Raw genomic sequence first — 115343 nt, forward strand, 5'->3', positions numbered from 1 at the left:
CGTGCGCCGGGTTACGGGGGGCGGGCGCCTGCGGCGTCGGCGTGGACCAGGTCGGGGGTGTGTAGGGCCGGGGTGTGTACGGCTCGCGCGGGAGGGTCGCGGCCGCGGGAGCCACCGGCGCGACCGTCGGGGTGACCGGCGCGGGCGCCTGCGGCGTCGGCGCGGACCACGTCCGGGGCGTGTACGGCTCCGGCGCGGCGTGGGCCGCCGGCCGCGGGGTGTACTGCGTGTGCGTCGGCGCCGCGGGCAGGGCCGGCGTCGCGGCGATGCGCAGCTCCTGGTGGATGCGGCCCGAGAGGCTCGCGGCGATCGCGAAGCGGAGGGGCGCGAGGTTCTCCACCGCCATCGAACCGGTCACGGCGGGCGGGGGGACGAAGGCGAAGACCTCGTCGTCGGCGAGGGTCATGCCGCGGCCCTCGGCCTGGTGCAGGGTCTCCTCCAGCAGGTACTCGGCCCGGCCGTCCGCCGACTCGAGCTCCGCGAACATCTCGTCCATGCTGCGCCACTGCAGCTCGAGCGTGCCCTCGACCGTGTCCAGGAACCACCAGCCTTTCGGCGATTCCAGGAAGATGTCCCCGAAGCACGACGCGAACCTGGGCACCTGATCGGTGACGCCGAGCCAACCCCACGAGGCGAGAGCGAAGTCGTAGGCGACAGGGGCGAACTCTCGGATCAGGTGCACACCTCGATGTTGCCATGATCACACTCTGAAAAAAAGGACTGCGACGGACATATCCCTTCTGTCCGCAACCGTTTTACGAGCGTGTTACACGCGGTTCGCCCGCATGGGCTGCACGACGACGCGCGGGGCCTCGCGGACCCACCAGTGGCCTGTCTCGGCGCGCTCGGCGGGGGTCGTGTACCGGTAGCGCCAGGCGACGGCGCGGACCCAGCGAGGGCGGGCGCCGTCGAAGGGGTCCGTGCGGAGCAGGCGGAGCGTCGGCGGGTCCGCCTCGAGGAGCCGGCGCAGCAGCACGACGAACCAGTCCGCGGAGTGACCGAGGGGCAGGAACCACATCTGCCAGTCGAGCCGGAGATGGTACGGCGCCCACTGCGGCGGACGGCGCGCCGGGTCGCCGGGCTTGCCGCGGAACTCGTATTCCTTCCACGCGGCAGGATCGGAGGGCGGGTCGCTCGCCGCGGGTTCGTCGGCCTCTCTCCACGCGGCAGGATCGGAGGGCGGCCCGCCACCGGGCGCGTCGGCGTCCGTCCCCTCGACGACGATCTCGATCCGCTGCTTCGTCATCGACCCGAACGCCCCGTAGGTGTTGACCAGCCGGAACGGCTCGAACGACGCGTTCATGCGCTGGTGCGGGGAGGCCAGGTTGAGCGCGGGCCGCACGGACAGGACGGCCAGCAGCAGGATCGCGGCACTGACCACGACCACGTAGGCCACGGGCGCGTCGGCCGCGGCGGCGGCGTGCTGCCCGGACGGCCCGGCGACGGCTGCCACGGGAAGCCCGGTCCAGCCCAGCAGCCACTCCCACGTGCCGTCCGAGATCACGCCGAGCCCCAGGAGGATCGTGGCCCAGTTGAGCCACGCGAAGTTTCCGGTGACCACGAGCCAGCCCTGCGTCAGCACGACGGCGATGCCCGCCACCGAGGCGAACGGCTGGGGCAGGAACAGGAGCCACGGCAGGCCGAGCTGCGTCACGTGGTTCCCCGCCACCTCGAACCGGTGCCACCAGCGCGGCAGGTGATGGGCGTGCCAGGAGAACGGGCCGGGCATGGGCTGGGTCTCGTGGTGGTAGTCGAGCGCGGTCAGGTCGCGCCAGGCGGGGTCGCCGCGCCACTTGATGAGCCCGGCGCCGAGCTCGATGCGGAACAGCAGCCAGCGCACGGCCAGGATCGTGAGGAACGGCGTGGCGACGCCGTCGTCCGTGCCGAACGATCCCGGCGAGCCCAGGAAGGCGACCAGGAACCCCGCCTCGCACAGCAGCGTCTCCCAGCCGTACCCGTAGAACCGTCCTCCGGCGTGCACCACGGACAGGTACCCGAACCACAGCGCGCCGAAGCAGAGCATCGGCACCCACCAGTCCCCGGCCTGCGGCAGCCCGACGACGGCCGCCGCGCCGAGCGCGATCCCGCACCACGCGACGACCACGAGGAGCCGGTCGGAGTAGCGCACGCGGAACAGGCTCGGGCCGTCGCGCCAGGTCGTGGCCGCCAGACGGCGAGGCGCGGGGGTGAGGCCGTGCGCGCCGCACAGCGGGCGGAACTGGCGCAGCACCCCCCAGAACGCGACGACGTAGAGCGCGCCGAACCCGCGCTGGAGCACCTGCCGCGCCACGTCGTAGTCGCTGGTCGTCCACCAACTCAGCCAGTCGGGCATCGGCGCTCCTCCGGGTCGGCAGGTCGGTGCGCAGGGCGGGTCAGGACGCGGCGGCGAGCAGATCCTCGTCGGCGAAGCTCCGCCCTACCGCGGCCAGCCGGGCGATGAGCTCGCGCGCGGGGGGCGTGGGCGCTCCGATGGTGAGGGCCATGATCCGCCGGATGGCGCCCGGCAGGGGAGCGGTCACCACGCCCGGGTCGCGGTGCGCCCGCAGCGTGAGGGCCGGGACGGTGCTCACCCCGGCCCCGGACGCGACGAGCGCCTGGATGGCGACGTAGTCGTCCGTCTCGAACGCGATCCGGGGCGCGAACCCGGCCTGGGCGCAGCGGGCCAGCAGGTCGGCGCGACATCGTTCGCACCCCGCGATCCAGTCGGCGTCGGCCAGGGTCGCGAGGGAGGGCGGGTCGGACACGCCGCCGGTGGCGTCCGCGGGCGCGTCGGCGACCGAGCGCACGAGGTGCACGGGTTCGTCGAAGACGTCGGTCACCTCGAAGCGGGACAGGTCCTCGATGCTGCGGGTGTGCGCGACGTCGGTGTGCTCGAAGACGAGCGCGACGTCGACCTTCCCGGCGCGCAGCGCGTCGACGGCCTCGGGCGGCTCGGCCTCGAGCAGGCCGACGGCCAGGCCGGGGAGGTCGTCGCGGAGGTTCGCGACGGCGGCGGGGACGATCGTGGCGAGCGCGGAGGGGAAGGCGGCGAGACGGGCCCGCCCGGCGCGCATCTCGGCGAGGGCCTCGAGCTCACGGGCGGCGCCGTCGACACGGGCCAGGATCTCCTCGGCGCGGTCCGCCAGGAGACGGCCGGCCTCGGTGAGGCGGACGCCGCGGCCGGCGCGCTGCAGCAGCGGGATCCCGGCCTCGGACTCCAGACGGGACAGGTGGTGGCTGACCGACGGCTGCGCGTAGCCGAGCACGCGGGCCGCCGATGTCACGGAGCCGGTGCGGGCGACGGCCGCGAGGACACGCAGCCGGGTCAGGTCGAGGTCTGCGGGCATGGGACCAGCCTACGCCCCTTGCATCGGTGATGACTATATGTTCCGACGAAACCTCGTATTGGACCTATGGGTTGGTGCCGGGGGAGAGTGTGGGGCATGACCGCCGCACCCACCGCCGTGACAGCCACCGCCGCCCAGGCCGCGCCCGGGATGCGCGACGTGCTCTCCGCCCGCGCGCGGATCGAGCACCTCGTCGTGCGCACCCCGGCCACCTCCTACCCCGAGCTCGACGCCGCCACCGGCGCGCACGTCGTCGTCAAGCACGAGAACCTGCAGCACACGGGTTCGTTCAAGGTACGCGGCGCCCTCAACCTCCTGCTGTCGATGACGCCGGGGGAGCGCGAGCGCGGCGTGGTCGCCTACTCCACCGGGAACCATGCCCAGGCGCAGGCGTACGCCGCACGGCACACCGGCGCGCCGGCCACGATCGTCATGCCGGCCGGCCCGACGCCGCCGAACCCGCTCAAGGTACGCGCTGTGCGGGCGCTCGGCGCGCGCCTCGAGCTCGCCGGCCGGTCGCTCACCGAGGCCGCCGGCCACGCCGCGCACCTCGCCGCCCGAGACGGAGCCCGGCTCGTGTCGGCCGCCAACGAGCCGGCCCTCGTCGCCGGCGTCGCCACCGGCTACCTCGAGCTGTTGCAGCAGACACCGGACCTCGACGCGCTCGTCGTCCCCGTCGGCGGCGGCTCGGGCGCGGCCGCCGCGTGCCTCGTCGCCGCGGCGATCGCGCCGCACCTCGAGGTGATCGGCGTGCAGTCCGACGCCGCGCCCGCCGCACACGACTCCTGGCGGTGCGGCGAGCTCGTCGAGCGGCCCGCCGCGACCCGCGCCGAAGGGCTCGCGACCGGGGCGGGCTTCAGCCTCACCCAGTCGGTCCTGCGCGAGCACCTCGCCGACTTCCTGCTCGTGTCGGACGACGAGATCTCCGCCGCCCAGTACTCCTACCTCACCGCGGCCCGCACCGTCGCCGAGGGGGCGGGCGCGGCCGCGCTGGCCGCCGTCGTCCGGTACCCCGAACGCTTCGCGGGACGGCGCGTCGGGGTCGTCTGCAGCGGCGGCAACGCGTCCGGCGCCGAACTCCGCCGGGCCCTCGGGGAACCCGCGGCGACACCGCTCGCCTGAGACGAACGGCTCACCCGGGGAGTAGCGTCGCCCCATGGCCAGCTACCTCGAGGTCCACCCGAGAGACCCGCAGCCGCGCAACATCGCCCGGACCGTCGCCACGCTCCGCGACGCCGGCCTCGTGGCCTACCCGACCGACTCCGGCTACGCCCTCGGGGCGGGTATCGGCAACCACGACGCCGTCGGGCGGATCCGGGAGATCCGCCGCCTCGACGCCCACCACCACTTCACGCTGGTGTGCGCCGACTTCGCCCAGATGGGCCGGCTCGTCAAGCTCGACAACAGCGCGTTCCGCGCGATCAAGGCCGCCACGCCCGGCCCCTACACCTTCATCCTGCCCGCCACCGCCGAGGTGCCGCGCCGCCTCGCCCACCCGAGGAAGAAGACGGTCGGCGTGCGCATCCCCGACCATCGCGTCGTCGCCGCCCTGCTGCGCGAGCTCGGCGAGCCGCTGCTGTCCTCGACCCTCATCCTGCCCGGCGAGACCGAGCCGATGGTGGACGGGTACGCGGTGAAGGAGACCCTCGACAGGGTCGTGGACGTGGTCCTGGACGACGGCGAGACCGGGGCCGCCGAACCCACGACGGTGGTCGACTGGTCGGGCGGCTACCCCGAGATCGTCCGCGAGGGCGCCGGGGATCCCGGACGGTTCGCGTGACCCGGCCGCCCGTCGCATAACCTGGCGCCATGAGCGACGCGACCGCACAGCCGCACGGCCTCCAGCAGGCACGGGACAAGATGACGGAGGCGGGCGTGGCGCCCGCGGCCATCGAGACGTTCACGAGGTTCTACGGGATCCTGACCTCCGGCGAGACCGGCCTCATCCGCGAGGACGACGTCGAACCCCTCACCGGCATCCCGCGCCACGCCGACCTCGACATCGACCCCGGCGCGGCCGCCGAGGCCCTCGGCCGGACGGCCGTCTGCAAGCTCAACGGCGGCCTCGGCACCTCCATGGGCATGGACCGCGCCAAGAGCCTCCTGCCGGTCCGGGTCGCGGCGGACGGCACGGTCCTGAGCTTCCTCGACATCATCGCCGGGCAGATCCGGGCCGCGCGCCGGGCGACCGGCGCGCGCCTCCCGCTCATCCTCATGGACTCGTTCCGGACCAGCGACGACACACTCGCGGCACTCGGCAGGTACCCCGACCTCGCCGTCGACGGCCTGCCGCTGGACTTCCTCCAGAACCGCGAGCCCAAGCTGCTCGCCGACACCCTCGAGCCCGTCCGCTGGGACGCGGACCCGACGCTCGAATGGTGCCCGCCCGGTCACGGCGACCTCTACGCCGCCCTGCACGCCAACGGCATCGTCACCCGGCTGCTCGACGCCGGTTTCCGGTATCTGTCCGTCTCCAACTCCGACAACCTGGGGGCCGCACCCGACGCCGACATCGCGGGCTGGTTCGCCGCCTCCGGCGCACCCTACGCCGCGGAGATGTGCGCCAAGACGCCCGCCGACGTCAAGGGCGGGCAGCTCGTGCGCCGCCGGTCCGACGGCCGCATCGTCCAGCGCGAGACCGCCCAGACCCACCCCGACGACATGGCCTTCGCGCTGGACGCCGGGCGCCACCCGTACTTCCACACCAACAACCTCTGGTTCGACCTCGAGGCGCTCGGCGCGGAGCTGGACCGCACCGGCGGCGTGCTGGAGCTCCCCCTCATCCGCAACGAGAAGACGGTCGACCCGTCGGACGCCTCCTCGCCCGCGGTGGTACAGATCGAGTCCGCGATGGGCGCGGCCGTCCGCGTCTTCGAGGGCGCGACGGCGATCGAGGTTCCCCGCAGCCGCTTCCTCCCGGTCAAGACGACGAACGACCTGCTGCTGCTCCGCTCCGACGTGTACACCCTGGGCGAGGACTTCCGGCTGAACGCGACGTTCGACGCCGCGGCCGGCGAGTCCGCGCCCCTCGTCGACCTGGACAAGCGCTACTACAAGCTCATCGACGACTTCACGGCCCGGTTCGAGGCCGGCGCGCCGTCGCTGGCGGACGCGGAGTCGCTCACGGTCGCCGGCGACTGGACGTTCGGCTCCGACGTGACCGCGGTCGGGAAGGCGGCGCTGGCCGAACCGTCCGGCGGGGCGGCGGGCCGGGTGCCCGACGGCGCCACCGTGGGGCCCGACGGCATCGAGTGACCGGGCCGGACGCCCCGCGGACAGCGGTCCCGCACATTGCGGGACCGCTGTCGGTCTCCTGGTATACGTTGGCCGCGAGCCCGAAACGTGCCGGAGACGAGTGAGAAGAGCGGTCATGGACATCGGAACAATCATCGTGCTGGCGATCGTCATCGTCGTCGTCATCGTGCTGGCGTTGTGGGTGGCCGGGATCTACAACGGCCTCGTCCGGGCCCGCAACGCCTACAAGAACGCCTGGGCCCAGGTCGACGTCCAGGTCAAGCGACGCCACGACCTCATCCCCAACATCGTCCAGCTCGCCAAGGGCTCGCTCGTCCACGAGCGCTCCACGCTCGAGGCCGTCATCCAGGCGCGGTCCCAGGCGGTGAACGCCCAGTCCGCCGCCTCCGCCGCCCCCGGCGATCCCGCCGCCATGCAGGCGCTCGCCGAGGGCGAGAACATGCTGACCCAGGCCATGGGCCGGTTCATCGCCCTCACCGAGAGCTACCCCGATCTCAAGGCCAACCAGGCGCTGCTGCAGGCGATGGAGGACCTCCGCTCCACCGAGAACAAGGTGGCGTTCGCCCGCCAGGCCTACAACGACGGCGTGATGTTCTACAACAACAAGCGCGAGGTGTTCCCCGCAAGCCTCCTCGCCGGCCCGTTCGGCTTCGCGGAGGCGGCCCTCTTCGAGATCGAGGACCCGGCACAGCGCGAGGCCCCGCAGGTGGACCTCGACCTGCCCGACTACCCCGCCTGAGCACCGCATGAACTTCTTCGAGCGGCAACGGCAGGTCCGCCGCATCTCCGTCCGGCTCGTCGTCCTGTTCGCGCTCGCCGTCGCCGGCACGGTCGCCGTCGTCGACCTCGCCGTCTGGTTCGTCATCGGTGTCGGATCCCCGGCCGAGACCGTCGTGACGGCCCTGGTCGTGGCGAGTGTCCTCACGGTCGCGCTCATCGGGCTGTCGTCGCTGTTCAAGTCGATCTCGCTGCGTCGTGGCGGGGGAGCGCGCGTCGCGGAGTCGCTCGGCGGCACGGCGGTGCCGCCGGACACCCGGGACCCTGACCTGCGGCGCCTGCGCAACGTGGTGGAAGAGATCGCGATCGCGTCCGGGACGCCGGTGCCCGCCCTGTACGTGCTCGAGAAGGAGCGCGGCATCAACGCGTTCGCCGCCGGGTGGTCGCCGGCGGACGCGGCCGTCGCAGTCACGCGCGGGTCCCTGGACCGGCTCAACCGCGACGAGTTGCAGGGCGTGATCGCGCACGAGTTCAGCCACGTCGTCAACGGCGACATGCGCCTCAACATCAAGCTGATGGGGCTGCTGTTCGGGCTGCTGGTGCTGTTCGTCGTCGGGCGCGTACTGACGCTGGTGCGCGGTGGCAACCGCAACCCGACGCCGCTGATCGGCCTGGCGCTGATCATCGCCGGTGCGATCGGGATGGGCGTCGGACGCATCATCCAGGCGGCGGTCTCGCGGCAGCGGGAGTACCTGGCCGACGCGACCGCGGTCCAGTACACCCGGCAGACGGCGGGGCTCGTCGGGGCGCTGAAGAAGATCGCCGGCCTGAAGGAGAGCTCGGCGGTCCGCAATCCCCGGGCCGACGAGGTCGGCCACATGCTGTTCGGCTCCGCGAAGGGGCTCAAGGGGCAGATGCTGGCCACGCACCCGCCGCTGATCGATCGCATCCGCGTGCTGGAGCCGAACACGCGGCCGGAGGAACTGGAGCAGTTGCGACGGCAGTGGGCGACCAGGCCGCCGTCGGGCGCGGCGGAGGACCGGGCGATGGGGCTCGCCGACGGGTCCACGCGGGTGTCGGGGCAGTCGGGGTCGGGGACACCGGGGCGGGGGCACGTCCCGGGTGGGGCGCAGGCGCCGGGAAGCCGGGCGCCGGGTGAGCCACGGACGCCCGCCGGAGCGGGTCTCGGGGCGGCCGCCGACCCTGCCGCCGTGGTCGCCGCGATCGGCGGCGTCGAGCCCGACGCGCTCGACCGTGCCGGCCGGCTGCTCGATCGGATCCCCGAGCATCTGCGGGTGTCCGCGCACGAGACCGAGGGCTCGGTGTCGCTGGTGCTCGCGCTGGTCCTGTCCGCGCACCCGGACGTGCGGGCGGCACAGCTCGCAGCCGTGGGGCGCCACTTCGGCGAGGCCGCGGCCGACGAGGTGCGGCGGGCCGGGCAGGCGCTGACCGGACTGCCTCCCGAGCTGCGCCTGCCCCTCGCGGAGCTGGCGTTCCCGGCGCTGCAGCGACGCACGCCCGAGCAGCAGGACGCCATCATGGCCACGCTGCACGACATGATCGCGGCGGACGGGCGGCTGGACGTCGTCGAGTACTGCCTGTCGCGCCTGCTGCACGAACAACTCCACGAGGCGCGCCACCACCGCCCGTCCTGGGCGGGGCAGCGGTACTCCGTCGCGGCGGCCAGGACAGCGACCGCCACACTGCTCGCCGTGCTCGCGGACGCGGGGCACGACGACAGCGGGCACGACGACGCCAGGCCGGCTGCGCGAGCGTTCGCCGCCGGGCTCGGGCGGCTACCCGGCGACTGGCGGGGGGTCGCGTACGCCCCACCTGCCGCCGGCGTCGTCGCTCTGGAGCACACCTGGGGTGCGCTCGACGGCATGCCCGCGCACGCCAAGCAGCAGTTGATCGAGGCGGTCGTGACGGTGATCGGCCACGACGGCCGGATGACGGTCTCCGAGCTCGAACTGCTGCGCACGATCTGCGCCATGCTCCACTGCCCGCTGCCGCCGGTCGCGCAGGCACCGGGACGGGTCGCCTGAGCAGTCTCGTCCGATCGGCAGATCGACGGCTTGCCCGAGCGACCTGCGTGCCGGCCGGAACAGACGCCGTTCGGTTGGCTGTCGCGGCCAGGGGTCAGATGGTAGTGGTGATGGTGACGGGTCGTGATCGGGGGCCGGCGTCGCGTTTCTTGGGCGCGGCTAGAACGGTGGGCGTTGGTCGCCTCTGTCGTCTTGAGCGGCGATGTCCTGTCCTTCCGGTGATCGGTCTTGCGGTGGTTGCGCGATCGTGAGGCCGTGCGCGCGTGCGTAGCGGATGACGGGGTCGACGATCGCGGGTTCGACGGGGATGGTGGCACCCCTGGGTGCGGTCCAGCGGGTGATCCCGGTGTCGGGATCACGGGTGACCTGCCAGGTCGCATGCGTCTTCAGGTTGTGGTGTTTTCTGCACAACGGGTGCAGGTTCGTAGCTCGTGTCTGGCCGGGTTCGCCGGGTCGGCAGCGATGGTCCTTGTCGAAGGGCTCGATGTGGTCGAGGTCGGTGGCAGGTCTGCCGCCGGTGGTGGCGGGCCGGTCGCAGCCGGGGAATCGGCAGGTGCCATCCCGTGCGCCGACGGCGGCGCGCAGGATGCTGCCGGGGGTGTAGGTGCGGGTCGAGTAGTCCGTCAGGACGCCGGTGACGGGGTCGGTCAGCAGGCGGCGCCAGGTGCCGTCGGCCGCGATGCGTGCGGCGTCGTCGGCGGGGACGGGGCCGATGCCGTCCAGGATGCCCGGAGTCGTGTCCGCGGGGTCCAGGAGCATGGTGGCCGCCACGGTCACGTGGACCGTTGCCGGGACGTCGATCACGCGCAGGCGCGTGCCTGCCGGACCGGCCGCCGGGCTCGTCACTGGGCTGGTTGCCGGGCCGGTCGCGGGGCCGGTCAGGTGTACGCCGTCCGGGTCCTCGGGGACGGGGACCAGGTCTGTGTCGAGGACCGGTGCGACCAGGCTGGGCGGCGTGACGAGCATGCCCTCACCATCACCGGCACCGTCGGTGTGGTTGTCGGTGTGGTTATCGTTGTCGGGCTCGTCGCCCGGCTTGTTGCCGGGCTGGTCGTCGGTGTCGTGGTCGGGGCAGGGCAGCACGAGGCGTCCGGTCACCAGTGCGGTGAACGCGGCGGCACGCAGCGCGCCCAGGGGCCGGGTCTCGCCCGGGGTGTCCTTGAGGGCCTTGGCAGCGGCCTGGACGGCGTTGAACGTCAGCGCGGCGTCGGTGACCGGCAGGTCCGCGACGATCCGTCCGCGGCCGGGGCCGACCTGTTCGGCCCACACGTTGCAGCGGTCGGTGACATCGCGACGGCGAGCCTTGGTGCCGTGCAGGCCGGCGGCGCGGGCGTTCAGCTGTTCGCTGATCCACTTCCAGGTGCGCTTCGGCGCGACCGGGAGCAGGTCGTCGATAGCTTCACCGCGCTCGTGCGGGGTCAGGTCGGCGCCGGCACGCAGGAACGTGTCGGTCTTCTTCGCATCGATCCGTCCCGCGGCCAGCGCGTCGGCCAGCTGCGGGTACAGGCCCGTGCCCTCGCCCCGCATCGCGATCTGCCACGCCTCATGGGTGGTGACGTGCAGTTCACCGGTGATCTCCCCGGCCACCGAGTCCCGCGCCAGCGGGCCGTCGGTGCGCGCGAACAGTTCCCGCGCGGCGCTGGCCTGACCGGCCCGGGCCCAGGAGATCAGTCGCTCCCAGCCCGCCACCACGTGGCGCAGCTCCTCCTCGGCCAGGTGGTCCAGCCGGTCCGGCCGCGTGAGGTCGCGCAACGCCGCGGCCGGTATCGGGTCCGGGGCCTGCCGCGTCACCTCCTCCAGCAGGACATCGACCGGATCCAGAGTCTCGCCCGGCAGACCGTCCGGGCCGGTGCGCTCCCATGGTGCGGCATGGGCCGCGATCCCCGGATCGTCCATCGGGTTCGTCGCCAGGATTCGCGCGAGCTCCGCCTCCGTGTGCTCCGGCGGCAGGACCGGCAGACCGAACTCGTCCACCACCTCCACATCCTCGAACGCGCCGGGTGCGCACGGGTCTGGTGCGCAGGAGTCGGGAGAGCGGAGATCGAAGGAACCAGGAGTGCGCGCAGCGCCGTCGTCGAACACTCCGTCGTCGAACATCCCGTGGTCACGGAACACCGGACCCTGCATCGGTACGCACCCCCTCGTCTGCCTGCTCGTCTGCCTGCGGAGAGCACCAGCTGCGTTCGCCACCGGTCTCTAGGTCACGGTTACATGTTCGATCCTATGGTTGACAGGTGCGTTCCGCCACCGGGGCATCCAATCTGTGGATAACCCTCACCTCGGGTCGGTACACATCCGCACCGCAGGTCAGGGGCCGGATTCAGGAGAAGCGCCAGCACCTCCCGGCAGCCGCACCACCGCTCGGCGGGATCGAGGAACAGCGGATCGAGATACGGCCGGATCGGGCGCCCGAGCCCGAACAGCAGCCGAGCCCGGCCTCCGGGCACGAACGGTAGCCGGGCTCACCGACAGCCGTCAGCCCTCACACGCGCAGCCCCACGCCGTCGGCCCGGCCCGGGACGTCGACCCGGCCCGGGACGTCGACCCGGCCCGGGACGTCGACCCGGCCCGGGACGTCACCGCAGGAAGTCGTTCCCTGCGCGCACAGCCCACGCCCCGGCGAGCAGCGCCGGGAGCACGCGCCGGGCGAGCTAACTCGGCACGTCCACCACACGGCTGTCGCCGACGCCGGGGGAGAGGCTCCCCGCCGACGCGGCCGCGAGGTCGGCGTGCAGCGCGTCCAGGTGGGCGCCGGGGACGAGCAGCCGCAGCCGGGCGACGTCGTCGTACACGGGATCCTGCACGACCGAGCCGTGGGATCCCGCCCAGTCCCGCAGCAGGTTGTCGATCCGGCCGGCGTCCGAGTGCGGCACCGCCACCTCGATCTCGTGCAGGACCTCGCGCCGCAGCATCGCGCCCGTGGCGTCGGCGATGTCGAGCGCCGCCGCGACCGCACCCGAGTACGCCCGCACCAGCCCGCCCGCGCCGAGTTTCACCCCGCCGAAGTACCGGGTCACGACGGCGACGACGTCGGTCACGTGGCGGTGCCTGAGGACCTCCAGCATCGGGACGCCCGCGGTGCCCGAGGGTTCGCCGTCGTCGGAGGAGCGGGCCCGGTCAGCCCGGGGCCCGAGCACCATCGCCACGCAGTGGTGACGGGCGTCCCAGAACTCCTTCCTGATGCGGCCGACGACGGCGTCCGCCGCCGCGCCGTCGGCGACCGGTTCCAGGTGGGCGAGGAAGCGCGACTTCTTGGTCACCAGCTCGCGGTCGACCGGGCGGGCCAGGGTGCGAGGAAGGGCGGGCTCGGTCACGGCGACGAGCCTACGTGAGTGCCGGGGGCCGACGACGGCGCCCGGGGTGGCCACCTCTTCTCGACGCGCCTCGACAGCTCCTCGATTAATAGTGTGCCAAGCGCTATGCTACACACCATGACCGGCAACGATGCACCCGCACCGCCCACAGCTCCGGACGAACAGAACCCCACCGCGGAACCCCGCTACCCGCGCCCGCCCGTCACGCTCGAGGAGGCCGAGTGGGTGTGGCGCGAGCTGGCGTCCGAGGCGATGCGCCCGGACGCGAAGCCGGAGACCGCTCGGCTGGCCGTGATCACGGGGCTGGTCAGGGCCACCGGCGCGCGCTACGGCGATCTGCTGCGCATGCGGGTGGAAGATCTCGATCTCGGGCCCGAGGCGGCGCGCGCGGGCGAGGGGGTCGCCACCGTCCGGCACGGCAAGCACCGCGTGCTGCGCCGGCATCGCCTGCCGGCGGACCTGGTGGTGCTGCTCCGGCACTGGATGTCGGTGCGTGAGGAACTGGCCGTGGAGCTGGAGGGTTCGGTCCCGCGGGCACTGCTGCTCACCGTGCACCACACGCACGACAACGGCACCACGGTGGCGAGCGGCCTGCCGATCACGCGGCAAGGGCTGGTGCTCTCGTGGCGGCGGTTCGTGCATCGCACCAACGCCAGGTACGGCGCGACCCGGCCCCCGCTGCCGACCCGCTTCGAGCAGGTCCGCCGCGCCTGGACGGAGTCGGGTGCGGGGGAGGAGGGCGTCGTGGCGGAGGGCGTGCCGCGGGGCGCCGCGGCACGTTAGCCCGCGAGTGCCTTCTCGCCGGGGCGGGTTCGCGCGTCGTCAGGTGGGTCTGCTCGTCGACGCGCCTCAGCGGGTCCTGATGCCCAGCAGCGGCGTGTCCGGACGGTGGGACGGCAGCTCGTGGAAGCCGTAGGCGTCGTAGAAGGCCCGGGCTCCCGTGTTCGCCGGGTCCATGCCCAGGTGCACCCCCGGGACACCACGCTCGGCCAAGGCTGCGCGCAGCGTGTCCAGCAGGCGACGGCCCAGGCCTCGGCGCTGTCCCTCCGGCAGCAGGTCGATGTGCAGGTGCGCCGGGTGGTCCGCCAGTTCTGCCGGGGTGATCCCGCGCAGCATGCGGCCCGGGTCGCCGCCGTCGCGGACCAGCGCCTCCTCGGTGTACCGGTAGTCCCGGCCCATCGGTCCGGGCCGGGGGTGCCGGGCGCGGAAGCCCGGTGCCCACTCGGTCTCGTACCAGTCGACGAACTCGCGCGTGTCGGCCACGGCGACGACGTAGCCGACGACGCCGCCCGAACCCCCTGCCGGTGCACCGGCAGGGTGTCCCGCCCCGCCGTCGTCCACCACCCATGCCAGGTCCGGCGCGTACGTCACGTACGGCAGGCAGTACACCTCGGGCATCAGCATGTCGTCGGAGTAGATGCCCCGGGCGTCCTGCCCGCCGGCCGCCGTCCGGACGCAGATCTCCGTGACGGAATCCCGGTCATTGGGCTGGTAGGGCCGGATTGTTGAGCCGCTGCCGCGGTGGTTGGCGATCACAGGGGAACAATAACGATTCGAGCCGTGGGATCGCCCACATCTTGTTGCCGAATTGTGACGGCGACATGACAGTGTCAATAAAGTCCGTTACGGTTGATGGGCGATGCAGCCCTCCGACGAAGACCATAACGAAGCACGGACCAGCGAGGACGTGGGACTGAAGGAGCCCACCATCCACGACGGTTCCGCCATGTGGCGGATCGCCAGGGATTCCAGGACGCTCGATCTCAATTCGTCCTACGCCTATGTGCTGTGGGCCCGTGACTTCGCCGCCACGTCGGTGATCGCGACGGTCGACGGACAGCCGGCCGGTTTTCTCACCGGCTACGTCCGTCCCGACGAGCCCACCACGCTGATGGTGTGGCAGGTCGCGGTCGACGCCGCGTTCCGCGGGCGTCGGCTGGCCGCCAGGATGCTCGACCACGTGGTCTCCGCCGCGCCACGGTGCACACATCTGGAGACCACCATCACCGCGGACAACGCGGCGTCGATCGCACTGTTCACCTCGTTCGCGCAGGCGCGTGGCGCCGCCGTCGAACGCACGCCCCTCTTCACCGAGGAGATCCTCGGAGGAGGGCACGACACGGAGCACCTGTTCCGTATCGGCCCGGTCGCTCCAGCGGCCTGACAACCATCCTCGACCCCTCACGCTCGATCCACACGAGACCTACCGTCGGCTGCCGCACGGCGCAGACCGCGGTGACAACCATGCCCGGGAGCGATACCCCATGTCCCAGACCACCATCTTCGACGAGCTCGAATCGCAGGTCCGCAGCTACTGCAGGAACTGGCCGGTCGTGCTCGCGACCGCGGAGGGATCCACGGTCACGACGGAGGACGGGAGGGAGTACCTCGACTTCTTCGCCGGTGCCGGCGTGTTGAACTACGGGCACAACCACCCCGAGCTCACCGAGCCGCTGATCGACTACCTGCGCTCCGGCGCGATCGTGCACTCCCTCGACATGCACACCGTCGCCAAGCGGGAGTTCCTCGCGAACTTCCGGGACTACGTCCTGCGGCCCCGGGGCCTCGACTACAAGGTGATGTTCCCCGGCCCGACGGGCACCAACTCGGTCGAGAGCGCGCTCAAGCTCGCCCGCAAGGTGACCGGGCGCCAGCACATCCTGTCGTTCACGAACGCGTTCCACGGCATGACGCTCGGTGCGCTGTCGGTGACGGGCAACTCGATGAAGCGCCAGGGCGCCGGTCTTCCCCTGACCAACACCTCGAAGATTCCGTACGACAACTACTTCTCGGGTGCCGTCGAGGACTTCCTCTGGCTGGAGCGCGTGCTCGAGGACAGCGGTTCCGGCGTCGACCTGCCGGCCGCGATCATCGTGGAGACCGTCCAGGGCGAGGGCGGCCTGAACGCCGCCCGCCCCGAGTGGCTGCGCGCGCTGGCGGACCTGTGCAAGGCGCACGAGATCCTGCTGATCGTCGACGACGTGCAGGCCGGCGTCGGCCGGACCGGCACCTACTTCAGCTTCGAGGAAGCCGGCATCACCCCCGACATCGTGTGCCTGTCCAAGGCCCTGTCCGGCTACGGCCTGCCCATGGCCCTCACCCTGGTGCGCCCCGACCTCGACCAGTGGGAGCCCGGCGAGCACAACGGCACGTTCCGCGGCCACAACCCGGCATTCGTGACCGGCGCGGCCGCGCTGAAGAAGTTCTGGGCCGACGACGCCTTCGAGAAGCAGGTCCGGGAACGTGCCGCCGAGCTGCGGGACGGCCTGCAGCAGATCGCGGACGGCTACGAGAACGCCGTGGTCAAGGGCCGCGGCATGCTCACCGGCATCGAGTTCCCGGACAAGGAGGCCGCCGGGAAGATCGCCGCGGCGGCGTTCCAGCGCGGGCTGCTGGTGGAGACGTCCGGCCCCGAGAGCGAGGTCCTCAAGACGATGCCGCCGCTGACCATCACCTCCGAGGAGGTCCGGCGCGGGCTCGGCATCATCGCCGGCGCCACCGCCGACGTGCTCGGGACTCCCGTCGAGACCGTCGCCTGAGGCCGCGGGCTCCATCACGCGAACCGACGACGGCGGGCCCCGGGTCCGCCGTCGTCCCCGGCAGCATTCCCCGGCGGGGCCGCACCGGCTCCGCCCCGAACCGCAGAAACGAGAACACCCGCCGTGAAGATCACCTACGTCGAGGACCTCGACGGCACCGACCGCGACGTCACCCCGGAGAACGGGAACTGGCGCAGCCGCCGCATCGTCCTGGCCAAGGAGGGCGTCGGCTTCTCCTTCCACGAGACGATCCTGTACGCCGGGACCGAGAGCGACTTCTGGTACGCGAACCACATCGAGTCGGTGTACTGCGTCGGCGGCGAGGGCGAGCTCGTCAACCGCGAGACCGGAGAGGTCCACCCGATCCGGGACGGCATGTGCTACCTGCTCGACGGCAACGAGAAGCACACGGTCCGCGCCAAGACCGACCTGCGCATGGCGTGCGTGTTCAACCCCCCGGTCACCGGCCGCGAGGTGCACGACGAGAACGGCGTCTACCCCCTGATCACGGAGGACGAACCGACGCCCGGCGCCTGAGACCTGCCGTGCTCGCCGGAGCCGTCCACCCGCCCGGCGAGCACTGCGCCCGTTCCAGTCCAGGAGGAGAACGCACATGACCCAGTCGAGCGAGAAGATCGCTGACGTCTATCCCACACGAACGGGGGGTGAGTTCCTCCTGATGCCGCGGGAAGACTTCGTGGTCCACGGCACCGCTGACGACGGCCCGCTCGACGAGCCCGAGCTGGAGGACTTCGCCGCGAACGGCTACCTCACGTTCGACGAGTTCCTCAGCCCTGCCGAGGTGGCCGAGCTCGGCGACGAGTTCGAGCGCATGTCCTGCGACCCTGAGATCCTCGCGCAGGACAGCACGATCGTGGAGCCCTCCCGCGAGGAGGTGCGCTCCATCTTCGGCGTCCACCGCACCAGCGAGGTGTTCCGCGACGTCGCGCACGACCCTCGCCTGGTGGACCGCGCCCGCCAGATCCTCGGCAGCGACGTGTACATCCACCAGAGCGGGGCGAACTCCAAGCCCGGGCTCACCGGCGACGACGTGTACTGGCACTCGGACTTCGAGACGTGGCACGCCGAGGACGGGATGCCCCGCATGCGCGCGGTGAGCTTCACGATCTCGCTGAGCGAGTTCCACTCGTTCAACAGCCCGCTGATGATCATGCCCGGTTCCCACACGACCTACGTGTCGTGCGGCGACATCGTGCCCACCCAGGAGGAGAAGGCGCTCCTCGACATGCACGGGTCCGGCACGCCGAGCCCGGCCGCGCTGGCCCAGCTCGCCGACCGGCACGGCATCGAGGTGCTCGAGGGCGTCCCCGGCAGCGCGGTGCTGTTCGACTGCAACAGCATGCACGGATCCGGCGGCAACATCTCCCCGTACCCGAGCTCGACGCTCTACTTCGTGTACAACTCGGTCGAGAACGAGCCCGTCGAGCCGTTCACCGGCAAGCCGCGCCGCCCCGAGTACCTGGGCGCCCGGGACTTCACCCCGGTCCCCTGACGGGAGCGCCTCCGGCGTCTCGTGGGAGGGCCAGGAACGTCAGCGCCGCCAGGGCCAGCGCGCCCACCAGGATCGCCGCGCCCGCCCCCGGGAGCGTCGTGACGGCCCAGGCTGCCACCGCCAGGAGTTCCGTCGCGCCCAGGACGACGACGGCCCGCCGCCATCCCGCGAGCGCCGCGGCGGTCTCGACGCGGGCGGTGGGTGGGACGTGTGCGGCCCACCAGGTGGCGCGCCACAGGAGGTAGCCGGTGGGGGCGAGCCAGAGTGCGCGGGGGTCGAGGGGGCCGTCGCCGGAGATCCACAGGAGTGCTCCGGTGGTGGTGAGCAGGAGGCCGGCGGTGCCGGCGGTGGGTCGGAGGAGGACGAGGGCGGTGAGGGCGGCGAGGGTGGTGAGGAAGAGGCCGTGGTCGAGCCAGGTGGTGGGTGCGGCGGTGGCGAGGAGTGGGGCGGCGGTGAGGGTCTGGGCGAGGGGGAAGAGCCAGCCGGGGAGGGTGGGGCCGGTGGTGGTGGTGACGCGGGGGAGGGGTGCGTCGCGCAGGCCGGGTCCGCCGGGGCGGGCGTCGGCGGGCGGGGTCCGGCGGCGGTGGGGTCTGCGGGGGGTGTTCATGTCGTCCTCCCGGCGGGTCGGCGGCGGTGGGTTCGTGCGAGGGCGTGGAGCCGGGTGCGGGCGGCGGTGGTGTGGCCGGCCCAGTGGACGACGGGTGTGCCGGATCGGCGCAGGGCGGTGATGCGGTCGTCGCGTTCGAGGCGGGTGATGCGCCAGGCGATGCGGTGGTGGGGGAGGTGGATGGGGTGGAGTGCGGGGAGGGTGTCGATGACGACGACGGGGTGGCCGAGGGTGCGCCAGGCGTGGACGAGGCGGGTGGTGTCGTCGTCGAGGAGGGTGGTGAAGAGGTAGACGATGGCGCCGGCGGGGATCTGGGGTGGGCGGAGGGTGTGGCTGGCGGCGCGGTCGCTGACGGGGTGGGCGAGGGCGAGGCCGTGGGTGAGGCGGCGCAGGTGGCGGCGTCCGGAGGCGGGTGGGACGGGGCGTCGTCGTCGGGCGAGGTCTTCCATGGCGACGCGGTCGCCGGTCTCGAGGAGTTGGCGGGCGATGGAGGCGGCGGCGTGGCGGGCGAGGTCGAGGGAGGTGGCTTCGTCGCGGCGGCGGGTGCCGTGGCCGCGCCAGGTGCGGATGTCGGGTCCGACGTCGTCGCGGGAGTCGAGGACGAGCATGGCGGTGGCCTCGGCGGTGGCGTGGGTGCGCCGGACGTACAGGTGGTCGAGGTCGGGGGAGCGGCGTGCGGTGGCGCGCCAGTCGATGCGGCGCAGGCGGTCGCCGGGTCGGAAGGGGTGGATGTCGCGTAGTTCGGTGCCGTCGCCGAGGCGGCGGGAGGTGTGGGGTCCGGTGAGTCCGCGGAGGGCGTCGGGGAGGGGGACGGGGCCGAGTGGTGTGGTGCCGGGCAGGACGAGGCGGGGGCGGGCGTGGAGGTCGGTCTGCGGTTGTTCCCAGACGCCGGTGGTGTCGTAGGCGCGCAGGGCGATGTCGAAGGTGTCCTGGGGGCCGGTGCGGACGGAGGTGAGTCGGAGGGGGATGTCGCGGGGGTGGGGGGTGGCGAGGACGGTCTGGGTCTCGCGGTGGCCGGGTGCGGTGACGCGGAGGTGGGTGAGGGTGGCGTGGGTGGCGGGGTGGAGGGTGAGGGTGGCGGTGAGTTCTCCGGCGCGGGTCTCGCCGTCGGGTTCGTGGAGGTGGGCGGTGGTGGCCTGGCGGGGGCCGGTGCCGGACCAGAGGGTGGTCAGGAGGACGGGGACGGCGAGGAGGGCGATGTCGGGTCGTGCGGCGAGGGTGGCGGCGGCGAGCAGGACGACGCCGGTGACGAGGCCGGCGCGGCGGGTGGTGGTGGCGGTCCAGGCGGGCGGGGTCTGGGGCGGGGTCACGGGCCGGTCCGGGTGGCGGCGGGGGTGGGGACGGTGCGCAGGAGTCCGGTGACGATGTCCTCGGGGCGGGTGGCCTGGGCCCAGGCGTCGGGGGTGAGGGTGAGTCGGTGGGCGAGGACGGGTACTGCGACGCGTTTGACGTCCTCGGGCAGGACGTGGTCGCGGCCCTCGATGACGGCCAGGGCGCGGGCGACGAGGACGAGGTTGGCTGATCCGCGGGGCGAGGCGCCGACCTCGAGGGCCTGGTGGGCGCGGGTGGCGGCGACGAGGTCGACGCAGTAGCGCACGACGTCGGGGTCGACCTCGACGGTCTCGACCCCCGCCTGCATGGCGAGGACCGTGGCGGGGTCGGTGACGCGGGCGACGGGCGCGGCCTCGGCGCGGCGGGCGAGCCGGTTCAGGACGATGTCGCTCTCCTGGCCGGGGTCGGGGTAGCCGATGGCGAGGCGGACCATGAACCGGTCGAGCTGCGCCTCGGGCAGCGGGTAGGTGCCCTCGTACTCGACGGGGTTGGAGGTGGCCAGCACGTGGAAGGGGCTCGGCAGGGGGTGGCTGGTGCCCTCGACGGAGACCTGTCGTTCGGCCATGGCCTCCAGCAGGGCGGACTGGGTCTTGGGTGCGGTGCGGTTGATCTCGTCGGCGAGGAACAGGCCGGTGAACACGGGGCCGGGCCGGAACTCGAAGGTGCGGGTGCCGGGGTCGAAGACGGCGGAGCCGGTGATGTCGCTGGGCAGCAGGTCCGGGGTGCACTGGAGGCGGGCGAAGTCCAGGCCGAGCGCGCTCGCCAGGGAGCGGGCGGCCAGGGTCTTGCCGAGGCCGGGCACGTCCTCGAACAGGACGTGCCCGCTGGCGAGGATGGTGGCCAGCGCGACCGGCAGGGTCTCGGTCATGCCGACGACGGCGGTGCGCACCTCGGCGAGCACGCGGGCGGCCAGCGCGGCGACGTCGGCGGCGGGCATCGGGTCGATGCGGGGCGGGACGTCGGGCAGGGTGCCGGACGGCGTGTGCGGGTCGGTCATGCGCGGGGCCCTCTTTCGTCGGGGGTGTCGGGCGCGTCGGGAAGGCGTTCGATCGCGTCGAGCCAGGTCACCAGGGTGCGGAGGGTGGGGCGGGCGCGCAGGTCGACGCCGAGGTCGACGTCGAGGCTGGCGGGGTCGCGTCCGGCGCGGCGCAGCCGGGCGGCCGCGAGATCGCGGACACGGCGTACGACCCGGTCCCTGACGCGGCCCCGGCCGTCGAGCATGGACCAGCCCAGGTCCGAGACCTCGTGCCGGCCGCCGGGGCGTGCCTCCCCGCGGGGATGCCGCCAGCCGGGGTCCTCCGCGGCCGTCGCGGTGTCCCGGTACACCGCGACCAGCGTGGCGGCTACGACCGCGCCCGCGAGGGCGTGGGTCCACTCCAGCGCGCCCGTGACCGCGGCGGCCGCGCCACCGAGCAGCAGGAGCACCGCGACGACGATCGTCCCGGGCCGCGTCATCGCGCACCCGCCCGGTCGAGCGCGCGGGCGATACCGGCGAGCGCCGCGCGGGCCGCCGCCACGTCGTCGTCGGTGACGGGACGGGTGGTGAACCGGGCGCGCTGGTACAGGGCGCGCAGCGTGCGGATGTCGGCGGCGGGTGCCGGTGTGGCGGCCAGGAGCGCGGCGGTGAACTCGGTCGGGGTGTCGGCGGGGTCCCGCTCGGTGCCGTGGGCCGCGGCGGCGTCCTCGAGGGCGACCCAGGCGGCGACGACGGCGTCGCGCGGCACCCCGCGTGCCCGGTCGACGACGGCCAGGGCCTGTTCGACGGCGTCCTGCACGGCGGCCGTGAGCTCGTCCGGGGTCGCGGTGACGGTTCCCCCGGGTGCGGGCGTCTCCTCGGGGACGGTGGTCCCGGGCTGGTACCGGTCGATCATGCGGCGGGCGATGACCGTGCCGATCCAGGCGAGCAGCGCGAGGAGCACCAGGAGCAGTGCGATCCCGATGAGGTTCCGGGCGGTGTCGTTCAGGTACTCCTGCGGGGCGGGGGTCGGCGACGCCGTCGGCACGGGCGGCATGCTCGGGAGATCGGCCGGGTTCGTGGGCAGGATCGCCGGCATCCGGGGCGGGGCGGCGACCCAGGGCGTGGCCGCGGCCGCCGCGAGGACGACCAGGACCAGCAGGACCGTGGCGGTCACGGGCCGCCTCATGCGGCCGGGCGGGCGCCCGGGGGTGTGCCCGGGCGGGTGGCGGGGCCGTCGACAGGGCCGGTGGCGGGGCCGGTGACGAGCCGCTGGGCGTGGATGCCGGCGACGGCGGCGGCGACGAACGACGCCGGGTCCTCGTCCAGGCCGCGGCCCATGGTGCGCAGCCCCGCCGGGGACGTGCGCAGGACGGCGACCAGGGCGTCGTCGGCGGCCACGTCGATCAGGCGGTGCCGACCGGCCAGGGTGGCCGCCTGCTCCCGGACGCGTTCCGTGAGGTCCCCGCCCCACCCCGGCATCGCCTCCACCCCCGGTGCCGGGTCCGGGACGGGCACGTCGGCCGCCGCGAGCGCCACGCGTGCGTAGGCGGTCAGGGAGTGGTGGGAGATGCCGCGGTGGCGGGGGCGGGGGTCGGCGCCGGAGACGCGCAGGGAGGCGACGGGGTGTCCGCCGAGGGCGGCGGTGGCGTTGACGGCTTCGCCGGCGGCGACGCCGGAGTAGCCCCAGCGGGTGCCGGTGCCGAGGTTGCCGGGGCCCTGGACGACGACGGCGATGTCGGCGTGGGCGACGTGGTGGGCGGCGAGGAGGCCGGTGTGGACGGTGACGGACTCGAGGTCGCCGCCGTAGGCCTGTCCGGCGGTGATGCACGTGTCGAGCCATTGGGCTTCGCGCAGGGCGGCGACGGTGCGGGAGAACGCGGCGGGCAGGGCACCGCCGTCGGTCATGACGTAGGCGATGCGGGGCGGGGGTTGTCCGGCGAGGGCGGCGGCGTGGCGGGTGCCGGCGATGACGGCGGGCAGGGCGGAGTGGAGGTCGGCGGTGACGACGGGCATGCCGTCGAGGGTGTCGGCGTCGCGGAGGGTGTCGTGGTGGGGTGATTCCTGTTCGTCGACGCCGAGCACGAGGGTCTGCAGGGGGGTGTAGCGGGCCTTGACAAGGTGGCCGGGGCCGGGTGGTGGGTCGGCGGGCAGGTCGGTGAGAGGTTCGCCGAGGCGGGAGGCGGGGCCGACGACGAGGGCGTAGCCGCCGGTGCCGAGGCCGCGGGCGAGGGCGGAGACGTTGACCAGGAGGGCGTCGCCGGGTTCGGGGTCGCCCACGAGGTGGGTGTAGGCGAGGGCGCGGACCTCGTGGACGGGGGTGTCGCCGGGGGTTTCGGTGAGGGGTCTGTCGAGGGTGACGGTGAGTTCGGTGGCGCCGCGCCAGCGCTTGCCTGTGGACAGAACGGTGCCGATGCGCCACGTGATCACGCATCCGAGGCTACCGTTGTGCCGATGCCCGCTTCGACCGCTACCCCCGCAGATGCCGTGACTCCTGACCTGACACCTGACCCGACTCCTGCGCTGAATCCTGCCGAGCGCATGCTGAATCTGGTGATCGCCCTGGTGAACACCGATGTGGCGATGACGCGTACCCAGGTGCGGGCGGCGGTGGCGGGGTATGCGGACGCGTCGAGCGACGACGCGTTCTTCCGGATGTTCGAGCGGGACAAGGACACGCTGCGGTCGCTGGGCATCCCGGTCTCGACGGTGGGGCTGGGAGGTCACACCGACGAGGTCGGGTACCGGATCGATCAGGACGCGTACGCGCTGGGTCAGATCGACCTGACGCCCGCGGAGCTGGGTGTGCTGTCGCTGGCGGCGCAGTTCTGGGCGGACAAGACGTTGCGGACGGACATCACGCGCGCGCTGGTGAAGCTGCGGGCGGCGGGCGCGCCGGTCGAGGGCGGGACGGATGGTTCGGCGGGGGACGTGCTGGCGGGGCTGGCGCCGCGGGTGCGGGCGGTGGGGGACGCGTACGGGCCGCTGCTGGAGGCGATCTCGCAGCGGCGGGCGGCGTCGTTCCGGTACCGGGCGGCGTCGGACGGTCAGGTGCGTACGCGCCGGGTGTGGCCGTGGCGGATCGCGGCGCGGGGCGGTGGCTGGTACCTGCTGTGTCACGACCTGGAGCGGGACGCGCCGCGCGTGTTCCGGCTGTCGCGGATCGAGGGGCGCGTGCGCCTGTCCGGCCCGGCGGGCGCGTTCGAGGTGCCGCCCGGGCTGGACACCGACCGGATGCTGGGCCGGTCCCGGGAGGTGCCGATGCGCACGGCGCTGCTCGCGATCCGGCCCGAGCGGGCCGCCGAGCTGCGCACGCGCGGCAAGCAGATCGACGAGCCGGGTGCGGGGCGCACCTTCCCGAGGGAGGATCCGCGGGACGTCGTGGAGGTGCCGTTCCGCAGCGTCTACGGTATGGGCGCGCACCTGGCCGGGTACGGTGCGGCGGTGCTGGTGCTGGATCCGCCGGAGCTGCGCGAGGAGGTGCTGCGCCGGCTGCGCCTGGCGGCCGGGACCGGCATCGGGCAGGCGGGGGCCGGTGACGAGGAGGGCGGCGAGGAGGGCGGCGAGCCGGCGGCGGGGGAGCCGGGTGCCGTGGCCGGGCCGGGGGAACGGGACGTACGAGAGGGCGGACGAGGAGGCGGGCGTGGCTGAGCGCGCGGACGACCGGTTGGTGCGGCTGCTGGGGCTGGTCGCCTATCTCGACGGTGCGGGGCCGGTGCCGGTCACGCAGCTGGCGGCACGGTTCGGGGTGAGTCCCGCGCAGATCCACGCCGACGTGGACGCGCTGTGGGTGTCGGGCACGCCGGGCTACTGGCCGGACGACCTGATCGACTTCGACGCGCAGTCGATCGAGTCGGGAGTGGTGCGGCTGACGGAGTCGCGGGGCATGACGCGGCCGTTGCGGCTGGGTCCGAGCGAGGCGGTCGCGCTCGTCGCGGCGCTGCGCGCGATGCGGGAGCTGGACGCGGTGGCCACGGACCCGGCCCGGTCCGAGCTGGTGGAGTCCGCGCTGAGGAAGCTCACCGACGCGACCGGTGAGGCGGCTGACGCGCTGGACGTGCGGCTCGCCGCGGGCGGTGACCCCCAGGTGGTGGCGACGCTCGGCACGGCGCTGCGTGCCCGGCGGCGACTGCGGATCCGCTACGTGTCCGGCTCCGACGCCACCAGCGAGCGGGAGATCGACCCGGTGCGGCTGCAGACCACCGGTGACCACTCCTACCTCGCGTCCTGGTGCCACCGCGCCGGCGGGCCGCGCACCTTCCGCGTGGACCGCATCCTCGCGGCGACGCTCCTGGACGAGCCGGTGGCCGAGCACGCGGGTGTCGGCGAGGTCGACCTGTCCGGCGTGTCGTCCGCCGAGGCGCCCCTGGCCACGCTCGTGCTCGCGTCCTCGGCCCGCTGGTTCGCCGAGGAGGTGCCCGTCGAGACCGTCACCAACCTGCCCGGCGGCGACTTCGAGGTCACCCTGCACGTCACCAACCCCGACTGGCTGCGCCGCATCCTGCTGGAGATCCCCACCCAGGTGCGCTCCGTGCAGCCCCCGGAACTCGCCGCCGACGTGCGCGCCGCCGCCGATGAGGCCCTCGCCGCCTACGACGCCGCCGGGCTGGGAGCGTAGGGTTCCGTCATGTCCGTCTGGTTCTGGGTGACGCTCTGGGCGGTCCTCGTGACCGCGACCGTCATCGGCGCGATCCTCCTGGCCCGATGGCTCTGGCGTGCCTTCCGTGCCCTGATGAGCGAGCTCGACCGCGCCGAGGAGCTCCACGGCCCGGCCATGATCCGGTTGGACGCGGCCCTGAACGCCGCCGAGGAGCGGCCACGCCCGGACGGCGCCGACAGCGAACCGCACCGTCCGAGCATGTTCGCCGACGACCTCACCACCCACTACGCCCGCCTCGCCGTCCTGCGCGAGGCCCGCACGGCCCGCCGGGCCGCCCGCCGCGCCCGCCAGCGCGTCACCTGGGAGAAATGGCGCCACTTCAACGACCCGCACGCGCACGACGACGACGCCCGCTGAGCCGCCTCCCCGTCGGCGCGACGTCCGCCCTGGTCACGAACCCGTCACGACGAGTCACGTCCTCGTCACGGTTCGGTGAACAGGGGAAATAATCGTCTTTGGCGGGACATGATCGAGGCATGGGAACAACGAGGAGAAAGCTCGTGCCGGCAGTGATCGGCGTCGCCCTGGCCGGCGCCCTGCTCGCCGGATGCTCGGCCCCGGGCGGAGGATCCGACGCCGGCGAGGCCGGGGCACCGGTCGCCGGCGCGGACGCCGCCGACGCCGCCCCCGAGGACATCGGCGGCGCAGACGGTGGCGCACGGGGCGAGGACGCTGCCGGGCAGGGCGACGACGTCGCACGGCAGCTCGTCACGACCGGGCACGCCACGCTGGTCGCCACCGACCCGTTCGCGGCCGCCGAGGAGGTCGCACAACTCACCGAGGACGCCGGCGGGCGGGTCGAGTCGCGCGACGAGGCCGCCGGCGCCGACGGGTCCCAGGGGTCCGCGTCCCTGACCCTGCGCGTCCCCGCCGACCAGGTCACCGACATACTGTCCGCGCTCGAGGAGCTCGGGGACGTGACCGACCGGCGCCTGGAGACGCAGGACGTCACCGGAAGCATGCAGGACCTGGACGCACGGATCGACGCGCTGGCCACTTCCGTGGACCGTCTCACCGAGCTCCTGTCCGACGCCGACACCATGAGCGACCTGTTCGAGATCGAGAGCGAGCTGACCGCCCGCCAGGCCGACCTCGACGCGCTCCGGGCCGAACGCGACCGGCTCCGCGACGAGGTCGCCCTGTCCACCCTCCACCTGGACATCCGGACCGAAGGACCGCCGATCGAGGCGGAGCCCGCCGGGTTCGTCGGAGGCCTGTCCGCCGGCTGGACCGGCCTGGTGGGCAGCTTCAACGTGCTGATCGTGATCGTCGGCGCGCTGCTGCCATGGGCCGTCGTCGGCGGGCTCGGATACCTCGCGCTGCGGCCCCTGCTGCGCCGCCAGGCGGCACGACGCAGCGAGAAGCAGGCCGAGCGGGCCCGCGCGATCGCGCAGATGCCGGGCCACCCCGGACGGCCGGGCCACCCGGGACAGCAGCCGCCCCCGATGCCGGGCTCCGGCTCACCCACCGGCCATCATCGGCCGTGACCGGCGCAGGAGGGACGACCACGACACGCCCGCACGACACCGCGCCGTCACCGGGCAGGCGGCCGGGGGTTACCGCCAGGCCCCCGTTCGTGCGTAGGATCGACCTATCAGTCCGTTCGGGGCCGGACCGCACCCGGCCACGTCCTACGAACAAGGAGTCACCATGGGCGCCCTACAGCCGTGGCACTGGATCGTCCTGATCGCCGTCATCCTGCTGCTGTTCGGGTCCACCCGACTGCCCGGCCTGGCCAAGAGCGTCGGCCAGTCGATGAAGATCTTCAAGCGCGAGATCAACGAACTGCGCTCCGACGGCGACGACGACACCAGGCGAGACGACCGCCGGGACGACGACGTCCGGCGCGGCGAAACGACCAGGCAGAACGACACCGCACGCAGGGACGACGACCCGATCCCGGGTATGACACGTGACGGCTACGGCGGTGTTTCCAAGGGCGACGACGCCCCCAAGGCGTGACGCATGGCACGAAACAGGCGTGCGGCCGACGGCCGGATGCCCCTGATCGACCACCTCAAGGAACTGCGCAAGCGCATCGTCCTGGTCGCGCTCGGCCTCGTGGTCGGCGCGGTCGCCGGCTGGCTGCTGTACGACCCCCTGCTGCAGGCCCTGCAGCAGCCCCTCGTGGCCGCCGAGGAGATGCGCGGCAACGAGATGACGCTGAACTTCGCGGGCCCCATGGCGGCGCTCGACCTGAAGATCAAGTCCGCGCTGTTCCTCGCCGTCTTCCTCACCTGCCCCTGGTGGCTGTACCAGCTGTGGGCGTTCATCACCCCCGGACTGACCACCAAGGAGAAGCGGTACGCCTACATCTTCGTCGGCGCCGCCATCCCGCTGTTCCTCGGCGGTGCCCTCATGGCCTGGTTCGTGTTCCCGCACGCCATCCAGATCCTGTCCGGCTTCCTGCCCGACGACGCCACCGGATTCACCAACGCGCAGGAATACCTGTCCCTCGTGATGCGGCTCCTCATCGCGTTCGGGCTCGCGTTCCTGTCCCCGGTCGTGCTCACCGGACTCAACCTCACCGGCGTGCTCCCGGCCTCCTCCATGGCCAAGGGCTGGCGCTGGGCCGTGCTCGTCGCGTTCACCTTCGCGGCCGTCATGACCCCCACCCCCGACCCCTGGACCATGATCCTGGTCGCCCTGCCCATCTGCCTGCTCTACTTCGTCGCCCTCGGCATCGCCTGGCTGCACGACCGGCGCCAGGAGAAGAAGCTCGCGGACCTGTGAACCCGGCGCACGGACCACGACCCGACCCGCCGGCCGACCCCACGTAGTCTGTGCCCCATGACACGCCGTGCCGACGAGCTCAGCCCCGCCGAGCGCTACGCAGCATCCCGCCACCGGGGCCCGCAGGACCAGGAGGTCCCCCAGCTCGACGCCTTCCGCGAGCGCCTCGGGTTCCGGCTCGACGACTTCCAGGTCGCGGCGTGCGAGGCCCTGGAGGCGGGTCGCGGCGTGCTCGTGGCGGCGCCCACCGGGGCGGGCAAGACGGTGGTGGGCGAGTACGCCGTGCACCTGGCGCTGGCGGGTGGGCGCAAGGCGTTCTACACGACGCCGATCAAGGCGTTGTCCAACCAGAAGTACACCGACCTGGCCGCGCGGCACGGCGCGGAGAACGTGGGCCTGCTGACGGGTGACACCACGATCAACGGTGACGCCCCCGTGGTGGTCATGACCACCGAGGTGCTGCGCAACATGCTGTACGCCGGCTCGGCGGCGCTCGACGGGCTCGCCTACGTCGTGATGGACGAGGTGCACTACCTCGCCGACCGGTTCCGCGGCCCGGTCTGGGAGGAGGTCATCATCCACCTGCCCGACGACGTGCAGCTGGTGTCCCTGTCCGCGACGGTGTCCAACGCCGAGGAGTTCGGCGACTGGCTGGAGATGGTGCGCGGTGACACGGCCGTCGTGGTCAGCGAGCGCCGGCCGGTGCCGCTGTGGCAGCACGTGGAGCTGAGCTCGGCGGAGCCGCGGGGGCGGCCGCGGATGCTGGATCTGTACGCGGGGCACGTGGATCCGTTCGACCCGGGGAAGAACCCGCCGATCAACCCGGAGCTGGCGGCGGCGTTCCGCGGGAGCCGGGCGGGGGACCACGGTCCGGGGCGTGGCAGGGGCCGGGGTTACCGGGGTCGCGGGGACCGGGGTTACCGGGGCCGGGGCGGCCGGAAGGTCGGTGACGAGGGCTCGGCGGGCGGGGCGACCGGCGTGGTGCGGCGGCGGACGCCGCCGCGGTTCGCGGTGGTGGACGCGCTGGACGCGGACGGCATGCTGCCGGCGATCTGGTTCGTGTTCTCGCGGGCGGGCTGCGAGGGCGCGGTGGACCAGTGCCTGCGGGCGGGGCTGCGGCTGACGAGCGCGGCCGAGGAGGCGAGGATCCGTGCGGTGGTGGAGCGTCGTACGGCGGCGATCCCGCCGGAGGACCTGGACGTGCTCGGGTTCTGGTCGTGGTCGCAGGCGCTGCAGCGCGGTGTCGCGGCGCATCATGCCGGGCTGTTGCCGGTGTTCAAGGAGACGGTGGAGGAGTTGTTCGCGGCCGGGCTGGTGAAGGTGGTGTTCGCGACCGAGACGCTGGCGCTGGGCATCAACATGCCGGCGCGGAGCGTGGTGCTGGAGAAGCTGGTCAAGTGGGACGGGACCGGGCATCAGCCGATCACGCCGGGGGAGTTCACGCAGCTGACCGGCCGTGCGGGGCGGCGGGGGATCGACACCGACGGGCATGCGATCGTCGTCGACCATCACGGCCTGGATCCGCAGGCGCTGGCGGGGCTGGCGTCGCGGCGCCTGTATCCGCTGCGGTCCTCGTTCCGGCCCACGTACAACATGGCGGTCAACCTGGTGGCGCAGGTGGGGCGGGACCGGGCGCGGGAGGTGCTGGAGACGAGCTTCGCGCAGTTCCAGGCCGACCGGGGCGTGGTGGGGCTGGCGAAGCAGGCGCGTGCGCATGCGGAGGCGCTGGACGGGTACGCGGAGGCGATGGCGTGCGACCGGGGGGACTTCGCCGAGTACGCGCGGCTGCGTGCCGACATCTCCGAGCGGGAGAAGGAGCTGTCGCGGGCGGCGACGAGCGCGCGGCGGGCCGAGGTCGTGGCGGAGCTGGAGAGCCTGGGGCGGGGTGACGTGGTGCAGCTGCCCACGGGGCGGCGCCGCGGCTACGTGCTGGTCCTGGATCCGGGGGAGCCGGGCGGGTTCGACGGGCCGCGGCCGACCGTCCTGACGCAGGAGCGGCAGGTCAAGCGCCTGACGCTGGCGGACGTGCCCGGGGGTGTGCGGACGGTCGCGCGCGTGAAGATCCCCAAGGGGGCCAACACGCGCAAGGCGGACGTGCGGCGCGACCTGGCGCTGCGGCTGCGTGCGGCCGTCAGTGAGGCGGACACGCGCGGGGCGGAGGGTTCGGCCCGTGCGGCGGGACGCTCCGGGGGGTCGGCGCGCGGAGACGCGGCGTCGGACGCGGAGCTGAGCCGGCTGCGGGCCGGGCTGCGCGCCCACCCGTGCCACGGGTGCCCCGAACGTGAGGACCACGCCCGCTGGGCGGAGCGGTGGCGCCGGCTCAAGGCGGAGCACGACCAGCTCGTGCGCCGTGTCGAGGGCCGCACCGGCGGCATCGCCCGCACCTTCGACCGCACCCTGGACGTGCTCGCCGAGCTGGGGTACGTGGCCGAGACGGCCGAGGGGCCGGACCATGCCGCCGGGCTGCGCGTGACCGAGTCGGGACGGTGGCTGCGCCGCCTGTACGCCGAGAACGACCTGCTGCTGGCCGAGTGCCTGCGCCGCGGCATCTGGGACGAGCTCGACCCGGCGGGCCTGGCCGCGGTCGTGTCCGCCGTCGTCTACCAGGGCCGTCGTGACCTCGAGAGCGAACCGTTCGTGCCCGGCGGGCCCCGCGGGGCGCTGGCCCGTGCCCTGGACGAGACGCAGCGTGTCTGGTCCGAGGTCGACGACCTGGAGGAGGCGCACGGCATCGAGGCCACCGGCCGGCTCGACCTCGGCATCGTGGCGCCCGTGCACCGCTGGGCCAGCGGCAGGCCGCTCAGCGCGGCCCTCGACTCCGGGCACGAGCTGGCCGCCGGCGACTTCGTGCGCTGGTGCAAGCAGGTGCTGGACGTGCTCGACCAGCTCGCCGACGCCGCGCCGTCCGACAGGCTGCGCCGTACCGCCCGCCGCTCCCACGAGGCGGTGCTGCGCGGTGTCGTCGCCTACTCGAGTCTCTGACCCCGAGGCCGTGATGCCCGAGCCCTTGACCAGAGCCCTGACCGGGCGAATCACCTAAGGTTCATGCCGTGACATCGATCCTGTACCGCGGTGGTGTCGTGCACTCGGCCGCAGACCCGTTCGCCGAGGCCGTCCTGGTCGACGACGGCCTCGTGGCCTGGCTCGGTGCGAACGACACCGCCGACGGCCTCGCAGCCCGCGCGGACCGTGTCGTCGAGCTCGACGGAGCCCTCGTCACCCCCGGATTCGTCGACGCGCACGTGCACGTCCTCGAGACGGGCCTGGCCATGGAAGCGGTCGACCTGTCCGTGGCCGACGGCGTGCGGTCGCTCGCGGACGCGCTCGCCGCCCTGGCCGACGGCGCACGCCGGCTCGACGCCGCCGACCCCGGCGGCACCGAATGCCTCCTCGCGTTCGGCTGGGACGAGCAGTCCTGGCCCGAGCGCCGCCCCCTCAGCCGCGCCGAGCTCGACGACGTCGCCGGCGGCCGCCCCGTCTACGCCGGACGCGTCGACGGGCACTCGGCCGTCGTGTCCAGCTCCCTGGCCACGGCCGCCGGCATCGACCGGCTCCCCGGGTGGGCGCCCGACGGCGTCCTGACCGCGGAGGCCCACCACGACGTACGCGACGTGTCCCGCCGCATGTCCCCGGAACGACGCAGCCGCGCCCAGCGCGCCGCGCTCGCCGAGTGGGCCCGCCGCGGCGTCGTGTCCGTGCACGAGATGAGCGCCCCGCACCTCGACACCCGCGACGGCCTCGCCGAGATCATGGCCGCCACCGCCGACCCCGCCGGCGGGCTCCCGCACGTCGTCGCCTACCGGGGCGAGCTGTGCGAGACCGCGGAGGACGCCGCCGAACTGATCGCCGAGCTCCCGTTCCTGACCGGCATCGCCGGCGACCTCACCGTGGACGGCTCCATCGGGTCCCGGACCGCCGCCCTGCGCGCCCCCTACACCGACCTCGCCGCCGGACCCGACGGCTCCGCCTGGCACGGCAACCTGTACCTGTCCGCCGAGGAGATCGCCAACCACCTCACCGCCGTGGCCGCGACCGGCAGGCAGGCCGGCTTCCACGTCATCGGGGACCGCGCCATGGACGAGGTCCTCCTCGGCCTGGGCGTCGCCGCACAGGTCGACGGCCCCGCCCAGCTGCGCGCCGGCCGGCACCGCATCGAGCACGCCCTGTTCGTCGACGCCCAGGCCCTGTCCTCGCTCCTGCTGCACGGCGTGTCCCTGTCCATGCAGCCCGCGTTCGACGCCCGGTGGGGCGGCACCACCGGCATGTACGCCGGTCGGCTCGGCCCCGTCCGCGCCGCCGCGCTGCAACCCTTCGCCGACCTCGTCGGCGCCGGCATCCCGCTCGCGTTCGGCTCCGACACGCCCGTCACCCCGGTCGACCCGTGGGCCGGTGTCCGCGCCGCCACCGCGCACGAGGACCCCGACCAGCGCATGTCCGCCCGCGCCGCCTTCCGCGCCCACACCCGCGGCGGCTGGCGCCTGGCCGGCCTCGACAACACCGGCGCCGGGGAACTACGCGTCGGCGCGCCCGCGCACCTGGCCGTGTGGCGGGCCGACGAACTGACCGTGCAGACCGGATCCGAACGCCTCAGCCGCCTGTCCTCCTGGAGCCAGGAGGCCCGCGCCGGCCAGCCGCTCCTGCCCGACCTGAGCGACGACGCCCCCACGCCCGAGTGCCTGCACACGATGCGCGACGGCGTCGTCATCCACGACGTGCTCTCCTGAGCTGTGTTCTCCTGAGCCGCCGGGCTCCGTCGCCGCGCCACCTCGTTCCTCGGTCCCTGGCCGCCGTCGCTACCGGTTTCCGGCGGCCAGGGACCGGTGGCGCCGGTACCGTCCGTGACGGCGTTGTCATCCTCAGCGATTAGGCTTCAGGAGTGCGCGATCGATCTCCGCAGAGGCTGCTGAGCCTGTTCCTCGCCGTGGCCGGAGGGGCCTTCCTGTGGGCCGCGTTCCCCGACGTGGGCTGGTGGCCCGGCGCGTTCGTCGCCGTCGCGCTCCTGTGGTGGGCGCTGCGCGAGGACCACGCCTGGTGGAACACCCTGTACGGCTTCGCGTTCGGCATCACCTTCTTCCTCCCGCACGTGCGGTGGGCGATCAACGCCACCGAGGTCGCGCCGTGGATCGCGATGTCCGTCATCGAGGCCCTCTTCCTCGCGCTGTTCGGCGCCCTGTGGACGTGGGCCCGCCGCGCCGTGCGCGCGGGACTGCGTGGCCGCGACGGCACCCTGATCGCCGGAGCCGCGCAGGCGGCCGCCTTCGCCGTCGTGTTCACCGCCGTGGAGCAGTGGCGCAGCGAGATCCCCTTCGGCGGATTCCCCTGGGGGCGTCTCGCCTGGGCCATGGTCGACGCCCCCCTCGGACGCGCCGCCTGGCTCGGCGGCACCGTGCTCGTCACCCTTGCCGTGTGCCTCACCGGCCTCTGGCTCGCCGCCGCCGTCCACGCGATCGCCGCCCGCCCGCGAGCCGTCGCGGCCCACGGACGCGCCGCCGGCATGGTCGTGGCCGCCGCGGCGATCGTCGTCGCCCCCGCGACGCTGCCGCTGCCCGCGTCGTCCGACGCCGGAGCCACCGGCGACGGGGCGACCCTGCACGACGCCGGCACCGACCTGGCCGAGGACGGCGTCCTGCGCGCAGGCGCCGTGCAGGGCAACGTCGACGACCCCGACCTCGGCGTCTTCGCCGCCCGCCCCGAGCTGTTCGGCAACCACCTCGCAGGCACCTACGAGCTCGCCGAGGAACTCGCCGGACAGCTCGACATCGTGCTGTGGCCGGAGGACTCCACCGGCGTCGACCCGCGGACCAGCGCCCAGGCCGCCGCCGCGCTCGACGCCGCCGCCACGGCCGTCGGCGCCCCCGTCCTCGTGGGCACGCAGGAGTACCCCGCGGACGGCGGACGCTACAACCTGTCCCTGCTGTGGCAGGCCGGGCAGGGCGCCACCGAACGGTACGCCAAGCAGCATCCCGCACCCTTCGGCGAGTACATCCCGCTGCGCCCCCTCGTACGCCTCCTGTCCGACCAGGTCGACCGCGTCACCACCGACATGCTGCCCGGCGACCAGCCCGCAGTCATGGACATCCCCGCCGCCGGCGGCGACACGCGCATCGCGACGATCATCTGCTTCGAGGTCGCCTACGACGAGATCGTGCGCGACGCCGTACGGCACGGCGCCCAGGTCCTGGTCGTGCCCACCAACAACGCGGCGTTCGGCTGGACCGAGGAAGCCACCCAACAGCTCGCCATGACCCGCATGCAGGCCATCACCACCGGGCGGGCCGCCGTCCAGGTCTCCACCGTCGGCGTCTCGGGCATCGTCACCCCCGACGGCACACTCGTCGCCTCCGCCGAACTGTTCACCCACGACACCCTCGCCGCCACGCTCCCGCTGCGCCACACCATCACCCCCGCCGTCGCGGCCGGGTACTGGCCCGGATGGATCGCCGGCATCGCCGCCGTCCTCCTCGCCGCCGCGGGCGTCACCGCCCGGATCGTGACACGCGTGACCGAGCGCCGTGTGGCCCGGACGGCACCGGCGGCAGGCGGCCCGGCCGGCCGGGCACGACCCTCCGCCACGGACGCCGCCACCGACCGTGACGCGCTCGTGCGCTGACGACGCAGCTGCGACACGGGGCAGCGACGACGGAGCACGACAGCGGAGCACGACGGCGGATGGCCGGCCCGGCAACGCAGAAGAGCGCCGCCGGGATTCCGGCGGCGCTCTTCGGAGCGGTTCTCAGGTCAGGCGATGCCCGGAGCCGGGCACCGCGCGCTCACGTGGCGTGCTCACGCGGAGCGGCGCAGCTTGCCCGCCCGCAGCAGCTCGAGGCGCTCGTCCAGCAGCTCCTCCAGCTCCTTGACCGTGCGGCGCTCCAGGAGCATGTCCCAGTGCGTGCGCTGCGGCTTGCCCGGCTTCGCCTCGGGCCGCTCGGCGTCCCGCAGCAGGGCCTCGGCACCGCAACGGCACTCCCACAGGGCGGGCACCTCGGCGTCGGTCGCGAACGGAAGGATGATCGTGTGCCCGTTGGGGCAGTCGTAGTACGCCTGGAACCGCGGGGCGAAGTCCACGCCCTCGTCGGACTCCATGCTCTTCGAGCCGATGCTCATGCCGCGCAGGGAGCGGTCAGCCATGTCGTCCTCCAGGGTCTCGGGAATGGGGGGCTGAAGACAGTCGTGAAGAAGGTCCGAAGTTTCAACGCACGGACATGCTGGCGTGTTCCAGGTTTTCCCGGGCGGAAACGATTGTTTGTCAAGGCTACGCGTCGCAGAGGCGCACGCAAGCGGGATCCCGGCAAACTAGGGGCAGTTGTGCGCGATCTCACGGAATGAACCCCCGCCGGGACCGGTTCGACCCCATGCATGCAAACGCATGGACTAGCAGGAATCAACCAGAGGAGTCCGTCGTGCAGTTCGGCATCTTCAGCGTCAGCGACGTCACCCGCGACCCCGTGGCGGGCCGCACCCCGGACGACACCGAGCGCGTCCGGGCCATGCTCACCATCGCGAAACACGCCGACGAGGCGGGACTGGACGTCTTCGCCACCGGCGAGCACCACAACCCGCCGTTCGTCGCCTCCTCCCCGACGACGATGCTCGGCTACCTGGCGGGCGTCACGAAGAACATCACCCTGTCGACCGCCACCACCCTCATCACCACGAACGACCCGGTCCGCCTCGCCGAGGAGTACGCGATGCTCCAGGTCATCTCCGGCGGCCGCATGGACCTCATGATGGGCCGCGGCAACACCGGCCCCGTCTACCCGTGGTTCGGGCAGGACATCCGCCAGGGCATCCCGCTGGCCATCGAGAACTACGCGCTGCTGCGCCGCCTGTGGACCGAGGACGTCGTGGACTGGGAGGGCAGGTTCCGCACCCCGCTGCAGGGCTTCACCTCCACCCCGCGCCCGCTCGACGGCGTGCCGCCGTTCGTCTGGCACGGCTCCATCCGCTCCCCGGAGATCGCCGAGCAGGCCGCCTACTACGGCGACGGCTTCCTGCACAACAACATCTTCTGGCCCATGAGCCACACGAAGCAGATGGTGCGGTTCTACCGGCAGCGCTACGAGCACCACGGCCACGGACGCGCCGACCAGGCGATCGTCGGCCTGGGCGGACAGGTCTTCGTGCGGCCCCGCTCGCAGGACGCCTGGGACGAGTTCCGCCCCTACTTCGACGTCGCCCCCGTGTACGGGCACGGGCCGTCCATGGAGGACTTCACCCGCGACACCCCGCTGACCGTCGGCTCCCCGCAGCAGGTGATCGACCGCTACGGCGCGTTCGTCGAGGAGGTCGGCTACTACCAGCGGCAGCTGTTCCTCGTCGACCACGCCGGCCTGCCCCTGAAGACCGTGCTGGAGCAGATCGACCTCCTCGCGGGCGAGATCGTCCCGGCCCTGCGAGAGATCGTCGAGGCCAAGCGGCCCGACGACGTCCCCGCGAACCCGCCCACCCACGCCGAACGCGTCGCGGCAGCCCGGGCCGCCGGCCAGGCCGGCGTCACCCACGTCGGCGAGGCCGTCGATCCCTACACCGGAACCGTCGCCGAGGAAGCAGCCGAGGAAGCAGCACTGTGAACCCCACGAACCCCACGAACCCCACCACGCACCCCACCACGCACGAGGCACGCACCGTCGTCGTCGTGACCGCCGGGCTGTCCCAGCCGTCCCAGACCCGGCTGCTGGCCGACCGGCTCGCCGCGGCCACCGCCCGCGAACTGGAACGGGACGGCCACGGCGTGCAGATCGAGGTCGTCGAGCTGCGCGAGCACGCGCACGCGATCATGGACGCGATGCTCACCGGCTTCGCCGGCGGCAACCTGGCCCGCGCGATCGACGAGCTCACCCGGGCCGACGGCGTCATCGCCGTCACGCCGCTGTTCACCACCACCTACTCCGGGCTGTTCAAGTCCTTCGTCGACATCCTCGACAAGGACGCCCTCACGAACATGCCCGTGCTGCTGGCCGCCACCGGCGGCACGCCGCGTCACTCCCTGGCGCTCGACTACTCCGTGCGGCCCCTGTTCACCTACCTGCGCGCCGACGTCGTGCCGACCGCGGTCTTCGCCGCGACGGATGACTGGGCCAAGGACGGCGGCACCGGCCACGACACCGACCGGGACGCAAGCCCTCTCCCGGACCGCATCGACCGCGCCGCCAGGGCCCTGGCCGACCGCGTCGCCGCGCGCCGCAACGACGGGCCCGCCGACCCGTTCGCCACCACGCCCAGCTTCCTGGACCTGCTCGACGGGTGAACACCCCGTCCGGGCTCGTCAGGGGCTGATCGCCAGCAGGGTGCGGTCGGCGGCCTCCAGGCAGTGCGGGCCCGTGCCCGGGCGGAACACCGTGCGCTCGCCACGCACCAGGCGACGCCGGCCCTCGGCGTCGACCAGGACCGTACCGTCCGCGTCGACGGCGATCAGATCGCCGCCCGCCCGTAGCAGCACCGGCTCGCCCGGCCCGGGGAAACGGGCGATCGAGGTGCGGCCCGCGGTGACGGCCTCGAGGATCGCCTCGGGCGTACGCTCCGCGGCCGCCACCCAGGTGGTCGGTGTCCCCGGCGGGAAGCCGGCCTCGGGGGTGTGGAAGTCCGACCCGCCCAGGAGCACGGGGACCTCCCGGCCGCGGGACCACTCCCTCAGGAACGCCCACGGGGCGCTGGCCGCCGGGTTGAGGAACCACGAGATGTGCCAGATCTCGAGCGCGGCCCGGGCGCGGGCGTCGTCGGACAGGTCGTGCAGCCAGGCGCAGTCCTCCTGGACGGGATGGTTGACCGACAGGAGCCCGCCGCGCGCGGCGGCCTGACGCGACCACTGCTCGGCCGGAGCGCGGAAGTCGATCCAGCCCACGTCACCGAACGCGTTCGCGTGGCCCGCGTCGGTCGTGACCTCCTGGCCCGGCAGCAGGCACGTGTCGTAGCGGGCCGCGGCCTCCGGCAGGTGCGCATGGTGGGAGACGGTGTTGTGGTCGGTCACGGCGAGGAAGTCCAGGCCGCGCGTCGCCGCCGCGGCCGTGAGCTCGTGCAGGGACAGACTGCCGTCCGAGTGCGTGGAGTGGGCGTGGAGGTCGCCGGCGTACCAGGTCAGGCCCGCGGGGGCCGGAAGGCCACGCTCGGAGGCGCGCGGGTTGGTCGGCCGCGGGGGAGCGGGCGGCTCGGGCTCGACGTCGGCCGCGTCGTCGTCCGTGACGACCGTGACGGTCACCGGGATCGGATCGGACGTCACCGAGTGCAGGCCCAGGACGACCGCCCAGCCGCCGTCGGGCAGGGCGCCCGGCTCGTAGCCCGGGGTGGCACGGGTGGGGCGGATGACGAAGCCGTCGCGCGCAGCGCCCGACCAGCCGCGCCAGCGCAGCGGGTCCCGGCAGCCCACCTCGATCGAGGCCGCATGCCGGTCGTACGAGACGCGGACCTCGATCGCGTGGGCTCCGGACACATCGAAGGGCACCTCGAGATAGCGGTGCGCGATCTGTTCCTCGATACCCAGTAGCAGGCGTTCTACCTGGCGAGTCACGAGAAGCGAGCCTAGCGCGAATGGCCGTCACCTGCCGTCCCCCGTTGCGGTACGCGGTCGGCGGCGTGCCCGGACCCGGGCTACCCGAGCATCCCATGTCGTCGACGTGCCAGTACATCACCGCGCCGCCCGGTTCCGCCGGCTCGCCGGGCGGCGCGAAGGCGCGGCTGACCAGACCGAGCTCGGCCTGACGGTCGCCGAAGCGCCGCAGATTCCTAGGCGGACTCCGGCGCAGGGCGGGACGCCTCCCGGTCGTCCGCGGCCCCGCGCTCCTCGTGGAGGTTCTTGCGCACGGCGGACAGTTCGCCCTCGACCCGGGCCAGCGCCACGGCGTGTGTCGCTCGCTCCGCCTCCGCCGTGACACGGGCCGCCTCGGCGACGGCACGCGCCTCGCGCTCGGCGGAGGTCTGCTCGCGGGCGGTCTCCAGGTCGCGGCGTGCCTGGTCGCGGGCGGTCTCCAGGGCTTCACGGGCCACACGCGCCTCGTCCCGGGCCTCGCGGGCCTCGGCCTGCGCGGCCCGCGCGTCGTCCCGGGCGGCGGCCGCGGCCTCGCGGGCCTGGTCGAGATTGTCCCGGAGCGCGCCGAGGGTGGCCTGGGCCTGGTCGTGGGCGGACTGGGCGGCCGCGCGCTCCCGGTCCGCGGTGGCGAGGGCCTGCTCCGCGTCGCGCCGGGCCTGCTCGACGCCGGCCATGGAGGTGCGCGCCTCGGCGAGCTCGTCCCGGACCTCGCCGAGCGCCCGCTGGGCGGCGGTCACCTCGCCCTCGGCGCGCGCCCGGGCGGACTGGGCGGCCGCGCGGTCCTGGTCCGCGGCGGCGCGCGCCTCTTCCGCCTGCTCCAGCTGTTCGCGGAGGTGATCGGCCAGGCGGCGCGCCTCGGCGAGCTCGGCGCTCAGGGTGTCGACGGCGCGAGCGAGCTCGCCGGCCTCGCCGTCGGCGCGCTCCAGCAGGTCGCGGGTGCGGGACAGCTCGGCGTCGTGCTGCTCGCGTGCGGTGCGGACGGCTTCCTGCCAGAGCGTGGCGATGCCGCGCCGGGCGATCCGGTCGACGGCGTCGGGCGGGGCCGCGGCCGCGGACTCCTGCGCCTGCCGCGCGGCCTGCTCCTCGCGCCATTCGCGCAGGAACTGCGTCGCGGCGGCGTTCGAGCAGCCGGCGCGCTCCCGCACGGTCGTGACGGTGGGGGAGATGCCCTCGGCGGCGAGCGCCTCGATGGCCTCGACGACGCGTTCCTTGTCGCGCACGTGGATTCCTCTCGTGTCGTGCGGCCGACGTGCGGGATCCGGGGGATCACGGTTTTCGGCCCGACGTAGTAGTGCCAGTAGTAGCGCAATACTACTGGCACTACTACGCCCACAACAATGACACCCGCTTTCGTAGAGCGGGTGTGTGCAGAGCGAGAAATGGCTGACTGACAGGGCTCGCTGGCGGTTCTCGGCGCCGACAGCTCGCCTCAGGAGCACATGGTGAGCAGTGTGCGCGCCCCGACACTCGTGCAACGGCTCGTGATCGCCTGTGACCAGGACCGCCGCTCGGACACGTGGTCCGGCTACCGCGCGTGCTCCAGGAGGCCGGCGAGCGGCTCGGGCGCGGAGCCCTGCCGAGCCGCGGCCTCCGCGAGGAGACCGGCGTACAGCAGGTTGCGCTCCGAGACGCTGCGCACGAAGCGGTAGAGCTGTGCGTCGACAGGCCGGCCACGCCAGGCGGGCTGCCGCTGGAACACGCGGAAGGACCGTAGGTCGCCGGCCGACTCGAACACCTCCAGCACGCCCGGGACACCGACGGCGCGGATCAGTTCCTCCTCGAGGTCGTCGACGCAGACGAAGAACCCGAGCTCCGCGAGCTCGGCCCGGGTGCGCGGGGCGGCCGGGCCGGCCTCGGTGAGGGCACGCCGGAACACGTTCTCCTCGCGCCGGTCGCACAGGCCGCCGAGCCGGGGGCGCGCCACACCGGAGGCAGCGGCGGAGGCCAGTGCTGTCAGCACGCGGCGGACGGCGTGTGCGCCGCCGATCGGCGCGACCAGGACGCCTTCGCCCGCCAGGTCCCGGCCGTCGGCCGCCGCGAGCGTCTCCAGGGCGATGCGGTCGGTGATGCCCTCGACGAGGAGCACGGTCGCCGCGTCCGGCATCAGGGCGAGCGCTTCGTCGGCAGCACGGGTGGACGCCCCGAACCCGCCGACGACGCCCTCGGGCGACGCCCTTCGTCCCGGCGCGGCGCGATCGCCTGTGGTGACCATGCACACGATCGTGGCCGCGACGCGGGCAACCGACAAGGGGAAATCGGCCGCGCCGCCCCGAGCGCCCGGCGGCGCGGCCGCCCGGACGGCGAGCGTCAGGTTGTCGCGTCCGGCGTCGTGGCGGGGAATCGGCTGGATGCCGGACGCGGGTCGAGAGAGGATCGGGCGGTGACCCGCACCGCCGCCCGCGAGCTCGTCGTCCTGGGTACCTCCAGCCAGGTGCCCACCCGCACCCGCAACCACAACGGGTACGTCCTGTACTGGGACGACCAGGCGGTCCTCTTCGACCCGGGCGACGGTACGCAGCGCCAGATGATCCGTGCGGGCGTTCCTGCCTCCGATCTCACCCGGATCGCTCTGACGCACCTGCACGGGGACCACAGCCTGGGACTGGCCGGCGTCGTGCAGCGGATCAGCCTCGACGGCGTGGCGCACACGGTGCCGGTCAGCTTTCCCGCCTCGGGGGAGCCGTGGGTGCGCAACCTGTGCGACGCGACCGTGTTCCACCACCGCGAGCGCCTCGTGCTGCAGCCGTTGACCGGGGCCGTCGTGGTGCCGCGCGTGCCGGGGGAGCGCCCCTCCCGTGCGACGGTGACGCTGACCGCCCGGCGACTGGACCACGGGATCGAGGCGTTCGGGTACCGGCTGCGGGAGGCCGACTCGACGTCGTTCGACCCCGGGCTGCTGGCGGCGCGCGGCATCTCCGGGCCCGATGTCGGACGCCTGCAGCGCGACGGGTCGCTGACGCTGCCCGACGGCGTCGTCGTGCGCCGCGAGGAGGTGAGCGTCCCGCGCCCCGGTCAGTCCTTCGCGTTCGTCATGGACACCCGGCTGTGCGATGCGGTGGGCGAGCTGGCCGACGGCGTCGACCTCCTGGTCATCGAGTCGACCTACCTGGAGCGCGATGCCGCCCTCGCCTCCGAGTACGGGCACCTCACGGCCCGCCAGGCGGCGCGGGCCGCGGCGGAGGCGGGTGTGCGGCACCTGGTTCTCACGCACTTCTCCCAGCGCTACGAGTCCGCCGACGGCTCCGGCCCCCTGGCGTTCGAACGCGAGGCCCGCACGGTCTTCGACGGCGACCTGACGGTGGCGAACGACCTGGATCGCGTCCCCGTACCCCGGAGACGCTGACCGAGGCCCTTGACGTTCATGGCCGGGGCAGGTCTCCCGGTGAAAGCTGTGCCCCGAGTACGCCCCGCGGTCGGACGGCCGTGGTCAGGACGGCACGGCGCGCAGTGCCCGCTGTCCGGCGGCCGCCGGGCGTGGCGGCCCGGCCGCCGCGAAGCCCGCCGACATCACCTCGCCCACCGCGTCCAGGTCGTCCTCGAACAGGCCCGCGTAGGTGGACAGGGTGAGCACCGGGGACTCGTGGCCGAGGAGCCGCTGCACGGCCTTGACGCTCGCGCCGCCCGCGATCGCCAGCGACGCGGCCGTGTGCCGCAGGTCGTGCAGGGTGAGGGTGTCGAAGTCCTCGGCGCCCGGGGCGAGCGTGGTGCGGGCCAGTGTCGCCAGGAGGCGGGTCCGGCTCAGCTTCTGCCCGCGGGTCAGCCCGTCGCGGCGGGGCCGGTCGAGCTCCGCGAGCACGGCCCAGGTCTCGGGTCCGCAGGTGCCGGTGGTCTCGATGCCGTGCCGGGACTGGAGCCGGCGGACGCGGCCCGCCAGGACGTCGTCGTACACGCTGCGGCCCGCCTGGCTCAGCCGGGCGCCGTCGGCCGGCACGCCGTCGGCCGACGCGGCGTCGACGATCTGCGAGAGGATCGATACCGCCGCACCGGCGGCGCGCACGGCCGGGCGGAAGGCCGAGCGGTCGAAGCTCTCGCGGCGCAAGGGGGCGCCGGTCGCGCCGGGGAAGAGGAGGTCGCCGGGGGCGCGGCCGGTCATGAGCGCGGCGACGTCCTCCGCCACGACGGCGGGCAGCGGCACCTCGCGGCGGGCGTGCGTCTTGGTGTCGCCGAGCAGGAGCGTGCCGTCGTCGAGGCGGGTGTAGGCCTTCGTCACGGAGAGACGGGCACGCAGGGGATCGACGTCGGACACCGTCAGCGCGCTCACCTCGCCCCACCGCAGCCCGGTCAGGGCGGTCAGGAGAACCATGGTGCGCGACGGCGTGCCGGGGGCGCCGGCGGCGTCGGCGACGCGGCGGAGCTGCTCGTGGGTGAGGTAGCGGTGGGGCTTGGTCCTCGGTGCGCGGGGGAGTGCGGTGACCTTGCCCGACGCCGAGCGTGCCGGGTTGGCGGGAAGCCTGCGGGCGTCGACGGCGGCGTCCAGGAGGGAGACGAGCAGGCGCATCGCGTCGCGGCGTCGTGCCGCCGAGGCGACCTCGCCGGTGATGGGGGAGACCATGGTGGCGGACCAGCGGGTGACGTCCTCGTGCGTGACCTGCCGCAGCGGGACGTCGCCGAAGCGGGGAGCGACCAGGGAGCGGAACCGCTCCCGCTCGGCCTCCAGCGTGCGCGGCGCGCGGTCGGCACGGCCCGCCTGCCAGGAGTCGAACCACTCGGCGACGGTGATGCGGGACGCGGCCGGGTCGACCCACTCACCGCGCTTGCCTGCCTCCTCCAGACGCCGCGCGGTGGCGAGCGCGTCCCGCCTGGAGGCCATCTGCCGGGTGCTGCGCAGCCGGCCGTCCACGCGGTACCGGCCCACGTGGACGGTACGTCCCGCACGGTCGGTCCGGGTCTCCGTGTAGGCCATGCGGGAAGACTAGTCGGGCATGTTCGGCGGCTCCGGTGCCGACGCGCCGGTCCGACCGCGCGGCCGGAGATCCGGCTACTTCCCGCTGACGCTCCGTACCGCGTCCGCGACGGCCTCCGCCACGCGGGGATCGAACACGCCGGGGATGATGAACGCGCTGTTCAGTTCGTCCTCGCCCACGACTTCGGCGATCGCGACCGCGGCGACCCGCAGCATCTCGGTGGTGATCTCCTTCGCGCCCGTGTCCAGCAGCCCGCGGAACAGGCCCGGGAAGGCGAGCACGTTGTTGATCTGGTTCGGGTAGTCGCTGCGTCCGGTCGCCACGACGGCCGCCGTCTCGCTCGCGGCGGCCGGGTCCACCTCGGGGGTCGGGTTGGCCAGGGCGAGGACGACGGCGTCGTCGGCCATGCCGGCGATGTCGGCGCCGGTGAGGAGGTTGCCCGCCGACACCCCGATGAAGACGTCGGCGCCGTGCAGTCCCTCGGCGAGGCTCCCGGCGAAGTCCTCGGCGTTGGTGTGCTGCGCGATCCAGTCCCGGTGCGGGTCGCCGCTGAGGCTGCCGGCGCGCAGCGCGCCGGACCGGCCGAACGCGACGACGTGCTGGGCGCCCTGCGCCTTGAGGAGGCGGATGATGGCGTTGCCGGCGGCCCCGACGCCGGAGACCACGATGCGCACCTCGGGCAGCTTCTTGTCGACGACCTTCAACGCGTTGATCAGGGCCGCGAGCACCACGATGGCCGTGCCGTGCTGGTCGTCGTGGAAGACGGGGATGTCGAGCTCGGCACGCAGGCGGGCCTCGATCTCGAAGCACCGCGGCGCGGCGATGTCCTCGAGGTTCACCCCGCCGTACACCGGCGCGAGAGCCTTGACGGTGCGGATGATCTCCTCGGTGTCCGTCGTGTCGAGGCACACGGGCCAGGCGTCCACGCCGCCGAACTCCTTGAACAGCGCGGCCTTGCCCTCCATGACCGGCAGCGCCGCGGCGGGGCCGATGTCCCCGAGGCCGAGCACGGCCGTGCCGTCGGTGACGACGGCGACCGTGTTGCGCTTGATCGTCAGGTGACGGGCGTCCTCGGGCCGCCGCGCGATCGCCTCGCACACGCGGGCCACGCCGGGCGTGTACGCCCGGGACAGGTCCCGGCGGTTCTTGATGGGCGCCTTCGTGGAGACCTCGATCTTCCCGCCCAGGTGCATGAGGAACGTCGAGTCGCTGACCTTGAGCACGCGCACGCCCGGCAGCGCGTCGAGGGTCGCGACGATGCGGTCCGAATGGTCGCCGTCGACGGCGTCGCAGGTCACGTCCACGACGAGACCCTCGTGCGTGGAGTGGGCGATGTCGACGGCGGTCACGGCGGCACCCGCGTCGGCGACGGCGCCGACCACGGTGCTGGTGGCGCGCTGGGAGGCCGGGACCTCCACGCGCAGGGTGACGGTGTAGCTGGGACTGGGCAGGGCCAAGAGTCTTTCCTCCTGTGGTCCCGGGCGTGCGAGATCGGCCGGCGGCCGCGGATGCGGCGGCCGGACCACGCTCGAATCGGTACGAACGGGACGCGTCGTGCGGCGATGGCGAACAGAGAGGCAGATCCGTGGCGTGGATCGCGGGTCTGCGGACGGCGCACGGAGAGGAGACGTGTGAGCCAAGGATGACATCCCCGGGGCCGAAGCGCGAAACTCCCGGCGCGATGTCCGAGGGCCCGGGTAGATTGACGGCCATGCGCGTTCTCGTCTCCGGCGGTGCCGGCTACATCGGCTCCCACACGGTCCTGTCCCTGCTCGAGGCGGGGCACGACGTCGTCGTCGTCGACGACTTCTCGAACAGCAAGCCCACCGTGCAGGGGCGCCTGGAGGCGCTCAGCGGCAAGCACGTCCCGTTCCACGCGTTCGACCTCACGCACACCGACAAGACGGTGCAGCTGTTCGAGCACGAGCGGATCGACGCGGTCATCCACTTCGCGGGATTCAAGGCGGTGGGCGAGAGCGTCGACAAGCCGCTGGAGTACTACCGGAACAACCTCGACGCGACGTTCTCCCTGCTGGAGGCGATGCGACGGTCGGGCACGTCGAAGTTCGTGTTCTCCTCTTCGGCGACCGTGTACGGGGAGAAGGCGCCCGTGCCCTACCAGGAGGACTACGAGTACCTGTCGGCGTCGTCCCCCTACGGGCAGACGAAGGTCATGATCGAGCGGCTCGTGTCCGACGTCGCCGCCGTGCACGAGGGCTGGAAGGTCGCCCTCCTGCGCTACTTCAACCCCGTCGGGGCGCACCCGTCCGGTCAGATCGGCGAGGACCCGCAGGGCATCCCGAACAACCTCATGCCGTTCATCGCCCAGGTCGCCGTCGGCCGCCGCGAGCGCCTCACCGTGTTCGGCGACGACTACCCGACGGCGGACGGGACGTGCGAGCGGGACTACATCCACGTGATGGACCTGGCCGAGGGCCATGTGGCGGCGCTGGAGCACCTGGACGACCTCGCCGAGCCGGTGCGGGCGTTCAACCTCGGCACCGGGAAGGGCACGTCGGTGCTGGAGATGCTGCACGCGTTCGAGCGGTCGGTGGGCAAGGAGCTGCCGTACGAGGTGGGGCCGCGGCGCCCGGGCGACCTGGCCGCGTTCTGGTCGGACCCGTCCCGCGCGAACGCGGAGCTCGGCTGGCGGGCGACCCGCACGATCGACGAGATCTGCGCGGACACGTGGCGGTGGCAGTCGGCGAATCCGCAGGGCTACCCGGACGCGTGAGCGGTGCGCCCGCCGGCGCCGGCGGGCTCGGCGGTCAGTTCTGCTCCTCCTGGGCCTCCTCGAACGCGCGCACGACGTTCCAGGGGATCTTCTCCTCCGGTTCGATGACGTAGCCGTTGGCCGCGGCCCAGGCGCGGATCGCCTTGGGCCCGGCACCGGTGGCCGCGGCGGGGCGGCGGCTGCTGCCCGTGTTGTCCACGACCTTGGGGAAGTCGATCGGCGTGGCCTCCACGATGGGTTCCAGCACCACCGACCACGGCACGCCGAGCTGTGAGGCGAGGTGGAACAGCTCCTGTCGCTGCTCCTGGGCATACCGGTCCTCCTCGATCGCCTGGGCGATCAGGGTGTTGACGAAGCCGCGGTGCACCTCGCCGAGGTCCTCCACGCGCAGGAGGGCGGCGACCTCGGTGAGCAGTCGCAGCGCGGGGGTCTCCGTGGCCGCGGTCAGGTCCGGCCGCGCGTTCCGGCCGGCGTGCTCCGGTTCCGGCAGCCGTCCGCGGGCCAGTTCCTCGGCGAGCATGATCAGGTAGGCGTGCTCGTGCCCGGCGGTGTCGGCGGCGCCGTCGGCGAGCTGGCGCGCGTTCAGGTGGCTGGGCGGTGCCGCCAGGGTGTACGGCCTGGGGGAGGGGCGGACCCAGGGCCGGGGGCGCGGTGTCGCGGCGCGGGCGGGTCGCGTGGGCCACGGGTAGACCCAGGCGCGCAGCGTGACGCCCGTCAGCTCGTGGGCCGGTGTGATGCCGGCGGCCCCGTCGAGGAACCGCACGAGCAGTCCGGCCGTGGCCCGTGCCTCGCCGGGCGCCTCGCCGTCCGGCCCGGGGACGCCGGCGGCGGTGCAGCAGTCCGCGAGCCGGCGGCGGCCCAGCCGCGGCAGGTAGGTGAAGCTGGCCTCCAGGGTCGTGGCCTGGGCGATGGCGGGGACGTCCCACCCGGCGCGCGTGAGGACCCGGCGGAGCATCTCGACGCCGAGTCGTCCGTTGTGCGTGACGACGGCCATCTGCGACAACAGGTCGCGCACCTGTGCGCCCTGGTCGGCGAAGGTGCCCTCGTCGAGGGTGGTGTCCCACTCGTCGACCAGTCCGCCGCGCTCGTCGAGCCGGACGACGGACAGGTCGCGGACGGTGTCGCGCTCCAGGTCGATCCCGCTGGTGGTGACGCCGAGGACGGCGTATGCGGGCGTGCCGGTGTCCGACCTGGCCAATGTCATCGTCCCGTCCGCTCCCTTGCAGCCTCGCCCTGGGTGCGACGGCGCGCCGCGGAGGCCGCTGGGGGGCGTCGCGCCGGCCGCGGATCACCGTCGGCCATAGAGTGCCACCAGGCGAAATACTCCGAAAGTCGAATCATCCCCGAGAGCTCCTGCACGGGGCGACACGCCGCCGGACCAGCCGCGCCGCCGCCCCTGGTAGCGCTGTGGCCTGGGCGAATGCACAATGGACAGCGGATTGTCACAAGTTGGACAAGGAATCGCGGCCGGTGCGGTCACCGACGGGACGACCGCCGGTGGAACGACAGGTGAACGACAGAGAGCGAGATGAGGCATGGCGAAGCTGACGGTCATCGACTGGCGTGCGCTGGCCGCGCTCGGCCTCGGGATCCCGTACGCGGCCCTCTGGCTCGCCGAGGCGCGGGCCACGGGGACGGGCCTCACGGACGAGGTGCCACGCTGGGTGGACTGGTGGTCGGACGCCGTCCAGGGCGTGATGCGCACCGGGGAGCTGACGTTCCCGATCTGGTTCGTCGCGCTGGTCCTGCTCCTGGGCGGGGCGGGACTCGCCCTCGAGCCCGCGATCCGCGACCCCGGCGAGCGTCGCTACCCGGTGATCAACCTGGTCGTCGCGCTCGGGATGTTCGCCGCCTTCGCCGTCGCCGCGTGGACCGTCGGTGCCGACTACTACGGCTTCGCCGCATGAGCCGGTCCCCGACGTCGGGGGCCCCGGGGACCGGTGCGCCGTGGCGGTGACGCGCCGCGGCGCGCTGGTGGTACCTGCCTCGGACGCCCGCCGCCTCACAGGGCGCCGAGCGCGGTCTTGACCGCCTCCCCGAACAGCACGCTCCCTGCGACGACCAGCGCGATCAGGGCGATGCCCGAGGCCAGCAGCGGGATCCACCCGCTGATCTCGCGGGGTGCCGTGTACCGGTCGTCCCCGGGCGGGGGCCCGGCCCCGAAGCCCGGGTCGGTGAAGTCGCCTCTTCCGATCGAGATGTTGCTCATGGCTCGTCCCCTCGCCGTCATCGTGCCTGCCCGCGATGACTCCGTGCGTGGCGTTTCCCTGCCGAACGCCTCTCCTTCCATGGACGCACGAGATCCGGTTCCCGTTGCCGGGAAGGCGGTTACGGTCCCATCACGATGCCGGGAGCGAATCGGGCAATGGACTGTTACCCGGGGCAATCCTCCCGGGCGCCGGGGTGCGAGGTGGCTTCGGCGGCCGCATTCGGGCACCGTAGGCGGCATGACAGTCGAACCGATGATCCGACTCGACCGGGTGAGCAAGACCTATGCGGGGGCCGGCACCCCGGCGGTCGCCGAGCTCTCCCTCGACATCGCTCCGGGGGAGATCATCGTCCTGGTCGGGCCGTCGGGCTGCGGCAAGAGCACCACGCTCCGCCTGATCAACCGGATGATCGAGCCCACGAGCGGCCGCATCCACATCGGTGGCGACGACGTCACGGACGTGAGCCCGGACCAGCTGCGCCGCCGGATCGGCTACGTCATCCAGCAGATCGGCCTGTTCCCGCACCAGACGATCGCGGAGAACGTGGCCACGGTCCCGAGGATGCTCCGATGGGACCGGAAGCGGATCTCCGCGCGCGTGGACGAGCTGCTGGACATGGTGGGGCTCGACCCTCGCCTGTACGGAAATCGCTACCCCAAGGAGCTGTCGGGCGGCCAGGCGCAGCGGGTCGGCGTCGCGCGAGCGCTGGGCGCGGACCCGTCGATCATGCTCATGGACGAGCCGTTCGGCGCCATCGACCCGATCACGCGGGAGAACCTGCAGAACGAGTTCCTGCGCCTGCAGGACGAGCTGAGGAAGACCATCGTGTTCGTCACGCACGACATCGACGAGGCCGTCAAGATGGGCGACCGGATCGCGATCCTGGGCAAGCAGAGCGTCATCCACCAGGCCGACACGCCCGAGCGGATCCTCGCCTTTCCCGTGGACGAGTTCGTCCGGAGCTTCATCGGATCGGGCACGGCGATGCGGGGCCTGGCGTTCGAGAAGGTCGGTGACCTCGACCTGGCCCCGATCAACGGGGAGCACGACGGCGGCGCGTCGTCGTCCGGATCGATCACGACGGAGTCCACCCTGTACGACGCCCTGGAGGAGATGCTCCGCACGGCGAGCGGCAAGGCGGTGGTCGTCGACGACGACGGAGCTCCGGCGGGCTACGTCGAGCTGTCCCACCTCAGCAGCGCGCTGCGCACCGCCCGCGACGAGGCACGCCTGCACTACGAGCAGCTGGCCGCCGGGGGCCCGGGTGCGTAGCGGTGACCGCGAGCGCCTCCGTCAGCTGGCGTCGTTGCGGCGCGTGCGGGACCGGATCGACCGGGAGTACGCACAGCCGCTGGACGTGGAGGCGCTGGCGCGCGGGGTGCACATGTCGGCGGGGCACCTGAGCCGGGAGTTCAAGCGGGCCTACGGCGAGTCGCCGTACTCGTACCTGATGACGCGGCGGATCGAGCGGGCGATGGCGTTGCTGCGGCGCGGTGGCCTGAGCGTCACGGAGGTGTGTTTCGCGGTGGGGTGCTCGTCGCTGGGGACGTTCAGCACGCGCTTCACGGAGCTGGTCGGTGTGTCGCCGAGCGTCTACCGGACCGAGGGGGCGCGGGACACGGCGGGGATGCCGCCGTGCATCGCGAAGCAGGTCACGCGGCCCGTGCGTGGCGACACGGGCGGCCGGGCCCGGAAGCCGGTCAGGAATCGAGAAGCGTCGTCGCCCGCGCGGGCCTAGCGTCGTGGGCATGGACAACATCACGATTCACCACACGTTCATGCCGCACGTCGACCCCGAGGAGTCGCTGGCGTTCTACCGCGACATCCTCGGCTTCGAGGTCCGCAACGACGTCGGGAACGGCGCGATGCGCTGGATCACCGTCGCCCCGGCGGGGTCGGTCGCCTCGGTCGTCCTGACCCCGCCCGCCGCGGATCCCGGTGTCACGGAGGACGAGCGCCGGACCATCACCGAGATGATGGCCAAGGGCACCTACGCGACGCTCGTCCTGGCCACGCCCGACGTCGACAAGGCGTTCGACAGGATTCAGGCGGCGGGCGCCGAGGTGGTCCAGGAGCCCGTCGACCAGCCGTACGGCGTCCGGGACTGCGCGTTCCGCGACCCGGCGGGCAACCACATCCGCCTCAACGAGGTGAAGTAGCCGCCGATCGCGTGCTCGGCGCCGGCACGGCTCGTGTCGGTGTCCCGCAGTACGGTTCGGTGGACGGTCGCGCTGCGGGCGTCGCAGGGACGGCGCCGGCAGCGCGGTCCGCAGCCGTCATCGAAGGAGCCATGAGGATCGCCGTGGAGGCCAGAGCATGAACACCAGCACCGGGATCGTCACGCCGGGGGCCGAGCGCGTGGATGCGCCCGGCGTGGCGTCGTCGGACCATCCGGCCGACCGTCACGACCTGATCCGGGTGGTCGGCGCCCGCGAGAACAACCTGAAGGACGTGGACGTCGAGATCCCGAAGCGCCGCCTGACGGCGTTCACGGGCGTATCGGGCTCGGGCAAGAGCTCGCTCGTGTTCGGCACGATCGCGGCGGAGTCGCGGCGGCTGATCGACGAGACGTACTCGACGTTCGTCCAGGGTTTCATGCCGTCGCTGCCGCGGCCCGACGTGGACCGCCTCGAGGGCATCACGACGGCGATCCTGGTGGACCAGGAACGCCTGGGCGCGAACGTCCGCTCGACGGTCGGCACGGTCACGGACGCGAACGCCATGCTGCGCAACCTGTTCAGCAGGATCGGGCAGCCGTACGTCGGACCGCCGCCGGCGTTCTCGTTCAACATCCCGACCAGCAAGGCCAGCGGGGTGATGAGCACCGAGAAGGCGGGTGGCAAGGTCGACAAGGCCGTCGTGCGCGAGCAGGTGTACCTCGGCGGCATGTGCCCCGAGTGCGAGGGACGGGGGAGCGTCTCGGACCTCGACCTGTCCGTGATCGTCGACGAGTCGAGGTCGCTGAACGACGGCGCGATCCTGGTGCCCGGATACACGGCGGACGGCTGGATGGTGAAGGGCTACGCGGAGTCCGGGTTCGTGGATCCGGACAAGCCGATCAAGGACTACTCCGCACAGGAGCGCGAGGACTTCCTGTACAAGGAGAAGACGAAGATCAAGGCCCTGGGCATGAACATGACGTATCAGGGCCTCATCCCCAAGATCCGCGAGGCGATGTTCAGCAAGGACGTCGAGTCGCTGCAGCCGCACATCCGGCGGTTCGTCGAGGCCGCGGCCGTGTTCGGGCCGTGCCCGGCGTGCGAGGGGACGCGGCTGAACGCCTCGGCGCGGTCGGCGAGGATCCAGGGGAAGAACATCGCGGAGGTCTGCGCCATGCAGATCACCGACGCCGCCGAGTGGGCGCGGACCGTGGACGACCCCGCGGTCGCACCGCTGGTCGGCGGCCTGCTGCACCTGTTCGACTCGTTCACCGACATCGGCCTGGGCTACCTGTCCCTGGACCGGCCCGCGGGGACGCTGTCCGGGGGAGAGGCGCAGCGCACGAAGATGATCCGGCATCTCGGATCGGCGCTCACCGACGTCACGTACGTCTTCGACGAGCCCACGATCGGACTGCACCCGCACGACATCCAGCGGATGAACAACCTGCTGATCAGCCTGCGGGACAAGGGCAACACGGTGCTCGTCGTGGAGCACAAGCCGGAGGCGATCGCGATCGCGGACCATGTGGTCGACCTCGGCCCGGGTGCCGGGACCGACGGCGGCACGGTCTGCTACGAGGGCACCGTCGAAGAGCTCGCGAAGGCGGACACGCTGACCGGGAGGCACCTGGGATACCGGGCCCGGCTCAAGGACGCGGTGCGCGAGGCCACCGGCGCGCTCGAGATCCGGGGGGCCGAGCAGAACAACCTGCGCCACGTCGACGTGGACGTCCCCACCGGCGTGCTGACGGTCATCACCGGGGTGGCGGGCTCGGGCAAGAGCTCGCTGGTGCACGGGAACCTCGCCGGGCGGGACGGCGTCGTCGTCGTGGATCAGGGTGCGATCAAGGGGTCGCGCCGCTCCAACCCCGCCACGTACACCGGGATGCTGGACGCGATCCGCAAGGCGTTCGCGAAGGCCAACGGCGTCAAGCCGGCGCTGTTCAGCGCGAACTCGGAGGGCGCGTGCCCCACCTGCAAGGGCAACGGCATGATCTACACGGAGCTCGGCTTCATGGAGACCGTCGCCACGCCGTGCGAGGACTGCGGCGGCAAGCGGTTCCAGGCGGCCGTGCTGGAGCACCGGCTCGGCGGCCGGAACATCGCCGAGGTGCTCGACCTGTCGGTGAGCCAGGCGCACGAGTTCTTCGGTGCGGCCGAGTCCAAGGTGCCGGCCGCGCGCACGACCCTGGGGCACCTGCGGGACGTCGGGCTCGGTTACCTCAAGCTCGGGCAGCCGCTCAACACGCTGTCCGGTGGCGAGCGGCAGCGGCTCAAGCTCGCCATGCACATGGGGGAGAAGGGCGGCGTCTACCTCCTGGACGAACCGACCACGGGACTGCACCTCGCCGACGTCGAGAACCTGCTCGGGCTGCTCGACCGGCTGGTCGACTCGGGCAGGTCCGTCATCGTCATCGAGCATCACCAGGCCGTCATGGCGCACGCGGACTGGATCATCGACCTCGGCCCCGGCGCTGGGCACGACGGCGGGCAGGTGGTCTTCGAGGGCACGCCGGCGGACCTCGTCGCGGACGCGTCGACGCTCACGGGCCGGCACCTGGCGGAGTACGTGGGGGAGTAGGGCCGCGCCGGCGGGGCGGAGGGGGCGCTCGTCCTCCGCCCCGGTGGCGTCAGGAGTACGCCAGGGGTACGTCGGCTGTGCGTCGGTGGCGCGTCAGTGGTGCAGGACGACCTTCGTGATCTGGAGGGCGACCCGGCACACCGGGTCGTCGTGCACCTGGTCGATCGTGATCTCGACGGCGGCGGTCCGCGTGGCGTCCTCGATGGACACCACCGCCGGTTCCCCCGACCGGGCGCGGGTTGCGGGCCCGGCGATCCCGTCGACCTGGCCGGCGACGACGATGCGGGCCGGATCGACGCACGACCCGGTGTCCGACTGATTCGTCAGATGTCCCACCACGGTGACGTGTCCGCGCGCCGGGGGAGAGCCCGGGAGCCGCAGCGTGACCCCGTCGCAGCCCTCCAGGCGCTCCGGCGCGCCGTTCGGGCCCTCCACGTAGCAGTCGGCCAGGTCCAGGTGGTCCAGACGCTCGATGTCACCCGTGACGAGCTGGGACGACGCCGACGTGTAGAACCAGGCGAGGTAACCGGCCGCGGCGAGGACGAGCAGGAGCGAGACCAGGGCCGTCCACGTGATCCGCGTGTGCTGCCGGGCCGCCCTGACGATCCGGGTGGTCCACGACTCCGCGTCGACCTTCCGGGCGTACCGCCCGAGCTGATACCCGCGCTCGTAGACGGCGTTCCCGCCGCCGAAGAGCGCGACGTACCCGACGAGCAGCGCCGCGGCGTCGACCAGGGAGCCCTCGCCCCGCACGAACTCCGCGACGACGGCGACCACGCACGCCACGATGCCCGCGCCGAACACCACGCCGCGGCGGGGACTGAACAGGTCCCGCGGGGGATCGGTGCGCGGGGGCGCGGCGCTCATCAGGCGCCGTCCCTGTCGTCGGCCCCGGGACACTGCTCGAAGTACCCCTTGGAGGGCCGGTAGTCCTCCGGCGCCGGGACGTCCGGCAGCGAGTTCTGGAACGCGTCCGTCCACCACTGGTCGATCACGGCGGTGTCGATCGCCTCGGTGAGCGCCTCGCACTGCGCGGGGGCGGCGGCGTCGGTGGGGAGGCCGATGCCGTAGAGCTCCTGGTGGCCGAACGCCTCGTCGAGCACCGTCAGGTCGCCGCCGGCCTCCTCCTGGAGCGGGGAGTTCTCGGCCGCGAACCCGTACAGGAGGAGCTGGTCGGTCGAGACGGCGTCCACCGTGCCGTCGATGAGCGCGCGCGTGCACTTGCCGAACCCCTCCTGCTCGCTGAGGACGGCCTCGGGGAAGAACTGCACGATCTGGTCCGCGGAGGTGGTGCCGCGCGCGGCACAGACCGTCCGGCCGGCGAGATCGTCCAGGGTGGAGATGCCGGAGCCGTCGCGCACCATGACGCCCTGCTGGGTGTAGGCGTAGGGCCCGGCGAACGTGACCAGTTCCTTGCGCTCGTCGGTGATCGAGTACGACGCGATCACCAGGTCCACCCGGCCCTCGATCAGCGCCGTCTCACGCTCCGAGCTGGCGATCGGCGTCGGCACCAGGACGAAGTCGCAGTGGTCACCGAGCCACCGCGCGAACTCGTAGTCGAACCCGCTCCAGCTGGCGTCGTCGGGGGAGTAGCTCCACCCCGGCAGGTCGCTGTGCAGACCGATCGTGACCCGGTTCTTGTCGTCACGAGGAACGTCCTGGACGCACGCCGGCCCGGGGGAGCTGGGCGCGCAACCGGACGCCAGGCACAGCGCCAGAGCGCAGAAGGGTGCGCTCACCAGCCTGAACATCCTCGTCGTCATGGAGGGACGGTAGCAATCGGTCCCGCCGTGTTCCAGAGGTATCGCCAGATCTCGTACAGATCCTGCGATGGTCACTACGTCGCATTAGACCGTTGTGTTGCGCTATACACCATAGTCTGACTCCGGGCGGCGCTCGTCGGGAGCGGCTGGGGCTGCGGGGCGAGCAGGCCCGCCAGGAGGTCCGGGCCGCGCGGATCCATCGACACGGATCCAGCGGCCGATCTGGTCCGGCGGCGCACCGATGCCGCATCGATGCCGCATCGATGTGGCACCGGCGCTGCATCCGCGCCGCATCGTCGTCGCACCCACGTCGCATCGAGACGCTGGGTCGGGGAGCAACCCTGCGGTTCCTTGCGGACCATGCGGTTCTTTCCGCTTTCGGGCTCGGAACGGAAGCAACCTCGTGGTCCGCAAGGAACCGCAGGGTGGAGGAGCCCTGCTCGCCCCTCCTCACCGCCGAAATGACATAATGTGCATTATCGGATCACGGTCTTCCCCGCAGGCTTCCCACGATCAGCCGCACGATCAGCCGACGGCGGCCGCCCCGGTCGAGGCGGACGGATCCGCGGACAGCACGTGCTCCAGGTCCGAGGCGTCCACGAGCGGGTCGTCCAGGTCCACGGTGATGTGCGAGTGCGCCATCAGGCGTGCGCCGCCGGTGATCGTCGAGTGCAGCGCCGGGTAGTCACCGACCTGGGCGTTCTCCAGGACCGCCCCGACGAACCGGCTGCCGCGCGGCGAGATCGTCTCCAGCTCGTCGCCCTCGTGGATCTCGCCGCGCCGCGCCATCAGCGCCAGCCGCGCCGACGTCCCCGTTCCCGTCGGGCTTCGGCACAGCACACCGGGATGCACGTAGGTGGCCGACCGCGACTCGTACCGGGCGTGACCGCCCGCCGTTCGCCCGACTTCCCGCACGGGCCCCATGAAATGCGCGAACGGCAGCGGGCCGACGTCGCCCAGCTCCGGATGCACCTGCAGCAGGCCCGGCCGGGCCGCGCGCACGAACGCGTCGCCGAACGCCGTGAGCGCGATCTGCTCGGCGGCCCCGAGGGTGAAATCGTGCCGCGTGGCGTCGACCATCGCGTAGTACGCGCCGCTCCACACGAGGTCGAACCGCACCTCGCCGTAGTACGGCACGTCGACGGACAGCCCTTCGGCGGCCACGTACGCCGGCTCGCCCTGCGTCGTGATCGACACGACCCGCCCGTCCACCACCCTCGCGCTGATCCGGGCCAGTCCCGCGGGCGACTCCAGGACCACGCTCTGCAGCCCCTCACGCATCGGGATCATGCCGCTCTGCAGGAGTGCCGTGGCCGTGCAGATCGTGTTGGACCCGGAGTACAGCGGGTACCCCATCGCCTCCATGATGATGTAGCCCGCCTGCGCCTCGGGGTGCGAGGGCTCCACGATCAGGTCGACGGACATCGCCGGGTCGCCGTACGGCTCCGACAGCAGCAGCCTGCGCAGGCCGTCACCGTCGCGCTGCAGGTAGCGGGCCTTGTCCAGCACCGTGGCGCCGGGCAGCGGCCCGACGCCGGCCACGACGATCCGGCTCACGTCTCCCCCGGACTGCGTGTCCAACAGCTCCAGGGTTCGTTCACGATGCCGCATGAACCGCCCCCACGGTGTCCCAGTGCCGGTCGGGCACGACGACGAGCTTGCCCACGAACGTCTTGCCCATGAAGGTCCGCTGCGCCTCGTGGAAGTCGGACAGCCGGAACGTGCGGTCCAGCAACGGCCTGATCTCGCCGTTCTCGATGTATCGCACCAGCCGGCGGAACGCCGTGCGCGTGCCCTGCGAGGAACCGTGCAGCTCCAGCTGCTTGAGATACACGGTGCGCAGGTCGAGGTCGACCACCGGCCCCGCGATGGCGCCTGCCGTCGTGTACCGGCCCTCGGGCCGCAGGATGCGCAGCAGGTCGTTGAACATCGGGCCCGCGACCAGATCGGCGACGACGTCGACAGGCCCGTCCACGACGCGCTCGACCGCGGTGACCAGGTCGGGCACGTCCCGCAGGACGACGTCCTCGGCACCGATCTCCCGGAGCGCGTCCTGCTTGCCCGCGCTGGACACGGCGTACGGTACGGCGCCGCGCACCCGGGCGAGCTGGATGATCGCCGAGCCGACGCCCCCCGACGCCCCGGTCACCAGGACCCGCTCCCCCGCGCCCAGGCGGGCCCGGTCGAGCATCTGCTCCGCGGTCAGGTAGGCGCAGCAGAACGTCGCCAGCTCGGCGTCGCCGATTCCGGAGGTGATCTCGTAGGCGTTCTCCGCCGGGACGGCGATGTACTCGGCGTAGCCGCCATCGCGCCCGTGGCCGATGTAGTCGATGTCGGCGAGGCTGTCGTCGCCCTCGGGCCGGTTGTAGATGCTGAAGTCCACCATCGCCCGCTCCCCGATGCGCCCGGCGGGCACGCCCGGGCCGACCGCGACGATCTCGCCGACCGTGTCGGTGCCCTGGATGCGGGGAAACGTCAGGGTGGAGCGGCCGCGCCGCCAGGTGGAGACCGAGCCCGGATCGGTCTCGGTGCCGTAGGCGCCCTCGCGCACCCACACGTCCGTGTTGTTCATGCCGCAGGCGTGGACGTCGATGAGCACCTCGCCGGGCGCGGGCTCCGGCGTCGGCACGTCGTCACTGTAGACAAGCTGGTCGAGGCCCCCGTGACCGAGGAGCCGCACCGCCTTCATCACCGCTGGGATCGGCGTCATCTGTGCGAGCATAGGGGCACGCGCGGGTCGCCGCCGACCGCGGCCCGAACGGTCCCCAGACGATCCCGGCGTGGGCACGGTCCCGCCCGCGCCACCAGGTGGGTATCGCGCCCGCGGCTACCGGCTGTCAGTGTCTCCACATAGTCTGACCTGCATGGTTGCACCACCACGCCTGGAACGCCTCACCGTGGACGAGGCCGTCCGCCGCTACCTCGCCGCCGTCGAGATCGACACCGTCCGGGAGGTCCTCTCCCCCGCCACCGCGCGCAGCTACACTCGCGACGTGACGGAGTTCGCGCGGCTGGCCGGGCCCGCCACGGTGCTCGACGACATCAGCGGCTCCGACGTGGACACCATCCTCGTGCGCTACCAGTCCGCGCCCGACGCCCGGTTCACGAACCCGGCAGCCAAGGCCGGCCCCGGCCGGTCCACCTCCACCGTCAACCGCTTCCGCCAGTCGGTCTCACGGTTCTTCTCCCACGCGGCCCGGGAGTGCTGGGTACAGGCCGACCCGATGCAGTGGGCCTCCCCGCCGGCCAGGAGCCGTGAGCCGCTGCGCACCGCCCGGACGGCCCTGTCCGCGGGCGCCGCCCGTTCCCTGCTGTCGGCCGACGACGCCGCCCCGTCCCGCGCCGACCAGGACCTCGCGGCCCGCGACCGCCTCGTCCTCGCGCTGCTCCTCGTCCTCGGCCCGCGTGTCTCCGAGCTGGCGCGGGCCGACCTCGCCGACATCTCCCGGAGCGACGACCACACCACCTGGCGGATCCGCGGCAAGGGCGGCAGCACCCGGACCGTCGCGCTCAGCCCGCCGCTCGCCGAGGCGCTCGACGCCTACCTGACCGGCCTGCGGCCGCGCCTCGCCGCCCGGCGGCCCGACGACGCCGACGCGCAGCGCGCCCTCCTGCTGTCCTGGCGCGGGCGCCGCATCGACACCCAGGCCGTGCGCGGCCTGCTGCGCCGCGCCGTCGACCGCATGCCCTCGCGGGTACGCCGCGAGGCCACCCCGCACGCCCTGCGTCACACCACCGCCACCGTGCTGGTCGCCGAGGGCTGGGACGTCAAAGTCGTCGCGGAGCTCCTCGGGCACGCCTCCATCGCCACCACCGGCGTCTATCTCGACCGGATCGACGGCGAGCTCGCCGCCGCGATCCGGTCCCACCCGCTGGCGGCCGCCATCGAGTGAGATCAAGAGTGAGATCGAGCGAGACGGACAGGTGGCCGGTTGCGGGGCACGGTAAAAGTCCCGCGACCCGACCGGGCTCCCGGTACCGTGAGCTTCGTGCCGTCTCGCAACATCCCCGGACTCACCATCGACGTCGCGCCCGACCTGCTGGGCCGGGCGCGGAAGTTCGCCCTGCGCGCCGGGCTCCTCGCTGCGGCCGTCCCGGTCACCGTGGCCGCCGCGCTGACCGTGACCGACGCGGTCCGTCGTCGCATGCACCCGCTCACGGCCTCCTTCCCCACGGAGAAGCCTCTCACCGAGCACATCGAGGACACCGCCACCACCATCTACACCTACGGCGCCGACCTGTACGACTCCATGCTGGAAGCCATCCACGGCGCCCGGCACACGGTCATGCTCGAGACGTACATCTGGAAGGACGACACCGTCGGCCGGCAGTTCAAGCAGGCCCTCATCGACGCCGCGGCCCGTGGCGTCAAGGTGTACGTCGTGGTCGACGGGTTCGCCAACCTCGTCGTGCCCCAGTCCTTCTTCCGCTTCCCGCCCGACGTGCACGTGCTGCGCTTCCCCGTGTTCCGCCCCGGCATGCTCGCGCTCAACGTCCGCAAGTCCGGCCGCGACCACCGCAAGATCCTCGTCGTGGACGACCGGATCGGCTACGTCGGCGGCTACAACATCGGCTCCATGTACGCCACGCAGTGGCGCGACACCCACATCCGGCTCGAGGGCTCGGCCGTGTGGGAACTACGCAACGCGTTCGTCGACTTCTGGAACCGCCACCGCACCGGCCGCCTGCCGCAGCTGACCGACGTCGGCTCCGAGAGCTGGCTCCCCCACCTCAAGGCCGCGCGCAACGCGCCCTCCGAACTCGTCTTCCCCATCCGCGGCATCTACCTCGACGCGATCGACCGGGCGACCAGCCACGTCTACATCACCCAGGCGTACTTCATCCCCGACCACGACATCCACACCGCGCTGCTCGCCGCCGCGGCGCGCGGCGTCGACATCCGCGTCCTGGTGCCCCACCGCTCCAACCACGTCGTCGCCGACTGGCTCGCCCGCGGCCTGTACACCTCGCTCCTGCGCGGCGGCGTGCGGATCTTCCTCTACCAGGACGCCATGGTCCACGCCAAGACCGCCACCGTCGACGGCCGCTGGACCACGATCGGCACCGCGAACATCGACCGCCTCAGCCTCACCGGGAACTACGAGGTAAATCTTGAGATCGTCGACCCGGCGCTCGCCGCCCGCATGGAGGACGTGTTCCGGCTCGACCTCACCAACGCGCGTGAACTGACCATCGACCAGTGGGAGAGACGTTCGGGGCTCGCAAAGGTCGGGGAGGCCCTCATCTCCCCGCTGCGCCCTCTGCTGTGACGCGCTCTCCGTGACCCGGCGCGCGGGTCGCCGGGTCAGCCCGCGTTGCGCGCCTGGTCGCGCTGCAGGCGCCGGCGGGTGAACTCGTCGTTGCTCCCGGCGAGCGACTCGGCGAGGCCCTCGCCCTGCTCGGTGCCGACGTCGGGTCCGAACGTCTCGGTGGGCAGCTCCGAGAGCGTGCCCTCGATCTCGCGCCACACACGCCCCACGGCGATGCCGAACACGCCCTGCCCGCCCTGGACGAGGTCGACCACCTCGTCGGCGGACATGCACTCGTACACCGACGCGCCGTCGGACATGAGCGTGATCTGCGCGAGGTCGTGGACGCCCCGCTCGCGCAGATGGGTGACAGCGGTGCGGATCTGCTGCAGGGAGACGCCCGTGTCGAGGAGCCGTTTGACGACCTTGAGCACGAGGATGTCGCGGAAGCTGTACAGCCGGTGGGTGCCCGAGCCGGTCGCCGGCTTGATGCTGGGCTCGACGAGGCCGGTGCGCGCCCAGTAGTCGAGCTGCCGGTAGGTGATCCCGGCAACGGTGCACGCCGTGGTCCCGCGGTAGCCGGTGGACGCATCCTGCTCGGTCAGGTCCTCGCCGAAGAGGAGACCCTGAGCGCCGTGCGGGATCGGCTCGCCGGCGGCTCTGACCTCACCATGGGTGTTCACTGTGCCTCCTGGAAAGTCTCATGACCACGCTAGGGCCGCCGATGACGTTCCCGGGCCAACCCGCCCGGCGTGTCGCCGCTGTGTCCTTCGTCGCTCTCCGGGTCGCGGCGCCGGCGACGGTTCACTGGCCCGGCGGACCGGAGAAGTCCTCCGGGCTGACGTGGTCCAGGAAGGCGCGGAACTTCTCCATCTCCTCGCGCTGTTCCACGTCGACGATCTCGACGCCGGCCAGTGCGACGATCTCGGCGGAGCACAGCACAGGGCTGCCGGTGCGCACCGCGAGGGCGATCGCGTCCGAGGCGCGCGAGTCGAGCCGGGCCCCGCCGGAGAGGACCAGCTCGGCGAAGTAGATGCCGCCCTCCAGGGCGACGATCTCGACCCGCTCCAGTTCGACGCCGACCGCGGCGAGCACGTCCCGGAGCAGGTCGTGCGTCATCGGACGGGGTGTGGCGAGGCCGGCCTGCGCCATGGCGATCGCACTGGCCTCGCGCGGGCCGATGACGATCGGGACCGCCAGGTCGGCAGCACTGTCCAGCAGCAGGACCACGATCTCCTGATCGCGCTGCTGCTGTCGGACGCCGAGGATCTCCACGGGAACCATCGGCACGTCGGACGTCACCTTTTCACGGTATGCCGCGCGTCAGAGATCCGCCACACCCTGGCGTACCCAGATCGCGTGCAACCGGGTCAGGAGTTCGCCGATCTCGGCCGCCATGGCGGCGGCCTCGCCGTGGGCGCTCGACGACTGGCGGCCGCGCCAGGGCGCGACGACCTGGTCGGCGAGGGCGACCTGACGGTCGGCCGCGCTGCGCAGCGTACGCAGGTGGCGGGGCTCGATGCCGTGCTCGGACAGCGCCACGGCGATGCGGACGACGTCGACGGACCCGGCACCCAGCATTCCGTGCCCGCTCCGCTCGACGGCACCCACCCGGATCAGGTCGTCGACGAGTTCGGGCGACGCGCCGGCGGCCTCCGCGACCTGCTCGCGGGTCCAGCGCCGGCGGGCGGACGACTCCGCGGGCGCGAGCCGGGGGGCGGGCCGTGCCTCGTCGTCCCCTGCGTCCATCGCGGCCAGCCGCTCCTTGATGACCTTGAGCGGCAGGTAGGAGTCCCGCTGCTCGGTCAGGACATACCGCAGGCGCTCGACGTCGGCCTGGCTGTACTGCCGGTAGCCCGACGGCGTGCGCACCGGCGTGATCAGCCCCTGCTCCTCCAGGAACCGGAGCTTGGAGTGCGACACGTCGCCGAACTCGGGGGCGAGCGCCCGCAGCACGTCGCTGATGCGCATCGTGGCCTGACGCGAGATCCCCCGCGGCCACGGCTCGGTGTCCTGCCCTCGCTCCCGCGCTCCTCTGTCCTGCGTGATGGCTCGCTCGGCCGGCCGCGGGTCGTCCGCGGCGCGGCGGGCGGCCCCTGACCTCACCGCTGCGGCACCCCCGGGAAGGACTGCGCCGACGCCTGCGGGCTGGCGTGGAACGTCAGGCGGAACTTGCCGATCTGCACCTCGTCGCCCGTGGTGAGCCTGGCGCCGTCGATCCGTTCGCGGTTGACGTAGGTGCCGTTCAGCGAGCCGATGTCGCGCACGGTGAACGAGTCGCCCTCGCGCACGAACTCGGCGTGCTTGCGGGAGACCGTGACGTCGTCGAGGAAGATGTCGGCCTGTTCGCTGCGCCCGGCCACGCACCGGTCGGTGTCCAGGAGGAAACGGGCGCCGAAGCCGGGGCCCCGCTGCACGACGAGCAGCGCGGAGTGACGGGGCAGCGCGGCCACGGCCGCGGCCTCCTCGGGGCTGAGGGCGGTCCGTCCCGCGGCGGCGTCGTCCCCGGTCGGGAAGACGATACGGCCGAGATTGGCCGTGGTCGCCGTGGGGTCGGGGCCCGGATGAGGCTGGCCACTGGGGTCGGTCATCGGGTCTCCTCGGTGTGGGGAACGGGTTCGGACGTCTCGCCGGTGTGGCGCCGGGCGGCGGCACGGGTGCTGTCACGTGCGGGTTCACGGGTAGCCCGGTCCGAACCAACCTACATGGCACCGGCCTGGATCGGCTACTCTTCGCTCGGTTCCGCGTGCTCGGGATCGGCCGGCGTGCGGGTCGCGTCGACGACGACGTGCTCCCGCCGGGTCACCTCCGCGACCGCCCCGGCATCGCGCAGCGTGGGCAGCGCGCCGCCCGGGATCTCCAGGGCACGGTCCACGGTCTCGGGGTCGCCGATCGCGATCCACGTGTACGGCGGCTCGAGCAGATGGCCGTCCAGGAGGATGCGGGGCCGTTCGTCGATCGTCTCCTCGAAGTGGCTGCTCGTGACGATCCTCACGTCGTTGACCTGCTGGGCCTCGACGCCGGCGTTGCGCAGCTCCTCGAGCATGTTGAACATGCTCGCCGCCGTGACCGTCCCCGGCCCGGCCTGGATCTCGACGACGACTCCGGGGCCCTCGGCCGGCAGGCGGCCGGACAGGATGCCCTCGTACTCGGCACGCTGTTCGGCCAGCTCGCGTGCCGCCCGGTCCTGGCCATCGGCCGAGAGCAGGTCGTCACGCACCCGGGTGAGGTTGGCGACCTCGTCGTCGAGCTGCTCGCCGCGCTGGGTCACCTCGTCGAGCAGGCGGACGAGCTCGTCCTGCCGCAGCGAGGCGAGCTGGTCCCCGGTGGACTGCGCCACCTGCACCGCGAGCGCGAACCCGAACGCGACACACAGGGCGGCGGCGATGTACTCCGCACGCCGGTTGCGCGGCCGGAACACCTGCCACAGCCGCCGGACGCCTCCGGTGGGCGCGGGGCGTGCGCCGTCGTCGCCGGCGTCCCTGTCGCCCTCGTCGTCCTGGGGTGCCGGGGCTGTCACGGCCGCCGCCTCCGCGCCCTCGGCGGGCCGCACCGGTCCCTCGGCGTGTTCCGCCGCCAGGTCGGGAGCCGGGTCGCGGGCCGTCGCGAGGTCGTCGGACCGTTCTCGCGTCCCGTCGTCCGCGGGCGGGGCCGGCTCGGCGTCGTGCGGCTCCCCCGCGTCGTCGGCAGGCGGTTCGGGGTGGTCATGGTGCGAGGCCCCGGGCCCGGCGCCGTGCGCGTCGGCATCCTCGGCCGCGGCGTTCTCGGCCTCGGCGTTCTCGGGCCGGATCTCTTCGGGGACGCTTTCCCGGGGAAGGGCCTTCTCCGGAAGGGTCTCGTCGGCCCCGGTGCCTTCGTCCGCGGCGTCCTGGGGCCGGGTGTCCTCGGCTCCGGAGTCCTCGGGGCGGGCGCGCTCCGGCCCGCTCGTCGCCGGGGTCTCCTCGCGTGGCGCGGTCCAGGGGACGTCGTCCCGCTCCGGGGCCGGCCCGTCGTGGTGGTGCTCGTCGCTCATGTTCAGGCCTTGAAGATGTTGCGCCGGATGGAGGCGGCGTTGGAGAAGATCCGGATGCCGAGCACGACCACGACGGCGGTGGACAGCTGCGAGCCGACGCCGAGCTGGTCGCCGAGGAACACGATGAACGCGGCGATGAGGATGTTGAAGAGGAAGGAGGTGAGGAACACCCGGTCGTCGAACATTCCTTCCAGGGCGGCGCGCAGGCCGCCGGCCAGGGCGTCGAGCGCGGCGACGACGGCGATCGGCAGGTAGGGCTGCAACGCCACCGGCACGGTGGGCTGCAGGATGAGGCCGGCGACGACGCCGACCACGAGGCCGATGACTGGGATCATGCTCCGTCCTTCGCTGTGTCGTCCTGGTCGTTCTGGTTGTTCTGGTCGTTCTGATCCGGCACCGCAGCCCAGCGCAGGGTCTGGGGCCGGCCGGCGGGCAGGTGCAGTTCCTCGGCGCTCTCCAGGCCCGACTCGATGCCTTGCGTGCCGAGCACCTGCAGGAAGGCGGGACCGCTGGACCGGGCCCACTCGACCTGGAGCTTCTCCGGGTCCCCGATCGCCTCGACCCGGTAGGACGGCCCGTTGAGGGGCTGCAGGTCGACGAGGATCGCGTCGCCGGCGCTGCGGATGGCGCTGACGGCGGTGAGGCGCTCGCCGCCGACGGCGATCGCCTCCGCGCCCGACGCCCACAGGGCGTTCACCACGAACTGCAGGTCGGTGTCCCACACGCGCTGGTCGCTCTCGTCGTCCGCGAGCCCGCCGTCGGACAGGGTGATCACGATGCCGGGGCCGCTGACGGCGGTGCTGCCGTTGGCGAGCTTGTCGAGGTCGTTGGTCTCGCGCAGGGAGCTGGGCAGGGTGCCCGCGCGCTCCAGCTCGTCGACCTCGGCGGCGAGCGCGACGGACCGGTCGGTGAGGTCCTCGAGCTGCAGGCTGCGCTCGACGACCTGGTCGGCGAGCACGGAGCGGGCCTGGGTGGCGGCGGGCTGCGGGGCGCGCAGGTGGACGACGGCGACGGTCACGACCAGGCCGAGCCCGACGGCCACGAGCATGGCGGTCACGAGGGCGGGGACGCGTGGTTCGGTGGGCAGGCCGGCCGCGGCGCGCTCGGCCCGGCGTCTCGCGGCGGCCGCGTACCCGGGGTCGAGCGGGCGTCTCATGACCTCGTTGAGGAGGGTCATCGAGGCGTCGGGAGGGCGCCGGGTCCCGGGCGACGCGCCGTTCGTGCCGTCTCCTCGTGCGTCTCCTCGTGCTCCGCTCCGGGGACGCGCCTCGTTCCTCGGCCCGTGCCCTCCGCTGTGCCGCTCGTCGGTGCTCATCCGCGGACCGCCAGTCGGCGCACCTGTGCCAGGTACTGCAATCCGGCGAACCAGTACAGGGCGACGCCCCACCAGGTGAAGGCCCAGCCGACGACGTGCGCCGTGGCGCCCACCGCGCCACCCGCCTCGGCGAGCAGGAGCAGCGGGAACGCGTACAGGAGCGCGAAGGTCGCGACCTTGCCGGCCTGGCTGACGTTGAGGGTGCCGTAGCCGAGGCGGGCGAGCACGGGGACGGTGAGCGCGAGCACGAGGTCCCGGGCGAGGATCGCCGCCACCAGCCAGAGCGGCACGATCTCGCGCCAGGCGAGGCCGAGCAGGGTGACGAAGATGAAGAGGCGGTCGGCGAGCGGGTCGAGCATCTGCCCGAGACGGCTGACCTGGTGCAGCGACCGGGCGAGTACGCCGTCGAGCCAGTCGGTGACGCCCGAGACGGCCAGCACCACCAGTGCCCAGACGTCCTCGTGCGCGACGATCAGGATCGCGAAGACGGGAACGAGCGCCAGCCGCACGAAGCTGACGGCGTTGGGCACGGTGAGAACGCGCGAGCTGATCTCCTGTCCCCTGGACACATACACCGCCTCATGCCTGCCGTTCTTCCCGTGCGCGCCATACTACGGGCCGATCGTTGCGGATCCGCACAGGGTCTCCGGGCGCGTCCCGGCCCGGAACCGGGCCGGGGGCGGGGTCGTGGTGCCGCACGTCACGCCGTGCCCGTCTGGCCTGGGCCGGTGCCCTCCGCGTAGGATGGTGCCCGATCCCCCTGGAGTTGGTCGCCTTTCTGCGCGTGTCGGCGTGAGTCGCCGGAGCGAGTGTGTGTTCGCCGAGTGAGCGGCCGGGACCGGGCGCCGTAGCGCCACGAGTCCGGACTCCCTCTCGACGACGAACGGTTCGATACCCCCATGCCCGTTGCTGCCCTGACCATCCCTGCGCCCGGAACCCCCGACGTTCCCGCGACCGGCGCCGTGAGCGACCCGGTGCCCGGCCCGATGACCGAGCCCGCGCCCGCCGCCACGACCGACGACACCACGACCGACTCCGCAACCAGCTCTGCGACCGACTCCACGCCCGCCGCCACCGCGACCGGGGCGGAGCAGCGGTTCGACGAGCTCCCCCTGCCCGCCGAGCTCCTGGCCGCGACGCGCGACCTGGGCTTCTCCACGCCGTCGGACATCCAGGCCGCCGCCATCCCGCCGCTGCTGGACGGGCGCGACATCACCGGCGTCGCCCAGACCGGCACCGGCAAGACCGCCGCGTTCGGCCTGCCGCTGCTGGCCGCCGTCGACCCGGAGGCCGACGTCGCCCGCGGGCGTGTGCAGGCGCTCGTCCTCGCCCCCACGCGCGAGCTGGCCATGCAGGTCGCCGACGCCATCGAGTCCTTCGCCGCGCACCTGCCCGGCGTCCGGGTGCTGCCCGTGTACGGCGGCGCCCCCTACATGCCCCAGCAGCGGGCGCTGCGCGACGGCGTGCATGTCGTGGTCGGCACCCCCGGCCGCGTCATGGACCACATGGAGCGCGGGTCGCTCGTGCTCGACGACGTGAGGTTCCTCGTCCTGGACGAGGCCGACGAGATGCTGCGCATGGGCTTCGCCGAGGACGTCGAGCAGATCTTCTCCACCGCGCCCGCCGAGCGGCAGGTCGCCCTGTTCTCCGCGACCATGCCCCCGGCGATCCGCAAGGTCGCCGACCAGCACCTGACCGACCCGGTCGAGATCGCCGTCACCCGGCAGTCCTCCACCGTCACCTCCGTCCGCCAGACGTACGCCGTCGTCCCCTTCCGGCACAAGACCGGCTCCCTCGTGCGCGTCCTGGCCACCTCCGACGCCGAGGCCGCCATCGTGTTCACCCGTACCCGCGGCGCCGCCGAGGACGTGGGCTCCGCGCTCCTGGAGCGCGGCATCTCCGCCGCGACCATCTCCGGCGACGTCGCGCAGAAGGACCGCGAGAAGATCGTCGAGCGGCTGCGCTCCGGCGCCCTGGACGTCCTGGTCGCCACCGACGTCGCCGCCCGCGGCCTCGACGTCGACCGCATCGGCCTCGTCGTGAACTTCGACCTGCCGCGCGAGCCCGAGGCCTACGTGCACCGCATCGGCCGCACGGGCCGAGCCGGCCGCACCGGCGAGGCCCTCACGTTCGTCACCCCGCAGGAGCGCAGCCTCCTGCGCCGTATCGAGCGCACCATCCGCACCCGTCTCGACGAGGTCGACATCCCGTCCCCGCGCGACGTGTCCGCGCACAAGTTCACCACCCTCCTGAAGCAGGTCCCCGTCCGGCGCGACGCCGGCCGGCTGGACCTGTACGCGGACATGCTGCGCACCTACCTCGCCGAGAACACGCGGCGGGCCGGGGCCGCCGTCGCCGACGCGACGGACGCCACGGACACCGTGGCCGGCGACGCGACGGCACCGTCCACGGAAAGCACCTCCACGGACACGGGCACAGCCACGGACACGCCCGCGGCAGCCACCGGCGTCCCCGACGAGGAACTCCTCCAGATCGCCGCGGCGATCGCGGCGATGGCCGTCGGCGACGACGGGCCGCGGCTGCGTGCGGAGCAGGAGGAGTACGAGCGCGAGCGGGCGCAGGCCAGGTCGGCCGCGACGCGCCGCACCACGCACGAGGCCGAGCGGCACGACCGTTCGGGCGAGCGCACCGGGCACCGGGACCGTCCGGCCCGCGGGCCGCGTGACCACGGCCGGCAGGGCACGAGGTACCGCCTCGCCGTGGGGCACACGCACGGCGTGAACCCGGGCGGCATCGTGGGCGCCCTGACGAACGAGGGCGGGCTCACCGGGTCCGACGTCGGCAAGATCGACATCTTCGGGTCGTTCTCCCTGGTCGACATCAGCGCCCCGCTCGACGAGCCGACCATGGACCGGCTCGGCCGCGCCCGTGTGGCCGGCAGGGCGCTGCGCATCCAGGTGGACCGGGGTGCCCCGGCCCGCCGCGAGCGGTTCGACGGTGGCGACGGGTTCGACGGTGACCGGCCGCGCGGCTTCAGCCGTCGCGACGGTGGCCGGGATCGGGGTCAGCGGCCTCACCGTGCTCGGCGATGAGGTCGACGAGGCGTCGCGCCTCGTTCATGCCGTGCTCGCCGTCAGCCCGCTGGACGGCCATGACGGCGAGCACGCTGCCGTCGGCCAGGTCGAGATGGACCCACGGGTCCCCTGACCCGAACCGCACCGCGACGATCTCGGCCCAGGCCAGCCGCCGTCGTCGGACGTAGTTCACGACCGTCAGGCCCTTCGGGTCCGGTTCGGCGCGCACGGCGGCGAACCGGACCGTGAGCAGGGCGAAGAACAGCCCGATCACGATGGTGGACACGCGGTTGACCGCGCTCTCGGCGCCCGGGCCCTCCGCGACCAGCGCGATGAACACGCACCCGATCGCCAGGGCCACTCCCATGGACCATGCCGTCGGCGTGGTGAACCGGCCGCGGAACGTGCGGTAGGGGTCCGGGCCCGGCGGGTGGTCGGGCTCGCCCGGGTGCTCGTCGTCGTCCGCCGGGTTGCTCACGTGCGGTCTCCTCGGAGTGTGTCCGTGAACTGGCCTGCCAGTCCGTCCCCGAGCCTATCCGGCGGGAGCGCCCCGGTGCGCGTCGGTCACATCCGGCTGGCGTGGATCGACGTCACGATGATCGCGCGTGCGCCGATGTCGTGCAGGGCGTCCATCACCCGGTTGGTGTCGCCGCGCGGCACCATGACCCGCACCGCCGACGCGTCGCGGTGGTGCTGCGGCGAGACCGTCGGGGACTCGAAGCCGGGCGTGATCCGCACGGCCTGCTCCAGCAGCTCGTTCGGCACCACGTAGTCCATCAGGACGTAGGAGCGGGCCGTGATGACGCCCTCCAGGCGGCGCGTCAGCGTCCGCACGCCGGGCGGCGCCACGGCGCCGGCCTGCCGGATCAGGACGGCCTCGCTCGTGAGGATCGGTTCGCCGAAGACCTCCAGGCCCGCTGCCTTGAGCGTGCTGCCGGTCTCCACGACGTCGGCGATGAGGTCGGCGACGCCGAGCCCGACGGAGCTCTCCACGGCACCGTCCAGGTGCACGACCTCGGCCGGCTCGACTCCCTGCTTGGCCAGGTGGTCGGCGACGAGCGTCGTGTACGACGACGCCACCCGGCGCCTCGCGATGTCGCCCACCTCGCGCATCGTCCCGGCGGGCGCGGCGAACCGGAACGTGGACCTCGCGAACCCGAGGGCGAGATGCTCGACGGCGTCCGCCCCGGAGTCCAGCAGCAGGTCACGACCGGTGATCCCGGCGTGCACGGTACCGGCGCCGACGTACACGGCCACGTCCCGGGGACGCAGGAAGAAGAACTCGCACCCGTTCTCCGGGTCGGCGAGGACCAGCTCACGGCTCGAGCGGCGCTGCCGGTACCCGGCCTCGCGCAACATCTCGGACGCGGGCTCGGACAGGGAGCCCTTGTTGGGGACGGCGATTCGCAGCATGTCTGTAGTTTCCTTGTCAGGCGTGCGGTGGACCGGCGAGCAGGCTCGCCGGTCCCCGCTTTCCTTCTCGGACGTCGGGGTGATCCGGGCGCGGGTCGCGGCACCCGGCGGGCCGGCCGCGGCGGCCGGGCCCGCTCGGTGCCGTCCCGCTACAGATGCGCGTACACGTCCTCGAGGGTGAGCCCCTTGGCGAGCATGATCACCTGCAGGTGATACAGCAGCTGCGCGATCTCCTCGGCCGCGGCCTCGTCCGACTCGTACTCCGCGGCCATCCACACCTCGGCCGCCTCCTCCACCACCTTCTTGCCGATGGCATGGACCCCGGCGTCCAGCTGCGCCACGGTGCCCGACCCGGCCGGACGGGTCGCAGCCTTCTCGGAGAGCTCGGCGAACAGGGACTCGAAGGTCTTCACATCCGGAGAGCCTAGTTCCTCGAGGACCGCGCGGGCGCCGCCGTCTCACCATCCGCGCCCCCGGCGGCGGGCGCGGCGAAGGCGTCCCGCAGCGTCGCCGCGGTGGTGACGGCGGCCTCGACCGCCTCGCGGCCCTTGTCCTCCCGGCTGCCCGGCAGCCCCGCCCGGTCCAGCGCCTGCTGTTCGTCGTCACACGTCAGCAGGCCGAACCCGACCGGGACACCGGTGCGCACGCTCACGTCCGTGAGGCCGCTCGTGGCCGCCTGGCACACGTAGTCGAAGTGCGGCGTGCCACCGCGGATCACCACACCGAGCGCCACGACGGCGTCGGGACGGCGCACACCGCCGTCGGCGGGCGGCATCGCGGCACGGGCCGCGGCGACCGGCAGCTCGAACGAGCCCGGCACCCGGATCTCGGTCCACTCCGCCCCGGACTCCCGCAGCGCCCGCCGCGCCCCGTCCAGCAGCCCGTCCATCACCCGCGTGTGCCAGCTCGCCGCGACCACCACCACGTGCAGCCCGCGGCCGTCCACCGTCAGCGCCGGCGCTCCCGCTCCGCTCATCGTGCCACCTCCAGCAGATGTCCCATCCGATCCCGCTTCGTGCTCAGGTACGCCGCGTTGTGCGGCCCGGCGCCCACCTGCAGCGGCCGCCGCCCCACGACGTCGATCCCCTCCGCCTGCAGCCCCGAGGTCTTCGCCGGGTTGTTCGTCAGCAGTTCCACCCGGCCGATCCCCAGGTCGCCCAGGATCGCCGCCGCCGCACCGTACTCGCGCGCGTCCACGGGCAGGCCCAGCGACGAGTTCGCGTCCACCGTGTCCAGCCCGCCGTCCTGCAGCGCGTAGGCCGCGATCTTGTCCGCCAGCCCGATACCCCGGCCCTCGTGCCCCCGCAGGTACACCACCGCGCCCGCCCGGCCCTCCGCGGCCGCCGCCGACACCGCCTCCAGCGACGCCGCCAGCTGCGGACCGCAGTCGCACCGCAGCGAACCCAGCGCGTCACCCGTCAGGCACTCCGAGTGCATACGCACCAGCGCGGGACGCGCCTCGGCGTCCGCCCCGGGGCCGGCGTCCGCCAGGCCGGTCACGCCGTGCGCTGTGTCGGGAACTGTGTCGGGAACTGTGTCGGGAGCTGTCGCGTCGGGCACGAGCCCCAGGTGCTCGGCGCCCGTGACGGTGTCGCGGTAGGACGTGACGCGGAACGTGCCGTGCACCGTGGGCAGCAGCGCCTCGGCGACACGGACGACGCGGGGCCTGTCCGGCGGCGTGTCGCCACCGGGGGTCGTCGCCGCCTCGCCGGCCGGTTCGCCGAGGCGCTGCTGCCCACGGTGCTCGGCGATGTCCGACACCGTCACGAGCACCAGCCCCTCGGCCTCGGCGAGCCGGAGCGCGTCGTCGTAGCGCAGCATCGCGCCGTCGTCGGCGACGAGCTCGGCGATTCCCGCGACCGCGCCGGTACCCGTGTCGAGGCCGGCGAGCCGCACCAGGTCGACGGAGGCCTCCGTGTGGCCGGGGCGCTCGGCGACCCCGCCGGGGCGGGCCCGCAGCGGGAGCACGTGGCCGGGGCGGATGAGGTCGGCGGCCGTGCTCGCGGGGTCGGCGAGCGTGCGCAGCGTCAGGGCGCGGTCGGCCGCGCTGATCCCGGTGCCGACGCCGCGCGCGTCCACCGACACGGTGTACGCGGTGCGGCGCGGGTCCTCGCCGTTCTCCCACATCAGCGGGAGGCCGAGCGCGTCGGCGCGGTCGGCGGGCATCGGAGCGCACAGGTAGCCGGAGGTGTGCCGGACCGTCCAGGCGACCCACTCGGTGGTGGCGTGGACGGCCGCCAGGACGACGTCGACCTCGTTCTCGCGGGACGCGTCGTCCGCGACGAGGACGGGCCGCCCGGCGCGCAGCGCCTCCAGGGCGTGGGCGACGGTGTGTTCGATGTGCTCGGAGCTCCCGGGCCGCCGGTCGTCGGCGGGCGGCCCGGTGCGGATGGTCCGGTCGGGGACGACGGCGGTCATGCCCGCACCTCCAGGTTCGGGACGGAAGCGTCCGCGGCGGACCGCGCTCCGGCGGCCGTCAGGAGCCGCTCGGTGTACTTGGCGAGGACGTCGACCTCGACGTTCACGGCCGAGCCCGGCGCGAGCTCGCCGAGGTTCGTGGCCTCCAGCGTGGTGGGGATGAGGGACACGCCGAACGTGCCCTGCCCGTCGCCCCGTGCCTGCCCGGCGGGTCCGGCGTCGTGCGCGGCCGGGTCGGAGACGTGCGTGACCGTCAGGGAGACACCGTTGAGCGCGATGGAGCCCTTCTCGGCGACGTAGCGCAGGAGCGCGGGCTCGCCCGCGAACGTGAGCTCGTCCCAGCGAGGGCCGGGCCGGCGCTCCACGAGGGTGGCCGTGCCGTCGACGTGCCCCTGCACGACGTGCCCGCCGAGGCGGCCGTTCGCGGGCAGCGCGCGCTCGAGGTTGACGCGTGCGGCCGGGTTCAGGGCGCCGAGGGTGCTGCGGCGCAGGGTCTCGGGCATGACCTCGAAGGCGAGGGTGTGCTCGGAACCGGTGGTCGCGTCGTCGGACACGTCGGTGACGGTCAGGCAGACGCCGTCGACGGCGATGGAGTCACCGAGTCGCGCGTCGGACGCGGCCAGGGGTGCGACGACGGTGAGGATCGCGTCGGTGCCCGCCTCGTCGGGATGGACGAGGGATCGGACGGTGCCGGTCTCCTCGACGATGCCGGTGAACATCTGCGGTTTCCCTCCCAGAGCTCCGGTGCTCCGGGGGTTCGCCGAGGATGCCGGTCGGCCGGGCCGGGAGCGCAATCCCGGACGGCGTCGCGGACGCTCGTGCCCGGCCACGACGGTGGACCCACCCCCGCGGAGGGGTGCGCCGGACGCCGCGGCCGTACGTGCTTCCTCCCATCCGGACTTTCACCGTCGGCCCTGGAATTCCACCAGGTCAACCGGCCTGCCGTGAGGCAGGGCGCGGGTCGCGGGCTGTCACCGCCGGTTCGGAATTGCACCGACCCCGGAGCACGTAGTTGCGTACTGCTTGCACCAGCAAGCATGCCACAGCCCACCGCCGCCCCGGGAGTGTCGTTCGTCTCAGTGGAGATGGCGGGAGGCGAGGGCGCGGAGGGTGGCGATTTCCTGCGCGACGTCGTCGGCGCCGTAGACCGCTGAGCCGGCGACGAACACGTTGGCGCCGGCGTCGGCGGCGCGGTCGATCGTGTCGCGGGAGATGCCGCCGTCGACCTGCACCCACACGTCCAGGCCGGACTCGCCGATGGCCTGCCGGGCGCGCCGGATCTTGGGCAGCGTGCCCTCGATGAACGACTGGCCGCCGAACCCGGGCTCGACCGTCATCACGAGGATCATGTCGACCTCGGACAGCAGGTCGAGGAACGGCTCGACGGGTGTCGCGGGCCGCAGCGCGACGCCCGCGCGCGAGCCGAGGCGCCGCAGTTCCCGGGCGAGCCGCACGGGCGCCTGGGCGGCCTCGGCGTGGAACGTCACCGACGCGGCGCCGGCCTCGGCGTAGGCGGGCGCCCAGCGGTCGGGATCCTCGATCATCAGGTGCGCGTCGACGGGCACCGGCGACACCTTGGTGAGTCGCTCGAACACGGGCAGGCCGAGGGTCAGGTTGGGCACGAAGTGGTTGTCCATCACGTCCACGTGCGCGAAATCGGCGTCGGCGATGCGCTGCAGCTCGCTCTCCAGGTTCATGAAGTCGGCCGACAGGATGCTCGGTGCGATGAGGGCGCTCATGCGGCCAAGCCTATGGCGGGCGCGGGAACGCGACGTGACGGTGCAGGGGCGCGGCGGGGCAGGCCCCCCGCTCCAGCGGCCTGCCTGCGTCCGACGTCCGCGCGCGGACTACCCGCCGGGATCCCCGGCACGGCACAATCCCGTGTCGTGACAGAACTCCTGGGGATCTCGCCGCTCGAGGCGGGGGCCGTCGTGCTGGCGACGGTGGGCATGTACGCGGCGCTCGTGGTGCTGGTGCGGCTGCTCGGACAGCGCATGCTGGCCGGGCTGTCGGCCTTCGACCTCGCGGCGATCATCGGGATCGGCTCGATCATGGGCCGCGCCGCCCTGGGCGAGGCTCCCCGGCTCGCGGGCGGCGTCCTGGCGCTCGCGACCCTGGCGGCGTGCCAGCTCGTGACGAGCCGCATCCGCGGCTGGGGGGCCCGTGCGATCACCACCCGGCCGGTGGTGCTGATGGCGGGGCCCGAGGTCGTGGAGCGCAATCTGCGGCGCTGCCGCATCGCCCGGCACGAGCTGGCGGGCCGGCTGCGGCAGGCCGGGATCCGCAACACGGACGAGGTCGCGATGGCGGTGCTGGAGCCGTCGGGCACCATCAGCGTCGTCCGCCGTGGCGAACCGGTCTCCCCGTTCCTGCTCGACGGCGTGGACGGCGCGGAGCTCGTCCCGGACGCGGTGCGCGCCAGGACGACGGCGTAGGCCGGTCAGCGCCTGCGCAGCAAGGTCAGGTGCATCGCGTCCGTGCCGTGGACGTGGGGCCAGAGCTGGACGTCGTCGCGGGCCGAGTCGCCGGACGGCAGCGGGAGGTCCGGCGTCGTCCCATCCGGCGCGGTGCGCAGCACGGAGCGCACCGCCTGCGGCGTGTCCAGGCGTTCGACGTCGTCGCGCCTGCGCAGCACGTCCGTGACCACGAGCTGCGTCTCGGCCAGCACCGGGGAGCACGTCACGTAGGCGACCACTCCCCCGGGCCGGACAGCGTCGAGCGCGGAGCCCAGGAGCTCGCGCTGCAGCCCGGTGAGGGTCGCGAGGTCCGCGGGCGTGCGGCGCCAGCGGGACTCGGGGCGGCGGCGCAGCGCGCCCAGGCCGGTGCAGGGCGCGTCCACGAGCACCCGGTCGTAGGCGCCGGGCTCGTCGGTGCCGACGTCGCGGCCGTCGCCGATACGTACCTCCTCCACGACGCCGTCCGGGATCGCCGCCAGGGCCCGCTCCACGAGGCGGGCGCGGTGCGGCTGGATCTCGTTGGCGACGAGCGTCGCCTCCCGCTGCGCGGCCAGCGCCGCGAGCAGCGCGGACTTGCCGCCCGGGCCGGCGCACAGGTCGAGCCAGCGCTCGGGCCGGCCACCGGCCGTCTCGCCCAGCGGCACGCCCGCCAGCGCGAGGGTGACGAGCTGGGATCCCTCGTCCTGCACGCCTGCGCGCCCGTCGCGCACGGCGGGGACCGTGCCGGGGTCGTTGCCGTCGAGCACGAGCGCGGTGGGCGCCCAGCGGCCCGGGACGAGGTCGGCGTCGTGCCAGGCGTCGTCGTCGGACACGTCGGCCAGGCCCGGCCGCGCGACCAGCGTCACACGCGGCGCCGCGTTGTCGGCGGCGAGGAGGGCGCCGATCTCGCCCGGGTCCCGGCCGTGACCGGCCAGCGCCTCGCGCAGCGAGCGCGCGATCCACAGCGGGTGGGACTCCACCGCGGCGAGCGCGGCCAGCTCGTCCGCGGCCCCCGCCGTGATCCGCTCCAGCCACTCCTGCGGGCCCGCCTCCGAGACGCGGCGCAGCACCGCGTTGACGAACTGCGCCGGGCCGGTGCCCACGTTCCCTCGCGCCAGTGCGACGGTCTCCGACACGGCGGCGTGGGACGGCACGCGCATCCCGAGCAGTTGGTGCGTGCCCAGGCGCAGCACGTCGAGCACCGCGGGGTCGAGCTCGTCCAGCGGCCGGTCCACGCAGTCGGCCAGGATCGCGTCGTAGCGGCCGCGCATGCGCAGCGTGCCGTAGGTCAGCTCGGTCGCGAACCCGGCGTCGCGGCCGCGGATGCGGCGGTCGGCGAGCAGGGGCGGCAGGACGAGGTTGGCGTAGGCGTCGGACTCGTCGACCTCGCGCAGCACGTCGAAGGCGGCGGTGCGTGCGGGGTCGGTGCGCTTGGCGCGTTGCCCGGGCGCCTGCCGGGAGGCGGACCGCTCGCCCCGGGACCGGGCGGCCGACCGCTGCCGTCCGCGCGAGTCGCGGCGGTCGTCCTCGCGGTCGGGACGACGGCGGTCCTGGTGGCGGTCGTGGTGGTGCCGGCCGTGTCCGGCTCCGCCTGCGCCGTGCTGCCCGCCGTTCACGCCCGGACCTCCGATCCGCCCAGGACGAGCCCGGCGTCGATCAGCGCGCGCCCGGCCCCGCGCGCCCAGTCCGGGGCCGGCATGGGCTTCTTTCCCGGTGGCCGGACCTCGCCGAGTGCGACGGCGTGGGTGGCGGTGCCGGCCAGGACGCGCTTCTTCTCGGCGCGGACCCGGCCGGGCTCGAGGTCGGTGATCTCCGGGACGAGGGTGACCGGGCCGAGGCCGAGGCGCGCGGCTGCGCCCGGCACGCCACCGCCGTCGTCGGGCAGCGTGGTCCATGCGCCGGGTGCGGGGGTGCAGCCGCGGATCCTGCGGTCGATCGCGAGGGCGGGCACGTCCCAGCGGATCTCCGCGTCGGCGGGGGTGAGCTTGGGGGCGACGGAGACGCCGTCGGCGGGCTGGGGTCGCGGGGAGAGGCTGCCGTCCTCGAGGGCGTCGAGGGTGCGGACCAGCAGTTCGGCGCCGGAGTCGGCGAGGCGGTGCAGCAGGTCGCCGGCGGTGTCGGTGGGCCGGATCGATTCGGTGGTGGTGCCGAGCACGGGGCCGGTGTCCATGCCCTCGTCGAGGAGGAAGGTGGTGGCGCCGGTCACCTCGTCGCCGGCGATGACGGCGTGCTGCACGGGCGCGGCGCCGCGCCAGGCGGGCAGCACGGAGAAGTGCAGGTTGACCCAGCCCAGGCGCGGGACGGCGAGGACGTCGGGCCGCAGGAGGTGCCCGTAGGCGACCACGGGTGCGGCGTCGACGTCCAGGTCGCGGAGCGTGGTGAGGAACTCCGCACCGCGCGGCTGGTCGGTGAGGACGGGGACGCCGGCTTCCTCGGCCCGGACCCGAACGGGGCTGGGGGTCAGCTTCCTGCCCCGGCCCGACGGCGCGTCGGCGCGGGTCAGCACGGCCACCACCTCGTGTCGGGAGGCGATCAGCGCCTCGAGCGAGGCGACGGCGGGTTCGGGGGTTCCGGCAAACAGGAGGCGCACCGGAACAGTCTAGGTGCGGGCGAAACGCGGCGCCGCGGGTAGGGCGAGCGCCGGCCGGTCAGACCGCGACGCCCAGCGCTCGCAGGTGCCGGCGTGTCGCGTCGGTGTCGGTGAAGCGGATCGCGTGGAAGCCGCAGCTGCGGGCGGCGTCGATGTTCTCCTGCTTGTCGTCGACGAAGACGGCGCGCGCCGGATCGACGTCGAACCGGCGGGCGAGGAGCTCGTAGATGCGCTCGTCCGGTTTCGCGAGCCCGACGCGGCCGGACACGACGACGCCGTCGAGCAGCCCGATCGCGGGGGCGGCGGGCTCGGCGTGCCGGAACGTCTCGGCGGACCAGTTCGTCAGCCCGTACAGGCGCAGTCCGAGGGCGGCGAGGTCCTTCACGAGGGTCTCGGAGCCGGGGACGGGTCCGGTGAGGGTGTCGGCGTAGTGGTCGACGTAGGCGGTCAGGTCGGCGGCCCGGTGCGGGTGGGTGCGCTCGAGCTGGGCGACGATGTCCGCGAAGGGCCGCCCGGCGTCGGCCTCGTGGTTGAGGGCGGCGAACCCGATTTCGTCGAAGAACGCGTCGACGTCGGCCGCGGTCCAGGCGCGGCCGGACGCGTCGGTGTGGTTCGCGTAGGCGGCGTAGGGGTCCCAGCCGACCAGGACGTTCCCGAAGTCGAGGACGACGGTCTCGATGATGACGCCCTGCCAGGTTGCGTCGTGGGTGGTTGCGTCGTGCCCGGTCGCGTCATGGGTGGTGCCGCTGCGGGGCGTGGCGGGGTTCTCGGTCGGGTTCCGGCTCACAGCATCTCCTCGGGGTCCATCCTGGTGCGGGCAATGCCGCGTTCTCGCCTCGCCGATCGTACGGCCATCGAGGCGCGCAGCCGCCGCGCGAGCTCGTCGCCCTGGTCGAGCGGCACGCGCAGCACGGTCCGCACGGGACGGGCCACGTCGAGCGCGTCCTGCGCGCCGGCCGGCGCGGTCCGGTCGCCCTTCGGCGCCCCGGTGCCGCCGCGGCGGGCGGGCGAGGGCTCGTCGATCTCGACGGGGCCCAGCACGTTCTCCCCCATCAGACCGACGCGTTCGACGACGGCCGCGACGGCCTCCCGGTCGCCGGTGACGGCGGCGACCCGGACGGCGGGCGGCAGGCCGAGTGCGGCGCGTTCATCGAGCTCGCGGGCGGCGAACCCGCCGGGGTCCCAGCGCACGAGGGCCTGGCTGGGGCCGGGGGCGCCGTCGCCGACGAGCAGCACCTGGCCGTCGGGCCGGGCCAGGGCGGCGGCGGCGAGCCAGCGGCCCAGCGCCTCGGTCCCGGCGGCCAGGTGCGTGCCGCCGGACATGACCGCGGCGTCGAGCAGCAGCACGGCGGTGTAGCCGCCCCTGGCGACGGGTTCGGCGCCGGGGGTGGCGACGACCAGTGCGGGGGCGCCCGGCAGGGTGTCGACCACGCCGGAGGGCGCGGAGGCCGCCGAGAGCCGTACCGGGACGCCGGTGAACGCGCGGCCGAGTTCCTCGGCGGTGCGGGCGGACCCGACGCGCACGGACCGCAGCCCGGTCCATCCGCACTCGGGGCACGACCAGCCGCCGGCCATCCGGCCGCACCAGGTGCACTGCGGGGACGCGTCGGCACGCGGCAGGCCGAGCGGGCCGTGGCAGGCCTCGCAGCGGGCGGCGGTGCGGCAGCGGGCACAGGCCACGACGGGCAGGTAGCCGCCGCGAGGCACCTGGACGAGCACCGGGCCGTGCCGGAGGGCCTCGCGCGCGACACGCCAGGCCACGGACGGCAGGCGGGCGGCGGCCGCGGCGCCGTCACGGGCGAGCTCGACCGACGTCAGCGCCCGCACGCGAGGCGTGTAGGCGCGCAGGGTGTCGCGGGCGGGGGCGAGCTCGCGTGCCCACCCGGTGGCGAGCAGCGCCTGGGCCTGGACGGTGCGGCCGGGCGCGCCGAGCAGGAACGCGGCGCCGGCCTGCGTGGCGCGGATCGCAAGGACGTCACGTGCGTGCGGGTAGGGGGCGTGCGGCTCGGCGAGCGTCTCCTCGCCGTCGCCCCACAGCACCACCAGCCCCAGGTCCCGCACCGGCGCGAACATGGCCGCCCGGGTGCCGACCACGACGGGCGCGTGGCGGCGCAGGGCGGCGAGGTAGGCGCGGTAGCGGGGCGCGGGGCCGTCGTCGGCGATGAGTCGCACGTGCCCGCCGGGCCCGGCGGGGATGCCCGCCGCGTCCAGGGCGGCGCGGACGCGGGCGACGTCGCGCGCGTCCGGGACGACGACGAGCGCTCCCCTGCCGCCGGCGACGCACGCGGTGACGGCGGCCGCCACGGCCGTCGCCCAGCGCGGCACGGGCGTGCCCGCCGGGCCGGGCGCGTCCGTGCCGCTGGTGTCCGCGTCGCCGGCGGGACGGGTGTCGTCCACGCCGGGCAGTGCGGACCACACGGCGCGCGGCGCGTCCCCGCCCAGCACGCGCCGCAGGAACGCCTCTCCGCCCTGGTAGGGAGCCCAGGCCGAGGTGCCCGTGCCGCCGGGGTCGGTCGACCAGTCCCCGGCAAACCACTCCGCTGCCGGGACGTCCGGCTCCTCGCCGTCTGCCTCGCCGTCACTGCCGCTGTGACTGCCGCCGGGGTCGTCGTCGCCGGTCTCGCCGTCGTCGCTGCCGTCGTCGGTGGAGTCGTCGTGGCGGCCGGGTGGGGTGACCGGGGCCTCCTGCTCCACGCGGGCGTGGCGCGGCGGCACGGCCAGCCGCAGCACGTCGGCGAGCGTCCCGCCGTACCGGGCGGCCACCGCCCGGCACAGTTCCAGGACCTGTGCGGTCAGCACCCGTTCGCCGGACACGACGCGCTTCAGGGGCACGAGCCGCCCCTCGTGGTCGCTCTGCGCGAGCCGGGCGAGGACGAACCCGCTCACCTCCTGCCGCCCGAACCGCGCCTTGATGCGTACGCCCGGCTGCGCGTCCTCGTCCATGGATGCCGGGACGAGGTAGTCGTACGGCTGGTCCAGGTGCGCGGGCTGCAGGTCCAGGGCGACGCGCGCCACCGGCAGGGTCGCGGCGATCGGCACGCCGCCGGCCTCGCTCGTCGCCTTCCCTGCCGCCTTCCCCGCGGTGTTTCCGGCTGCCTTCCCGCCGGACCGCGCGCCCTCGCCCGGGGCCGCCGGCACGGCGGCCCCGCCGAGCCCGGGAAGCACGTCCTGATCCACGGGTGCTATCCCACCACGAGTGACGGACACGGACGAGGGCCGCCGCGGCGCGCGCCGACCCGGGGACGCGGCCGCCACCGGACGACGGCCGGAACCGGCGTCGCGGATCACACCGCCGCGCGCAGTGCCTCCACCCGGTCCGTGCGCTCCCACGTGAAGCCCGGCAGGTCCCGGCCGAAGTGCCCGTAGGCGGCGGTGCGGCGGTAGATGGGGCGCAGCAGGTCCAGGTCGCGCGTGATCGCGGCCGGCCGCAGGTCGAACACCTCACGGATCGCGGCCTCGATGCGCGCGGGCGGCACGGTCTCGGTGCCGAACGTCTCCACGTACAGGCCCACCGGGTGCGCCTTGCCGATCGCGTACGCCACCTGCACCTCGCACCGGCGCGCGAGCCCGGCGGCGACCACGTTCTTCGCCACCCACCGCATCGCGTACGCGGCCGACCGGTCCACCTTCGACGGGTCCTTGCCGGAGAACGCCCCGCCGCCGTGCCGCGCCATGCCGCCGTAGGTGTCCACGATGATCTTGCGGCCCGTCAGGCCCGCGTCACCCTGCGGCCCGCCGACGACGAACTTGCCGGTGGGGTTCACGATCAGGCGGGCGTCGGCCACCCGCAGGCCGGACTCGGCCGCGGCAGCGGCCAGCACCGGCCCGATCACCTTCTCCGCGATCTCGCGGGTGAGCTTCTCCTGGACGACGTCCGGGTCGTGCTGCGTGGACAGCACCACCGTGTCCACCGCCACCGCGCGATCGCCGTCGTACCCGATGGTGACCTGCGTCTTGCCGTCCGGCCGCAGCCCCAGCAGCTCCCCCGACTTGCGCACCGCGGCCAGCCGCTCCGAGAGCCGGTGCGCCAGCCACACCGGCAACGGCATCAGCGAGGCCGTCTCGTCCGACGCGTAGCCGAACATCAGCCCCTGGTCGCCCGCACCCTGCGCGTCCAGCGGATCCCTCTCGAGCCCTGGTCCGGACGAGTCGTCCCGGCCCTCCAGCGACTTGTCCACGCCCTGCGCGATGTCCGGACTCTGCTGACCGATCGACACCGACACGCCGCACGAGTCCGCGTCGAACCCGATCGCGCTGGACGTGTACCCGATCTCCCGCACCACGTCCCGCACGATCTGCGGGATCTCGACGTAGGCCTCGGTGGTCACCTCGCCCGCCACGTGCACGAGCCCGGTGGTCACCATCGTCTCCACCGCGACCCGCGAGGCGGGATCCTGCTCGAGCAGGGCGTCCAGGATCGCGTCGGAGATCTGATCGCACACCTTGTCCGGGTGCCCCTCGGTCACGGACTCCGAGGTGAACAGACGCAGATCACTCATGGACACCAGACTACGGTCTCAGCACGCGAATGCCGACATCCGAGGGATGAGACACCGCTCACCCGCGGGCCGCCGGCCCTGTGAGCTCCGCCCACGCCCTCCGGGCCGTGTCTCAGGGCCGTGTCTTCAGGACCGCGTCCCACACGGCGTCGGCCACGACGCGCTTCGACCCGGCGGCCCGCGTCACGACCTCGCCCGCCCCGTCCAGCACGGTCACCTCGTTCGATGCCGCACCGAACCCCCGGTCCCGTCCCACCGCGTTCACCACCAGCAGGTCGGCGCCCTTGCGCCGCGCCTTCTCGCGTCCGTGCTGCAGCACGTCCCCGGCCGCGTCCCCGGTCTCCGCGGCGAAACCCACCACGACCTGGCCCGCGTGGCGGCGCTCGCGGGCCAGTCCCGCGAGGATGTCCGGGTTCTCCACGAGGCGGATCGGTTCGGGCGGCCGGCCGGGCACCTTCTTGATCTTCGCGTCCGGGGTGTTCTCGGGGCGGAAGTCGGCGACGGCGGCGGCCATCACCACGACGTCGGCGGTGGTGGCGGCCGCGTGCACGGCGTCGGCCAGTTCCGCGGTGGAGCCCACGTGGACGACGGCGACACCGTCCGCGGACTCTGCCGCGCCGGGTCCCTCCGCGCGGTTCGCGGCCGGGAGGTCCCGCAGGACGGAGTCGTCGACGTTGGCGGCCACAAGGGTGACGCGGGCGCCGCGCGCGGCGGCGGCGGCCGCCAGGGCCACGCCCTGCCTGCCGCTGGACCGGTTGCCGATGAAGCGTACGGGGTCGATGGGCTCGCGGGTGCCGCCGGCGGAGACGACGACGTGCCTCCCGGCCAGGTCGCGCGTCGCGGCGACGCTCAGGCTGTGGTCTCCCGCGTCGCCGGGCTCCGCCGCCGGGGCACTCGTTCCTCGCGCTCCGCCGTCTTCGCCACGCCTTCCGGCGACGCTCAGGGCTTGGCGCGCGATGTCCTCGGGCTCGGGCAGGCGCCCGGGGCCGCTGTCCTTGCCGGTGAGCCGGCCGCTGGCGGGCTCGATGACGTGCACGCCGCGCTCGCGGAGGGTGGCGACGTTGGCGCGGGTGGCCGGGTGCTCCCACATCTCGGTGTGCATGGCGGGGGCCATGACCACGGGGCAGCGGGCGGCCAGCAGGGTGCTGGTGAGCAGGTCGTCGGCGCGGCCGGCCGCGGCGCGCGCGATCAGGTCGGCGGTGGCGGGTGCGACGACGATCAGGTCGGCGCCCTGTCCGAGGGCGACGTGCTGCACGCCGGGGACGTCGTCGAACACCTCAGTGGTCACGGGCTCGCCGGACAGCGCCTCGAAGGTGGGCGCGCCGACGAACCGCAGTGCCGCCTCGGTGGGGATGACGCGGACCGCGTGTCCTTGTTCGCGCAGCAGGCGCAGCAGGAGGACGGCCTTGTAGGCGGCGATGCCGCCGCTGACGCCCAGCAGGATCCGCATGCGTGGCCTCGGTGTGTCGGGCTCGGGTGGCCGGGGTGCCGGCGGCTCAGCCCGGGAACTCGGGCAGCGCCTGGGCCGCCTCGGCCTCGGCCTGCTTGCGCGCCTCCACCTCGGCGGGGTCGACCTCCTCGATGGTCAGGAGGCCCTGGTTGATCTCGCGCATCGCGATGGACAGGGGCTTCTCCTGGTTGCGCGCCTCGACGAGGGGGCCGACGTTCTCCAGCAGGCCCTCGTTGAGCTGGGAGTAGTACGCGTTGATCTGGCGGGCCCGCTTGGAGGCGTACAGCACGAGGCCGTACTTCGACTCGGTGTGGGCGAGCAGTTCGTCGATCGGCGGGTCGGTGATGCCCTCGGGCCGTGCGACGGATCCAGCCATGATGCAGCTCCAGGAAGTTCGGGGGTTACGGGGAAAAGTCCGCGGGCCAGTCTACCTGCCCGCACGACCGCCGACACGGCGGGGCGGGGTCCGGCGCCGGAACGGGCGCCGATCACGCGTGGCGGGCACGTACTGAGGGGTCACCGGTCCCCGGCCGCCGGCCGGGTCGCGGCGACGCGCGGACGCGACGCAGGGATGCCCGCGGGGGCGGAGCCCGGCGGGCCGGGAGCGCAGAGCATCACGGACATGAGTTCGTCCGTGGCGCGGTGCACCTCGTCGTTGACGATCGTGACGTCGAACTCGCTCTCGGCGGCGAGCTCGACGTGCGCGGTGCGCAGCCGGCGTGCGCGTTCCTCGGGGCCCTCGGTGCCGCGTCCGACGAGCCGGCGTTCGAGCTCGGCGAAGCTGGGCGGGGCGAGGAACACGAAGCATGCGTCGAGGCCGTCCATCGACTGGACGGCCTCGCGCACCTGCCGTGCGCCCTGGAGGTCGATCTCCAGGAGCACCGGCACACCGGCCTCGAGCTTCTCCTCGACGGGGCCGCGTGGTGTGCCGTAGCGGTTCTTCCCGTGGACGACGGCCCATTCGAGCATCTCGCCGGCCTCGACGAGGCGGTCGAACTCGTCGTGGCTCACGAACCGGTAGTGGACGCCGTCCACCTCGCCGGGGCGTGGCGACCGGGTGGTCGCCGACACCGAGAGCCACACCTGCGGGTACCGCTCACGCACGTCCGCGGAGACGGTCCCCTTGCCGACTGCCGTCGGCCCGGCCAGGACTGTCAGCCGGGCGGGGGTTGTGGTGGAAATTTCAGCCGAACCTCTCGATCAGGGCCGCGGACTGGTGCGGCCCCAGGCCGCGCACGCGGCGCGTCTCGGCGATCCCGATCTCCTCCATGATCGCCTTCGCCTTCACCTTACCCACTCCGGGCATGGACTCCAGCAGGGAGACGACCTTGAGCTTGCCGACGACGTCGTCCGTCCTGCCCTTCTCGATGACCTCCTTGAGGGAGCCCTGCGAGTACTTCAGCTTGTTCTTGATCTCGGCGCGCACACGACGGGCTTCGGCCGCCTTCTCGAGTGCGGCTGCACGCTGCTCAGGGGTGAGGGGAGGGAGTGCCACGCAAGTCACCTACTCAGGTTGTGGACGGTTGGCCCGTCCGTGGGTCTTTCGAGACTGCTGCATCGAAAGTAGTCATGACTTCCCTGGTCGGCAATCCAGAACCCCCCGCGTGGCGCACATTTCCGCAACCCTTCACGTCTGCCGAACATCCCATCAAGAGCATTTCACCGTAAAGGGTATGTAGAATGCGCCAAAAGTCCTGGTCGCCGCCGTGTCAACCCTCCTGGGTACGGCGGGAGTGTGATGTCCGTCACGTGGTACGGGTTTTCCCGGACGCCGGGCATGGCGGCGCCTGGTATGGCCACGGCCGGCCGGGGACGGCGCGAGCCCGGGGGCCGGCGGTTCGCTGCCCGCCGGCCCCCGGCGGTGCCGGGGTGGTGCCGGTCAGCCGCGCAGTGCGCGGGTGGCGGTCTCGGCGGCCCGGCGGGCGGCCGTGCGCAGGGCCTCGGGTGCGGGTCCGGCGCGCAGGATCCCGCGGGAGGAGGACGCGAGGACCCGGTGGCGCGCGTCGCCGAAGGTCGTGGCGAGTTCTTTCTCCCCCGCGCCCTGGGCGCCGACGCCGGGGGCGAGCAGCGGCCCGTTCACGGCGGCCAGGTCGGTGCCGGTGGCCGCGGCGGCGTCACCGATCGTGGCGCCGACGACCAGGCCCACCGAGCCCATCGGCGTGACGCCGGCGTTGCGCGCGGCGGCGTGGGCCGCCACGGCCGCGGCCACCGTCGGGGCGACCGTCGTCGCGGGTGCCGGTTCGGCGCCGTGGCCGGGCGCGGCACTCGTGCGCGCGTGCTGGACCTCCCGGCCCTGCGGGTTGGAGGTGAGGCACAGCACGAACAGGCCGCGGCCGGTGGCGGCGGCCAGGTCGACGGCGGGGTCCAGGGACCCGAACCCGAGGTAGGGCGAGACGGTCAGCGCGTCACCGGCCAGCGGCGAGCCGTCGCGCAGGAACGCGTCGGCGTAGGCGGCCATGGTCGAGCCGATGTCGCCGCGCTTGGCGTCCACGATCGTGAGCGTGCCGGCCGCACGGGCGGCCGCGAGGGTCTCCTCCAGCGCCGCCAGCCCGGCCGACCCGTGCCGCTCGTAGAACGCGGCCTGCGGCTTGAACGCGGCCACGTGCCCGGCAAGCGCCTCCACGACCCGCAGCGAGAACTCCCGCACCCCGGCGGCCGTGTCCGCCAGCCCCCAGGAGGCCAGCAGCGTGGCGTGCGGGTCGATCCCGGCGCACAACGGCCCGTGGTCGTCCATCGCCGCGGCCAGCCGCGCGCCGAACGGCGCCGCCGTCGTCGCCCCGTCCCGATCGGCCGGTACGCTCGAAGCGGTCCCGGCCGACGACGACGGCGCGGGCGGGGCCGCGCTCATACGAGCACCTCCCGCTCCGGCCGGCGTCCGGCCTCACCGGAACCGTCCCCGTCCGGCTCGCCCGTGCCGGCAGCCGCCCGCCGCGCGAGCGTCGCGGCGGTGTGCTCCTGCAGACTGGCCACGGCGAACGGGCCGCCACGGACCGCCTCGATGCCCTGCACCGCCGCGGCGAGCTGATCCACGGTGGTGACGATCGGCCGGTCGGTCGCCGTGGTGGCCGCGCGGATCTCGTAGCCGTCGGCGCGGGCACCCTGCCCGGACGGGGAATTGACCACCAGGTCGACCTGCCCGTCCAGGATGAGGTCGACGATCGTCGGCTCGCCCTGCGGCCCCTTGCCCGCGGAGTACTTGCGCACCACCTGCGCCTCGATACCGTTGCGGCGCAGCACCGTGGCCGTGCCCGACGTCGCCAGCACCGTGAACCCGATCTCCGCCAGCTTCTTCACCGGGAACACGACATGCCGCTTGTCCCGGTCGGCCACCGACACGAACACCGTGCCCGACGTCGGCAGCCCGCCGAAAGCGGCCGCCTGCGACTTCGCGAACGCGCGCGGGAAGTCCTTGTCGAACCCCATCACCTCACCCGTGGACCGCATCTCCGGCCCGAGCACCGTGTCCACCACGATCCCCGCACGGGTACGGAACCGCTTGAACGGCAGCACGGCCTCCTTCACCGCCAGCGGCGCGTCCAGGTCCAGCGTGCCACCATCACCCTCCGCGGGCAGCAGCCCGGACGCGCGCAGCGCCGCGATGCTCTCCCCCACCATCACCCGCGCCGCCGCCTTCGCCAGCGGCGTCCCGGTCGCCTTGGACACGAACGGCACCGTACGCGACGCGCGCGGGTTCGCCTCCAGCACGTACAACACGTCCGACACCAGCGCGTACTGCACGTTCAGCAGCCCGCGCACCCCCACACCCCGCGCGATGGCCTCGGTCGAACGCCGGATCCGCTCGATCTCCGCCTCCGACAGCGACACCGGCGGCAGCACGCACGCCGAGTCCCCCGAATGGATCCCCGCCTCCTCGATGTGCTCCATCACCCCGCCGAGGAACAACTCCTCCCCGTCGTACAGCGCATCGACGTCGATCTCCATCGCGTCGTCCAGGAACCGGTCGATCAGCAGCGGCGCCGGCAACGTGCCCGGCGCCCCCACCGACACCGCCTCCGACAGCGCCCGCTCCACGTACTCCGTCAACTGCTCACCCGAGTACACGATCTCCATGCCACGCCCGCCCAGCACGTACGACGGCCGCACCAGCACCGGGAACCCGATCCGACCGGCCACCTCCCGAGCCTGCCCCAGCGTGCGCGCCGTACCGAACGCCGGAGCCGGCAGACCCGCATCCTGCAGCACCTGACCGAACACGCCACGGTCCTCGGCCGCGTCGATCGACTCCGGACTCGTCCCCAGGATCGGCAGACCCGCATCCGCCAGCCGCTGCGCCAGCCCCAGCGGCGTCTGCCCGCCCAACTGCACGATGATCCCCTTGACCGGCCCGGCCGCCACCTCCGCCAGGTACACCTCCAGCACGTCCTCGAACGTCAACGGCTCGAAGTACAACCGGTCCGACGTGTCGTAGTCCGTCGACACCGTCTCCGGGTTGCAGTTCACCATCACCGTCTCGTACCCGGCCTCCGCCAACGCCAGGGTCGCGTGCACGCACGAGTAGTCGAACTCGATCCCCTGCCCGATCCGGTTCGGCCCCGACCCCAGGATGATCACCGCCTCCCGCTCCCGCGGCGCCACCTCCGACTCCTGGTCGTAGGACGAGTAGTGATACGGCGTCGCCGCCGCGAACTCCGCCGCGCACGTGTCCACCGTCTTGTACACCGGCCGCACCCCCAGCGCGTGCCGCACCTCCCGCACCGTCACCTCACCGGCCGGACCCATGTCCCGCAACCGCGCGATCTGCGCGTCCGACAAACCGTGCCGCTTCGCCTCCCGCACGACGTCGGCCGTGAGCGTGGCGCTCGCGGCCACGACGGCGGCCTGCTCGTTGATCAGCAGGATCTGGTCCAGGAACCACGGGTCGATCCCGCTGGCCGCGTGCACCCGGTCGATCAGGTCACCCGCCGCCGTCCCGCCCGGCTCGGCCGCCGCGCGCAACACCTGCTGCACCTGCACGAGCCGCGACTCGGTGGGCCGCTCGATCTCCCGCAGCAGCTCCTCCAGCCGCTCGCCCGACGGCGCGGCACCGTCCCAGTGGAACGTCACCCCGCCCTTGTCGATCGACCGCAGCGCCTTGCCCAGCGCCTCGGTGAAGTTCCGGCCCAGCGCCATCGCCTCGCCCACCGACTTCATGGTCGTGGTCAGCGTGTCGTCGGCGGCCGGGAACTTCTCGAACGCGAACCGCGGCACCTTCACCACCACGTAGTCCAGCGTCGGCTCGAACGACGCCGGCGTCACCCGCGTGATGTCGTTCGGGATCTCGTCCAGCGTGTACCCCACCGCCAGCTTCGCCGCGATCTTCGCGATCGGGAACCCCGTCGCCTTCGACGCCAGCGCACTCGACCGCGACACACGCGGATTCATCTCGATCACGATCACCCGCCCCGTGGCCGGGTCCACGGCGTACTGGATGTTGCAGCCACCCGTGTCCACACCCACCTCACGGATCACCGCGATACCGATGTCCCGCAGCTTCTGGTACTCCCGGTCCGTGAGCGTCATCGCCGGGGCCACCGTCACCGAGTCACCCGTGTGCACACCCACGGCGTCCACGTTCTCGATCGAGCAGACCACCACGACGTTGTCGTCCTTGTCCCGCATCAGCTCCAGCTCGTACTCCTTCCACCCGAGGATCGACTCCTCCAGGAGCACCTCCGTGGTCGGCGAGTAGTGCAGCCCCTGCCCCACGATCCGACGCAGGTCCTCCTCGTCGTACGCCAGCCCGGACCCCAGGCCACCCATCGTGAACGAAGGACGCACCACCATCGGGTACCCGAGCGTGCCGGCCGCCTCCAGCGCCTCCTCGACGGAGTGCACGATCTCGCTGCGCGCCGACTCACCCCCGCACCGCTCCACGACCCGCTTGAACTGCTCACGATCCTCACCCTTCTGGATCGCGGGAATGTTCGCGCCGATCAGCTCCACGCCGTACTCCGCTAGCACCCCGGCCTCGTGCAACGCGATCGCCGCGTTCAGCGCCGTCTGACCACCCAGCGTCGGCAGCAGCGCATCCGGCCGCTCCTTCGCGATGATCGACGTCAGCACCTCCGTCGTGATCGGCTCCACGTACGTCGCATCCGCGAACTCCGGATCCGTCATGATCGTGGCCGGGTTCGAGTTCACCAGGACGACCCGCAGGCCCTCCTCCTTCAGCACCCGGCACGCCTGCGTCCCCGAGTAGTCGAACTCGCACGCCTGCCCGATCACGATCGGACCCGACCCGATCACCAGAACCGAGGAAATATCGTTCCGACGAGGCATCAGTGCTCCTCCTCAATCTCGTGGCCGGCCGGCACGGACCCACCGGACGCCGCCAGCCGCGGCGGCCACACCCCCGGCTCCGTCATCAACCCGACGAACCGATCGAACAAGTACGCCGCATCATGCGGCCCGGCCGCCGCCTCCGGGTGGTACTGCACCGAGAACGCCGGCAGATCCAGACACGTCAACCCCTCCACCACCTGATCGTTCAACCCCACATGAGACACCACCACACGGCCGTACCGGCCCCCCTCGTGCGGAGCCGTCGACACCGCCGCCCCACCCGACCCGTCCGACACCGGCGCATCCACCGCGAACCCATGATTGTGCGCCGTCACCTCCACCTTCCCCGTCGTCCGATCCAGCACCGGCTGATTGATCCCCCGATGCCCGTACCCCAGCTTGAACGTCCCGTACCCCAGCGCCCGCCCCAGGATCTGATTCCCGAAACAGATCCCGAAGAACGGAATCCCCCGATCCAGCACCGCACGCAACAACCCCACCTCGTGCTCCGCCGCATCCGGATCCCCCGGACCGTTCGAGAAGAACACACCCCGCGCCGCCCCCTCCGGCAACCCTTCGAACACCGCCAGCACATCCTCGACCGACGAACTCTGCGGCACCACCACCACACGCACCCCACGCTCCGCCAGCCGCCGCGGCGTCATCGCCTTGATCCCCAGATCCACCGCGACCACCGTCGCCACCGGAGCCCTCCCCGCGAACTCCCCCGACGGCTCCACCACGTACACCTCCCGCGTGGACACCTCCGGCGCCAGATTCGCCCCCGCCATCTGCGGCGACGCCCGCACCTCCGCCACCAGGTCCGACACGGGGCGCTCGCGGGTCCGCCCTCCGGGCCCGGTCTCGAACAGGGCGTCACCGGAGAAGATCCCGGCCCGCATCACGCCCTCCTCGCGCAGCCGCCGGGTCAGTGCCCGCGTGTCCAGGCCGCTCACGCCGACGACACCCTGGGCCGCCAGTTCCTCGTCCAGGGACCGGCGCGCGCGCCAGTTCGACACCCGTCGTGCGGGGTCGCGGACCACGTACCCGGACACCCAGATGCGGGCGGATTCCGGGTCGTCGTCGTTCACGCCGGTGTTGCCCACGTGCGGCGCCGTCATCACGACGATCTGCCGGTGGTACGACGGGTCGGTGAGCGTCTCCTGGTAGCCGGTCATCCCGGTGGAGAACACGAGCTCGCCGAACGTGGAACCGGTCGCGCCGTAGGCGCGTCCCGTGAAGGTGCTGCCGTCCTCCAGGACGAGCGCGGCACGCGTGAGCTCCGCTGCCGGAGCCGTCGGAGCCGCAAGGTCAGTTGTCGTCGTCATCGAGTGTTCCCCCGGTGGTGCTGGGTGCCTGGTCGTGCTGAACGTTCTGCTGCTGTGTGTACTCCTGCTCGGAGTACTGCTGTCGGGACTGTCGCCGGGTGTCGTCGCGCGCCGCGGTGCCGGTGCGGTCGGCCGCGATCAGGTGCCGGATCGCGTCCACGAGCCGGCCGCGGTCCGTGGCGTGCCGGGTACGCAGTCCGGTGTCGAGCAGGACGGGGCCCTCGCCCGGCGAGCCGGGCCCGCCCGCGCCGTCGTCGGACACCGCCCACGACACCACGACGAGCCCGTCGGCACCGACGTACTTGCCCGCCATACCCGGCGCGAGCTGCGCCGACCGGATCGTGCCGACCGGGATCCACAGGTCCCGCGTACCGTCGCGCTCCACGAACACGCCCGAGTCCAGCACACTCACGCGCGCCAGCGCCCGGTCGCCGAGCTGATGCGCACCCACGCGCGCCAGCCAGTCCCCGTGCAGCGTGCTCGAGACGTACGTCGCCTCGACCGGACCGAACACCGGCTCCGGCCCCGTGGCCAGCGCACCCCCGAACGCCGCCGCGACCTCCGCGGGGACCTCCGGGGGCGCCGGGACCACCGCGCTCGTGCGCGACGCCAGCCGCCTGCGGCCCGTCAGCACCAGGTACAGCAGCGCGAGACCGATCACGACCCAGATCGCCACGGCCACCGGCATCGGAAGGTTCATGCCGGCACCCCCTCGGTCGCGATCGCGCCGTCCACCGGCACCCCGTCGAGCACCGTCGCCCGCCCCCGCAGGAACGTCGCCACCACCGTGCCCGGCAGCTCCATCCCCTCCAGCGGCGTGTTCCCGCTCGCCGTCACCTGCTCTGTACCCCGCACCGTGCGCGAGGCCGCCGGATCCACGAGCGTCACGTTCGCCGGCTCACCGACCGCCACCGGGCGACCGTGCGCGCCCGGGCCCGCGTCGATCCGCCCGATCCGCGCCGGCGCTGCCGACAGGACCCGCGCCACGTCCGCCCACGTCATCCGGCCCGTGTCCACCATCACCTGCTGGACCACCGACAACGCCGTCTCCAGGCCCGTCATCCCGAAGGCCGCCGCGGCCCACTCGCAGTCCTTGTCCTCGACCGGATGCGGGGCGTGATCCGTCGCCACGACGTCGATCGTGCCGTCCGCCAGTCCTTCACGGACCGCCTCCACGTCTTCTCGGGTCCGCAACGGCGGATTCACCTTGAACCGCGCGTCGTACGACCGCGCCCGCTCGTCGGTCAGCAGCAGATGATGCGGCGTCACCTCCGCCGTCACGTCCACCCCCCGCGACTTCGCCCACCGCACGATCTCCACGCTGCGCGCCGTCGACAGATGACACACGTGCAACCGCGAGCCCACGTGCTCCGCCAGCAGCACGTCCCGCGCGATGATCGACTCCTCCGCCACGGCCGGCCACCCCGCCAGCCCGATCTCCGCGGACACCACGCCCTCGTTCATCTGCGCGCCCTCGGTCAGCCTGGGCTCCTGCGCATGCTGCGCCACCACGCCGTCGAACGCCTTGACGTACTCCAGCGCACGCCGCATCAGCACCGGATCGTGCACGCACTTACCGTCGTCCGAGAACACCCGCACCCCCGCCGCCGAGTCCGCCATCGCGCCCAGCTCCGCGAGCCGCTCGCCGCCGAGCCCGACCGTGACCGCACCCACGGGCCGCACGTCGACCCAGCCGGCGTCCTTCCCCAGACGCCACACCTGCTCGACGACGCCCGCCGTGTCCTGGGTCGGAGTCGTGTTCGCCATGGCATGCACGGCGGTGAAGCCGCCCGCCGCAGCCGCCCGCGTGCCGGACCACACGGTCTCGGCGTCCTCGCGCCCCGGCTCGCGCAGGTGCGTGTGCAGGTCCACGAGGCCCGGCAGCAGCACGAGACGATCCCCGCCGTCGATCTCCACGACGCCGGCACCGGCGTCCGCGCCCCTGTCAGGGCCCGTGCCCGACGACGGCGCACTGGCCGCGCCCCCGCCCGCGGCCGCCCCTCCCGTCCCGGGCGCACCGACATGCGTGATCCGCTCGCCCGACAGCACGACGTCGGCCGGCTCGCCGCCGAGCGGGCGCACCCCGCGCAGGATGTACGTGGTGGTCACAAGCTCGTCCTTTCATTGGGCACGGAACCCGCGCCGGCGTCGTTGCCCGCCAGCAGCAGGTACAGGGCCGCCATGCGCACGGCGATACCGTTCGCGACCTGCTCCACGATCACCGACCGCGCATGATCGGCCGCGTCGGCACTGATCTCCAGGCCACGGTTCATGGGCCCCGGATGCATGACGATCGCATGACCGGGAAGCCGCGCGAGGCGCCGCGAACCGAGACCGAACTTGCGGCTGTACTCCTGCGCGCTCGGGAAGAACGCGCCACCGGCGCCGCCACTCATCCGCTCCCGCTGCACACGAAGCATCATCACCGCGTCCGGCTTCGCCCGCTCGATCGTCTCATCGAGGTGGTACGACACCTCGCACGGCCACGTCTCCACCCCGACCGGCAGCAGCGTCGGCGGCGCCACCAGCGTCACCCGGGCCCCGAGCGTGTGCAACAGACGCACGTTCGACCGCGCCACACGCGAGTGCAGCACGTCACCCACGATCGCGACCCGCAGACCGGCCAGATCGGTCCCCTCGGTACCCGCGTCGGACCCACCGCCGACCAGGTGCCGCCGGATCGTGAAGGCGTCCAGCAGCGCCTGCGTGGGATGCTGGTGCATACCGTCACCGGCGTTCAGCACCGCCGCGTCCAGCCACCCGGCGTGCGCCAGCATGTGCGGCGCACCGGACGCCTGATGCCGCACGACCACGGCGTCGGCCCCCATCGCGTGCAGCGTGAGCGCCGTGTCCTTGAGGGACTCCCCCTTGGACACGCTCGACCCCTTGGCCGAGAAGTTGATCACGTCCGCGGACAGGCGCTTCGCCGCCGTCTCGAACGAGATCCGCGTCCGCGTCGAGTCCTCGTAGAAGAGATTCACCACGGTACGGCCGCGCAACGTGGGAAGCTTCTTCATCTCACGCGCCTGGGTGGCCGCCATCTGCGCGGCCGTGTCCAGGAGAAGGATCGCGTCGTCCTTCGCGAGATCGGCGGTCGACAGGAGATGCCTCATCGCGCACCCTCCTCGCCACCGGCCGGCGGCCGTCCCGCCACATCCCCGCCATCGGCGGAGCCCGCGCCGGCGACGTACTCGCTGATCGTGACGGAGTCCTCGCCGTCCGTCTCCGTCAGGTGCACGCTGATGCGCTCCGAGCGGGAGGTGGGCAGGTTCTTGCCCACGTAGTCGGCCCGGATCGGCAGCTCGCGGTGCCCGCGGTCCACGAGGGCGGCGAGCTGCACGGCACGCGGCCGGCCGACGTCGTTCAGGGCGTCGAGGGCGGCACGGATGGTACGGCCGGAGAACAGCACGTCGTCGACCAGCACCACCGTGCGGCCGTCGACGCTGCCCGGGATGCGCGTCGCCCCCACGGCCCGTGTGGGGTGGCGGCGCAGGTCGTCGCGGTACATCGTGACGTCGAGCTCGCCCACGGCTCCGGTGTCGTACGTCGGCTCGATCTCGGCGAGGCGACCGGCGAGGCGGCGGGCCAGCGGGACGCCGCGCGTCGGGATACCGAGGAGGACGACGTCGGCCGCCCCCTTGTTGCGCTCGGTGATCTCGTGCGCGATGCGCGTCAGTGCGCGGGCGATGTCGGGGGCTTCGAGAACCGTGGTTCCCCGGGGGCTCTCACCCGGCCCGTTTCCGGGCAGAGCGATGCTAGGACTCATCCTCCTGGCCTCCTTTTCCGCCTCACTGGACGGGCTTAAAGGGAGTCTGACCCCGCCACCATAACCCGCCACACGGACACGAGAACGCCGCTCGCCGCGATGCGGCGAGCGGCGTTCCTCACACTCGTCGTCTCTCCGGGCTGCGCGCCGGCTCACGCGCCGACGATGGCCGGGAACGTTCGGGATCCGGCCAGGCTTCGGGTTCAGGCTTCCGGTTCAGGCGAGCAGGCTGGGCTTCATGTCCTTGATCCGGCCCAGCAGGCCGTTCACGAAGGCCGGCGACTCGTCCGTCGACAGTCCCGCCGCCAGCTCGACGGCCTCGTCCACGGCCACGGCGTCCGGCACGTCGTCGTTGAACAGCAGCTCCCACGTGCCGATGCGCAGCAGCGCCCGGTCGACGGCCGGCATGCGCTGCAGCGTCCAGCCGTGCGAGTACGTCTCCAGCGCCTCGTCGATGCGGTCCAGCCGCGCCAGCACCCCCTCGACGATCTCGACCGTGTACTGCGGCACGGGAGCCTCGGTGTACGGGGTCTCGACACGATCCGCCAGCAGCTTCGCGGGATCGATGTCCCGTTGCTCGGCCTCGAAGAGGATGTCGGCGGCGCGCTTGCGCGCCTTGGTCCGGGCGCCCATCAGTCGTTGACGCGTCCCAGGTAGTCGCGCGTGCGGGTGTCGACCTTGACCTTCGTGCCCTGCTCCAGGAACAGCGGGACCTGGATCTCGGCGCCGGTCTCCAGCGTGGCCGGCTTCGTCCCACCCGTGGAACGGTCGCCCTGCAGGCCCGGCTCCGTGTAGGTGATCTCCATCGTGACGGCCTGCGGCAGCTCGATGTACAGCGGCTGCCCGTCGTTGGTGGCGACCATGACCTGCATGCCCTCGAGCATGAAGTCCTTCGCGTCACCCACCGTCTCCGGGCTGATCGTGATCTGGTCGAACGTGTCGTTGTCCATGAACACGTAGTCCGTGCCGTCCATGTACAGGAACTGGTAGTCGCGACGGTCCACGTTCGCCGTCTCCACCTTGACGCCCGCGTTGAACGTCTTGTCGACAACCTTGCCGGACAGCACGTTCTTCATCTTGGTGCGGACGAACGCGCCACCCTTGCCCGGCTTGACGTGCTGGAACTCGAGGATCGTCCAGAGCTGACCGTCGATGCGGAGCACGGTGCCGTTCTTGATGTCGTTCGAGGTTGCCACGTTCGTCTTCCTGTAGTTCGGATGCGGTCCGGACACGACGACACGACGTCGCGACCGATGAGTTCGGGAGTAGCGCCTCAGTCTAACGGGATCGAGCGGGCGTCCGCGCGGACCGGATACCGGTTCAGGCGAGCGGTCCGAGCACGAGTGTGATCGTGCCCGTCCCGATGAACCCGCACGCGGAGGCCCACACGAGCGAAGCGAGAGTGCCGATCACGAATCGCTCCGACGCGAGCGGCTGCGCGCGCAGTTCCGCGTAACGCCCCAGCCCTTTGATCGCGATGACCAGCGCAATGCCCGACGGATACCCCAGGAGCAACGTGCCGGTGATCGCGAGCCGTTCGAGAAGCCCCATCCAGGCGCCGCCGCGCAGCGCTCTGATTGCGGACGGATCCATCGTTCCGGCATCGGGCTTCGGCACGCCCTCGCGGTCCGCAGAGGGGATCTGCTGGGCGACGACGATCGCGTCGTGCTTCGACCAGGGCAGATCGCCCTTCGACGCCTGCCGCAGCACCCACGTCACCACCCACGATCCCACCACGGCGCTCAGAACGAGGACCACCAGCCAGATCCCGGCCACCGCGAACCACTGCCAGAGCGCCATACCGGTCGCCGTGTCCCAGCTCACCCGGCTCCTTCCGTCGTACCGTCGTCAAGCGCCGCCAGGAGTCGTACCACGACCGGCAGCACAGCCTGCTCCTCATGCCACAGCGCGGTGCGTACCCGCTGACTCACCGCTTGCTCACTGATACCGAGCGCCGCCGCAGCATCCTTCTGCGCCGCGGACCGGCCCTCGGCCAGGAGCGACGCGAGCGTATCGGTGATCTCCCAGCCCGCGGAAGTCCTCTTCGAGCGGATCGCGCCCAGAAGCCGTAACAACGCCTCGACCTCCTCGGCGCGGGCCGTGCCACCCTCGACGGCGACCGAACTCCCCTTCGGCCGGGTCTTTGCCCGTTCCACAGCAGCCCGAGCACGCACGAACGCGTCACCGGAAGCTTCGCGCGACTCGGCCGGGAGCGGTTCATCGACCGCCCCCACTCCCAGCCCCACACTCCAGCCCTCGTCCCGAAGCAGTTCGAGCACGACGTCGACGACCAAGGCGGCATCGTCCAGGACGCCTTGGATCTCGTCGCCGACGGTTCGCCCGAACACCCGCACGACCCCGTCGCGCCCTCGCGTGACCTCGCCGATGAGCGCCAGCACCTGAGGCACGCGATCACCGTGTCGCGTGCTCCCCCGCTGATCGACTGTCAGGACGTACACGAGTCCAGTATCTCACCTGTACTGTTGCGGATACACGCCAGAGCCTGGAGATCAAGCAATCAAGCCTGGAGACTAGATTTGCTACCTGGCAAAAGAATGCGCCGCCGCGTCGGACCGAGGCATACCGGCAACATCACGCCCCACGATGCGTGCAACACGCCGGTCGAACCCGAGATCGTCATGCTGCAAGAAGCACGCGAAGAGGTCCTCTCCGCCGATCAGAAGGCATCCGTGATCCTCGCCGTGCTCGGGATCGGCTCGGGCATCGTCCTCTCGGGCGTGGTCGAAGGAGCCTGGCAGCCCTCAGGCCTGCAGCCCTGGGCGCAGTACGTGTGGTGGGGCGGCATGGGCCTCGGGGCCCTCGCCGCCTACTTCGCGGGCTCCGCGCTCTGGCCCCGCTACCGACGAGCAGACGTGGCGGACGGGATCAGGTACTGGGGTCACGTCGCCGCGTTCGACTCCCTGCCAGAGCTCGAGGCCGCGCTCGACAGATCGAAGATCTCTCTCCGCCAGCGCACCCGCCATCAGCTCTGGCGACTCTCTCATGTCGTCGCGCGCAAGTACCTCCACGTGAGGCGCTCGATGGCCGCGGCTGCCGTGGCCGGCGCTCTCGCCGCCGTCGCCGTGCTCCTGGGCTGATCCGCAGCAAACCCTTGACCTCGAGTCGGGTTGAGGTAGTGCGATGGTGGGCATGATGACCGAACCCGCTCCGAAGCCCGTGAACCGCAGCATGACCGACGCCGGCGCCTGGCGCTCCGATCGACTTGACGTCGACGGCTACCTGGCACGACTGGGGATCCCGGCGCGGCCCCCCGGCCGGGCCGCGCTCGACGAGATCCACGAACGGCACGTGCGGACCTTCACGTTCGACAACGCCGACGTGCTCCTCCGGCAGCACCCCGGTGTCGACCTCGACGCCGTGCAGGAGAAGTTCGTCGGGCGCGGGCGGGGCGGGTACTGCTTCGAGCACTCGACGCTGCTGTCCGCGGCGCTCGAACAGCTCGGATACCGGGTGATCCGGCGGCTCGCGCGCGTCGGGGACCCGGCCGGCGGGCCGGTGGGCACGCGGACCCACCTCGTCGTCGAGGTCGTGCTGGACGGTGAGCGGCTGCTGTGCGACCCGGGCTTCGGGATGAGCATCGTGCGGCCCGTACCGCTGATCGACGGGCACGAGGAGGAGCAGGACGGCGAACGGTTCCGGGTCGTGCGCACCCACGAGGGCGACGTCGCCGCCTGGCAGCTCCAGCGGCTGCGCGGGCAGGGCTGGGAGGTGCAGCACACCACCGACGAGATCCCCGTGCACCCGGCGGACGTCGCGGACGGCCACCACGTCACGAGCACCTCGCCCGGATCGCACTTCACCACGAGTCTGATCGTCGCGCGGCGCCTGCCGGACCGGCACGTGACGCTCACCTCCGACGGCGTGACGATCCGGCGCCCCGGCGCACCGACGGAGCACCAGGACGTCAGCCCAGGCGAGCTCCGTGAGTGGCTCGGCATCCTCGACCCGCACCTGTCCGCGGAGGAGACCGAACGCCTGCTCGCCTGGGCCGCCGAGCACCGCACGGTCTCGCAGCGGCCCGCCGGCCGGCCCACGACGGCAGGGTGACGGGCCGGCCCCAGCCGGCCCACGCGCCTCACTCGCCCCGGTCGACCCGCGACGCCACCGCCTCCAGCGCCAGCCGGTATCCCTCGAAACCGAATCCGGCGATCGTGCCCGTGGCCACTCCCGCGACCACCGAGAGGTGACGGAATGACTCGCGGGCCGCCGGATTGGACAGGTGCACCTCCACCAGCGTGAGGCCGGTACCGGTGACCTGCGCCGCGGCGTCCCGCATGCCGTAGCTGTAGTGCGTGAACGCCGCCGGGTTGAGCACGACGTGAGCCCGCGTGTCCACCGCCTCGTGCAGCCAGCCCAGGAGTGTCGCCTCGTCGTCGGTCTGCCGGACCTCCACGTCGAGGCCCAGGTCACCGCCCCACTCCCCCGCGGCCTTCTCGAGGTCCGCCGGCGTGGCATGGCCGTAGATCTCCGGCTCCCGCACACCGAGCCGGCCGAGGTTGGGTCCGTTGAGGACGAGCACCCGTGTCATGGAGACGAGGGTAGGTGACCTCCGGAGTTCGGCGGGTCGTGGATCCATTGCTTGGCACACTTTTAATTCTCGGCGCACTCTCGGTGCCCGGGAACCGTGTCGCGCTGGACGCGCCGCCGAACGATCCGCGGCGTCCGCCACAATATCCCCGTGACCTACCGCGTGATGACCGTCTGCACCGGGAACATCTGCCGCTCACCCATGGCCGAGATCGTGCTGCGGGACAGGTTCGAGGCGGCCGGGCTCGACGTCGTCGTCGACTCGACCGGGGTGAGCGACGAGGAGCACGGCAACCCGATCGACCCCCGCGCCGCCGCCGCGCTCGCCGGGCGGGGTTACGCACGAGGGGACGGGCACGTCGCGCGCCAGGTCACGAGGGCCGACGTCGGCTCCCGCGACCTGATCCTCGCCATGACGCACCACCACGCCCGCCGCCTGGAGGTCCTCGACCCCCGTGCCGACGTGCGCCTCTACCGCGCCTTCGACCCCGCGGCGGCCGGGCTCGCGGGCCATCGGCTCGACATCGCCGACCCCTGGTTCGGCGGCCCGGCCGAGTTCGAGGACTGCCTCGACCAGATCGAGGCGGGCGCCGACGGCGTCGTCGCGCACGTGCAGGCCGGGCTGGTGCGCGCCGGCCGCACGGGATGACCGTCCGCTCCCGCGCCACGCACCGCCGGAGCCGCCCGCGCCTCAGGCAGGCAGACCACCCGAGCCGTCGTCGTCCTCGACGCCGTCCACCAGCAGCCGGCGCGGACCCGTGCCCGTGCCGGAGAGCTCGTCGTGCGGGTTGTTCAGCGCGCACGTCCGCAGGGAGAGGCAGCCGCAGCCGATGCAGTCCGTGAGGGTGTCGCGCAGCCGCTCCATCTGCTCGATCCGGGCGTCCAGGTCCTCGCGCCACGCGCGCGACAGCCGGGCCCAGTCCTTCTTGGTGGGCGCCCGGTCCGCGGGCAGGGTCGCGAGGGCCTCGCCGATCCTCGTGAGCGGGATCCCCACCCGGCGCGAGGTCCGGATGAATGCCACCCGACGCAGCACGTCGCGCCGGTAGCGCCGCTGGTTGCCCCGGGTGCGGCGACTCGCAATCAGGCCCTGCCGCTCGTAGAAGTGCAGCGCCGAGACCGCCACGCCGGAACGCCGGGCCACCTCCCCCACCGTGAGCTCCGTGTGGTCCCAGGGCGGCGGCCCTCCGGAGCCGGGAGCTTCCACGGCGGTCACCCTTCGTTCGATTCGCCGCTTGGCACACTTTTTTGCGAAGCGGCGGTGGACGCGGCGTCGCCGGCCGACGGGCCCGAGGACGCGCCGATCTCGCGCAGGCCCGCCCCGAGCGCGTGCCTGCCCTCGAAGGGCGTGACGCACGACGACGTCGACGGCGCCGTCGCGCTCACGACCTGCTCGGCGCCGACCGAGATGGTGCAGCTGATCTCGCCCTCGGCGCCGCTCCCCGTCGCCCCGACCGCGAGCACGCTGTCGTCGACCGGGATCCGCCCGCGCCACGGCGTCTCGACGAGGAAGCCCTCCTCGTTGCCCACCTGGACCGTGTCGCCGCGGGCCGCACCGCCCCCGGACGGTGCGGGGCTCGAGGAGACACCGGGGTCGTCGCGCACCACCGTCGCCGCGTACCCGACGAGGACCTGCTCGCCCGGGGTCGCGGTGGTGATCTCGATCTCGACGAACTGGTCCGGGCGCGGATCGGCGCCGAGATGCTCGCCCTCCATCGTGTACCAGCCGTCGGGCGCCACGGCGCCCGCACTCGGCGGGTTCGCGAGGCGGTCGTAGAGCGTCCACGCACCCACGGGCAGCAGGACACCGGCGAGACCCGCCGCGACGACCTTGAGCGCGGCGACCCCTCTCCCGCGCGACCGGCCGCCGGCCGGATCGATTCGTTCCCCGCCCGTGTACGGGCTGAGCTCCTCGGTCTCCTCCGCTTCGCTGCGGGCCTCCAGGGCCCGGACCGCCTTGGCCCGCGCGGCGATCATCGTGTTCATCGCCGGGGTGGTCTGCCAGGTGACGGGCCGGGCCGTGCGCCGGGTGATGCGCTCGACGATCTGCTGCGGCGTCGGGCGGGCCGCCGGATCCTTCGCGAGGCAGTCGCGGATCAGGAGCTTCAGCTCGGACGGCACGCCGTCGAGGTCCGGCTCGGTGTGCACCACCCGGTACGCGACGGACTCCGCCGGGCCGCCGCCGAACGGCGAGCTGCCCGTCGCGGCGTAGGCCAGCAGGCAGCCGAACGAGAAGACGTCGGACGCCGTGCCGGCCTCGTGCCCGCGCACCTGCTCGGGCGACATGTACGACGCCGTCCCCAGCACCTGGCTGACGGACGTGAGCGCGGTGGCCTCCAGCGCCCGAGCGATGCCGAAGTCGATGATCCGCGGGCCGCCCGTGGTGAGCAGCACGTTGCCGGGCTTGAGGTCCCGGTGCACGAGCCCCGCGCCGTGGATCGTGGTGAGGCCCTCCGCGAGCCCGAGGCCGAGCGCGCGGAGGGTCGGGACGTCGAGCGGACCGGACTCACCGATCGCCTCGCGCAGCGACGGGCCGAGCACGAACGAGGTGGCCATCCACGGCTGGCGGGCGTGCGGGTCGGCGTAGACCAGCCCGGCGGTGTGACTCCCCGCCACCCGGCGCGCGGCGTCGACCTCCCGCGCGAACCGCTCCCGGAACTCCTGCTCGCCGGTCAGGTCGAGGCGGACCACCTTGACCGCGACCTTCTCGCCCTCCGGCGTCCGGCCGAGGTACACGGTCCCCATCCCGCCGGAGCCGAGCACCCCGAGCAGCCGGTACGGTCCGAGGTGGCGCGGATCCTCCGGACGCAGCGGCACGGCCGCGCCCGCGGACCCGGGGGCGCCGGGACTCGCCTCGATCGACACGCTGTGATTCCCCCTCACAGGTTTCATCGGTTGGTCTCCCGGCGACGCGCGGGCGGCCCGCAGTGCTCGTGCGCGACGGCCTGGGGACGCGGGCCCCACCTGTCGCGCGCCCGATGCTACTGGGGCCGGTCTGGCAAGCGCGAATCCACCACGGCCTTGACGTGGGAACTCGACGGGGGAGGGTGCGCTCAGGCCGGCGCGCGGGACGGTTCCCTGACCAGCGCGAGCATGGCCAGGCCGACCAGCACCACGAACAGCACCGCGAGCGTCCCCCAGATGATCGCGCCGGTGAGCTGCACCACGAGCCCCCAGAGCAGCGGCGTCAGGAACGACGCCGCCCTGCCGGTGGTGGCGTACAGGCCGAAGACCTCCGACTCCCGGCCCGCGGGGGTGATGCGTGCCAGGAACGATCTCGACGACGCCTGCGCCGGACCCACGAACAGGCACAGGAACAGGCCGGCCGCCCAGAACACGACCGGCCCCAGCGGGTGCAGCACGACGATGACGACCCCCGCGACGACCATCCCGGTGAGCGACACGACGACCACGGCGCGGCTCCCGAACCGGTCGTCCACGAAGCCCGCCACGAACGCGGCCGCACCCGCCACGAAGAGCGCCACCAGACCGAACGCCTGGACCGACGTCTCGGGGAAGAAGAACGCCTGCGCGGCGATGATCGCGCCGTAGGTGAACACTCCGGTCAGCCCGTCCCGGTAGATCGCCGACGCGACGAGGAACCAGAACGTCGGACGCGCCTCGCGCCAGAGCCCGACGACGTCCTTGGCGACGATCACGTAGCTCCGGAAGAACCCGACCTGGGGCCGGTCCTGCGCCGGCGGGGTCTCCGGCACCTCCAGGAAGAGCGGAAGTGCGAAGACCACGGTCCACACCGCGCAGAACACCGCGATGACCCGGTAGCCGAGACCGTCGTCGGTGGGCATCCCCCAGAAGTTGAACGCGCCGGCGACGATCACGGCACCGAGTGCCACGATCCCCCCGACGTAACCCATCCCCCACCCGAGGCCGGACACCTTGCCGACGGTCCGCGGCGTCGAGACGCTCACCAGCATCGCGTTGTAGTTCACGCCCGCGATGTCCTGCACGACCTGCATCAGGCCGATCAGGATCGCGCCGAACCAGAAGTACGCCGGGTCCGCGGACACGAAGAACAGCCCGAACTGCAGCAGGACCAGGGCGAGCGTGGACCACCCGAGCCACCGCTTGCGCCGCCCCGAGACATCGGCGCGCTGCCCGATCACGGGTGCCAGCAGGAGAACGGCGATCCCCGCGATGAACCCGGCGTAGCCGTAGTTCGCCGCGAGCTCGGCGAGCGCGCGGCCGTAGGCCGGGTCGTCCGGCCCCAGCGCCGCCACCGCCGGATCGATGAAGTGCTCGCTCGTCAGGTAGGAGGCCGCGAACACGAACGTGATCAGCACGGTGTTCAGCGGCTGCGTGCCCCAGTCCCACAGGGCCCACGCCAGGACCCGCTTGCGGGGGATCGCGGCGTCGGCCTGCCGGTCGAGCCCCGTCGTGGGGGCGGCGTTCTCGCTCATGGGACGGAACTCTCCTCGATTCGGATGAACGAAAGGTAGCGCGCGTCACCGACAACGGCGCCGGCCCGGGCGCGGGGTGCGTCCGTCACGCCTCCCGCCCGGCGAGGTTGTGCCGCCCGATGTCCCCCACCGTCGCCGCGCCCGCCAGCGCCATGGTGATGTCGAGCTCGGCGAGGACGTGCCGGGTGACGGCGTGGACGCCCTCGGCTCCCGCGAGCGCGAGGCCGTAGACCCAGGGGCGGCCGAGCAGGACGGCGTCCGCGCCGAGGGCGAGGGCGACGAAGGCATCCGCTCCGGTGCGGATCCCGGAGTCGAAGAGGACGGGTGCGTGCGGGGTGGTGCGGGCACGGACGGCGGTGGCGATCGCGGGAAGGGCGTCGAGGGAGGCGATGGCGTTGTCGAGCTGTCGCCCGCCGTGGTTCGACACGATGACGCCGGAGGCGCCGTGGTCGAGGGCGGCGGTGGCGTCGTCGGGTGTCTGGACGCCCTTGACGAGGACGGGCAGGTCGGTGAGCTCCCGGAGGCGCGCGAGGTCCGCCCAGGTGAGTGTCGGGTCGGAGAAGGTGTCGAGGAAGGTGTCGACGTGGGCGCGGGTGGCGCGGTGCCGGCGGAGGGAGGCGAGCGTCGACAGGGCGCGCAGCGTGGGCCGTGGCCCGGGGACGGACGACGACGGCGCGGGGCGGGCCGCGCGTGCGGCGGAGAGCTTCCGGAACTCCGGGTCCGAGAGGTACTGGGCGAGTCCTTCGCCGCGGGCGAACGGGAGATGGCCGAGGTCGAGGTCGCGGGTCCGCCAGCCGAGGGTGCTGGTGTCGGTGGTGAGCACGATGGCGTCGGCCCCGATCGCCTCGGCGCGGCGGACGAGGGACCGGGTGAGCTCGGCGGACCGGGGCCAGTAGAGCTGGAACCAGCGGGGAGTGCCGCCGAGGGCGTCGGCGACGTCCTCCATCGGGACCGAGGCCTGGGAGGAGATGACGACGGGCAGCCCGGTGCGGGCGGCGGCGCGGGCGAGCTCGGGCTCGGCGCCTCGTGGTGTCCCGCGGGCGCCGCGTCTGTGCCGCACGGCGAGTTCGAGGGCACCCACGGGCGCGTACAGCAGGGGTGCCGCCAGGTCGCGGCCGAGCAGGGTCGTGGTGAGGTCGCGGGCGTGCGTGCCGGTGAGCTGGCGGGGCAGGATCCGGTGGCGGGTGAAGGCCTCGCGGTTGGCGGCGACCGTGCGCTGGTCCCCGGCGCCGTCGGCGACGTAGGCGGCGGCCCGGCGGGTCATGACGGCCCGGGCGGCCGCCTCCAGGCGGTCGGGCGAGGTGGGGACGACGGGGCGGTGTCCGTAGGCACCCGCGGTGTAGATGCCGGACTGCACCGTCCGGGAGATGGTCGTCATCGGTGCGGGCTCCTGCCTGGGGCGAGCGGCGGGCGAGCGGTGTCGGTGGGCGGTCAGAGGGTCTCGGCAGGTGAGGTCTCGTGCTGCCAGTGCCAGGCCTCCGGGACGCGCCCGTTGGGTGCGGCCCATCGGGGATGGAGCCAGCCGTGGGCGGGTGCGTTGGCCTGCATCCACTCGTGCTCGGGGGTTCCGAACGTCTGGACGCCGCCGCCGAAGTCGACGGCGACGCCGAGGCCGTGCGTGGAGCAGCCCGGCGCGGCGGCCAGCGGTGAGTTCGGGTCGTAGAGGCCGGCCTGGTCGGCGAGGCTGCGGTAGGCGGAGTTGATCGTGAGATCGGTGCCGAACCGGGCGCGGTACGCGTCGTTGAGGGAGACGAGCGAGTCGAGGAGGTCGGTGCGCACGCGGTACTCGGGGGCCCAGGGGATGGCGGCGAGCCGCTGGTCGGCCAGCCGGCCGCTGTCGGGGGTCCAGAGCTGGTCCGGCGCGGGACAGGTCGCGGCGTCCTGGGCGGTGATCATGCTGTCCGTGGTGGAGCCGAGCTCCGCCCGGCGGGAGGTGAGGTCGGCGACCGCCTCCTCGAGCTGGACGAGGTCGGCGTCCGCGAGGCCGTCGTCACGGGTCCGGGTGTGGGCGACCTCGGCGGAGTCGAGGGCGGAGCGTAGCGCGGTGCGCGCGAGTTCGTCGCCGTCGAGATCCTCGGTGACGCGGTAGATCTTCTCTCCCCGCGTGATGGTCGCCTCGAGCCGGTCGCGACCCTCGGCGATGTCGTTCCTGGCGCGCTGCACCATGGACGCCCAGACGCGGTCGGAGGCGGCGATGAGGTTCTCGGTGGCCGCGGAGGCCTGGCCCGGCATCCGGTCGACGAACGCGACGCCGTTGAGGACATCGTCGGCGCCGGTGAGCTGCTCGGTCAGTTCTTGCCGGGTGGCCGGGTCGGCGACCCGGCCTTCGGACTGGGCGAGCAGCGTGTCGGCGGACGCGGCCTGCCTGGCCAGGTCGTCGGCCTCGCGCTCCAGGTACCAGTAGGCGGCCCCGACGGTGACGACCAGCAGGAGCGCGAAGACCGCGATGATGATCGCGTTGGTGCGACCACGGTGGCGCTTCCTGGGTTTCTTCGCGGGAGCCGGCGACGGGAAGGGCGGCGGCTCGGCTGCGGGGGGCGGGAAGGCCGTCTGGGTCACAGCGTCAGAACCTACGGCACGACGCGGTGACGTGGACAATCGCGGCCGGGTGATTTCCGGCCGCGGTCGCGCGGTACCGCCACGACCGCGGCCGGTCCTCCCTGGGGCCGGGAGGGCGGGGACAGGTGCGGGAGCACAGCGGTGCGCGGTGGCGGTCGGTGCGCGGGCATGGTTCTCCGTGGTCGTGCCGTGGCGGGCTATCATCCGTTCGTGTCCGATCCTTTGCCGTCCGCGTCGTCGCCGGTGCCGTTGCACTGGCAGCCGGATACGTTGCTCGGTGAGCCGTTCGAGCAGAGCAAGCTCGGCCCGGCGACGCTGGTGCGCTACGCCCCGGACGGGCCCGCCACCGACACGGACGGAGCCGGCGCCGGTCTCGCGCCGCCCGCCGCCGTCGTCCATGTGCACGGCTACAACGACTACTTCTTCCAAGAGCACCTGGCCCGTGCCTTCGCCCGTGCGGGGTACGCGTTCTACGCCGTCGACCTGCGTGCCGCCGGTCGTTCGCTCCGTGCGGGGCAGGTGCCGCACTTCGTGGGGGACCTGCGTGAGCAGGCGGCCGACATCGACGAGGCGGCGCGCGCGGTGCGCGGTCTGCACCCGGGGGTCCCGCTGGTGGTGCACGCCCATTCCACGGGCGGGCTGACGGCCGCGTTGTGGGCGCATGCCCGTCGTCGCACGCTGCCCGACGGTTCCTACCTGGGCCCGGATCTGCTGGTGCTGAACAGTCCGTTCCTCGATCTGCCGGGCACGTTGTTCGAGCGCACGGTGGGGACGTGGATCCTGCGGATCGCGGCGCCGGCGAGTCCGCACCGGGTGGTGACGGACGGTCCCAGTGTGTACGCCACGCATCTGCTGGCCGCGAACGGGGGGCGCTGGGAGTTCGACACGCGTCTCAAGAAGCCGGAGGGGCAGCCGGCTCTCGCGTTGTGGATGCGGGCGGTGCGGCGGGTCCAGATGCAGGTGGCGCGGGGGCTGCGGATTCCCGTGCCGGTGCTCGTGGCACGGTCGGACTCGTCGGGGCCGGACCGTGCGGACAACCCGTGGCTGGGTGTGCAGGACACGGTGCTCGAGGTCGATCAGATCGCGCGGCGGGCGCGGCGGCTCGGCGACGACGTCACGCAGCTCGTGGTGCCCGGCGCGGTGCACGATCTGTCGCTGTCGGCGGAGGGGCCGCGGACCGAGTACCTGGGCAAGTTGTTCGCCTGGCTGGAGGAGCGGTTGTGACGGCGCGAGGTCCGGGCGGCGCGCGCGGCACGGAGTACTTCGACGCCCCGGGCGGGTTCGCCGCGCTCGCGCACCGCGGTTTCGCGCGTCCCGGGGGCGTGGACAACGGGCTGGAGAACTCGCTGGCCGCGTTCGCCGCCGCCGTCGGGCTCGGTTACTCGTACGTGGAGACGGACGCCCACGGCACGCGCGACGGGGTCGCCGTCGCCCTGCACGACGAGTCGCTGGACCGCACCACGGATTCCACCGGGCTGGTCGCCGAGCTGCCCTGGAGCGTGGTCCGCGGTGCGCGGATCGGCGGCACCGAGCCCGTGCCCCGGCTCGACGAGCTGCTGGGTGCGTGGCCGGGTCTGCGGGTGAACATCGACGTCAAGGCGGATTCCGGCGTGGCGCCCGTGGCCGAGGCGGTCGAGCGGACGCGTTCCCACGATCGTGTCTGTATCACCTCGTTCTCCCCCGCACGGCGTCGTGCGACCCTGGCGCGACTGTCCCGGCCGGTGGCGACGTCGGCCGGGCGCGGCGAGGTGGCGCGTTTTCTCGCCGGGGCGCGGACCGGCCTGGCGCTCCTGGCGCGGAGCGCCCTGCGGGACGTCGGTGCCCTGCAGGTCCCGGTGACCGAGCGGGTGCCGGTGGCCGGCCGGCTCACCGTGGTCGACGGCGCGACCGTGCGCGCCGCCCACCGGGCCGGCAAGCAGGTCCATGTGTGGACCATCGACGACGCCGCCGAGATGCACCGCCTCATCGACCTCGGCGTGGACGGCATCGTCACGGACCGCGCCGACGTCCTCAAGGAGGTCCTCACCACCCGCGGCCTGTGGCCCTGACACCCTGACCCGTCCGCGCGGTCACGGCGCCACGGCCCGTCAGGGCACGCTCTGCGGGGAGCACTCCACCGGCGGGGGCGGGGCGGGGGCCGTGCCCGAGCCGATGAAGCCGTACGTCGTCGACGCGCCGGACGTCAGGTGGCCGTTCCACGCGACGTTGCCCACGCCGACGGTGCCTGTGGTGCCCCGCAGGTCGCCGTTCCACAGCTGCGAGATGCTCGAGCCCGACAGCATGAACCGGGTCAGCCAGTCGTCCAGGTGGTCGTTCGTCGCGGTGACCGTGACCTCGGCCTGGTAGCCGCCCTGCCAGGCGTTCACGATCGTCATCGCCGCCGCGCACGTGCCCGACGGCGGCTCGGGGTACGTCGGGTCGTCGGTCGGGTCGTCCGACGGCGTGGGTGTGGGAGTGGGCGTCGGGTCCGGCGTCGGCTCCCCGCCGCCCCCGTCCAGCCCGCCGAAGAAGTCCATCGCGTACTGCGCCATCCCGGTGCGGTACAGGTCGTGCGAGTACCCCTGCAGGCTGATCGACTGGAACGCGGGCGCCGCTGCGTCCCCGTACGTGGTCCGGGTCCAGTCCGGCTGCGGCTGATCCACCACGCCGGAGCCCTGCGCGAGGCCGTGCAGGTCGGTCCACTGCTTGATCTGCTCGCCGAAGTTGGGGTAGGCCAGCACGGTGTCCTGCGTGCCGTGCCAGGTCTGGAACCGCGGATAGGGGCCGTTGTACCCAGGGTACATGCCGCGCGCCGCGTCGCCCCACTCCTGCGCCGTGCGGATGTCCTGCCCGTTCGAGCAGGTGCTGTTCCACGTGTTGTCGGCGCTGCCCGTGGCGAAGCACGTGGCCGGCACGCCGGAGAACGCCGCCCCGGCGGCGAACACGTCCGGGTACAGCGCCAGCAGGACGTTCGTCATCATCGCGCCCGACGACACGCCCGTCGCGTAGATCCGCGACGTGTCCACGCCGTACTCCGCGACCGCGTGATCGATCATCGACCGGATCGCCACCGGGTCGCTGCCGCCGTCGCGCGTCAGGGCGTCCGGCGAGTACACGTCGAAGCAGTGCCCGTCACGCGTCGCCTCCGGGAACACGATGACGAAGCCCTGCTCGTCGGCCGCCCGCACGAACTCCTGCGCCGCGCCGGCGAAGTACGCGGGCGCCGAGCCGGTGCAGTAGTGCACCGCGACCAGCAGCGCGGGGTCCGGGTCGACGTCGTCGGGCACGTACACGTACATGTTGAGGCCGCTCGGGTTCGGCCCGAAGTCCGTCACCCGCTCCAGGCTCGCCGCAGACGCCGGCCGCAGCGCCGCCCCGATCCACAGCACCCCGAGCGTCAGGGCGAGCGTGGCGGCGAGCGCCCCGGCCAGCGGTCGCAGGAGGCGTCTGGATGCCGCGTGGGTGTGGCTGTTCATCGGAGCCCTCCGGGGTGCGCGGAACACGCCGGCGACAGGGGTGACGCCGACCGCCCCATCCCAGGCGACGACGCTTGTGCGGTCCATGTCCTGAACCGATTAAGCTCCGGCCGGTGGTGCTCAGCCCAGTGTCAGTTGGGTCTCGCGGCCCGCCGGGGGTTCCTTGGACACCTCGGCGTACGCGGCCGCCAGCAGGGTCGGGTCCGGGCCCTCCAGGCGGGCCGGCTTGGCGACGTCGTCGAGGACGACGAAGCGCAGCATGTCGCCGCGGGACTTCTTGTCGCGGCGCATGGCGGCGAGCAGGTCGTCCCATCGGTCGCCGCGGTACGACGTCGGCAGTCCGAGCGCGGTGAGGATGTCGCGGTGGCGGTCGACGACGGCGTCGTCGAGCTTGCCGGCCAGCCGGGCGAGCTCGGCGGCGAACACCATGCCGACGGCGACGGCGGCGCCGTGGCGCCACTGGTAGCGCTCGGCGAGTTCGACGGCGTGGCCGAACGTGTGGCCGTAGTTGAGGATCTCGCGCAGGCCGGACTCCTTGAGGTCCTCCCCCACCACCCGCGCCTTGACCCGGACCGAGCGGGTGACCAGTTCGGCGAGGACGTCCCAGGTGGCGGCGGTCGCGTCGGCGCCTTTCCAGTTCTTGAGGTCGGCGGCGTGCTCGGTGACGAGGCGGAGGATCTCCTCGTCGGCGATGAAGCCGGTCTTGACGACCTCGGCGAGTCCGGCCACGAGGTCCCAGCGGTCGAGGGACTCCAGGGCGGCCAGGTCGCACAGCACGCCGGCGGGCGGGTGGAAGGCGCCCACGAGGTTCTTTCCCTCGGCGGTATTGATGCCGGTCTTGCCGCCGACGGCGGCGTCGACCATGGCCAGGAGCGTGGTAGGCAGGTGCACGACGCGGATGCCGCGCAGCCACGTCGCGGCGACGAAGCCGGCCAGGTCGGTCGTCGCGCCGCCGCCGACCGACACGATCGCGTCGGAGCGGGTGAAGTCGGCCTGTCCGAGGACCTGCCAGCAGAAGGCGGCGACCTGTGCGGTCTTCTGCTCCTCGGCATCGGGCAGCTCGACGGCGAACGCCTCGTAGCCCTGCTGCTCGAGGTCCTCCCGTACGGCCTCGCCGGTGGCCTGCAGGGAGGCCGGGTGCATGACGAGCACCCGTCGCGCGTCGCGGCCGATCGTCGCGGCCAGTTCGCCGAGCAGGTGCCTGCCGATGACGACGTCGTAGGGCCGGTCGCCGGGGACGGTGACGCGGGTGGTGCTCACTGCTGGTCCTCCTGTTCGTGCGCGACGGCGGGTGCGGCGGGCGCCTGCTCGTCCTCGTCGTCGTCCAGGTGCTTCGGGTCGGCGAACTCGGCCACGGGGCGCAGCCCGAGCGCGCCGGCGATGCCGGCGGCCGCCTCCTCGGCGGGGCGTTCCGTGGACTCGACCCGCAGGGTCGCGAGCCGTTCGTACGTGGGCCGGCGCTCGTCCATCAGGGCCTGCCACCGCTGGCGCGGGTTGCCCAGGAGCAGCGGCCGCGCCTGGTTCATGCCGACGCGCGGTGCCGCGACGGCGAGTGTCACGTCGAGGAAGACGACGTTGCCGCCACGGGCGGTGTAGTCGGTCAGGGCCTGCGCCGTTCCGGCGTCCATCACGGCTCCCCCGCCCAGCGCCAGGATCCCGTCGTGCTCGGCGAGCGCCGCGGCGACGGCCTCGCGTTCCATGGCACGGAAGGCGGGCTCGCCGTCGTCGACGAAGATGTCGGCGACGGGCTTGCCCGCGCGCTCCTCGACGTCGTGGTCGGTGTCGCGGACGCGCACGCCGAGGCCGTGGGCCAGGACGCGGCCGACCTTCGACTTGCCCGACCCGGGCGGGCCGACCAGGACGACGAGCGGGCGGGGGGTGGCCGGGGTCACCGGGTCGGTGCCGGGTGCGGCGGTCGCGTCGGGTGCCACATCGGATGTCGCTTCGGATGTCGCGTCGTGCCTCATCGCAGGGTCTCCGGGATCGCGGCGAGGTAGGCCTCGGCGTTGCGCCGGGTCTCGGCGAGGGAGTCCCCGCCGAACTTCTCGATCGCGGCCTCGGCGAGCACCAGCGCGACCATCGCCTCGGCGACGACGGCCGCCGGCGGCACGGCGCACACGTCCGAGCGCTGGTGGTGGGCGGTCACGGCCTCGCCGGTGGCGACGTCCACGGTGGGCAGGGCGCGGGGCACGGTGGAGATGGGCTTCATCGCGGCTCGCACCCGCACCGCCTCGCCGTTGGACATGCCGCCCTCGATGCCGCCGGCGCGGTTGGTGTCGCGGGTGAGGCCCGGGCCGTGTCCCTCGGCGCCGGACGCGGGCAGGATGGCGTCGTGCGCGGCCGTGCCGCGGCGGCGTGCGGTGCGGAACCCGTCGCCCACCTCGACGCCCTTGATCGCCTGGATGCCCATCAGGGCGGCGGCCAGGCGCGCGTCGAGGCGCCGGTCGCCCTGGACGTAGGTGCCGAGCCCGGACGGGACGCCGTGGGCGACCACCTCGACGACGCCGCCGAGCGTGTCGCCGTCGGCCTTGGCCAGGTCGATCTCCTCGACCATCAGCTTCGACGTGGCCGGGTGGTGGCAGCGCACCGGATCGGCGTCGAGCGCGACGACGTCGTCGGGCCCGGGCACGGGCGCGTCGTCGGGCACCTCGACCGGGCCGATGGCCACGACGTGCGAGACGAGCCGCACGCCGAGGGCCTGCTCCAAGAACTTCGCGGCGGCCGTCCCGAGCGCGACGCGCATCGCGGTCTCGCGGGCGCTGGCCCGCTCCAGGACGGGGCGGGCGTCGTCGAACCCGTACTTGCGCATGCCCACCAGGTCGGCGTGGCCGGGCCGCGGGCGGGTGAGGGGCCGGTTGCGGGCGATCTCGCGCTCGTCGCCCGTGCCGGCGTCCTTGAGGAGCGCCTCACGCGGCACGGGGTCGGCGGCCATGACCTCGGTCCACTTGGGCCATTCGGTGTTGCCGATCTCGATGGCCAGCGGACCGCCCTGCGTGAGCCCGTGCCGCAGGCCGCCGAGGACGCGCAGCTCGTCCTGCTCGAACTTCTGCCGCGAGCCGCGGCCGTAGCCGAGGCGGCGCCGGGCGAGCGCCGCCCGGATGTCGTCGGTGGTGAGGGCGACGCCGGCCGGCAGCCCTTCCATCACCCCCACCAGGGCAGGACCGTGCGACTCTCCCGAGGTCAACCAGCGAAGCATGCCGCAATCCTTACACGTCGAGCGCCGCCGCGAGCGCCGCGTCCATCGCGGCGAGCGCGTCGGCGAGCGCGTCGGCCGGGCTGCCGGTGCGGCCGGTCATGAGGCGCACCTGTTCGACGGCCTGGTGCAGCAGCATGCGTTCGCCGCTCACAGCGACGCCGCCGGCGGCGGCCCAGGCGGTGTGCAGGGCGGTGGGGCGGGGATCGTAGGCGACGTCGAGGAGGACGCCGTAGGCCGCTTCCCGGGGCGTGCCGGGCGGTTCGGAGGCACCGGGGAGGGTGCCGTGCGGCGCGCCGTGCGGGGCGAGGTGGCCGACGGCGGCGGCCAGCCGGTCCGCGGCACGCGGCGGGAGTGTGGACACGACGACGTCGGCCGCGGCGAGCTCGCGGGCGACCTGGCCGTCGGCGCCGGTGAGGTCCGCCTCGACGAGTCCGGGCGTCACGCCCATGCGTGCGATCGCGGCGCGCAGTTCCCCGACCCGGTCCAGGGAGCGGACCAGGACGCGGGCGGAGGTGCAGCCCAGCTCCGCGAGGGCGGCGAGCGCGGACGCCGCGGTCGCTCCCCCGCCCAGGACGACGGCGCGCGTCACCTCGGGCCCTCCGTCCGCTGCCGCGGCCGGGAGTGCCGCGAGTCCTTCGCGCAGCGCCTGCACGAGGCCGTACACGTCGGTGTTGGTGCCGGTCAGCGTCACCGCGCCGGAGGCGTCACCCGCCGGGCCGGCGGGTGAGACGAGCACGGTGTTCACCGCGCCGACCGCGGCGGCCAGCGGCTCGACGTGGTCCACCAGCTCCAGGGCGCGGTGCTTGAGCGGCATGGTCAGGGACAGGCCCGCCCAGCCGCGGTCGATGCCGGCCAGGAACGTCTCGAGCTCGTGCTCGTCGACGTCGTGGCGGCCGTACTCCCAGTCGTCGAGCCCGAGGGCGCGGTAGGCGGCGGTGTGCAGGGCCGGGGACAGCGAGTGGGCGATCGGGTGCCCGAGGACGGCAGCCCTCACGTCCAGGCCTCGCCGGTGAGGGTCTCGTAGATCTCCACGTAGCGGGCGCGGGTCTCCGCCGCGACGTCGGCGGGGATCTCGGGGCCCGGGTCGGTGCGGTCCCAGTCGGTGAGGGTGGCGGACCAGTCGCGCACGTACTGCTTGTCGTACGACCACTGCGGCCGGCCGGGCTGGTACTCGGCCGCCTTCCAGAAGCGCGAGGAGTCGGGGGTGAGGACCTCGTCGGCCAGGGTGAGGACGCCCTCGGCGTCGTACCCGAACTCGAGCTTGGTATCGGCGATGACGACGCCGCGCTCGCGCGCGATCTCCGAGCCGCGCGCGTAGATGTCCAGGGTCAGGTCCCGCAGGCGGGCCGCCGTGTCCGCGCCGACCTGCTCGGCGACGGTCTCGAACGGGATGAACTCGTCATGCCCCTCGTCCGCCTTGGTCGACGGCGTGAACACCGGCCGCGGCAGGCGGTCAGCCTCCACGAGCCCGGGCGGCAGCGTGACGCCCGACACGGCGCCGGACTCCTGGTAGGAGCGCAGCCCCAGGCCCGCGAGATAGCCGCGCGCGATGCACTCGACGGGCAGGATGTCCAGCCTGCGGCAGCGGATGGCCCGGCCCTTCCACCTGTCCGGCACGTCCTCGCTGAGGACATGGTTCGGCACGAGGTCGGCGAACTGCCGGAACCACCACAGCGACAGCTGCGTGAGGATGGCGCCCTTGTCCGGGATCGGCGTCGGCAGCACGACGTCGTACACCGACACCCGGTCCGAGGCGACCAGGATCACGTCCTGGCCGTCCGCGTACACCTCACGTACCTTGCCCTGGCGAATCAGTTCCACGCCGGAAAGGCTACGTCACGCGGGCCGGCCCCTCCGCCGTGGTCCGGGCGGCGGGCGGGCGCCGTCACTCGTGCCAGTCCGGGTTCTCGGCCTCCCACTGCCGCAGCTCTGCGACCAGCTCCTGGAACTCGGCGTCGCTGGTGGCGAACTTCGTCTCGCCCGTCTCGTGGTTGACCGTCACCCAGTACATCTCGGTCCCGTCGGCCGGGGCCAGCGCCGCGTCGATCGACGCCCGGCCCGGGTTCGAGATCGGGGTGGGCGGCAGGCCCTTGTGCTTGCGCAGGTTGTACGGGTTGGACGCGTCGTCGAGCTCCGCCCGGGTCAGGGCGCCGCTGGTGCGGCCCGTCCCGTACAGGACCGCGGCGTCGATACCCAGATACCAGTTCTGGTCGAGGCGACGCTGGATGACGCCCGACATCCGGGGCCGGTCCTCGGGGCGGGCCGCCTCCCGCTCGATGAGGGAGGCGCGGATGAGGACGTCCTCCCACCGCTCCTGCGGCGCACCCGCGTCCTCCAGCTGCGAGATCGTCATCTCCACCATCATCCGTACGACGTCGGCCGGCGGGGTCTTCCCGGGGCGGACGTCGTACGTCTGGGGGAACAGCCAGCCCTCAGGGTTGCCGCCGGCCTGCTCCGGCAGGTGATCGCCGATGTTCTCGAAGGCCTGGTTCGTCTTCTTCTCGGG

The 115343-nt window shown here is 73.2% G+C and carries 109 protein-coding genes and 1 riboswitch (1 of these 110 running past the window's edge); of the genes, 37 read left to right on the forward strand and 72 right to left on the reverse strand.

Annotation, left to right across the window (positions count from 1 at the left end; genetic code table 11):
• The 3 genes from IIE03_RS04105 to IIE03_RS04115 all read right to left on the reverse strand — a co-directional run.
• A partial coding sequence (locus IIE03_RS04105; protein ID WP_192861480.1) for a T6SS immunity protein Tdi1 domain-containing protein occupies positions 1-682 on the reverse strand: 682 nt, incomplete at its 3' end.
• An 84-nt stretch (positions 683-766) separates the two neighbouring features.
• A complete protein-coding gene (locus IIE03_RS04110; RefSeq protein WP_192861481.1) occupies positions 767-2332 on the reverse strand; it encodes a lipase maturation factor family protein in 1566 nt (521 codons plus the stop codon).
• Between the two features lie 40 nt (positions 2333-2372).
• Entirely contained in the window at positions 2373-3326 is a 954-nt protein-coding gene (locus IIE03_RS04115; RefSeq protein WP_192861482.1) for a LysR family transcriptional regulator, read from the reverse strand.
• 96 nt (positions 3327-3422) lie between these two features.
• On the opposite strand from IIE03_RS04115, the gene IIE03_RS04120 reads away from it, so the two are divergent.
• From IIE03_RS04120 to IIE03_RS04140, 5 genes are all read left to right on the forward strand, one after another.
• Positions 3423-4448: a threonine ammonia-lyase gene (locus IIE03_RS04120; protein ID WP_192861483.1), complete on the forward strand. Its 1026-nt coding sequence runs from the start codon at positions 3423-3425 to the stop codon at positions 4446-4448.
• 34 nt (positions 4449-4482) lie between these two features.
• On the forward strand, positions 4483-5106 hold the full coding sequence (locus IIE03_RS04125; protein WP_192861484.1) for an L-threonylcarbamoyladenylate synthase: 624 nt from the start codon (positions 4483-4485) through the stop codon (positions 5104-5106).
• Between the two features lie 29 nt (positions 5107-5135).
• Complete coding sequence (locus IIE03_RS04130; RefSeq protein WP_192861485.1) at positions 5136-6581, forward strand: UTP--glucose-1-phosphate uridylyltransferase; 1446 nt, start codon at positions 5136-5138, stop codon at positions 6579-6581.
• A gap of 115 nt (positions 6582-6696) precedes the next feature.
• A complete protein-coding gene (locus tag IIE03_RS04135; RefSeq protein ID WP_192861486.1) occupies positions 6697-7320 on the forward strand; it encodes a LemA family protein in 624 nt (207 codons plus the stop codon).
• Between the two features lie 7 nt (positions 7321-7327).
• On the forward strand, positions 7328-9343 hold the full coding sequence (locus tag IIE03_RS04140) for a M48 family metalloprotease (protein ID WP_192861487.1): 2016 nt from the start codon (positions 7328-7330) through the stop codon (positions 9341-9343).
• A 159-nt stretch (positions 9344-9502) separates the two neighbouring features.
• Here IIE03_RS04140 and IIE03_RS04145 read toward each other — a convergent pair whose 3' ends face one another.
• On the reverse strand, positions 9503-11470 hold the full coding sequence (locus IIE03_RS04145) for an HNH endonuclease signature motif containing protein (RefSeq protein WP_192861488.1): 1968 nt from the start codon (positions 11468-11470) through the stop codon (positions 9503-9505).
• Between the two features lie 524 nt (positions 11471-11994).
• On the reverse strand, positions 11995-12657 hold the full coding sequence (locus IIE03_RS04150) for an IMPACT family protein (protein ID WP_192861489.1): 663 nt from the start codon (positions 12655-12657) through the stop codon (positions 11995-11997).
• Between the two features lie 117 nt (positions 12658-12774).
• Between IIE03_RS04150 and IIE03_RS04155 the strand changes: the two genes are divergently transcribed.
• A complete protein-coding gene (locus IIE03_RS04155; protein ID WP_192861490.1) occupies positions 12775-13440 on the forward strand; it encodes a tyrosine-type recombinase/integrase in 666 nt (221 codons plus the stop codon).
• 66 nt (positions 13441-13506) lie between these two features.
• Here IIE03_RS04155 and IIE03_RS26625 read toward each other — a convergent pair whose 3' ends face one another.
• Positions 13507-14193: a GNAT family N-acetyltransferase gene (locus IIE03_RS26625; protein WP_318842790.1), complete on the reverse strand. Its 687-nt coding sequence runs from the start codon at positions 14191-14193 to the stop codon at positions 13507-13509.
• Positions 14194-14344: 151 nt separating this feature from the next.
• Here IIE03_RS26625 and ectA point away from each other — a divergent pair, with 151 nt between their 5' ends.
• From ectA to thpD, 4 genes are all read left to right on the forward strand, one after another.
• Positions 14345-14821 carry a diaminobutyrate acetyltransferase gene (ectA, locus tag IIE03_RS04165; RefSeq protein ID WP_318842791.1) on the forward strand — a complete coding sequence of 159 codons (477 nt, stop codon included), beginning with the start codon at positions 14345-14347 and terminating at the stop codon, positions 14819-14821.
• A gap of 100 nt (positions 14822-14921) precedes the next feature.
• Complete coding sequence (gene ectB, locus IIE03_RS04170; protein ID WP_192861492.1) at positions 14922-16196, forward strand: diaminobutyrate--2-oxoglutarate transaminase; 1275 nt, start codon at positions 14922-14924, stop codon at positions 16194-16196.
• A 123-nt stretch (positions 16197-16319) separates the two neighbouring features.
• Positions 16320-16733, forward strand: a complete 414-nt coding sequence (locus IIE03_RS04175; RefSeq protein ID WP_192861493.1) for an ectoine synthase — start codon at positions 16320-16322, stop codon at positions 16731-16733.
• A gap of 76 nt (positions 16734-16809) precedes the next feature.
• On the forward strand, positions 16810-17709 hold the full coding sequence (gene thpD / locus IIE03_RS04180) for an ectoine hydroxylase (RefSeq protein WP_192861494.1): 900 nt from the start codon (positions 16810-16812) through the stop codon (positions 17707-17709).
• Here thpD and IIE03_RS04185 read toward each other — a convergent pair.
• The 6 genes from IIE03_RS04185 to IIE03_RS04210 are packed head-to-tail and all read right to left on the reverse strand — an operon-like array spanning position 17693 to position 23033.
• Positions 17693-18316, reverse strand: a complete 624-nt coding sequence (locus IIE03_RS04185; RefSeq protein WP_192861495.1) for a hypothetical protein — start codon at positions 18314-18316, stop codon at positions 17693-17695. The genes thpD and IIE03_RS04185 overlap by 17 nt on opposite strands.
• Positions 18313-19626 carry a DUF58 domain-containing protein gene (locus IIE03_RS26630; RefSeq protein ID WP_192861496.1) on the reverse strand — a complete coding sequence of 438 codons (1314 nt, stop codon included), beginning with the start codon at positions 19624-19626 and terminating at the stop codon, positions 18313-18315. The genes IIE03_RS04185 and IIE03_RS26630 overlap by 4 nt, the downstream gene beginning before the upstream one ends.
• The gene (locus tag IIE03_RS04195; RefSeq protein WP_192861497.1) at positions 19623-20645 is read right to left on the reverse strand and encodes an AAA family ATPase; all 1023 of its coding nucleotides are present in this window, start codon (positions 20643-20645) and stop codon (positions 19623-19625) included. Before IIE03_RS04195 ends, IIE03_RS26630 begins: the two co-directional genes overlap by 4 nt.
• Complete coding sequence (locus IIE03_RS04200; RefSeq protein ID WP_192861498.1) at positions 20642-21103, reverse strand: hypothetical protein; 462 nt, start codon at positions 21101-21103, stop codon at positions 20642-20644. The genes IIE03_RS04195 and IIE03_RS04200 overlap by 4 nt, the downstream gene beginning before the upstream one ends.
• Positions 21100-21780, reverse strand: coding sequence for a DUF4129 domain-containing protein (locus tag IIE03_RS26635; RefSeq protein ID WP_192861499.1), 681 nt, complete (start codon positions 21778-21780; stop codon positions 21100-21102). Before IIE03_RS26635 ends, IIE03_RS04200 begins: the two co-directional genes overlap by 4 nt.
• 8 nt (positions 21781-21788) lie before the next feature.
• Entirely contained in the window at positions 21789-23033 is a 1245-nt protein-coding gene (locus tag IIE03_RS04210; RefSeq protein ID WP_192861500.1) for a DUF3866 family protein, read from the reverse strand.
• Between the two features lie 24 nt (positions 23034-23057).
• Between IIE03_RS04210 and IIE03_RS04215 the strand changes: the two genes are divergently transcribed.
• The 9 genes from IIE03_RS04215 (at position 23058) to lnt (ending at position 34606) form a co-directional block, all read left to right on the forward strand.
• Positions 23058-24254, forward strand: coding sequence for a helix-turn-helix transcriptional regulator (locus IIE03_RS04215; RefSeq protein ID WP_192861501.1), 1197 nt, complete (start codon positions 23058-23060; stop codon positions 24252-24254).
• Entirely contained in the window at positions 24247-25221 is a 975-nt protein-coding gene (locus IIE03_RS04220; protein ID WP_192861502.1) for a helix-turn-helix transcriptional regulator, read from the forward strand. The genes IIE03_RS04215 and IIE03_RS04220 overlap by 8 nt, the downstream gene beginning before the upstream one ends.
• A 9-nt stretch (positions 25222-25230) precedes the next feature.
• Positions 25231-25620, forward strand: coding sequence for a hypothetical protein (locus tag IIE03_RS04225; protein ID WP_192861503.1), 390 nt, complete (start codon positions 25231-25233; stop codon positions 25618-25620).
• A 143-nt stretch (positions 25621-25763) separates the two neighbouring features.
• A complete protein-coding gene (locus IIE03_RS04230) occupies positions 25764-26750 on the forward strand; it encodes a DUF4349 domain-containing protein (RefSeq protein WP_192861504.1) in 987 nt (328 codons plus the stop codon).
• A 163-nt stretch (positions 26751-26913) separates the two neighbouring features.
• Positions 26914-27225, forward strand: a complete 312-nt coding sequence (tatA, locus tag IIE03_RS04235; protein WP_192861505.1) for a Sec-independent protein translocase subunit TatA — start codon at positions 26914-26916, stop codon at positions 27223-27225.
• A gap of 3 nt (positions 27226-27228) precedes the next feature.
• The gene (gene tatC, locus IIE03_RS04240; protein WP_318842792.1) at positions 27229-27996 is read left to right on the forward strand and encodes a twin-arginine translocase subunit TatC; all 768 of its coding nucleotides are present in this window, start codon (positions 27229-27231) and stop codon (positions 27994-27996) included.
• Positions 27997-28053: 57 nt separating this feature from the next.
• The gene (locus IIE03_RS04245) at positions 28054-30978 is read left to right on the forward strand and encodes a DEAD/DEAH box helicase (protein ID WP_192861506.1); all 2925 of its coding nucleotides are present in this window, start codon (positions 28054-28056) and stop codon (positions 30976-30978) included.
• 68 nt (positions 30979-31046) lie between these two features.
• The gene (locus tag IIE03_RS04250; RefSeq protein ID WP_192861507.1) at positions 31047-32720 is read left to right on the forward strand and encodes an amidohydrolase; all 1674 of its coding nucleotides are present in this window, start codon (positions 31047-31049) and stop codon (positions 32718-32720) included.
• A 152-nt stretch (positions 32721-32872) separates the two neighbouring features.
• A complete protein-coding gene (lnt, locus tag IIE03_RS04255; protein ID WP_192861508.1) occupies positions 32873-34606 on the forward strand; it encodes an apolipoprotein N-acyltransferase in 1734 nt (577 codons plus the stop codon).
• A gap of 173 nt (positions 34607-34779) precedes the next feature.
• Here the strand turns inward: lnt and IIE03_RS04260 are convergent, their stop codons facing one another.
• A complete protein-coding gene (locus tag IIE03_RS04260) occupies positions 34780-35124 on the reverse strand; it encodes an RNA polymerase-binding protein RbpA (RefSeq protein ID WP_123814580.1) in 345 nt (114 codons plus the stop codon).
• 272 nt (positions 35125-35396) lie between these two features.
• Here IIE03_RS04260 and IIE03_RS04265 point away from each other — a divergent pair, with 272 nt between their 5' ends.
• Together IIE03_RS04265 and IIE03_RS04270 are read left to right on the forward strand one after the other, a co-directional pair.
• Positions 35397-36566, forward strand: coding sequence for an LLM class flavin-dependent oxidoreductase (locus IIE03_RS04265; protein ID WP_192861509.1), 1170 nt, complete (start codon positions 35397-35399; stop codon positions 36564-36566).
• Positions 36563-37243, forward strand: a complete 681-nt coding sequence (locus IIE03_RS04270; RefSeq protein WP_192861510.1) for an FMN reductase — start codon at positions 36563-36565, stop codon at positions 37241-37243. The genes IIE03_RS04265 and IIE03_RS04270 overlap by 4 nt, the downstream gene beginning before the upstream one ends.
• Before the next feature lie 18 nt (positions 37244-37261).
• On the opposite strand, the gene IIE03_RS04275 is transcribed toward IIE03_RS04270, so the two are convergent.
• The 3 genes from IIE03_RS04275 to IIE03_RS04285 all read right to left on the reverse strand — a co-directional run bounded on the left by IIE03_RS04275 (position 37262) and on the right by IIE03_RS04285 (position 40730).
• Positions 37262-38500 carry a CehA/McbA family metallohydrolase gene (locus IIE03_RS04275; RefSeq protein ID WP_192861511.1) on the reverse strand — a complete coding sequence of 413 codons (1239 nt, stop codon included), beginning with the start codon at positions 38498-38500 and terminating at the stop codon, positions 37262-37264.
• A 215-nt stretch (positions 38501-38715) separates the two neighbouring features.
• Positions 38716-39738 carry a DNA-binding protein gene (locus IIE03_RS04280; RefSeq protein WP_192861512.1) on the reverse strand — a complete coding sequence of 341 codons (1023 nt, stop codon included), beginning with the start codon at positions 39736-39738 and terminating at the stop codon, positions 38716-38718.
• A 305-nt stretch (positions 39739-40043) separates the two neighbouring features.
• On the reverse strand, positions 40044-40730 hold the full coding sequence (locus tag IIE03_RS04285; RefSeq protein ID WP_192861513.1) for a TOPRIM nucleotidyl transferase/hydrolase domain-containing protein: 687 nt from the start codon (positions 40728-40730) through the stop codon (positions 40044-40046).
• 168 nt (positions 40731-40898) lie between these two features.
• On the opposite strand from IIE03_RS04285, the gene IIE03_RS04290 reads away from it, so the two are divergent.
• Positions 40899-41861, forward strand: coding sequence for a ribonuclease Z (locus tag IIE03_RS04290; protein ID WP_192861514.1), 963 nt, complete (start codon positions 40899-40901; stop codon positions 41859-41861).
• Between the two features lie 84 nt (positions 41862-41945).
• Here IIE03_RS04290 and IIE03_RS04295 read toward each other — a convergent pair whose 3' ends face one another.
• Together IIE03_RS04295 and IIE03_RS04300 are read right to left on the reverse strand one after the other, a co-directional pair.
• Positions 41946-43421, reverse strand: coding sequence for a tyrosine-type recombinase/integrase (locus tag IIE03_RS04295; RefSeq protein WP_192861515.1), 1476 nt, complete (start codon positions 43419-43421; stop codon positions 41946-41948).
• Between the two features lie 75 nt (positions 43422-43496).
• Entirely contained in the window at positions 43497-44879 is a 1383-nt protein-coding gene (locus IIE03_RS04300) for an NAD-dependent malic enzyme (protein WP_192861516.1), read from the reverse strand.
• 254 nt (positions 44880-45133) lie between these two features.
• Between IIE03_RS04300 and galE the strand changes: the two genes are divergently transcribed.
• Entirely contained in the window at positions 45134-46156 is a 1023-nt protein-coding gene (gene galE / locus IIE03_RS04305; protein ID WP_192861517.1) for a UDP-glucose 4-epimerase GalE, read from the forward strand.
• A 34-nt stretch (positions 46157-46190) separates the two neighbouring features.
• On the opposite strand, the gene IIE03_RS04310 is transcribed toward galE, so the two are convergent.
• A complete protein-coding gene (locus IIE03_RS04310; RefSeq protein ID WP_192861518.1) occupies positions 46191-47360 on the reverse strand; it encodes an Lsr2 family protein in 1170 nt (389 codons plus the stop codon).
• A gap of 331 nt (positions 47361-47691) precedes the next feature.
• On the opposite strand from IIE03_RS04310, the gene IIE03_RS04315 reads away from it, so the two are divergent.
• Entirely contained in the window at positions 47692-48063 is a 372-nt protein-coding gene (locus IIE03_RS04315) for a hypothetical protein (RefSeq protein ID WP_192861519.1), read from the forward strand.
• Positions 48064-48158: 95 nt separating this feature from the next.
• On the opposite strand, the gene IIE03_RS04320 is transcribed toward IIE03_RS04315, so the two are convergent.
• Positions 48159-48365 carry a hypothetical protein gene (locus IIE03_RS04320; RefSeq protein WP_192861520.1) on the reverse strand — a complete coding sequence of 69 codons (207 nt, stop codon included), beginning with the start codon at positions 48363-48365 and terminating at the stop codon, positions 48159-48161.
• Positions 48366-48603: 238 nt separating this feature from the next.
• On the opposite strand from IIE03_RS04320, the gene IIE03_RS04325 reads away from it, so the two are divergent.
• The 4 genes from IIE03_RS04325 to IIE03_RS04340 all read left to right on the forward strand — a co-directional run bounded on the left by IIE03_RS04325 (position 48604) and on the right by IIE03_RS04340 (position 53109).
• Entirely contained in the window at positions 48604-49638 is a 1035-nt protein-coding gene (locus tag IIE03_RS04325) for an ABC transporter ATP-binding protein (protein WP_192861521.1), read from the forward strand.
• A complete protein-coding gene (locus IIE03_RS04330) occupies positions 49631-50104 on the forward strand; it encodes a helix-turn-helix transcriptional regulator (protein WP_192861522.1) in 474 nt (157 codons plus the stop codon). The genes IIE03_RS04325 and IIE03_RS04330 overlap by 8 nt, the downstream gene beginning before the upstream one ends.
• Positions 50105-50114: 10 nt before the next feature.
• The gene (locus IIE03_RS04335) at positions 50115-50525 is read left to right on the forward strand and encodes a VOC family protein (protein WP_192861523.1); all 411 of its coding nucleotides are present in this window, start codon (positions 50115-50117) and stop codon (positions 50523-50525) included.
• 157 nt (positions 50526-50682) lie between these two features.
• Entirely contained in the window at positions 50683-53109 is a 2427-nt protein-coding gene (locus IIE03_RS04340; protein WP_192861524.1) for an ATP-binding cassette domain-containing protein, read from the forward strand.
• Between the two features lie 93 nt (positions 53110-53202).
• Here IIE03_RS04340 and IIE03_RS04345 read toward each other — a convergent pair whose 3' ends face one another.
• The 4 genes from IIE03_RS04345 to IIE03_RS04360 form a co-directional block, all read right to left on the reverse strand.
• A complete protein-coding gene (locus IIE03_RS04345; RefSeq protein WP_192861525.1) occupies positions 53203-53976 on the reverse strand; it encodes a hypothetical protein in 774 nt (257 codons plus the stop codon).
• Positions 53976-54872, reverse strand: a complete 897-nt coding sequence (locus IIE03_RS04350; RefSeq protein ID WP_192861526.1) for a transporter substrate-binding domain-containing protein — start codon at positions 54870-54872, stop codon at positions 53976-53978. Before IIE03_RS04350 ends, IIE03_RS04345 begins: the two co-directional genes overlap by 1 nt.
• A 525-nt stretch (positions 54873-55397) precedes the next feature.
• Entirely contained in the window at positions 55398-56453 is a 1056-nt protein-coding gene (locus IIE03_RS04355; RefSeq protein WP_225997235.1) for a proline racemase family protein, read from the reverse strand.
• Positions 56454-56469: 16 nt separating this feature from the next.
• The gene (locus IIE03_RS04360) at positions 56470-57582 is read right to left on the reverse strand and encodes an alcohol dehydrogenase family protein (RefSeq protein WP_192861528.1); all 1113 of its coding nucleotides are present in this window, start codon (positions 57580-57582) and stop codon (positions 56470-56472) included.
• A 154-nt stretch (positions 57583-57736) separates the two neighbouring features.
• Between IIE03_RS04360 and IIE03_RS04365 the strand changes: the two genes are divergently transcribed.
• Together IIE03_RS04365 and IIE03_RS04370 are read left to right on the forward strand one after the other, a co-directional pair.
• Positions 57737-58765, forward strand: coding sequence for a tyrosine-type recombinase/integrase (locus IIE03_RS04365; protein WP_192861529.1), 1029 nt, complete (start codon positions 57737-57739; stop codon positions 58763-58765).
• Positions 58766-58861: 96 nt separating this feature from the next.
• The gene (locus tag IIE03_RS04370; protein ID WP_318842793.1) at positions 58862-60142 is read left to right on the forward strand and encodes a phospholipase D-like domain-containing protein; all 1281 of its coding nucleotides are present in this window, start codon (positions 58862-58864) and stop codon (positions 60140-60142) included.
• 35 nt (positions 60143-60177) lie between these two features.
• Here the strand turns inward: IIE03_RS04370 and IIE03_RS04375 are convergent, their stop codons facing one another.
• From IIE03_RS04375 to IIE03_RS04410, 8 genes are all read right to left on the reverse strand, one after another.
• Positions 60178-60804 (reverse strand): MerR family transcriptional regulator, encoded by a 627-nt coding sequence (locus IIE03_RS04375; protein ID WP_192861530.1) that lies wholly within the window; start codon positions 60802-60804, stop codon positions 60178-60180.
• Positions 60805-60925: 121 nt separating this feature from the next.
• Entirely contained in the window at positions 60926-61405 is a 480-nt protein-coding gene (locus IIE03_RS04380; protein WP_192861599.1) for a bifunctional nuclease family protein, read from the reverse strand.
• Positions 61406-61444: 39 nt separating this feature from the next.
• On the reverse strand, positions 61445-62227 hold the full coding sequence (ftsR, locus tag IIE03_RS04385; protein ID WP_318842794.1) for a transcriptional regulator FtsR: 783 nt from the start codon (positions 62225-62227) through the stop codon (positions 61445-61447).
• Positions 62224-62712, reverse strand: a complete 489-nt coding sequence (locus tag IIE03_RS04390) for an FHA domain-containing protein (RefSeq protein WP_192861531.1) — start codon at positions 62710-62712, stop codon at positions 62224-62226. Before IIE03_RS04390 ends, ftsR begins: the two co-directional genes overlap by 4 nt.
• 134 nt (positions 62713-62846) lie before the next feature.
• The gene (locus IIE03_RS04395) at positions 62847-64133 is read right to left on the reverse strand and encodes a DUF881 domain-containing protein (RefSeq protein WP_225997236.1); all 1287 of its coding nucleotides are present in this window, start codon (positions 64131-64133) and stop codon (positions 62847-62849) included.
• Between the two features lie 2 nt (positions 64134-64135).
• Positions 64136-64468 carry a small basic family protein gene (locus IIE03_RS04400; RefSeq protein WP_123814609.1) on the reverse strand — a complete coding sequence of 111 codons (333 nt, stop codon included), beginning with the start codon at positions 64466-64468 and terminating at the stop codon, positions 64136-64138.
• Positions 64465-65289 (reverse strand): DUF881 domain-containing protein, encoded by an 825-nt coding sequence (locus IIE03_RS04405; RefSeq protein WP_192861532.1) that lies wholly within the window; start codon positions 65287-65289, stop codon positions 64465-64467. The genes IIE03_RS04400 and IIE03_RS04405 overlap by 4 nt, the downstream gene beginning before the upstream one ends.
• 155 nt (positions 65290-65444) lie before the next feature.
• Entirely contained in the window at positions 65445-66017 is a 573-nt protein-coding gene (locus IIE03_RS04410; protein ID WP_192861533.1) for a CDP-alcohol phosphatidyltransferase family protein, read from the reverse strand.
• A gap of 330 nt (positions 66018-66347) precedes the next feature.
• On the opposite strand from IIE03_RS04410, the gene IIE03_RS04415 reads away from it, so the two are divergent.
• The gene (locus IIE03_RS04415; RefSeq protein ID WP_225997237.1) at positions 66348-68501 is read left to right on the forward strand and encodes a DEAD/DEAH box helicase; all 2154 of its coding nucleotides are present in this window, start codon (positions 66348-66350) and stop codon (positions 68499-68501) included.
• Here the strand turns inward: IIE03_RS04415 and IIE03_RS04420 are convergent.
• The 7 genes from IIE03_RS04420 to rpe all read right to left on the reverse strand — a co-directional run bounded on the left by IIE03_RS04420 (position 68443) and on the right by rpe (position 74053).
• Complete coding sequence (locus IIE03_RS04420) at positions 68443-68961, reverse strand: PH domain-containing protein (RefSeq protein WP_318842795.1); 519 nt, start codon at positions 68959-68961, stop codon at positions 68443-68445. The genes IIE03_RS04415 and IIE03_RS04420 overlap by 59 nt on opposite strands.
• An 86-nt stretch (positions 68962-69047) precedes the next feature.
• On the reverse strand, positions 69048-69896 hold the full coding sequence (gene hisG / locus IIE03_RS04425; RefSeq protein WP_192861534.1) for an ATP phosphoribosyltransferase: 849 nt from the start codon (positions 69894-69896) through the stop codon (positions 69048-69050).
• 149 nt (positions 69897-70045) lie between these two features.
• On the reverse strand, positions 70046-70309 hold the full coding sequence (locus IIE03_RS04430; RefSeq protein WP_192861535.1) for a phosphoribosyl-ATP diphosphatase: 264 nt from the start codon (positions 70307-70309) through the stop codon (positions 70046-70048).
• An 11-nt stretch (positions 70310-70320) separates the two neighbouring features.
• Entirely contained in the window at positions 70321-70872 is a 552-nt protein-coding gene (gene ribH, locus IIE03_RS04435; protein WP_192861536.1) for a 6,7-dimethyl-8-ribityllumazine synthase, read from the reverse strand.
• Positions 70869-72314: a 3,4-dihydroxy-2-butanone-4-phosphate synthase gene (ribB, locus tag IIE03_RS04440; protein ID WP_192861537.1), complete on the reverse strand. Its 1446-nt coding sequence runs from the start codon at positions 72312-72314 to the stop codon at positions 70869-70871. The genes ribH and ribB overlap by 4 nt, the downstream gene beginning before the upstream one ends.
• On the reverse strand, positions 72311-73033 hold the full coding sequence (locus IIE03_RS04445) for a riboflavin synthase (RefSeq protein WP_192861538.1): 723 nt from the start codon (positions 73031-73033) through the stop codon (positions 72311-72313). The genes ribB and IIE03_RS04445 overlap by 4 nt, the downstream gene beginning before the upstream one ends.
• Before the next feature lie 157 nt (positions 73034-73190).
• Positions 73191-73326: riboswitch (FMN riboswitch) on the reverse strand.
• 64 nt (positions 73327-73390) lie between these two features.
• Positions 73391-74053, reverse strand: a complete 663-nt coding sequence (gene rpe, locus IIE03_RS04450) for a ribulose-phosphate 3-epimerase (RefSeq protein WP_192861539.1) — start codon at positions 74051-74053, stop codon at positions 73391-73393.
• Positions 74054-74200: 147 nt separating this feature from the next.
• Between rpe and IIE03_RS04455 the strand changes: the two genes are divergently transcribed.
• Complete coding sequence (locus IIE03_RS04455; protein ID WP_318842796.1) at positions 74201-74749, forward strand: DUF421 domain-containing protein; 549 nt, start codon at positions 74201-74203, stop codon at positions 74747-74749.
• 5 nt (positions 74750-74754) lie between these two features.
• Here IIE03_RS04455 and IIE03_RS04460 read toward each other — a convergent pair whose 3' ends face one another.
• From IIE03_RS04460 to IIE03_RS04555, 20 genes are all read right to left on the reverse strand, one after another.
• Positions 74755-76365 (reverse strand): RsmB/NOP family class I SAM-dependent RNA methyltransferase, encoded by a 1611-nt coding sequence (locus IIE03_RS04460; RefSeq protein ID WP_192861540.1) that lies wholly within the window; start codon positions 76363-76365, stop codon positions 74755-74757.
• Positions 76362-77339, reverse strand: a complete 978-nt coding sequence (fmt, locus tag IIE03_RS04465) for a methionyl-tRNA formyltransferase (protein ID WP_192861541.1) — start codon at positions 77337-77339, stop codon at positions 76362-76364. Before fmt ends, IIE03_RS04460 begins: the two co-directional genes overlap by 4 nt.
• Positions 77340-77397: 58 nt before the next feature.
• Complete coding sequence (locus tag IIE03_RS04470) at positions 77398-78126, reverse strand: HAD family hydrolase (RefSeq protein ID WP_318842797.1); 729 nt, start codon at positions 78124-78126, stop codon at positions 77398-77400.
• Positions 78123-80516, reverse strand: a complete 2394-nt coding sequence (locus tag IIE03_RS04475) for a primosomal protein N' (RefSeq protein ID WP_318842798.1) — start codon at positions 80514-80516, stop codon at positions 78123-78125. Before IIE03_RS04475 ends, IIE03_RS04470 begins: the two co-directional genes overlap by 4 nt.
• Positions 80517-80623: 107 nt before the next feature.
• On the reverse strand, positions 80624-81838 hold the full coding sequence (metK, locus tag IIE03_RS04480; protein WP_192861542.1) for a methionine adenosyltransferase: 1215 nt from the start codon (positions 81836-81838) through the stop codon (positions 80624-80626).
• A gap of 112 nt (positions 81839-81950) precedes the next feature.
• Positions 81951-83288, reverse strand: coding sequence for a bifunctional phosphopantothenoylcysteine decarboxylase/phosphopantothenate synthase (locus IIE03_RS04485; protein WP_192861543.1), 1338 nt, complete (start codon positions 83286-83288; stop codon positions 81951-81953).
• 46 nt (positions 83289-83334) lie between these two features.
• The gene (gene rpoZ, locus IIE03_RS04490) at positions 83335-83664 is read right to left on the reverse strand and encodes a DNA-directed RNA polymerase subunit omega (RefSeq protein WP_192861544.1); all 330 of its coding nucleotides are present in this window, start codon (positions 83662-83664) and stop codon (positions 83335-83337) included.
• A 140-nt stretch (positions 83665-83804) separates the two neighbouring features.
• The gene (gene gmk / locus IIE03_RS04495; protein ID WP_192861607.1) at positions 83805-84470 is read right to left on the reverse strand and encodes a guanylate kinase; all 666 of its coding nucleotides are present in this window, start codon (positions 84468-84470) and stop codon (positions 83805-83807) included.
• 1 nt (position 84471) lies between these two features.
• Positions 84472-84783: an integration host factor, actinobacterial type gene (gene mihF, locus IIE03_RS04500; protein ID WP_123814648.1), complete on the reverse strand. Its 312-nt coding sequence runs from the start codon at positions 84781-84783 to the stop codon at positions 84472-84474.
• A gap of 384 nt (positions 84784-85167) precedes the next feature.
• Positions 85168-86022, reverse strand: coding sequence for an orotidine-5'-phosphate decarboxylase (gene pyrF / locus IIE03_RS04505; protein WP_408632826.1), 855 nt, complete (start codon positions 86020-86022; stop codon positions 85168-85170).
• A 110-nt stretch (positions 86023-86132) separates the two neighbouring features.
• A complete protein-coding gene (gene carB / locus IIE03_RS04510) occupies positions 86133-89567 on the reverse strand; it encodes a carbamoyl-phosphate synthase large subunit (protein WP_192861546.1) in 3435 nt (1144 codons plus the stop codon).
• Positions 89567-90898, reverse strand: a complete 1332-nt coding sequence (gene carA, locus IIE03_RS04515; RefSeq protein ID WP_192861547.1) for a glutamine-hydrolyzing carbamoyl-phosphate synthase small subunit — start codon at positions 90896-90898, stop codon at positions 89567-89569. The genes carB and carA overlap by 1 nt, the downstream gene beginning before the upstream one ends.
• Positions 90882-91598, reverse strand: coding sequence for a PH-like domain-containing protein (locus IIE03_RS04520; RefSeq protein ID WP_192861548.1), 717 nt, complete (start codon positions 91596-91598; stop codon positions 90882-90884). Before IIE03_RS04520 ends, carA begins: the two co-directional genes overlap by 17 nt.
• Positions 91595-93007 carry a dihydroorotase gene (locus IIE03_RS04525; protein ID WP_192861549.1) on the reverse strand — a complete coding sequence of 471 codons (1413 nt, stop codon included), beginning with the start codon at positions 93005-93007 and terminating at the stop codon, positions 91595-91597. Before IIE03_RS04525 ends, IIE03_RS04520 begins: the two co-directional genes overlap by 4 nt.
• Positions 93004-94011, reverse strand: a complete 1008-nt coding sequence (locus IIE03_RS04530; RefSeq protein WP_192861550.1) for an aspartate carbamoyltransferase catalytic subunit — start codon at positions 94009-94011, stop codon at positions 93004-93006. The genes IIE03_RS04525 and IIE03_RS04530 overlap by 4 nt, the downstream gene beginning before the upstream one ends.
• A complete protein-coding gene (pyrR, locus tag IIE03_RS04535; RefSeq protein WP_192861551.1) occupies positions 94008-94664 on the reverse strand; it encodes a bifunctional pyr operon transcriptional regulator/uracil phosphoribosyltransferase PyrR in 657 nt (218 codons plus the stop codon). Before pyrR ends, IIE03_RS04530 begins: the two co-directional genes overlap by 4 nt.
• Positions 94665-94880: 216 nt before the next feature.
• Entirely contained in the window at positions 94881-95297 is a 417-nt protein-coding gene (gene nusB / locus IIE03_RS04540) for a transcription antitermination factor NusB (RefSeq protein WP_192861552.1), read from the reverse strand.
• Entirely contained in the window at positions 95297-95860 is a 564-nt protein-coding gene (gene efp, locus IIE03_RS04545; RefSeq protein ID WP_192861553.1) for an elongation factor P, read from the reverse strand. Before efp ends, nusB begins: the two co-directional genes overlap by 1 nt.
• Before the next feature lie 124 nt (positions 95861-95984).
• The gene (locus tag IIE03_RS04550) at positions 95985-96488 is read right to left on the reverse strand and encodes a hypothetical protein (RefSeq protein WP_318842799.1); all 504 of its coding nucleotides are present in this window, start codon (positions 96486-96488) and stop codon (positions 95985-95987) included.
• On the reverse strand, positions 96485-97072 hold the full coding sequence (locus tag IIE03_RS04555) for a hypothetical protein (protein ID WP_318842800.1): 588 nt from the start codon (positions 97070-97072) through the stop codon (positions 96485-96487). Before IIE03_RS04555 ends, IIE03_RS04550 begins: the two co-directional genes overlap by 4 nt.
• 231 nt (positions 97073-97303) lie before the next feature.
• Here IIE03_RS04555 and IIE03_RS04560 point away from each other — a divergent pair, with 231 nt between their 5' ends.
• Both IIE03_RS04560 and IIE03_RS04565 read left to right on the forward strand, forming a co-directional pair.
• Entirely contained in the window at positions 97304-97762 is a 459-nt protein-coding gene (locus IIE03_RS04560; protein WP_192861555.1) for a Pycsar system effector family protein, read from the forward strand.
• Positions 97763-97817: 55 nt separating this feature from the next.
• Positions 97818-98732 carry an arylamine N-acetyltransferase family protein gene (locus tag IIE03_RS04565; protein ID WP_225997238.1) on the forward strand — a complete coding sequence of 305 codons (915 nt, stop codon included), beginning with the start codon at positions 97818-97820 and terminating at the stop codon, positions 98730-98732.
• A gap of 28 nt (positions 98733-98760) precedes the next feature.
• Here IIE03_RS04565 and IIE03_RS04570 read toward each other — a convergent pair whose 3' ends face one another.
• Complete coding sequence (locus IIE03_RS04570; protein WP_192861556.1) at positions 98761-99213, reverse strand: type II 3-dehydroquinate dehydratase; 453 nt, start codon at positions 99211-99213, stop codon at positions 98761-98763.
• A gap of 150 nt (positions 99214-99363) precedes the next feature.
• Here IIE03_RS04570 and IIE03_RS04575 point away from each other — a divergent pair, with 150 nt between their 5' ends.
• Positions 99364-99861: a low molecular weight protein-tyrosine-phosphatase gene (locus IIE03_RS04575; protein WP_318842801.1), complete on the forward strand. Its 498-nt coding sequence runs from the start codon at positions 99364-99366 to the stop codon at positions 99859-99861.
• A gap of 42 nt (positions 99862-99903) precedes the next feature.
• On the opposite strand, the gene soxR is transcribed toward IIE03_RS04575, so the two are convergent.
• The 5 genes from soxR to IIE03_RS26640 form a co-directional block, all read right to left on the reverse strand.
• Complete coding sequence (gene soxR / locus IIE03_RS04580) at positions 99904-100416, reverse strand: redox-sensitive transcriptional activator SoxR (protein WP_192861557.1); 513 nt, start codon at positions 100414-100416, stop codon at positions 99904-99906.
• A gap of 5 nt (positions 100417-100421) precedes the next feature.
• Entirely contained in the window at positions 100422-102074 is a 1653-nt protein-coding gene (locus IIE03_RS04585; protein ID WP_192861558.1) for a serine/threonine-protein kinase, read from the reverse strand.
• 188 nt (positions 102075-102262) lie between these two features.
• Positions 102263-103627 carry an MFS transporter gene (locus tag IIE03_RS04590; RefSeq protein ID WP_192861559.1) on the reverse strand — a complete coding sequence of 455 codons (1365 nt, stop codon included), beginning with the start codon at positions 103625-103627 and terminating at the stop codon, positions 102263-102265.
• Positions 103628-103712: 85 nt separating this feature from the next.
• On the reverse strand, positions 103713-105005 hold the full coding sequence (locus IIE03_RS04595) for an alpha-hydroxy-acid oxidizing protein (protein ID WP_192861560.1): 1293 nt from the start codon (positions 105003-105005) through the stop codon (positions 103713-103715).
• A gap of 53 nt (positions 105006-105058) precedes the next feature.
• Positions 105059-106186, reverse strand: a complete 1128-nt coding sequence (locus tag IIE03_RS26640; protein WP_192861561.1) for a M15 family metallopeptidase — start codon at positions 106184-106186, stop codon at positions 105059-105061.
• A gap of 210 nt (positions 106187-106396) precedes the next feature.
• Here IIE03_RS26640 and IIE03_RS04605 point away from each other — a divergent pair, with 210 nt between their 5' ends.
• Together IIE03_RS04605 and IIE03_RS04610 are read left to right on the forward strand one after the other, a co-directional pair.
• Positions 106397-107410: an alpha/beta hydrolase gene (locus tag IIE03_RS04605; protein WP_318842802.1), complete on the forward strand. Its 1014-nt coding sequence runs from the start codon at positions 106397-106399 to the stop codon at positions 107408-107410.
• Positions 107407-108234, forward strand: a complete 828-nt coding sequence (locus IIE03_RS04610; RefSeq protein WP_192861563.1) for a glycerophosphodiester phosphodiesterase — start codon at positions 107407-107409, stop codon at positions 108232-108234. Before IIE03_RS04605 ends, IIE03_RS04610 begins: the two co-directional genes overlap by 4 nt.
• Before the next feature lie 39 nt (positions 108235-108273).
• Here IIE03_RS04610 and IIE03_RS04615 read toward each other — a convergent pair whose 3' ends face one another.
• The 7 genes from IIE03_RS04615 to mltG form a co-directional block, all read right to left on the reverse strand.
• Entirely contained in the window at positions 108274-109728 is a 1455-nt protein-coding gene (locus IIE03_RS04615) for an extracellular catalytic domain type 1 short-chain-length polyhydroxyalkanoate depolymerase (RefSeq protein ID WP_192861564.1), read from the reverse strand.
• A gap of 33 nt (positions 109729-109761) precedes the next feature.
• Positions 109762-110901, reverse strand: coding sequence for a 3-dehydroquinate synthase (gene aroB, locus IIE03_RS04620; protein ID WP_192861565.1), 1140 nt, complete (start codon positions 110899-110901; stop codon positions 109762-109764).
• Positions 110898-111572 carry a shikimate kinase gene (locus IIE03_RS04625; protein ID WP_318842803.1) on the reverse strand — a complete coding sequence of 225 codons (675 nt, stop codon included), beginning with the start codon at positions 111570-111572 and terminating at the stop codon, positions 110898-110900. Before IIE03_RS04625 ends, aroB begins: the two co-directional genes overlap by 4 nt.
• Positions 111573-111604: 32 nt before the next feature.
• Complete coding sequence (aroC, locus tag IIE03_RS04630) at positions 111605-112837, reverse strand: chorismate synthase (RefSeq protein WP_192861567.1); 1233 nt, start codon at positions 112835-112837, stop codon at positions 111605-111607.
• 10 nt (positions 112838-112847) lie between these two features.
• Positions 112848-113837 (reverse strand): shikimate dehydrogenase, encoded by a 990-nt coding sequence (locus tag IIE03_RS04635; protein WP_192861611.1) that lies wholly within the window; start codon positions 113835-113837, stop codon positions 112848-112850.
• On the reverse strand, positions 113828-114658 hold the full coding sequence (locus tag IIE03_RS04640; protein WP_192861568.1) for a phosphoribosylaminoimidazolesuccinocarboxamide synthase: 831 nt from the start codon (positions 114656-114658) through the stop codon (positions 113828-113830). Before IIE03_RS04640 ends, IIE03_RS04635 begins: the two co-directional genes overlap by 10 nt.
• 64 nt (positions 114659-114722) lie before the next feature.
• Positions 114723-115343, reverse strand: partial view of an endolytic transglycosylase MltG gene (gene mltG, locus IIE03_RS04645; RefSeq protein ID WP_192861569.1) — the 3' portion only. Its footprint extends 558 nt past the window's final position; the window shows 621 of its 1179 coding nt (coding positions 559-1179); its start codon lies off the right edge, out of view; the stop codon is at positions 114723-114725.

The sequence above is a fragment of the Myceligenerans pegani genome (assembly GCF_014892515.1).
Classification (GTDB): Bacteria; Actinomycetota; Actinomycetes; order Actinomycetales; family Cellulomonadaceae; genus Myceligenerans; species Myceligenerans pegani.

Bases quoted from the DNA above. Each gene is read 5' to 3' on its own strand.
- IIE03_RS04110 (WP_192861481.1), bottom strand. From the start codon at position 2,332: ATGCCCGACTGGCTGAGTTGGTGGACGACCAGCGACTACGACGTGGCG.
- IIE03_RS04115 (WP_192861482.1), bottom strand. From the start codon at position 3,326: ATGCCCGCAGACCTCGACCTGACCCGGCTGCGTGTCCTCGCGGCCGTC.
- IIE03_RS04120 (WP_192861483.1), top strand. From the start codon at position 3,423: ATGACCGCCGCACCCACCGCCGTGACAGCCACCGCCGCCCAGGCCGCG.
- IIE03_RS04125 (WP_192861484.1), top strand. From the start codon at position 4,483: ATGGCCAGCTACCTCGAGGTCCACCCGAGAGACCCGCAGCCGCGCAAC.
- IIE03_RS04130 (WP_192861485.1), top strand. From the start codon at position 5,136: ATGAGCGACGCGACCGCACAGCCGCACGGCCTCCAGCAGGCACGGGAC.
- IIE03_RS04135 (WP_192861486.1), top strand. From the start codon at position 6,697: ATGGACATCGGAACAATCATCGTGCTGGCGATCGTCATCGTCGTCGTC.
- IIE03_RS04140 (WP_192861487.1), top strand. From the start codon at position 7,328: ATGAACTTCTTCGAGCGGCAACGGCAGGTCCGCCGCATCTCCGTCCGG.
- IIE03_RS04145 (WP_192861488.1), bottom strand. From the start codon at position 11,470: ATGCAGGGTCCGGTGTTCCGTGACCACGGGATGTTCGACGACGGAGTG.
- IIE03_RS04155 (WP_192861490.1), top strand. From the start codon at position 12,775: ATGACCGGCAACGATGCACCCGCACCGCCCACAGCTCCGGACGAACAG.
- ectB (WP_192861492.1), top strand. From the start codon at position 14,922: ATGTCCCAGACCACCATCTTCGACGAGCTCGAATCGCAGGTCCGCAGC.
- thpD (WP_192861494.1), top strand. From the start codon at position 16,810: ATGACCCAGTCGAGCGAGAAGATCGCTGACGTCTATCCCACACGAACG.
- IIE03_RS04185 (WP_192861495.1), bottom strand. From the start codon at position 18,316: ATGAACACCCCCCGCAGACCCCACCGCCGCCGGACCCCGCCCGCCGAC.
- IIE03_RS04195 (WP_192861497.1), bottom strand. From the start codon at position 20,645: ATGACCGACCCGCACACGCCGTCCGGCACCCTGCCCGACGTCCCGCCC.
- IIE03_RS04200 (WP_192861498.1), bottom strand. From the start codon at position 21,103: ATGACGCGGCCCGGGACGATCGTCGTCGCGGTGCTCCTGCTGCTCGGT.
- IIE03_RS04215 (WP_192861501.1), top strand. From the start codon at position 23,058: ATGCCCGCTTCGACCGCTACCCCCGCAGATGCCGTGACTCCTGACCTG.
- IIE03_RS04225 (WP_192861503.1), top strand. From the start codon at position 25,231: ATGTCCGTCTGGTTCTGGGTGACGCTCTGGGCGGTCCTCGTGACCGCG.
- tatA (WP_192861505.1), top strand. From the start codon at position 26,914: ATGGGCGCCCTACAGCCGTGGCACTGGATCGTCCTGATCGCCGTCATC.
- tatC (WP_318842792.1), top strand. From the start codon at position 27,229: ATGGCACGAAACAGGCGTGCGGCCGACGGCCGGATGCCCCTGATCGAC.
- IIE03_RS04245 (WP_192861506.1), top strand. From the start codon at position 28,054: ATGACACGCCGTGCCGACGAGCTCAGCCCCGCCGAGCGCTACGCAGCA.
- IIE03_RS04260 (WP_123814580.1), bottom strand. From the start codon at position 35,124: ATGGCTGACCGCTCCCTGCGCGGCATGAGCATCGGCTCGAAGAGCATG.
- IIE03_RS04285 (WP_192861513.1), bottom strand. From the start codon at position 40,730: ATGGTCACCACAGGCGATCGCGCCGCGCCGGGACGAAGGGCGTCGCCC.
- IIE03_RS04295 (WP_192861515.1), bottom strand. From the start codon at position 43,421: ATGGCCTACACGGAGACCCGGACCGACCGTGCGGGACGTACCGTCCAC.
- galE (WP_192861517.1), top strand. From the start codon at position 45,134: ATGCGCGTTCTCGTCTCCGGCGGTGCCGGCTACATCGGCTCCCACACG.
- IIE03_RS04310 (WP_192861518.1), bottom strand. From the start codon at position 47,360: ATGACATTGGCCAGGTCGGACACCGGCACGCCCGCATACGCCGTCCTC.
- IIE03_RS04315 (WP_192861519.1), top strand. From the start codon at position 47,692: ATGGCGAAGCTGACGGTCATCGACTGGCGTGCGCTGGCCGCGCTCGGC.
- IIE03_RS04320 (WP_192861520.1), bottom strand. From the start codon at position 48,365: ATGAGCAACATCTCGATCGGAAGAGGCGACTTCACCGACCCGGGCTTC.
- IIE03_RS04325 (WP_192861521.1), top strand. From the start codon at position 48,604: ATGACAGTCGAACCGATGATCCGACTCGACCGGGTGAGCAAGACCTAT.
- IIE03_RS04335 (WP_192861523.1), top strand. From the start codon at position 50,115: ATGGACAACATCACGATTCACCACACGTTCATGCCGCACGTCGACCCC.
- IIE03_RS04340 (WP_192861524.1), top strand. From the start codon at position 50,683: ATGAACACCAGCACCGGGATCGTCACGCCGGGGGCCGAGCGCGTGGAT.
- IIE03_RS04345 (WP_192861525.1), bottom strand. From the start codon at position 53,976: ATGAGCGCCGCGCCCCCGCGCACCGATCCCCCGCGGGACCTGTTCAGT.
- IIE03_RS04350 (WP_192861526.1), bottom strand. From the start codon at position 54,872: ATGACGACGAGGATGTTCAGGCTGGTGAGCGCACCCTTCTGCGCTCTG.
- IIE03_RS04360 (WP_192861528.1), bottom strand. From the start codon at position 57,582: ATGACGCCGATCCCAGCGGTGATGAAGGCGGTGCGGCTCCTCGGTCAC.
- IIE03_RS04365 (WP_192861529.1), top strand. From the start codon at position 57,737: ATGGTTGCACCACCACGCCTGGAACGCCTCACCGTGGACGAGGCCGTC.
- IIE03_RS04380 (WP_192861599.1), bottom strand. From the start codon at position 61,405: ATGGTTCCCGTGGAGATCCTCGGCGTCCGACAGCAGCAGCGCGATCAG.
- IIE03_RS04390 (WP_192861531.1), bottom strand. From the start codon at position 62,712: ATGACCGACCCCAGTGGCCAGCCTCATCCGGGCCCCGACCCCACGGCG.
- IIE03_RS04395 (WP_225997236.1), bottom strand. From the start codon at position 64,133: ATGAGCGACGAGCACCACCACGACGGGCCGGCCCCGGAGCGGGACGAC.
- IIE03_RS04400 (WP_123814609.1), bottom strand. From the start codon at position 64,468: ATGATCCCAGTCATCGGCCTCGTGGTCGGCGTCGTCGCCGGCCTCATC.
- IIE03_RS04405 (WP_192861532.1), bottom strand. From the start codon at position 65,289: ATGAGACGCCCGCTCGACCCCGGGTACGCGGCCGCCGCGAGACGCCGG.
- IIE03_RS04415 (WP_225997237.1), top strand. From the start codon at position 66,348: ATGCCCGTTGCTGCCCTGACCATCCCTGCGCCCGGAACCCCCGACGTT.
- hisG (WP_192861534.1), bottom strand. From the start codon at position 69,896: ATGCTGCGAATCGCCGTCCCCAACAAGGGCTCCCTGTCCGAGCCCGCG.
- ribH (WP_192861536.1), bottom strand. From the start codon at position 70,872: ATGAGCGGAGCGGGAGCGCCGGCGCTGACGGTGGACGGCCGCGGGCTG.
- ribB (WP_192861537.1), bottom strand. From the start codon at position 72,314: ATGACCGCCGTCGTCCCCGACCGGACCATCCGCACCGGGCCGCCCGCC.
- IIE03_RS04445 (WP_192861538.1), bottom strand. From the start codon at position 73,033: ATGTTCACCGGCATCGTCGAGGAGACCGGCACCGTCCGATCCCTCGTC.
- rpe (WP_192861539.1), bottom strand. From the start codon at position 74,053: ATGAGCGCCCTCATCGCACCGAGCATCCTGTCGGCCGACTTCATGAAC.
- metK (WP_192861542.1), bottom strand. From the start codon at position 81,838: ATGAGTGATCTGCGTCTGTTCACCTCGGAGTCCGTGACCGAGGGGCAC.
- IIE03_RS04485 (WP_192861543.1), bottom strand. From the start codon at position 83,288: ATGCGGATCCTGCTGGGCGTCAGCGGCGGCATCGCCGCCTACAAGGCC.
- rpoZ (WP_192861544.1), bottom strand. From the start codon at position 83,664: ATGGCTGGATCCGTCGCACGGCCCGAGGGCATCACCGACCCGCCGATC.
- pyrF (WP_408632826.1), bottom strand. From the start codon at position 86,022: ATGGACGACCACGGGCCGTTGTGCGCCGGGATCGACCCGCACGCCACG.
- carB (WP_192861546.1), bottom strand. From the start codon at position 89,567: ATGCCTCGTCGGAACGATATTTCCTCGGTTCTGGTGATCGGGTCGGGT.
- carA (WP_192861547.1), bottom strand. From the start codon at position 90,898: ATGACGACGACAACTGACCTTGCGGCTCCGACGGCTCCGGCAGCGGAG.
- IIE03_RS04520 (WP_192861548.1), bottom strand. From the start codon at position 91,598: ATGAACCTTCCGATGCCGGTGGCCGTGGCGATCTGGGTCGTGATCGGT.
- IIE03_RS04530 (WP_192861550.1), bottom strand. From the start codon at position 94,011: ATGAGGCATCTCCTGTCGACCGCCGATCTCGCGAAGGACGACGCGATC.
- pyrR (WP_192861551.1), bottom strand. From the start codon at position 94,664: ATGAGTCCTAGCATCGCTCTGCCCGGAAACGGGCCGGGTGAGAGCCCC.
- nusB (WP_192861552.1), bottom strand. From the start codon at position 95,297: ATGGGCGCCCGGACCAAGGCGCGCAAGCGCGCCGCCGACATCCTCTTC.
- IIE03_RS04560 (WP_192861555.1), top strand. From the start codon at position 97,304: ATGCTGCAAGAAGCACGCGAAGAGGTCCTCTCCGCCGATCAGAAGGCA.
- IIE03_RS04565 (WP_225997238.1), top strand. From the start codon at position 97,818: ATGACCGAACCCGCTCCGAAGCCCGTGAACCGCAGCATGACCGACGCC.
- IIE03_RS04570 (WP_192861556.1), bottom strand. From the start codon at position 99,213: ATGACACGGGTGCTCGTCCTCAACGGACCCAACCTCGGCCGGCTCGGT.
- IIE03_RS04590 (WP_192861559.1), bottom strand. From the start codon at position 103,627: ATGAGCGAGAACGCCGCCCCCACGACGGGGCTCGACCGGCAGGCCGAC.
- IIE03_RS04595 (WP_192861560.1), bottom strand. From the start codon at position 105,005: ATGACGACCATCTCCCGGACGGTGCAGTCCGGCATCTACACCGCGGGT.
- IIE03_RS04615 (WP_192861564.1), bottom strand. From the start codon at position 109,728: ATGGACCGCACAAGCGTCGTCGCCTGGGATGGGGCGGTCGGCGTCACC.
- aroC (WP_192861567.1), bottom strand. From the start codon at position 112,837: ATGCTTCGCTGGTTGACCTCGGGAGAGTCGCACGGTCCTGCCCTGGTG.